Source organism: Streptomyces sp. NPDC033174 (assembly GCF_055577795.1).
The window spans coordinates 28,437-140,838 of sequence record NZ_JBVIPQ010000004.1 but is presented as its reverse complement, the minus strand read 5'-3'; the positions used below and the strand labels follow the sequence as shown (position 1 = coordinate 140,838).

General features: G+C 70.9%; 101 protein-coding genes, 12 tRNA genes, 1 other RNA gene and 2 pseudogenes (1 of these 116 running past the window's edge). 58 read left to right on the top strand and 58 right to left on the bottom strand.

Going from position 1 to position 112,402, the window contains the following annotated elements; genetic code table 11:
- The 5 genes from ACZ5VC_RS14170 to ACZ5VC_RS14150 all read right to left on the bottom strand — a co-directional run.
- Positions 1–206 carry the start of a copper resistance protein CopC gene (locus ACZ5VC_RS14170; protein WP_469120331.1) on the bottom strand. Its footprint begins 1,753 nt before the window's first position, so the window shows 206 of its 1,959 coding nt (coding positions 1–206); the start codon lies at positions 204–206; the stop codon falls past the left edge of the window.
- A 23-nt stretch (positions 207–229) separates the two neighbouring features.
- The gene (locus ACZ5VC_RS14165) at positions 230–694 is read right to left on the bottom strand and encodes a copper chaperone PCu(A)C (protein WP_469120330.1); all 465 of its coding nucleotides are present in this window, start codon (positions 692–694) and stop codon (positions 230–232) included.
- Positions 691–1,386, bottom strand: a complete 696-nt coding sequence (locus ACZ5VC_RS14160; RefSeq protein ID WP_469120329.1) for an SCO family protein — start codon at positions 1,384–1,386, stop codon at positions 691–693. Before ACZ5VC_RS14160 ends, ACZ5VC_RS14165 begins: the two co-directional genes overlap by 4 nt.
- Before the next feature lie 40 nt (positions 1,387–1,426).
- A complete protein-coding gene (locus tag ACZ5VC_RS14155) occupies positions 1,427–2,167 on the bottom strand; it encodes a YcnI family copper-binding membrane protein (RefSeq protein ID WP_469120328.1) in 741 nt (246 codons plus the stop codon).
- A gap of 95 nt (positions 2,168–2,262) precedes the next feature.
- Positions 2,263–3,078 carry a hypothetical protein gene (locus tag ACZ5VC_RS14150; RefSeq protein ID WP_469120327.1) on the bottom strand — a complete coding sequence of 272 codons (816 nt, stop codon included), beginning with the start codon at positions 3,076–3,078 and terminating at the stop codon, positions 2,263–2,265.
- A 205-nt stretch (positions 3,079–3,283) separates the two neighbouring features.
- Between ACZ5VC_RS14150 and ACZ5VC_RS14145 the strand changes: the two genes are divergently transcribed.
- Positions 3,284–3,739: an ATP-binding protein gene (locus ACZ5VC_RS14145; protein ID WP_469120326.1), complete on the top strand. Its 456-nt coding sequence runs from the start codon at positions 3,284–3,286 to the stop codon at positions 3,737–3,739.
- An 83-nt stretch (positions 3,740–3,822) separates the two neighbouring features.
- On the opposite strand, the gene ACZ5VC_RS14140 is transcribed toward ACZ5VC_RS14145, so the two are convergent.
- Both ACZ5VC_RS14140 and ACZ5VC_RS14135 read right to left on the bottom strand, forming a co-directional pair.
- On the bottom strand, positions 3,823–5,283 hold the full coding sequence (locus ACZ5VC_RS14140) for an aminopeptidase P family protein (protein WP_469120325.1): 1,461 nt from the start codon (positions 5,281–5,283) through the stop codon (positions 3,823–3,825).
- Between the two features lie 121 nt (positions 5,284–5,404).
- Positions 5,405–6,907: a PP2C family protein-serine/threonine phosphatase gene (locus ACZ5VC_RS14135; RefSeq protein ID WP_469120324.1), complete on the bottom strand. Its 1,503-nt coding sequence runs from the start codon at positions 6,905–6,907 to the stop codon at positions 5,405–5,407.
- 459 nt (positions 6,908–7,366) lie between these two features.
- Here ACZ5VC_RS14135 and ACZ5VC_RS14130 point away from each other — a divergent pair, with 459 nt between their 5' ends.
- Positions 7,367–8,050 carry a bifunctional DNA primase/polymerase gene (locus tag ACZ5VC_RS14130; protein ID WP_469120323.1) on the top strand — a complete coding sequence of 228 codons (684 nt, stop codon included), beginning with the start codon at positions 7,367–7,369 and terminating at the stop codon, positions 8,048–8,050.
- Between the two features lie 190 nt (positions 8,051–8,240).
- Complete coding sequence (locus ACZ5VC_RS14125; protein WP_469120322.1) at positions 8,241–8,810, top strand: hypothetical protein; 570 nt, start codon at positions 8,241–8,243, stop codon at positions 8,808–8,810.
- 367 nt (positions 8,811–9,177) lie between these two features.
- Here the strand turns inward: ACZ5VC_RS14125 and ACZ5VC_RS14120 are convergent, their stop codons facing one another.
- The 3 genes from ACZ5VC_RS14120 to ACZ5VC_RS14110 form a co-directional block, all read right to left on the bottom strand.
- A complete protein-coding gene (locus ACZ5VC_RS14120; protein ID WP_469120321.1) occupies positions 9,178–10,170 on the bottom strand; it encodes a DUF5926 family protein in 993 nt (330 codons plus the stop codon).
- A gap of 160 nt (positions 10,171–10,330) precedes the next feature.
- Entirely contained in the window at positions 10,331–10,939 is a 609-nt protein-coding gene (locus ACZ5VC_RS14115) for an ATP-binding protein (RefSeq protein WP_469120320.1), read from the bottom strand.
- 53 nt (positions 10,940–10,992) lie between these two features.
- Entirely contained in the window at positions 10,993–11,799 is an 807-nt protein-coding gene (locus ACZ5VC_RS14110; RefSeq protein ID WP_469120319.1) for a glycerophosphodiester phosphodiesterase, read from the bottom strand.
- A 202-nt stretch (positions 11,800–12,001) separates the two neighbouring features.
- On the opposite strand from ACZ5VC_RS14110, the gene ACZ5VC_RS14105 reads away from it, so the two are divergent.
- Positions 12,002–13,477 carry a S1C family serine protease gene (locus ACZ5VC_RS14105; RefSeq protein ID WP_469120318.1) on the top strand — a complete coding sequence of 492 codons (1,476 nt, stop codon included), beginning with the start codon at positions 12,002–12,004 and terminating at the stop codon, positions 13,475–13,477.
- A gap of 44 nt (positions 13,478–13,521) precedes the next feature.
- Positions 13,522–13,609, top strand: a tRNA-Ser gene (locus ACZ5VC_RS14100).
- Between the two features lie 213 nt (positions 13,610–13,822).
- Here ACZ5VC_RS14100 and ACZ5VC_RS14095 read toward each other — a convergent pair.
- The 3 genes from ACZ5VC_RS14095 to ACZ5VC_RS14085 form a co-directional block, all read right to left on the bottom strand.
- Positions 13,823–14,689: a GNAT family N-acetyltransferase gene (locus tag ACZ5VC_RS14095; protein ID WP_469120317.1), complete on the bottom strand. Its 867-nt coding sequence runs from the start codon at positions 14,687–14,689 to the stop codon at positions 13,823–13,825.
- A gap of 88 nt (positions 14,690–14,777) precedes the next feature.
- Positions 14,778–14,942, bottom strand: a complete 165-nt coding sequence (locus tag ACZ5VC_RS14090) for a hypothetical protein (RefSeq protein WP_469120316.1) — start codon at positions 14,940–14,942, stop codon at positions 14,778–14,780.
- Positions 14,939–16,063 carry a radical SAM protein gene (locus tag ACZ5VC_RS14085; protein ID WP_469120315.1) on the bottom strand — a complete coding sequence of 375 codons (1,125 nt, stop codon included), beginning with the start codon at positions 16,061–16,063 and terminating at the stop codon, positions 14,939–14,941. Before ACZ5VC_RS14085 ends, ACZ5VC_RS14090 begins: the two co-directional genes overlap by 4 nt.
- Positions 16,064–16,936: 873 nt before the next feature.
- Here ACZ5VC_RS14085 and ACZ5VC_RS14080 point away from each other — a divergent pair.
- Both ACZ5VC_RS14080 and ACZ5VC_RS14075 read left to right on the top strand, forming a co-directional pair.
- Complete coding sequence (locus tag ACZ5VC_RS14080; protein WP_469120800.1) at positions 16,937–18,190, top strand: helix-turn-helix domain-containing protein; 1,254 nt, start codon at positions 16,937–16,939, stop codon at positions 18,188–18,190.
- A gap of 14 nt (positions 18,191–18,204) precedes the next feature.
- A complete protein-coding gene (locus ACZ5VC_RS14075; RefSeq protein WP_469120314.1) occupies positions 18,205–18,570 on the top strand; it encodes a hypothetical protein in 366 nt (121 codons plus the stop codon).
- Positions 18,571–18,639: 69 nt separating this feature from the next.
- Here the strand turns inward: ACZ5VC_RS14075 and ACZ5VC_RS14070 are convergent, their stop codons facing one another.
- Complete coding sequence (locus ACZ5VC_RS14070; RefSeq protein WP_469120313.1) at positions 18,640–19,116, bottom strand: hypothetical protein; 477 nt, start codon at positions 19,114–19,116, stop codon at positions 18,640–18,642.
- Positions 19,117–19,751: 635 nt separating this feature from the next.
- Positions 19,752–20,609, bottom strand: a complete 858-nt coding sequence (locus tag ACZ5VC_RS14065; RefSeq protein WP_469120312.1) for a bifunctional DNA primase/polymerase — start codon at positions 20,607–20,609, stop codon at positions 19,752–19,754.
- Positions 20,610–20,920: 311 nt separating this feature from the next.
- Between ACZ5VC_RS14065 and ACZ5VC_RS14060 the strand changes: the two genes are divergently transcribed.
- The 8 genes from ACZ5VC_RS14060 to ACZ5VC_RS14025 all read left to right on the top strand — a co-directional run bounded on the left by ACZ5VC_RS14060 (position 20,921) and on the right by ACZ5VC_RS14025 (position 29,076).
- A complete protein-coding gene (locus tag ACZ5VC_RS14060; protein ID WP_469120311.1) occupies positions 20,921–21,226 on the top strand; it encodes a hypothetical protein in 306 nt (101 codons plus the stop codon).
- A gap of 191 nt (positions 21,227–21,417) precedes the next feature.
- On the top strand, positions 21,418–22,596 hold the full coding sequence (locus ACZ5VC_RS14055) for an acyl-CoA dehydrogenase family protein (protein WP_469120310.1): 1,179 nt from the start codon (positions 21,418–21,420) through the stop codon (positions 22,594–22,596).
- Positions 22,593–23,561 (top strand): bifunctional MaoC family dehydratase N-terminal/OB-fold nucleic acid binding domain-containing protein, encoded by a 969-nt coding sequence (locus ACZ5VC_RS14050; RefSeq protein ID WP_469120309.1) that lies wholly within the window; start codon positions 22,593–22,595, stop codon positions 23,559–23,561. Before ACZ5VC_RS14055 ends, ACZ5VC_RS14050 begins: the two co-directional genes overlap by 4 nt.
- Position 23,562: 1 nt before the next feature.
- Positions 23,563–24,585 carry an acyl-CoA dehydrogenase family protein gene (locus tag ACZ5VC_RS14045; RefSeq protein WP_469120308.1) on the top strand — a complete coding sequence of 341 codons (1,023 nt, stop codon included), beginning with the start codon at positions 23,563–23,565 and terminating at the stop codon, positions 24,583–24,585.
- 92 nt (positions 24,586–24,677) lie between these two features.
- Positions 24,678–25,070 carry a MaoC family dehydratase gene (locus tag ACZ5VC_RS14040; protein WP_469120799.1) on the top strand — a complete coding sequence of 131 codons (393 nt, stop codon included), beginning with the start codon at positions 24,678–24,680 and terminating at the stop codon, positions 25,068–25,070.
- A complete protein-coding gene (locus ACZ5VC_RS14035) occupies positions 25,067–26,233 on the top strand; it encodes a lipid-transfer protein (protein WP_469120307.1) in 1,167 nt (388 codons plus the stop codon). The genes ACZ5VC_RS14040 and ACZ5VC_RS14035 overlap by 4 nt, the downstream gene beginning before the upstream one ends.
- Positions 26,234–26,517: 284 nt before the next feature.
- The gene (locus ACZ5VC_RS14030; protein ID WP_469120306.1) at positions 26,518–27,063 is read left to right on the top strand and encodes a SigE family RNA polymerase sigma factor; all 546 of its coding nucleotides are present in this window, start codon (positions 26,518–26,520) and stop codon (positions 27,061–27,063) included.
- Positions 27,064–27,426: 363 nt separating this feature from the next.
- Positions 27,427–29,076 carry a long-chain fatty acid--CoA ligase gene (locus ACZ5VC_RS14025; protein WP_469120305.1) on the top strand — a complete coding sequence of 550 codons (1,650 nt, stop codon included), beginning with the start codon at positions 27,427–27,429 and terminating at the stop codon, positions 29,074–29,076.
- Between the two features lie 67 nt (positions 29,077–29,143).
- Here the strand turns inward: ACZ5VC_RS14025 and ACZ5VC_RS14020 are convergent, their stop codons facing one another.
- The 3 genes from ACZ5VC_RS14020 to ACZ5VC_RS14010 form a co-directional block, all read right to left on the bottom strand.
- Complete coding sequence (locus tag ACZ5VC_RS14020) at positions 29,144–29,725, bottom strand: antibiotic biosynthesis monooxygenase (RefSeq protein WP_469120304.1); 582 nt, start codon at positions 29,723–29,725, stop codon at positions 29,144–29,146.
- A gap of 203 nt (positions 29,726–29,928) precedes the next feature.
- Entirely contained in the window at positions 29,929–33,945 is a 4,017-nt protein-coding gene (locus ACZ5VC_RS14015) for a response regulator (protein WP_469120303.1), read from the bottom strand.
- 241 nt (positions 33,946–34,186) lie between these two features.
- The gene (locus ACZ5VC_RS14010; protein ID WP_469120302.1) at positions 34,187–34,627 is read right to left on the bottom strand and encodes an SSI family serine proteinase inhibitor; all 441 of its coding nucleotides are present in this window, start codon (positions 34,625–34,627) and stop codon (positions 34,187–34,189) included.
- A gap of 313 nt (positions 34,628–34,940) precedes the next feature.
- Here ACZ5VC_RS14010 and ACZ5VC_RS14005 point away from each other — a divergent pair.
- The 11 genes from ACZ5VC_RS14005 to ACZ5VC_RS13955 all read left to right on the top strand — a co-directional run bounded on the left by ACZ5VC_RS14005 (position 34,941) and on the right by ACZ5VC_RS13955 (position 45,912).
- A tRNA-Ser gene (locus tag ACZ5VC_RS14005) sits at positions 34,941–35,031 on the top strand.
- A 239-nt stretch (positions 35,032–35,270) separates the two neighbouring features.
- Positions 35,271–35,343 (top strand) — tRNA-Arg (locus ACZ5VC_RS14000).
- Positions 35,344–35,445: 102 nt separating this feature from the next.
- Complete coding sequence (locus tag ACZ5VC_RS13995; protein WP_469120798.1) at positions 35,446–36,303, top strand: DUF2797 domain-containing protein; 858 nt, start codon at positions 35,446–35,448, stop codon at positions 36,301–36,303.
- Positions 36,304–36,379: 76 nt separating this feature from the next.
- Positions 36,380–36,715, top strand: a complete 336-nt coding sequence (locus ACZ5VC_RS13990; RefSeq protein ID WP_469120301.1) for an antibiotic biosynthesis monooxygenase family protein — start codon at positions 36,380–36,382, stop codon at positions 36,713–36,715.
- Entirely contained in the window at positions 36,672–37,592 is a 921-nt protein-coding gene (locus ACZ5VC_RS13985; RefSeq protein WP_469120300.1) for an amidohydrolase family protein, read from the top strand. Before ACZ5VC_RS13990 ends, ACZ5VC_RS13985 begins: the two co-directional genes overlap by 44 nt.
- A 55-nt stretch (positions 37,593–37,647) precedes the next feature.
- Complete coding sequence (locus ACZ5VC_RS13980) at positions 37,648–38,385, top strand: response regulator transcription factor (protein ID WP_469120299.1); 738 nt, start codon at positions 37,648–37,650, stop codon at positions 38,383–38,385.
- A 3-nt stretch (positions 38,386–38,388) separates the two neighbouring features.
- A complete protein-coding gene (locus tag ACZ5VC_RS13975; RefSeq protein ID WP_469120298.1) occupies positions 38,389–39,894 on the top strand; it encodes a sensor histidine kinase in 1,506 nt (501 codons plus the stop codon).
- 26 nt (positions 39,895–39,920) lie between these two features.
- Complete coding sequence (locus ACZ5VC_RS13970) at positions 39,921–41,279, top strand: bifunctional glycosyltransferase family 2/GtrA family protein (protein ID WP_469120297.1); 1,359 nt, start codon at positions 39,921–39,923, stop codon at positions 41,277–41,279.
- The gene (locus ACZ5VC_RS13965; protein WP_469120296.1) at positions 41,276–43,462 is read left to right on the top strand and encodes an ArnT family glycosyltransferase; all 2,187 of its coding nucleotides are present in this window, start codon (positions 41,276–41,278) and stop codon (positions 43,460–43,462) included. The genes ACZ5VC_RS13970 and ACZ5VC_RS13965 overlap by 4 nt, the downstream gene beginning before the upstream one ends.
- A gap of 128 nt (positions 43,463–43,590) precedes the next feature.
- The gene (locus ACZ5VC_RS13960) at positions 43,591–45,114 is read left to right on the top strand and encodes an MFS transporter (protein ID WP_469120295.1); all 1,524 of its coding nucleotides are present in this window, start codon (positions 43,591–43,593) and stop codon (positions 45,112–45,114) included.
- Positions 45,115–45,144: 30 nt separating this feature from the next.
- Positions 45,145–45,912, top strand: coding sequence for a TetR/AcrR family transcriptional regulator (locus ACZ5VC_RS13955; protein WP_469120294.1), 768 nt, complete (start codon positions 45,145–45,147; stop codon positions 45,910–45,912).
- Positions 45,913–46,017: 105 nt separating this feature from the next.
- Here the strand turns inward: ACZ5VC_RS13955 and ACZ5VC_RS13950 are convergent, their stop codons facing one another.
- The 3 genes from ACZ5VC_RS13950 to ACZ5VC_RS13940 form a co-directional block, all read right to left on the bottom strand.
- Positions 46,018–46,842, bottom strand: coding sequence for a YceI family protein (locus ACZ5VC_RS13950; protein WP_469120293.1), 825 nt, complete (start codon positions 46,840–46,842; stop codon positions 46,018–46,020).
- Positions 46,843–46,944: 102 nt separating this feature from the next.
- The gene (locus ACZ5VC_RS13945) at positions 46,945–49,326 is read right to left on the bottom strand and encodes an MFS transporter (protein WP_469120292.1); all 2,382 of its coding nucleotides are present in this window, start codon (positions 49,324–49,326) and stop codon (positions 46,945–46,947) included.
- 120 nt (positions 49,327–49,446) lie between these two features.
- Entirely contained in the window at positions 49,447–49,911 is a 465-nt protein-coding gene (locus ACZ5VC_RS13940) for a MarR family winged helix-turn-helix transcriptional regulator (RefSeq protein WP_468708800.1), read from the bottom strand.
- 162 nt (positions 49,912–50,073) lie between these two features.
- Here ACZ5VC_RS13940 and ACZ5VC_RS13935 point away from each other — a divergent pair, with 162 nt between their 5' ends.
- On the top strand, positions 50,074–50,289 hold the full coding sequence (locus tag ACZ5VC_RS13935) for a hypothetical protein (RefSeq protein ID WP_469120291.1): 216 nt from the start codon (positions 50,074–50,076) through the stop codon (positions 50,287–50,289).
- Between the two features lies 1 nt (position 50,290).
- On the opposite strand, the gene ACZ5VC_RS13930 is transcribed toward ACZ5VC_RS13935, so the two are convergent.
- The 9 genes from ACZ5VC_RS13930 to ACZ5VC_RS13890 all read right to left on the bottom strand — a co-directional run bounded on the left by ACZ5VC_RS13930 (position 50,291) and on the right by ACZ5VC_RS13890 (position 55,477).
- Positions 50,291–51,082 carry a hypothetical protein gene (locus ACZ5VC_RS13930; RefSeq protein WP_469120290.1) on the bottom strand — a complete coding sequence of 264 codons (792 nt, stop codon included), beginning with the start codon at positions 51,080–51,082 and terminating at the stop codon, positions 50,291–50,293.
- Positions 51,083–51,132: 50 nt separating this feature from the next.
- Positions 51,133–51,987: an RNA polymerase sigma factor SigF gene (locus ACZ5VC_RS13925; protein WP_469120289.1), complete on the bottom strand. Its 855-nt coding sequence runs from the start codon at positions 51,985–51,987 to the stop codon at positions 51,133–51,135.
- 235 nt (positions 51,988–52,222) lie between these two features.
- Complete coding sequence (locus tag ACZ5VC_RS13920) at positions 52,223–53,125, bottom strand: RNA polymerase sigma factor SigF (RefSeq protein ID WP_469120288.1); 903 nt, start codon at positions 53,123–53,125, stop codon at positions 52,223–52,225.
- Positions 53,126–53,334: 209 nt separating this feature from the next.
- Positions 53,335–53,628 carry a Dabb family protein gene (locus ACZ5VC_RS13915; RefSeq protein WP_469120287.1) on the bottom strand — a complete coding sequence of 98 codons (294 nt, stop codon included), beginning with the start codon at positions 53,626–53,628 and terminating at the stop codon, positions 53,335–53,337.
- Between the two features lie 10 nt (positions 53,629–53,638).
- On the bottom strand, positions 53,639–53,803 hold the full coding sequence (locus tag ACZ5VC_RS13910; protein WP_468708792.1) for a hypothetical protein: 165 nt from the start codon (positions 53,801–53,803) through the stop codon (positions 53,639–53,641).
- A 122-nt stretch (positions 53,804–53,925) separates the two neighbouring features.
- Positions 53,926–54,010 (bottom strand) — tRNA-Ser (locus ACZ5VC_RS13905).
- A gap of 56 nt (positions 54,011–54,066) precedes the next feature.
- Entirely contained in the window at positions 54,067–54,495 is a 429-nt protein-coding gene (gene tadA / locus ACZ5VC_RS13900) for a tRNA adenosine(34) deaminase TadA (RefSeq protein WP_468709239.1), read from the bottom strand.
- Positions 54,496–54,602: 107 nt separating this feature from the next.
- The gene (locus ACZ5VC_RS13895; RefSeq protein ID WP_469120286.1) at positions 54,603–55,139 is read right to left on the bottom strand and encodes a tRNA adenosine deaminase-associated protein; all 537 of its coding nucleotides are present in this window, start codon (positions 55,137–55,139) and stop codon (positions 54,603–54,605) included.
- A 164-nt stretch (positions 55,140–55,303) separates the two neighbouring features.
- On the bottom strand, positions 55,304–55,477 hold the full coding sequence (locus ACZ5VC_RS13890) for a hypothetical protein (protein ID WP_469120285.1): 174 nt from the start codon (positions 55,475–55,477) through the stop codon (positions 55,304–55,306).
- A gap of 86 nt (positions 55,478–55,563) precedes the next feature.
- Here ACZ5VC_RS13890 and upp point away from each other — a divergent pair, with 86 nt between their 5' ends.
- On the top strand, positions 55,564–56,199 hold the full coding sequence (gene upp / locus ACZ5VC_RS13885; RefSeq protein ID WP_468708786.1) for a uracil phosphoribosyltransferase: 636 nt from the start codon (positions 55,564–55,566) through the stop codon (positions 56,197–56,199).
- Between the two features lie 49 nt (positions 56,200–56,248).
- Here the strand turns inward: upp and ACZ5VC_RS13880 are convergent, their stop codons facing one another.
- Together ACZ5VC_RS13880 and ACZ5VC_RS13875 are read right to left on the bottom strand one after the other, a co-directional pair.
- Positions 56,249–56,881, bottom strand: a complete 633-nt coding sequence (locus ACZ5VC_RS13880; RefSeq protein WP_469120284.1) for a LytR C-terminal domain-containing protein — start codon at positions 56,879–56,881, stop codon at positions 56,249–56,251.
- A gap of 103 nt (positions 56,882–56,984) precedes the next feature.
- On the bottom strand, positions 56,985–57,281 hold the full coding sequence (locus ACZ5VC_RS13875; protein ID WP_431035023.1) for a type II toxin-antitoxin system VapB family antitoxin: 297 nt from the start codon (positions 57,279–57,281) through the stop codon (positions 56,985–56,987).
- A gap of 115 nt (positions 57,282–57,396) precedes the next feature.
- On the opposite strand from ACZ5VC_RS13875, the pseudogene ACZ5VC_RS13870 reads away from it, so the two are divergent.
- Positions 57,397–58,955, top strand: a pseudogene (locus tag ACZ5VC_RS13870) (helicase HerA-like domain-containing protein).
- Between the two features lie 143 nt (positions 58,956–59,098).
- Here ACZ5VC_RS13870 and ACZ5VC_RS13865 read toward each other — a convergent pair.
- The 3 genes from ACZ5VC_RS13865 to ACZ5VC_RS13855 form a co-directional block, all read right to left on the bottom strand.
- On the bottom strand, positions 59,099–60,631 hold the full coding sequence (locus tag ACZ5VC_RS13865; RefSeq protein WP_469120797.1) for a M28 family metallopeptidase: 1,533 nt from the start codon (positions 60,629–60,631) through the stop codon (positions 59,099–59,101).
- 128 nt (positions 60,632–60,759) lie between these two features.
- Entirely contained in the window at positions 60,760–61,353 is a 594-nt protein-coding gene (locus ACZ5VC_RS13860) for an HhH-GPD-type base excision DNA repair protein (RefSeq protein WP_469120283.1), read from the bottom strand.
- Positions 61,354–61,459: 106 nt separating this feature from the next.
- Positions 61,460–62,032: an RBBP9/YdeN family alpha/beta hydrolase gene (locus tag ACZ5VC_RS13855; RefSeq protein WP_469120282.1), complete on the bottom strand. Its 573-nt coding sequence runs from the start codon at positions 62,030–62,032 to the stop codon at positions 61,460–61,462.
- A gap of 50 nt (positions 62,033–62,082) precedes the next feature.
- On the opposite strand from ACZ5VC_RS13855, the gene ACZ5VC_RS13850 reads away from it, so the two are divergent.
- Positions 62,083–63,003 (top strand): LysR family transcriptional regulator, encoded by a 921-nt coding sequence (locus ACZ5VC_RS13850; RefSeq protein WP_469120281.1) that lies wholly within the window; start codon positions 62,083–62,085, stop codon positions 63,001–63,003.
- Positions 63,004–63,109: 106 nt separating this feature from the next.
- Here ACZ5VC_RS13850 and ACZ5VC_RS13845 read toward each other — a convergent pair whose 3' ends face one another.
- Positions 63,110–65,380 carry an ATP-binding cassette domain-containing protein gene (locus tag ACZ5VC_RS13845; RefSeq protein ID WP_469120280.1) on the bottom strand — a complete coding sequence of 757 codons (2,271 nt, stop codon included), beginning with the start codon at positions 65,378–65,380 and terminating at the stop codon, positions 63,110–63,112.
- A 98-nt stretch (positions 65,381–65,478) separates the two neighbouring features.
- Here ACZ5VC_RS13845 and ACZ5VC_RS13840 point away from each other — a divergent pair, with 98 nt between their 5' ends.
- Positions 65,479–66,282, top strand: a complete 804-nt coding sequence (locus ACZ5VC_RS13840) for a TetR/AcrR family transcriptional regulator C-terminal domain-containing protein (RefSeq protein WP_469120279.1) — start codon at positions 65,479–65,481, stop codon at positions 66,280–66,282.
- Positions 66,283–66,387: 105 nt separating this feature from the next.
- Here the strand turns inward: ACZ5VC_RS13840 and ACZ5VC_RS13835 are convergent, their stop codons facing one another.
- On the bottom strand, positions 66,388–67,011 hold the full coding sequence (locus ACZ5VC_RS13835) for a TetR/AcrR family transcriptional regulator (RefSeq protein ID WP_468708773.1): 624 nt from the start codon (positions 67,009–67,011) through the stop codon (positions 66,388–66,390).
- A gap of 116 nt (positions 67,012–67,127) precedes the next feature.
- Here ACZ5VC_RS13835 and wrbA point away from each other — a divergent pair, with 116 nt between their 5' ends.
- From wrbA to ACZ5VC_RS13805, 6 genes and pseudogenes are all read left to right on the top strand, one after another.
- A complete protein-coding gene (gene wrbA, locus ACZ5VC_RS13830) occupies positions 67,128–67,736 on the top strand; it encodes an NAD(P)H:quinone oxidoreductase (protein ID WP_469120278.1) in 609 nt (202 codons plus the stop codon).
- 216 nt (positions 67,737–67,952) lie between these two features.
- On the top strand, positions 67,953–68,540 hold the full coding sequence (locus ACZ5VC_RS13825) for a rhodanese-like domain-containing protein (protein WP_469120277.1): 588 nt from the start codon (positions 67,953–67,955) through the stop codon (positions 68,538–68,540).
- 133 nt (positions 68,541–68,673) lie between these two features.
- Entirely contained in the window at positions 68,674–69,054 is a 381-nt protein-coding gene (locus ACZ5VC_RS13820) for a VOC family protein (protein ID WP_469120276.1), read from the top strand.
- 976 nt (positions 69,055–70,030) lie between these two features.
- Complete coding sequence (locus ACZ5VC_RS13815) at positions 70,031–70,438, top strand: hypothetical protein (RefSeq protein ID WP_469120275.1); 408 nt, start codon at positions 70,031–70,033, stop codon at positions 70,436–70,438.
- A 62-nt stretch (positions 70,439–70,500) separates the two neighbouring features.
- Positions 70,501–71,565: a hypothetical protein gene (locus ACZ5VC_RS13810; RefSeq protein WP_469120274.1), complete on the top strand. Its 1,065-nt coding sequence runs from the start codon at positions 70,501–70,503 to the stop codon at positions 71,563–71,565.
- Positions 71,566–71,830: 265 nt separating this feature from the next.
- Positions 71,831–72,686: pseudogene (locus ACZ5VC_RS13805) on the top strand (tyrosine-type recombinase/integrase); the annotation flags it as partial.
- 79 nt (positions 72,687–72,765) lie between these two features.
- Here the strand turns inward: ACZ5VC_RS13805 and ACZ5VC_RS13800 are convergent.
- Positions 72,766–72,853, bottom strand: a tRNA-Ser gene (locus ACZ5VC_RS13800).
- Between the two features lie 72 nt (positions 72,854–72,925).
- On the opposite strand from ACZ5VC_RS13800, the gene ffs reads away from it, so the two are divergent.
- From ffs to ACZ5VC_RS13770, 6 genes are all read left to right on the top strand, one after another.
- Positions 72,926–73,020: signal recognition particle sRNA small type (ffs, locus tag ACZ5VC_RS13795), an RNA gene on the top strand.
- A 44-nt stretch (positions 73,021–73,064) separates the two neighbouring features.
- On the top strand, positions 73,065–75,170 hold the full coding sequence (locus ACZ5VC_RS13790; RefSeq protein ID WP_469120273.1) for a DNA polymerase III subunit gamma and tau: 2,106 nt from the start codon (positions 73,065–73,067) through the stop codon (positions 75,168–75,170).
- Positions 75,171–75,231: 61 nt separating this feature from the next.
- Positions 75,232–76,515 carry a phosphoribosylamine--glycine ligase gene (gene purD / locus ACZ5VC_RS13785; protein WP_469120272.1) on the top strand — a complete coding sequence of 428 codons (1,284 nt, stop codon included), beginning with the start codon at positions 75,232–75,234 and terminating at the stop codon, positions 76,513–76,515.
- Between the two features lie 275 nt (positions 76,516–76,790).
- Positions 76,791–78,602 carry a M48 family metalloprotease gene (locus ACZ5VC_RS13780; RefSeq protein WP_469120271.1) on the top strand — a complete coding sequence of 604 codons (1,812 nt, stop codon included), beginning with the start codon at positions 76,791–76,793 and terminating at the stop codon, positions 78,600–78,602.
- 282 nt (positions 78,603–78,884) lie between these two features.
- Positions 78,885–80,345, top strand: a complete 1,461-nt coding sequence (locus tag ACZ5VC_RS13775) for a N,N-dimethylformamidase beta subunit family domain-containing protein (protein ID WP_469120270.1) — start codon at positions 78,885–78,887, stop codon at positions 80,343–80,345.
- A 72-nt stretch (positions 80,346–80,417) separates the two neighbouring features.
- Entirely contained in the window at positions 80,418–81,329 is a 912-nt protein-coding gene (locus tag ACZ5VC_RS13770; protein ID WP_469120269.1) for a phosphoribosylaminoimidazolesuccinocarboxamide synthase, read from the top strand.
- Between the two features lie 44 nt (positions 81,330–81,373).
- Here the strand turns inward: ACZ5VC_RS13770 and ACZ5VC_RS13765 are convergent.
- From ACZ5VC_RS13765 to ACZ5VC_RS13730, 8 genes are all read right to left on the bottom strand, one after another.
- Positions 81,374–81,449 (bottom strand) — tRNA-Gly (locus tag ACZ5VC_RS13765).
- A 22-nt stretch (positions 81,450–81,471) separates the two neighbouring features.
- Positions 81,472–82,083, bottom strand: coding sequence for a response regulator (locus ACZ5VC_RS13760; RefSeq protein WP_469120268.1), 612 nt, complete (start codon positions 82,081–82,083; stop codon positions 81,472–81,474).
- Positions 82,080–83,303 carry a sensor histidine kinase gene (locus ACZ5VC_RS13755; RefSeq protein WP_469120267.1) on the bottom strand — a complete coding sequence of 408 codons (1,224 nt, stop codon included), beginning with the start codon at positions 83,301–83,303 and terminating at the stop codon, positions 82,080–82,082. Before ACZ5VC_RS13755 ends, ACZ5VC_RS13760 begins: the two co-directional genes overlap by 4 nt.
- Before the next feature lie 50 nt (positions 83,304–83,353).
- Entirely contained in the window at positions 83,354–84,157 is an 804-nt protein-coding gene (locus ACZ5VC_RS13750) for an ABC transporter permease (protein ID WP_469120266.1), read from the bottom strand.
- A gap of 1 nt (position 84,158) precedes the next feature.
- Entirely contained in the window at positions 84,159–85,082 is a 924-nt protein-coding gene (locus ACZ5VC_RS13745; protein ID WP_469120265.1) for an ABC transporter ATP-binding protein, read from the bottom strand.
- Between the two features lie 129 nt (positions 85,083–85,211).
- Positions 85,212–85,284 (bottom strand) — tRNA-Gly (locus ACZ5VC_RS13740).
- Positions 85,285–85,393: 109 nt separating this feature from the next.
- Positions 85,394–85,465: transfer RNA gene (locus ACZ5VC_RS13735), tRNA-Gly, on the bottom strand.
- Between the two features lie 112 nt (positions 85,466–85,577).
- On the bottom strand, positions 85,578–85,913 hold the full coding sequence (locus tag ACZ5VC_RS13730; protein WP_468708751.1) for a histone-like nucleoid-structuring protein Lsr2: 336 nt from the start codon (positions 85,911–85,913) through the stop codon (positions 85,578–85,580).
- Positions 85,914–86,228: 315 nt separating this feature from the next.
- Between ACZ5VC_RS13730 and purS the strand changes: the two genes are divergently transcribed.
- The 3 genes from purS to purL are packed head-to-tail and all read left to right on the top strand — an operon-like array spanning position 86,229 to position 89,397.
- Positions 86,229–86,474 carry a phosphoribosylformylglycinamidine synthase subunit PurS gene (gene purS, locus ACZ5VC_RS13725; RefSeq protein ID WP_468708750.1) on the top strand — a complete coding sequence of 82 codons (246 nt, stop codon included), beginning with the start codon at positions 86,229–86,231 and terminating at the stop codon, positions 86,472–86,474.
- Positions 86,471–87,151: a phosphoribosylformylglycinamidine synthase subunit PurQ gene (gene purQ, locus ACZ5VC_RS13720; protein WP_469120264.1), complete on the top strand. Its 681-nt coding sequence runs from the start codon at positions 86,471–86,473 to the stop codon at positions 87,149–87,151. The genes purS and purQ overlap by 4 nt, the downstream gene beginning before the upstream one ends.
- Positions 87,148–89,397, top strand: coding sequence for a phosphoribosylformylglycinamidine synthase subunit PurL (gene purL, locus ACZ5VC_RS13715; protein WP_469120263.1), 2,250 nt, complete (start codon positions 87,148–87,150; stop codon positions 89,395–89,397). Before purQ ends, purL begins: the two co-directional genes overlap by 4 nt.
- 100 nt (positions 89,398–89,497) lie before the next feature.
- Here the strand turns inward: purL and ACZ5VC_RS13710 are convergent, their stop codons facing one another.
- Positions 89,498–89,902, bottom strand: a complete 405-nt coding sequence (locus tag ACZ5VC_RS13710) for a nuclear transport factor 2 family protein (protein ID WP_469120262.1) — start codon at positions 89,900–89,902, stop codon at positions 89,498–89,500.
- 92 nt (positions 89,903–89,994) lie between these two features.
- Between ACZ5VC_RS13710 and ACZ5VC_RS13705 the strand changes: the two genes are divergently transcribed.
- Both ACZ5VC_RS13705 and ACZ5VC_RS13700 read left to right on the top strand, forming a co-directional pair.
- Entirely contained in the window at positions 89,995–90,786 is a 792-nt protein-coding gene (locus tag ACZ5VC_RS13705) for a maleylpyruvate isomerase family mycothiol-dependent enzyme (RefSeq protein WP_469120261.1), read from the top strand.
- A gap of 104 nt (positions 90,787–90,890) precedes the next feature.
- A complete protein-coding gene (locus ACZ5VC_RS13700) occupies positions 90,891–91,706 on the top strand; it encodes an META domain-containing protein (RefSeq protein WP_469120796.1) in 816 nt (271 codons plus the stop codon).
- A gap of 121 nt (positions 91,707–91,827) precedes the next feature.
- Here the strand turns inward: ACZ5VC_RS13700 and ACZ5VC_RS13695 are convergent, their stop codons facing one another.
- Both ACZ5VC_RS13695 and ACZ5VC_RS13690 read right to left on the bottom strand, forming a co-directional pair.
- Entirely contained in the window at positions 91,828–93,240 is a 1,413-nt protein-coding gene (locus ACZ5VC_RS13695) for a sulfatase family protein (protein WP_469120260.1), read from the bottom strand.
- Between the two features lie 254 nt (positions 93,241–93,494).
- Positions 93,495–93,587, bottom strand: coding sequence for a putative leader peptide (locus tag ACZ5VC_RS13690; protein WP_468708741.1), 93 nt, complete (start codon positions 93,585–93,587; stop codon positions 93,495–93,497).
- Positions 93,588–93,910: 323 nt separating this feature from the next.
- Here ACZ5VC_RS13690 and purF point away from each other — a divergent pair, with 323 nt between their 5' ends.
- Positions 93,911–95,437, top strand: a complete 1,527-nt coding sequence (purF, locus tag ACZ5VC_RS13685) for an amidophosphoribosyltransferase (RefSeq protein WP_468708740.1) — start codon at positions 93,911–93,913, stop codon at positions 95,435–95,437.
- Positions 95,438–95,479: 42 nt separating this feature from the next.
- On the top strand, positions 95,480–96,547 hold the full coding sequence (gene purM, locus ACZ5VC_RS13680) for a phosphoribosylformylglycinamidine cyclo-ligase (protein ID WP_469120259.1): 1,068 nt from the start codon (positions 95,480–95,482) through the stop codon (positions 96,545–96,547).
- Positions 96,548–96,627: 80 nt separating this feature from the next.
- On the opposite strand, the gene ACZ5VC_RS13675 is transcribed toward purM, so the two are convergent.
- Both ACZ5VC_RS13675 and ACZ5VC_RS13670 read right to left on the bottom strand, forming a co-directional pair.
- Complete coding sequence (locus tag ACZ5VC_RS13675; protein ID WP_469120258.1) at positions 96,628–96,879, bottom strand: DUF3073 domain-containing protein; 252 nt, start codon at positions 96,877–96,879, stop codon at positions 96,628–96,630.
- 352 nt (positions 96,880–97,231) lie between these two features.
- Positions 97,232–98,332, bottom strand: a complete 1,101-nt coding sequence (locus tag ACZ5VC_RS13670; protein ID WP_469120257.1) for a Leu/Phe/Val dehydrogenase — start codon at positions 98,330–98,332, stop codon at positions 97,232–97,234.
- 177 nt (positions 98,333–98,509) lie between these two features.
- Here ACZ5VC_RS13670 and ACZ5VC_RS13665 point away from each other — a divergent pair, with 177 nt between their 5' ends.
- Both ACZ5VC_RS13665 and bldC read left to right on the top strand, forming a co-directional pair.
- Positions 98,510–99,355: a DUF8083 family protein gene (locus tag ACZ5VC_RS13665; RefSeq protein ID WP_469120256.1), complete on the top strand. Its 846-nt coding sequence runs from the start codon at positions 98,510–98,512 to the stop codon at positions 99,353–99,355.
- A gap of 488 nt (positions 99,356–99,843) precedes the next feature.
- Positions 99,844–100,050 carry a developmental transcriptional regulator BldC gene (bldC, locus tag ACZ5VC_RS13660; RefSeq protein WP_003949541.1) on the top strand — a complete coding sequence of 69 codons (207 nt, stop codon included), beginning with the start codon at positions 99,844–99,846 and terminating at the stop codon, positions 100,048–100,050.
- Between the two features lie 355 nt (positions 100,051–100,405).
- Here bldC and ACZ5VC_RS13655 read toward each other — a convergent pair whose 3' ends face one another.
- The 3 genes from ACZ5VC_RS13655 to hrpA all read right to left on the bottom strand — a co-directional run bounded on the left by ACZ5VC_RS13655 (position 100,406) and on the right by hrpA (position 104,889).
- Positions 100,406–100,669, bottom strand: coding sequence for a DUF6274 family protein (locus ACZ5VC_RS13655; protein WP_469120255.1), 264 nt, complete (start codon positions 100,667–100,669; stop codon positions 100,406–100,408).
- 123 nt (positions 100,670–100,792) lie between these two features.
- Positions 100,793–100,867, bottom strand: a tRNA-Asp gene (locus ACZ5VC_RS13650).
- Between the two features lie 92 nt (positions 100,868–100,959).
- Positions 100,960–104,889, bottom strand: coding sequence for an ATP-dependent RNA helicase HrpA (gene hrpA / locus ACZ5VC_RS13645; protein ID WP_469120254.1), 3,930 nt, complete (start codon positions 104,887–104,889; stop codon positions 100,960–100,962).
- Between the two features lie 174 nt (positions 104,890–105,063).
- On the opposite strand from hrpA, the gene ACZ5VC_RS13640 reads away from it, so the two are divergent.
- The 3 genes from ACZ5VC_RS13640 to ACZ5VC_RS13630 all read left to right on the top strand — a co-directional run bounded on the left by ACZ5VC_RS13640 (position 105,064) and on the right by ACZ5VC_RS13630 (position 107,209).
- On the top strand, positions 105,064–105,498 hold the full coding sequence (locus ACZ5VC_RS13640; protein ID WP_469120253.1) for a hypothetical protein: 435 nt from the start codon (positions 105,064–105,066) through the stop codon (positions 105,496–105,498).
- A 77-nt stretch (positions 105,499–105,575) separates the two neighbouring features.
- Positions 105,576–106,382: a DsbA family protein gene (locus ACZ5VC_RS13635; protein ID WP_469120252.1), complete on the top strand. Its 807-nt coding sequence runs from the start codon at positions 105,576–105,578 to the stop codon at positions 106,380–106,382.
- Entirely contained in the window at positions 106,379–107,209 is an 831-nt protein-coding gene (locus tag ACZ5VC_RS13630; protein WP_469120251.1) for a cytochrome c biogenesis CcdA family protein, read from the top strand. Before ACZ5VC_RS13635 ends, ACZ5VC_RS13630 begins: the two co-directional genes overlap by 4 nt.
- 38 nt (positions 107,210–107,247) lie before the next feature.
- On the opposite strand, the gene ACZ5VC_RS13625 is transcribed toward ACZ5VC_RS13630, so the two are convergent.
- The 4 genes from ACZ5VC_RS13625 to ACZ5VC_RS13610 all read right to left on the bottom strand — a co-directional run bounded on the left by ACZ5VC_RS13625 (position 107,248) and on the right by ACZ5VC_RS13610 (position 109,096).
- A tRNA-Phe gene (locus tag ACZ5VC_RS13625) sits at positions 107,248–107,324 on the bottom strand.
- A gap of 53 nt (positions 107,325–107,377) precedes the next feature.
- Positions 107,378–107,452 (bottom strand) — tRNA-Asp (locus ACZ5VC_RS13620).
- Between the two features lie 40 nt (positions 107,453–107,492).
- Positions 107,493–107,565 (bottom strand) — tRNA-Glu (locus ACZ5VC_RS13615).
- A gap of 88 nt (positions 107,566–107,653) precedes the next feature.
- A complete protein-coding gene (locus ACZ5VC_RS13610) occupies positions 107,654–109,096 on the bottom strand; it encodes a metallophosphoesterase family protein (RefSeq protein WP_469120250.1) in 1,443 nt (480 codons plus the stop codon).
- Positions 109,097–109,181: 85 nt separating this feature from the next.
- Here ACZ5VC_RS13610 and ACZ5VC_RS13605 point away from each other — a divergent pair, with 85 nt between their 5' ends.
- The 3 genes from ACZ5VC_RS13605 to ACZ5VC_RS13595 all read left to right on the top strand — a co-directional run.
- Positions 109,182–109,532, top strand: coding sequence for a metallopeptidase family protein (locus ACZ5VC_RS13605; RefSeq protein ID WP_468708724.1), 351 nt, complete (start codon positions 109,182–109,184; stop codon positions 109,530–109,532).
- A gap of 133 nt (positions 109,533–109,665) precedes the next feature.
- Positions 109,666–110,259, top strand: coding sequence for a hypothetical protein (locus ACZ5VC_RS13600; protein ID WP_469120249.1), 594 nt, complete (start codon positions 109,666–109,668; stop codon positions 110,257–110,259).
- 199 nt (positions 110,260–110,458) lie between these two features.
- Positions 110,459–112,402: DEAD/DEAH box helicase (locus ACZ5VC_RS13595; protein ID WP_469120248.1), on the top strand; the 1,944-nt coding region annotated here is incomplete at its 3' end.

The following is a 112,402-nucleotide window of genomic DNA, read 5'->3' as shown; positions in this document are numbered from 1 at the left end:
TGTTCGGAGAAGGTCAGACTGACGGTCTGAGGGGCCTTGGCGACCACCGCCCCGTCCTTCGGGTCGCTCCCGGTGAGCGCGGCGTGCGCCGACGCGGGAGCCGCGGCGGCGAGCAGAGCGCCGGTGAGCGTGGCCAGGAGCGTGGCCGCGACCAGCAGCAGTCGCAGGATCGCGGCGGGCCCGAAGCGCGGGGCGGTGGCTGTCATGGTGTGTCAGTCCCTCAAGTAGCTCAGTGCTTCTTCGGGTTGTGGTTCGGCGCCTCGACAGGAAGCTCGACCTTGATCGGGTCGGACTTCTCGAAGTGGAGCTCGACGCTCACCTTGTCGCCCTGCTTCGGCTTCTCCTTGATCTTCATGAACATGATGTGGCTGCCGCCGCGTTCGAGGGCCAGCTCGCCGTTCGCGGGGATGTCGAGCGATTCGACCTGCCGCATCTTCTGGTTCACGGTCTCGTGGATCGTGACGTCGTCGGAGAGCGGGCTGCTGACGGATGTGAGCTTGTCGGCCGTTGCGCCGTCGTTCTTGATGACGAGGAACCCGCCGGCCATGTCCATCACCGGCTGCGGCATGAACGCGCCGCTGACCTTCAGTTCCGGCTTCGACGACCGCTCCGGCCCGCCGTCCGTGGAACAGCCTGCCAGCGCGAGCCCCGCCGTCAGTGCTATGGAGGAGACGAGGGCGGTGCGGCGGTTCACGGGTTCTCCCCCTTGATGATCTTCGGCAGGTCCTTGGCGTAGTCGTCTGCGGTGGTGTCCTCGCCGTACAGGACGTAGCCCTGATCGGTCGTGGGCGAGAACGCGATCACCTGCGCTCCGTGCATGGAGACGACCGTGCCGTCCTTCTCCTTCTTCGGCGGGTCGATGCCGATGCCGATCTGACGCGCGCCGGCCTGGATGGCCGCGAAGTCGCCGGTCAGTCCGGTGAAGGAGGGGTCACCCGCCGAGGGCAGCCACTTGCCGAGCTCCGCCGAGGTGTCGCGCTCGGGGTCGGTGGTGACGAAGACGACCTGGAGCTTGTCCTGATCAGCCTTGGGGAGCTGCTTCCTGGCGATGGCGATGTTGCTCATCGTCAGTGGGCAGACGTCCGGGCAGTGCGTGTAGCCGAAGTAGATCAGCGTCGGCTTGCCCTTGGTCCGCTCGCGCAGGTCGTACTTCTGGCCCTTGGTGTCCGTGAGGACGAGGGCGGGCTTCTTGAAGGGGCGGTCGAGCACCGTGCCCGGCTTGGAGCTGTCGGTGTCGGAGGAGACGATGGCGACCGGGCTTCCGGCCTCGGCGTCGTCTCCGCCGCACGCGGACAGGGTGAGCGCGGCGACGGCGGCGAGGGCCGCCGCGACCAGCGGGGTACGCCGCGTGCCGCGACGCCTCCCGTCGTGCTTCAGGTGGTGCATGAGGGTTCTCTCTCAGGCTTTCGGGAAGGGTGGCCGGCCGTCAGGCCGAGCGGCGGCGGCCGGCGAGGACGCCGAAGGCGACACCGGCGGCGCCCACCACGATGCCGACGATGCCGAGGACGCGGGCGGTGGTGTCGGACGACGCGGACTCGGCGTGTGCCTCGGCCCTGCTGTCGGCCGTGTCGTGACCGGCGTTCTTCGCCTTGTCGTCGCTGCCGCCGCCGTGGTGGTCCTCGGTGGCGGCCGACAGCTTGAGCACGGGCGCCGGGTTCTCGGGCTCGGCGGCGCCTTCCTTGGGCTCCTCGATCCAGCGCACGACCTCGTTGTTGTCGTACGTCTGCACGGCCTTGAACACCAGCTGGTCCGCGTCCTCAGGCAGGCGGCCGAGGGAGACCGGGAACTGCTGGAACTCACCGGGCCCGATCTTCGAACCGGCCGCGGTCCAGGTCACCTTGGACACCGACTCGGTGATCTTCTTGCCGTGCATGTCGAGCGGCTTGGCCAGCTTGGTCTTGGTCGTCTCGACCTTCCAGCCGGGGACGGGCTGCGGCATCACGGAGGCCAGGGGATGATCGGCCGGGATGTTCAGCTCGACCTTGATGGTGGAGGCGTTCGGCCGCTCGTTGGGGACCTTCACGTTCACCGTGGCGTAGCCGCCCTTGGCGGCCGCGCCCTGCGGCTGCACGCCGACGTGGGCGAAGGCGGTGCCCGAGAGCAGGAGGACGGAGGAGACGGCGACGCCACCGGCGACGGCGAGACGCGAAACGCTGACAGAACTCATGGCTGAACACACTCCAGAACAGGAAAGTGGTGAGGCGACCGGCGCGCGGACATGCGCACGGGTACCGCGGCACCACTCCCGTCGAGTGGGCCGCGTCAGGCTGCGAGGCGGAGCGCGACGGCCGGGGGGCCGCGCCTGATCACCGAGTGCTGGAGCGCCTCCGCCGCGGGAGGCGGCGGGGTGTCACGACGGGGCCGGGCGGTGCGCGGACCCGTCGAGGGGAGACCGGGAAGCCCGGCCAGCAGGGCGCGCACGAAGGCGAGGGCGGAGCGCAGGGCCCGTACGAGCGCCCCCTCCGCGATCTCGGTGGCGCCCTGGGCGGAGAGCTGCGCGACCCGGCGCAGGGCCCGGTCGCCCCGGCGCAGCAGCCAGCCGGTGGCCAGCGCGGCGAGCAGATGGCCGAGCACCATGGTGAGGCTCGGCAGCAGGCTCGCGCTCTCGGCCGTACGGGCGACGGCGGAGCCGACGTGGTGATGGCCGTCGGCGACGGTCGCCGTCGCCGGGTCGAGTCCGGCGGTCCGGACGATCCGGCTCGCGTCGGTGGGGGTGAGTGACGCGGCACCCGCCCCGCAGACCAGCTTGGTCGCCATCCGGATCAGCGCGTCGTCGGCCTGCGGCCCGACGCCCACCACCAGATGGCGCTGGCCGAGACCGAACAGGGTGTGCAGCGAGAGCTGTCCGACGGCCAGGGCGCCGACGATCGCCGGAAGCGACCGCTCGCGTCCTGCGAACGGAGAGGTGAGCGCGAAGACACCCACGAAGCCGAGAAGCAGCGTCCACCACGGGACGGTCGCGCACGCGGCGAGCACATGTCCCAGCGCGGACAGCACGACACAGACCGCGGTGAACACCGCGGCCCGCAGGAGCCGTGAAGAGGCTCCGGAACGTGCTGTCGACGAGGGTGCAGACATGGCGGGCTCATCATCGCACTGCGCTTGTGGCCGCCACACGGCAGGTCCGGAAGATCACCGTTTGGCGGCAGAGGCCCGACATACACCGGCGTGCGCGGTGGTGTGTATCCGCCGAATGGGCGCTCTCGCCCCGATCGGTGGCTTACAAGCCCCGCCTCGCGGCAATACGTATCGGTATGTCGAGCGGGGGCCGGGAGGCTGGCGCATGAGCATCTGGTGGTCACTCCATCTGCGGCGTGAGGCTGCGAGTGTGCCGCTGGCCCGCCGCCTTCTGATCGGCACGATGGAGACGGCGGGGGTCGATCCGGACGACTCCTACGAACTCTCGGTGGCGCTCAGCGAAGCGTGTGCGAACGCGGTGGAGCACGGTGGCGACCTGGGGACCGGTGAGGTGTCCGAGGCGTACCGCGTGACGGCCTATCTCGACGGTGAGACCTGTCGTATCGAGGTGACCGACTCGGGGCCGGGCTTTCCGGACGAGGACTTCGCCGCCCGCCTCCCGGTGCCGCACACCCAGGAGCACGGCCGGGGCATGCGGCTGATCGAGGAGCTCGCCGACCATGTGTACTTCGGGAACGGCGCGGGCGGCCGGGGCGGCGCGGTGGTGAGCTTCGACAAGATCGTGAAGTGGCGCCCGGACGCGCCGGTCGCCCTGACCTGACGCCGCCGCGCCGGCCCACGGCGGACGGACGCGCCGACGGCCCCGCCGAGGAATCGACAGGGGCCGCCGTGTGCTGTGCGAGGTCAGCCCTTCAGGCCGGCCATCCACGCCTCGACCTCGTCCGAGCGGCGCGGCAGCGCCTCCGACAGGTTCCGGTTCCCGTCCTCGGTGACCAGGATGTCGTCCTCGATCCGGACGCCGATCCCGCGGTACTCCTCCGGCACCGTCAGGTCGTCGGCCTGGAAGTACAGACCCGGCTCGACGGTCAGGCACATGCCCGGCTCCAGCGTCGTGTCGACATACGCCTCGGTGCGCGCGGCGGCGCAGTCGTGGACGTCCATGCCGAGCATGTGGCCGGTGCCGTGCAGGGTCCAGCGGCGCTGCAGGTCCAGCTCCAGGACGCGCTCGACGGGACCCTCGATCAGACCCCACTCGACGAGCTTCTCGGCCAGGACGCGCTGCGCCGCGTCGTGGAAGTCGCGGTAGGCGGCGCCGGGCTTCACCGCGGCGATGCCGGCCTCCTGGGCCTCGTACACCGCGTCGTAGATCTTGCGCTGGAGGTCGGTGTAGCGGCCGTTGATCGGCAGGGTCCGTGTGATGTCGGCGGTGTAGAGCTCGGTGGTCTCCACGCCGGCGTCGAGCAGCAGCAGCTCGCCGGAACGCACCGGTCCGTCGTTGCGCACCCAGTGCAGGGTGGTGGCGTGCGGGCCCGCGGCGCAGATGGAGCCGTAGCCGATGTCGTTGCCCTCGACGCGGGCACGCAGGAAGAAGGTGCCTTCGATGTAGCGCTCGCTGGTCGCCTCGGCCTTGTCGAGGACCTTGACGACGTCCTCGAACCCGCGGGCGGTGGAGTCGCACGCCTTCTGCAGCTCGGCGATCTCGAACTCGTCCTTGACCAGGCGCGCCTCGGACAGGAACACCCGCAGTTCCTCGTCGCGCTCGGCGGTGACCTTGTCGGTCAGTGCGGCCTCGACGGCGGCGTCGTGGCCGCGGACGTTCCGGACCGGACCGGTGGCCTCGCGCAGCAGGGCGGGGAGCTCGCGGACGTCCTTGGCCGGGATGCCGAGAAGCTGCTCGGCCTCGGCGAGCGAGTGCCGGCGGCCGACCCACAGCTCGCCCTGGCCGTCCAGCCAGAACTCACCGTTCTCGCGGTTGGAGCGCGGCAGCAGATAGAGGGTGGCCCGGTGGCCGCCGTCCTTCGCCGGCTCCAGGACGAGAACGCCGTCCTGGGTCTGGTCGCCGGTGAGGTACGCGTACTCGGTGGAGGCGCGGAAGCTGTACTCGGTGTCGTTCGACCGGGTCTTCAGATTGCCCGCGGGGATCACCAGACGCTCGCCCGGGAAGCGGGCGGAGAGCGCGGCGCGCCGGGCGGCGGTGTGGGCCGCCTGGGCGATGGGCTCCAGGTCGCGCAGTTCGGTGTCGGCCCAGCCGGACTTCATGTTCTCGGCGAGTTCATCGGAAACGCCCGCGTAAAGGCCGTTCTTGCGCTGCTTGATCGGCTCTTCTGCCTCTTCCGGGGTCTCCGGGATGAGCTCTTCGGCCACGGGTCCGCCTCCTTGTTGGTACGACACTGAACCCCCTCCATCGTACGGTCGTACGGAAGGGGGCCCAGGGCCGGAAGACCCATTACCAAGATCGGTTTCGCGGGCGGCCCGGAGGCCGGTCTCAGGCGAAGCGCGCGGCGAGAAGGACCACGTCCTCGCCGCCGTCGGCGTCCAGACCCTCCGGCAGGACGGTCCGCAGCACATGGTCGGCGATCGCGCCGGGATCGCCGCGGTCCGCCCTGGGCACGCCGGCCGCCGCCGCGTGGAGCCGCGCGAACGCCCGGTCCATCGGGTCGCCGGTCCGCCGCAGCAGCCCGTCCGTATAGAGCAAGACCGTTTCTCCGGGTGCGAGGCAGAGCTCCACGCTGGGCGCCTCCCAGCACGCCAGCATGCCGAGCGGAGCGGACAGGGAGGTCTCGATGTACTCGGTCCGCCGCTCGCCGACAATCAGCGGCGGGGTGTGTCCGGCCCCGGCCAGCACGATCTTGCGCTGGGCGGGCTCGGCGTAGCCGAAGAGCGCGGTGGCCGAGCGGGCGGGCTCGGTCAGCCGCAGCAGCAGCTCGAGATCGGAGAGTACGGCGACGGGGTCCTCGCCCTCCATCACGGCGTACGCCCGCAGGCTGGCCCGCAGCCGGCCCATCGCGGCCAGCGCGCTCGGTCCCGAACCGGAGACCGAGCCGACCGCCAGGCCCAGCGCGGCATCGGGCAGCGGCAGCGCGTCGTACCAGTCGCCGCCGCCCTGGGAGCCGGTGCGGTGGCGCGCGGCGAGCTGCACACCGGGGACTCGGGGGAGCCTGCTGGGCAGCAGCTCCTCGGCGACGGTGGCGATCTCGGCGCGGGCCCGCTCCAGTTCGAGGAGGCGCGCCAGGTGCTCGGTGGCGTAGCGGCCGTAGAGGCCGACGAGGTGGCGCCGGCGTTCCATCGGTTCGGCCGGTTCGTCGTAGAGCCAGACGACGGCCCCGAGCTTCCCGGCCTCCTCGGTGGCGAGGGGCAGGGCGTAACTGGCGGCGTAGCCGAGCCGGGCGGCGACCTCGCGGTGGCGCGGGTCGAGGTGTTCGTCGCCGAGCAGATCGGGGACGGCGATCGGATCGGGGACCGCGACCGGATCGGGCAGGCCCTCCAGGATGCGGCCGTAGGAGGTGGCGCTGCGCGGCACGGTCTCGATGTGGCCGAGTTCGGCGTGGGCGAGCCCGAGGCCGATCGTGAGGGCGGGGCCGAGGCCGTCGGCCGGCTCCAGTACGGCCATGCCGCGCCGCGCGCCCACCAGGGCGGCTCCGGCGCGCAGCAGTTCGTGCAGCGCGTCGTCGAGCGACCGGGTCCGGGCCAGGCGTTCGGTCAGTTCATGGAGGGTGGTGAGATCCGAGACCCAGCCGGCCAGCCGGTCCTGGAGCAGCGCGCCGGGCGGGGCCGGAGCGGCGGGAACGCCCGGCAAGGGCGTCGCAGTGTGCGTGGGCGAAGGAACCGTTGAATCGATTCCAGCCACTTTCGGCAGGTGAGGGGCGCTCATGCCAGCCGGCTTTCCGACCGGTGCGTTTCGCGCAATAGCATCGCAAACCCCCATGTCATTCTGCGCCGCTATCAATGCATCCACATGTACACGCACAAGTAAGGGGATGTCCAGCATTGTCAACCCGGGACTTGCGGTGTCTGTGAGGTGAGGGAGGGGTAGTGAACTTGGCCAAAAATTGCCCCCTATGCACGGTATTTGAGGTCGACTGACACCGCGTGAATGGGGTTCCTCCGGGGGCACGTCCCGGGGGGAGCGTCATTCCGAGCGTGTTGGGTACCTACACGGAGATGGCAAGGGGCAGTTGCACAGCCCCGGAACCTGGTGGAGAGCCCCGGCGTCTTAACCGCCGACGGCCGCACCCCATCCCCGGGTGGCGGGGACAGTTCAGCGGGTCGGTACGCGCCAGGGGCGCGCCACCCCTCGCCACGCGTTTAATGGACTACAGCCCATGCTCGGGCCCGAGCTCGACGCTCCTGACAGGGGCGAGGGCGCGCCGCTTTGTACGCACAGTGAAGCAATGCACACCTGATGTGATGTGGACCCTCGGCGTTCAACGGAAAGGAACGAGCGCTCATGCGCGAGATCCTCGGAAGGCGACGCAGGCTCCGGTTCCGGCGCAAGGGGAGGCCTGTCCAGCTCGACGCGGCGCTCACCTGCGCCACCGAGTGGCACTGGCCGGTACTCCCCGGTGTGGGGCTGAAGTCGGCCGGAAGCCGTAGCGACCGCGGGCGCGGATGCGCCTGCCCCGACCCCGAGTGCGTCGTCCCCGGCGCACACCCCTTCGACCCCGGGCTCTTGGCCGCCTCGACCGACGCGCGCATGGTGCGCTGGTGGTGGACCAACCGGCCCGACGCCCCGATCGTCCTGGCCACCGGAGGCCTCGCGCCGTGCGCGGTCAGCCTCCCGGCGGTCGCCGGCGCCCGCGCCCTGGCCGCGCTGGACCGGATGGGCATGAGACTCGGCCCGGTCGTCGCGACACCGACCCGGTGGTCGCTGCTGGTCGCGCCGTACAGCCTCGAACAACTCGGCGAACTGCTCTACGCCAAGGATTCCGTGCCCAGTTCCCTCCGCTTCCACGGGGAGGGCGGCTATCTCGTGCTGCCGCCGTCGGTCATCGGCACGGGCCAGGTCCGCTGGGAGCGCGCGCCACTGGCCGGTTCGGCGACGCCCTGGCTGCCGGATGTCGAGGCGGTGGTGGACGCGCTGGTCGAGGCGAGCACCAGCGCACCCGGCGGGGGCAGCCGTCTCGCGTACTGAGGCGGCCCCTCGCGCGTGAGGGGCCGCCGCGGAGACTGCCTGGCCCCGGTGAGTCACTCGTACGGGTGTGAGCCGGGGCCAGTTCCTCGCGAAATGGGCGCGCGGCTCCCGGGCGCCCGCAATCCGCCGATATCGTCGGCCCACCGTCAGGAATTCCCGGGCAGTCGGCAGGTTGGCAGGTGGGGCCACGATGAATCTCCGCACGATCCGCATGATCGGACTCGGGGTCGCCGTCGTGTTCGCCGCCCTGATCCCCCTGGCCGCCTCGGCCGGCCAGGCGGGCGGCCCCGGATCCGGTCCCGCCGACGCGAAGCCGAAGGCCTCACCGGCGCCGGGACTCCTGGGAGTGATCGGATCGGACGCCGCGGAGTCGAAGGGCTCCTCGCCGGACGCCGACGGCCCCCCGCGCCGGTCCGCGCGCTGCGGCCCCGAACTCACCTCTCCCGACGGGATCGAGGCGCAGACATGTGTCATGACGGAGGCACGTGACGCCTGGGCGCGTACCTATTACCGGAATGCGACGGGCGAGGTTCTGAGCGCCGTACTCACATTGATGGGACCCGCCGGGCGAACTGTGCAGACGCATTGTGAGGTGCCGGCGGAGGATGAGCCGGGAACCTGTGAGACGCCGCGCGAACGGTCCCAGGGGCGATCGGACGCTTATACGGCGGTGGCGGAGTTCGCCGGTGGGGGCGAGGGTGCCGAGACGCCGCTGCTGCTGAGGGTGGGGAGCAACTCCGCTGAGGCGGAAGGAAGTTGACACACTCGAGAGGTCTCGCTCGACAGTCCGAGTGATCTCACCGGAACTCACTGGAACTCACCGGAAAGGCGCGCGCCGCGCGGCACGGCATCCGGGAACGTAAACGCCCGGTCGCTGGCGACGGGGGATGCACCAGCGACCGGGCTTCTAGAACGGTAACAAGAGATCTGCTGTTCGCAAATTCGATCTCGGATATTCGGACAACGATTTAGGCCAACGAACGGGGAGTTGTGGCGGAGGTCACCGACCGGCCGGTCTGTCAGCAGCTTCCGTCACTGGCTCGCTGGGCCGGGGACGGGACTGCCGAAGCCCCAGAGCTCCGTAGTCCCCGGCTCCGGAGGTCCGCAGTCCCGCGTGGGCCCCGGCGTCAGCTGAGCGTCACCTGGCGATTGGTGAGTCCACCACGCGCCCGGCGCTCGTCCGCGCTCAGCGGGTCGGTCACGGCGAGCGCGGCCGCGAGACGCTCGGCGAACTCGGCGGCCGGCTTCTCGCACTCCTCCGCGCCCATCGCGCTCGGCAGGTCCCACACGGGGACCATCAGGCCGTGCGCCCGGAAGGAGCCGACCAGCCGCGTTCCCTCGCCGAGCGAGGACGTGCCCGCGGCGTGCAGCCGGGCGAGCGCGTCGAGAAGAGCCTCCTCGGCATACGGCATGACCCATCGCAGGTGGTTCTTCTCCGGGGTCTCGCACCAGTACGAGGAATCCACCGACGAGAGCTTCACGGTCGGGATCGCGGCGGCGTTGGCCCGCTCCAGGGAGGCGGTGACCTCGGCGGACGAGTTGTCCGCGGACTCCGGGATCCAGAATTCGAAGCCGGAGTGGACGGTCGGCTCGAAACCGGCGTCCGCGTCGAGCAGATCCTGCAGGCGCGGACCGTCCGCGGCCGCCCGCTGGGCGGAGACCGGGGTGCCGGGTTCGGCGGTCAGCGCGCGCTGGAGGGTGTCGGCCAGGTCCCGGCTGAGGTCGCCGGACGAGGTGTCGTTCTGCAGCGCGAGCAGGACCGAGCCGTCGTCGCGGCGCAGCGCCGGCCAGGCCATCGGCAGGACCGTCGCGAGCGTCACCGAGGGCACATCCTCCGGAAGCCCGTCCTTCAGGGTCAGTTCGGCGGTCGCCGCGGGCACGAGCTCGCGCAGCGCGACCCAGTCGCACTCGCCGGCCAGGCCCTCGAAGGGGCGCTGGACCAGCTCGGTGACCGCATGGGCGGCCTCCCGGCCGTGACATGCCTTGTAACGACGGCCCGAACCGCACGGGCAGGGCTCGCGGGCCCCCACCACCGGCACGCTCTCGTTGGCGCCGGCGTTGCGGGCGCCGTCCTTGAACTGCGGCTTGCCGGCCTTGGTCTGGGGGCGCTTCTTGGCCATGGTGTGGCTTTCTCCCGATTACGACAGTGCTGTGTCGGGCGCGAGCCTAGCCGTAGGGAGCCCTCCGGCTCAGTCCAAGCGGTCCAACCGCTCCCGCTGTGAGTCGTACGGGTCGCTCGACGCGCGGCCCTCTCACCGCCCCCGAGCACTCATGACGGGCTCATGACTCCTCGTACGCGTCCTCATACGCGTCGAGGAAGTCGAAGCCGGGCGCTGTGACGCGCGTAGCGAAGTCATCGCGACGGTGCCCCTCCGTGACCACGACCCATACGGTGACCTCACCGGACGCGCTGTCGCGTACACCCCAGTCCTGAGCCAGCGAGCTGATGATGTTCAGCCCGCGACCACCGCGTGCGGTGACCGAGGGCGTGGCCGGAACCGGTCGGGTCGGACCACCTCCGTCCGTCACCTCGACGGTCAGCCCGCCCTGCTTGTCCAGCCGCCATGCGGCCCGCACGTCACCGTCACCCACGTCTGCGCGGCCCAGTGGCCTGCCGTGCCGGCAGGCATTACTGAGCAGCTCGGAAAGGATGAGTACCGCGTCGTCGACGACCGATTCGGACATCCCGCTGCGGCGCAACTGCTCCCGCATGCGATGCCTCGCCTCACCCACGCCCGCAGGGCCATGGGGTACGGCCATGCTCGACGACGTGGGCACCTCCTGTGCCACCACCAACGCCACCCCCGAGACCTCCTTCGCCCCACGCCACGTTGTGGATGCCCCAATGGACTGGACCGGAAACCGGCCAGTAGGCCTCCGGTGACGCACTCGACACGATCGAATACGGTCCGAACGCGCCGGTGCACTCCCTGTGACAGTTGTTACAGGCGACCCAGTTGGGACAGGACCTGCTTGGGGCGATTGGTGATGATCGCCTCGACACCCAGCCGGGCGCACAGTTCCACGTCCTCGGGGTCGTCCACGGTCCAGACATGGACCTCGTGGCCGGCCCGCTGGAGGCGCACGATCAGCCCGGGGTGGTGGCGCACGATCCGGATGGACGGGCCGGCGATCCGGGCCCCCGCCGGGAGCCGTCCGTCCTTCAGCCGCGGTGTGACGAACTGGGTGAGATAGACCGTGGGGAGCGCCGGCGCGGCGGCCGCGACGCGGCTCAGCGAGCGGGCCGAGAAACTCATGACGCGTACGGGAGAGGTGCCCGGCGCCGGATCGGCGAGGCCGAACCGCTTGAGCAACTGGAGCAGCCGCTCCTCCACCTGTCCGGCCCAGCGGGTGGGGTGCTTGGTCTCGATGGCCAGTTCGACGCGGCGCCCTGCGTCGGCGACGAGCTCGAGGAGCCGCTCGAGGGTCAGGACGGAGGTGAGCTCGCGGTCGCCCCAGTCGGGGCTCTCGTTCGACTCCTCGCGCCCCCTCCAGATGCCGAAGTCGAGCGCGGCGAGATCGGCCAGCTCCAGGGCGGAGACGGCGCCTCGGCCGTTGGAGGTGCGGTTGACGCGCCGGTCGTGCACGCAGACGAGGTGGCCGTCGGCGGTGAGCCGTACGTCGCATTCGAGGGCGTCGGCGCCGTCCTCGATCGCTTTCACGTACGCCGCGAGGGTGTGCTCCGGGGCGTCCTCGGAGGCGCCTCGGTGAGCGACGACTTGAATCGTGTGCTGCCGTGCGTTTGTCACCGCGTCATGGTGCCATCGAGCGCGCCGCGCGTGTGGGCATACGGCAATCAGGGGTGACCGGTATGTCCGTAAGTAAAGGAAACGGCGAGGATGCACAGGTCCCGCTTACAGTGGCCTGACGGCCTGTGGGAAAAGCTGACCGCAGTCAGTCGACCGTGCACATGCCGAGTCCAGCCGATGACGTGGAACCGAGGAGAGAGCTGTGAGCACCGAGAACGAGGGCAACGCGATTCCGCCGGAAGCGCCCGCCCCGTCCGCACCCCCCGTGCCGGTCGCCGCTCCCGAGGGAACCCCGGCGTCCGCCGCTCCCCCGCGCGACGCCGCACACGAACCGGCGGCGGTGCCGCAGGACGGGCGCGGACACTCCCCCCGGTCCGAGCCCGTCACGGCGCCGCTGCCCGGACCGGTCCCGGCGGATCCGCCGACCGTGGGCGCGCCGGGCGCCCAGGGCGCGGGCTGGCCCCCGCCCCCGCCGGCGCAGCCGTCGTACGCCGGTGGCGGCAACGGCGGCGGTCACGGCTGGGGCGCTCCGGCGCCCGGCCCCGCGGCCCCGCGCCGCCGCGCCGGCGGACTGGTCGCCACGGTCCTGGCCGCCGCGCTGGTGGCGGGCGGTGTCGGCGGTGGGATCGGATACTGGGCCGCCAAGCAGGGCGACGATCCGAGCACCTCGACGACGGTCTCGGTCGGCGACTCCCCGGCCGGTTTCAAGCGCGACCCGGGCACGGTCGCGGGTGTGGCGAACAGGGCGCTGCCGAGCGTGGTGACCATCCAGGCGAAGTCCGGCGGCTCGGAGGGCGAGGGCGGCACCGGCACCGGCTTCGTCTACGACAAGGAAGGCCACATCCTCACCAACAACCACGTCGTGGCCTCCGCCGCGGAAGGCGGCACGCTGTCGGCCACCTTCTCCAACGGCAAGACGTACGACGCCGAGGTGATCGGCCGGGCCCAGGGGTACGACGTCGCCGTCCTGAAGCTGAAGAACGCGCCCTCGGGGCTCAGGCCGCTGCCGCTGGGCGACTCCGACAAGGTCGCGGTCGGCGACTCGACGATCGCGATCGGCGCGCCGTTCGGCCTCTCCAACACCGTGACCACCGGCATCATCAGCGCCAAGAACCGCCCGGTCGCCTCGGGTGACGGGTCCGGCAAGTCCAACTCGTACATGAGCGCCCTGCAGACGGACGCCTCGATCAACCCGGGCAACTCCGGCGGCCCGCTCATCGACGCGCGCGGCGCCGTGATCGGCATCAACTCGGCGATCCAGTCGGCCGGCACGGGCGGTCTCGGCCAGTCCCAGGCGGGCTCGATCGGCCTGGGCTTCGCGATCCCGGTGAACCAGGCGAAGAACGTCGCCCAGCAGCTGATCAAGACGGGTCAGCCCGTCTACCCGGTCATCGGCGCGACGGTGAACATGACGGACAAGGGCGAGGGAGCGACGATCGCCGACCAGGGCGCGGGCGGCATGGCCGCGGTGCCCTCGGGCGGCCCGGCGGCGAAGGCCGGCCTGAAGGCGGGCGACGTCATCACCAAGTTCGGCGACAAGCAGATCGACAGCGGCCCGACCCTGATCAGCGAGATCTGGACGCACAAGCCGGGCGACACGATCAAGCTGACGTACGAGCGCGGCGGCAAGGAGACGACGGTGGACGTCACCCTGGGCGAGCGCAAGGGCGACAGCTGACCGGCTAGTCTGTTCACCGCCGCATCCCTGTCGGGATGGGGCGGGGTGGGTTGCCCGAGCGGCCTAAGGGAACGGTCTTGAAAACCGTCGTGGCGCGAGTCACCGTGGGTTCAAATCCCACACCCACCGCCACAGGTCAGACGACGTGCTGACCAGAAGGGGTGTCCCGACGAGGGGCACCCCTTTTGCGATGGGCCCTGTCTCACTCTGAGTCCACTCGTGCGCCGCTTTGGATCATGGTGTGTGGGCCAGGCGTGGGCCACGGTCCACGGACGGATCAGCTGGCGACCGGGATGCACACAGCAGCGGCGTGGCGGAGTCCTCGCGGCGGGCGAGATCCGGCGGCTACGCCCGTGTGGTGTGGTTGAAGCCGAGGGAGGCCAGTCCTTCGGCCTGGCACAGCCTGTCGGAGGGGCCGCCGACCTCGGTCTGCAAGAGCTGATAGACAGCACCGTGGGACTGGCCCCAGTGCATCGCGGCCCGCCACAGCACGCGGCCCAGGCCTTGCCCTCGGGTCTCGGGCAGGACGGCGAAGTACTGAGGCATGAGCTGGAGGCATCCGATCGCGTCGGGGCGTACTTCCATGGGGCCTATCGCGCCCACGATGCGGTCCTCGATGGCGGCGGCGAGCACCGGGCCGCACCGGCTGGCCTGCATCTGGGCGTGGAGGAAGGCCAGGCCATCGCTGGCCATGGCCGTGGCGAACGGGGCGAAGGTCTCCTGCACGGCGGCCGGCCAGTCGGTGACGGGGCGGACCGGGCCGCCGGGGTCGGGGCAGGGGCGTGTGGTGAAGTCCTGGAGCTGGATGCGGGTGCCACGTGGGGAGCTGGTCTCGGGGCCGAGCGGGCGCACGACGCGGGCGTTGACCGCGTCGTGCGCGGCGGCGAGCTTCGCGGCCAGTTCGGCTGCTTCGTCCACGACGCTGTCGTGGTGCCCGTAGGCGAAGACCTTGACGGTGCCGCGTCCGCGCCGGGTCAGGGTGGGGATGAGAGTGTGGTCGGGTTGGTGCACCACGTCGCTGCGGAGGATCGTCTCGTCCTTCTTGCCACCCCAGCGCCGGTCCTTGTCGTAGGGGAGGAAGTCCCTGGTGACGGCCGCTCGCAGGGTGTCCTCGAAAATGTCGACGGTCAGGGCATCGGGATGGACGGGGCCGAGAGTCGGAACGATCGGCGCGGTCAGTACGGGCCTGAGCCAGTCCCAGCGGAAGAACATGAGCGGCACCCTAACGGTCGGCCGCTCAGGGCTCAGGCCCCGACGCGAGCACGCCGGGGCCTGAACGGAGGTGACCGGATCGTGTCGGTCAGTGGGGGTTGTCGTCACCGGCGTCGCAGGAGCACTCCGCGCTCTCCACGATCACGTCGAGGTCCTGGACGGCGGTGATCGACGCGGTCGCGACGGGCGGGGCCGCGCGGCGGGCCGAGGCCGGCGGGCTGGGGAGGATGGTCACCGGTACGGGCGGGGTCATGAGGCGGTCTCCTTGTCTCCGTGTTGGCAGTAGCTGTGCAGCGGCGCCTTGGCCTCCTGGTAGTGCTTGGCCAGGGGGCGGCAGACCCGGCAGCTGCCGGACAGGGCGCAGCCTTCGCACCCACCGGTGCGAAGCATGAGGCGGTCGGCGATGGCGCCGAGCCGGGTGAGGCCGTCGATGCCCTCGGCCATGAGGTCGATCTGGTCGTCGCGGCCGACCTTGCAGATCGAGACCTTGGCGTGGGGGTCGGCGTGGAAGAAGGTATGTCCCGCGTTGCAGCCGGCGAACGGCTTGCGCTGCCGCAGGTGGGCGGCGGACTGGGCGAGCAGCGGCTCTCCGCCGCCGTAGATCGTGGGCGTCATGTTCGTGTACGCGTGGTTCTCGACGTTCCACTCGTCGGCGAGGGCGGCCATCTCGTCGGCCTCGGAGGCGTTGTCCTCGGTCACCACGACGTTGATGCGCAGCGGCAGACCCGCCTCACGGGCGGCGCCCATGCCGCGCCGGAACGCCTTCCACGCCCCGCGGCGCTGGGTGAGCGTGTCGAAGGACTCCTCGCTCGCCCCGTACATGCTGACGACCAGCCGGTAGGGCGGGCAGTCCCGGAAGAGCTTGAGGAGGTCCGGCCGCCAGAGCAGCGAGCCGTTCGTGGAGATGGTGAGCATCATCCCGGCCTGCCAGGCGTACCGGTAAGCGCCCTGGAAGTGGGGGTCCATGGTGGGCTCACCGCCGGTGATCTGGAGCCAGAGGACACCGGCCTCGCGCATGATGTCGAGCAGTCGCACCTTGTCGTCCCAGCCGAGGCCGGAGAAGGGCCGCTCGCCGAGGTAGCAGTGCTTGCAGCCGAAGTTGCAGCCGAGGTTGATCTCCCAGGAGGCCCGGCAGTAACCGTACGGGGACGGCTCGCGCACCAGTACCGTGCCCTGCGCGGTCTGGCCGCCCAGGTCCAGGCCCCACACCTCGGCGGCGGTCTGCACCGCCCAGGCGGGAAGCGGCTCACCGTCGGTGGCGGCCTTGCGCAGGCCCTCGTAGTGGTCCGCGGAGATGCGGGCACCGGCCCTTGCCCCGGGTTTGAGGAGAAGGTGTCCGTCGAGGAATGGGGAGGCGATCAGAGCGTGGGCCATCGGTGGCCCTCCTTTCGGATCACGGAGCGGGACAGCGCACGGGGCTCCTGGCGGCCGGCGCGGCAGTGGATCTCGCCCAGCCCGTTACAGGTGCCGCAGGTCTTGCCGGACGAGTTGGCGCCGCTGCCACCGCAGTCCCCGCAGCTCTCGCTGTGAGGGGGGCGAGGGTGCCGGAGCGGGGTGTGTGGTGCGCTTTCCACGAAGGGACTTGGTACAGAGGAGAGGGCCAAGTAGGCGGGGCTGGCACCACTCGCAGGCGGTGCATCCGCCCCGGGCGCGCTCAGGAAGAGCGAGGCCGAGATCTGGGGGTCAGCGGCCGGGGTCCCCAGCTAGGGCCAGGACGACCACAACGACGCTCATGCCGACGATGTAGAGGAACACAGCGAGCTGTTGACGCCAGCCCTGCGGGTCACGGCCGCTCCGCCGTGCTTGAGGTAAGACATCCACTACGCCGCCCCCGGCTTGACGGGGGCCGGGCTGAGCGCACGGGCGGATACCGGCTGGCCGCCACAGCGCGGGCACTCGCACGGCGGATAGCGGCCCGGGTCCGAGAGGATGACGTAAGGGTCACCCGACTGGACACGGGTGGTCCGAGACCATGTACGACCGGAGTCGCGGGAGACGCGAAGCGTCATGAGGAGGCGTGGCTCGGAAGCGAGGTCGAGAGGCCGAGAGAGTCGTTCGTGGACGTGTCCCTCGGCGCCGTTCTGCGTTCCCATATGTGCACCCTTCCGCTGCGTCATGCCCGGTCTGTTCGCGACAACTCCCAGGAAAGCGCCGGAAGTCGGCGGACTCCACGGCATACATGCCGCATTCTTGGAGCAGATCCGTGCACGGGTGCCGCAGGCTTCGAAGTCGCGGAAAGGGGTCGTCATGGGGCTAGTCGAACGGCGCAAGACCCTGGGCTACAGTCAGGAGAAATTGGCCGGGTTGCTCGGCGTGGACCGCACGACGGTCGGGCGCTGGGAGAGCGGCAGGATCGAACCGCAGCCACCCCAGCGGCGAGGCTTGGCCATCGCCCTCGAAGTCAGCCTCCAAGAGCTTGACGCCCTCCTGACAGAGCTACGAGCCGCTGGGCAGGAGGCCACAGGGCAGCAGTCCAGTGACCACCCGAGCGCGGGAGACCCCGACGAAATGATCCGCCGCGAATTCCTCCGCATCCTCACGGTCAGCGGGGCCCTGACGGCCCTGCCAGTCGACGAGGCCGAGGCCCTCACCGATGGGGTGCTGAGGGGGATGCCCGCCGACTTCGAGCGGATGAACAGCCACCTGTGGCAGGTCTACCAACTGGCGCGTTCGAAAGGCTCGGTCTACCCCGTCATCCGTGACCAGCTGACGACTTTGAACGAAGCACTGGCCGCCAGCCGAGGCAGCTCCCGCCCCCTCCTGAGCGCAGCGGCCGACCTCTTCCAGATGGCCGGCGAAGTCGCCTTCGACGGGAACCGGTACACCGACGCCGCGGCCTCGTATTCGCTCGCGGCCTCGGTCAGCAAGGACGCGGGCGCGTACGACCTGTGGGCCTGCGCCCTCGTACGCCACGCCTACGTGGACATGTCCGAGCAGCGCTACCGCCAGGCGGTGCAGATGCTGCGTGCGGCCGAACGGCTGGCCGGTCGAGGGGACAACGACCTTTCGACGCGGCATTGGGTCGCGTCGGTCCAAGCGGAGGCGTACGCCGGTCTTGGGGACCTCACAGCGTGCGAACGCGCGCTGGACCAGGCCGAGGAGGTCAGGGACCTCACCGCGGAGAGCACGAACGGCGGATGGCTCCGCTTCGACGGCACCCGCTTGGCCGAGGAGCGCGGAGCACGGTACGTGCAGCTCGGCCGCTTGGACCTGGCGGAGGCGACGTTGATGGCCGCATTGGCGCAGACGGCCCTGGCGTCGGGGCAGTCGTATAGGCGCCGGGGCGCAGTGCTGACCAGCCTGGCCGCCATCGGAGCGAAGCGGCGTGATCCCGACCAGGTTCTTGCGTACGGGCGGGAGGCCGTCAGCCTGGCCCGAGCCTCAGCATCCGGGTACGTCGCCCGTAGACTCCAAGCCCTGTGCGACGAGTTCGGTCCCTTGAGCCGCGACCACCGCGTAGCGGAGCTGGGGGCGGAGATCGCCACGCTGAGCACGCCGTGACGAGAGGGGTAGGCATGTCGCAGACCGAAGGTGCACGACTGTTCCGGGAAACCTGGATCGCGGGAGTGCACCAGCACTTCCCCGGGGAGCCGAAGGCCGGCTACGTCACCCCGTGGGAAGACACTCCGCAGTGGGAGCGCGAGGCCGCAGGCTCGGTCTACGCCCAGGTCCGGCAGTTCATCGAGATCAGCGGTGGTCACACGTCGAGGCTGTCCCGGGAGCAGAAGAGCCGGTTCGTCGCGACGTGCTGGACGGCCCAGATGTTCAAGCACTTCGAGGACCCGAAGCCGGGCTACGTGGCTGACTGGTCCGACCTGCCGTCCTGGCAGCAGGAGACCGACGCCGACATCTTCGAGGCCATAGAGAAGGCCGTCATCTGATTTGACGTCCGCAGCCCCCGGTCCCGGTCCGAAGGACTGGGGGCCAAGCCGTCGAGTGTCCGGGTACCGCTAGAAGATCCTGTACGTGCTCGACTCCGTCCAGCTAGCTCCTGCCGCCTCCCGCAGGATCTCCCCGACGGCTTGTGGGCCGAGTGATGGATCTCCTTCCAACGCCAGCAACCCGGCAGCACCTCCCGGCAGCGCGGTGAGCATTTCTCGCAAGACACGAGGATCTATGGCACCCTCTGGCGCAAGATCTGAGCGTGTCAGCACAAGCGTCCCCTCAGGGGTCACCGAAACTGCACCGATAGCTATCGTCGTACGAGCTGCGTCCCTCTTGGGCCCATCTTCTGGCAGAGAGACAACCTCGCCGCGCCCGATGCGCTGGATGAGTTCAATAGCGGGCCCACACGCCTCCTGAGGTAGCGCCCGCCTTACCCTCAAGGGTGACCTGACGCCGAGCAGCCTTATTGACTGCTGTTCGTATCCTTCTGGAGCCAGGAAGAAGTCGTTTCCTCGTTGCACGATGAGCCCGGCGTACGTCATCCAAGAGAGCGATGAGCGAGCGTAGTTAGTCCATGTGTTAACGCTCGCCTCAACCGCAGGGAATGCGTTGGGAAGTTCTCGCCCATAGGAAGATAGTGAGACCGAACCGGCCGATCTCTCGGCGAGAGCGACAAATGTTGAGAAGGCTCGGTGGCGGCGGAGAGAGGAAGCGACGCGACGGCGCAAGGCGCGTTCGCGGTCTGGAGCTGCCCACACTTCGTCGCTCAACTTAACCCTGAGCGGTTCATGAGTGGTTACCCCGAGCAGACGCAATTCCCGCGATAGATTGAAGATCGCTCTGTCGCTGGTATCGAGAGCACTGGCCAGGTCTGGAACGTATGCGTTTCCTTCGGCTGCCAAAACCAGAGGAAGGAGGCGTGCGATTTGGCGTGTTGTCTGCCTCAAGATGTACGAATCTTCAACTGGAACGCGGCCAGTGTTGAGGAAGTCTCGGAAAGTGTCCCAGTAGGGGAGCCGCAGGAGATCTACTTCTGGGGCTTCTCCGGCGACTGAGCCGACAGCGCGGCCGACAGCGCGGCCGACAAGGGGTGCTCCTTACGAGGAGCGCCCCTTTTCGCGTGCCGGGCTTTCGTGTCCTGAGCCGCTGGGGGCGCCGGGCTCGTCCCCCCGATCGGTCAGCGCGCGGTGAGGCGGGCCGCCGAGGCGATGGTGGCGCGGGCCTCGTGGGGGGTGAGGCCCGTGCGGATCGCGGCCATGGTGAGGGCATCGGTGAAGGCGTCGCCGAGGCCGTTCTCGTAAGCGCGGCAGGCTGCCCAGAAGAGGCGGGTGTTGCGCTGGCCCTCGTGGGCCGCGAGGACGAACTGGATCAGTCCTTGACCTCGGTGGGCGTGGGGTGTCGTGGGGTGGTGGGGGCGCGCGGGGGGTGCGATGAGGTGGAGGAGGGCGCGGGGGCACGGCGCGGGGGAGAGCTCGGCTGTGCCGGGAGCGAGCCGGTAGGCGCCATGGGCGGTGACGGAGCCGGGGCCGACGAGGTAGCCGCCCGCGCCTCGGATGTCGATGCCGGGGGCGAGCCGACTCGCGGAGTTCGGCACGACCATGTCGGGCGGGCCCGTGAGCCAGAGGTGGCGGCCGCCGCTCGGCGTGAGGACGGTGACGGTCGGCGGCAGCGTGAACAGATGCTGGAGCGCCAGGTGCTGGAGCGCCGCCAGGGAGTCCGTCGATGACTTGGTGTCGAGGTCGATGCCGATGAGGTGGTGCGGCGGCCGTCCGCAGGCGATGCCGTAACCGGTGGCCCAGGGCGCGGCGGCGAAGAGCGCGCGTACGGCCGCGGGGTCGGCGGTGGCGTCGTGGACACCGTGGCCGGGGCGCCCGCACTCGCCCCGGCAGAGCGACGGGCCCGGTTCGCCCCTGTGGGGGGACGGCAGCGCGGGGAGCTTCGTGGGCGACAGGGGGATCACCGGCAGCCCGCGCTCGGCAGCGGTGAGCGCATGGGCGAGGGCCAGGGTGGCGGTGCGCCGATCGGTGATGGCCATGGCTCCATGTTCGTACACTTGTTCGAAGAAGGGAAGGGGGGGGTGGGTTGGCCGAAAACCTGCAGGAACGCTTCAGCTCATGGAGGCGCCGGGTTTCGCGACGGGGAGAGGGTGTGGTTGAGGGGCGGGCGGTGCGGAGGGGGTTTATTGGCTTGTCCTCACGCTTGCGGGGGAATAGGGCGCTCCGGGGTGGTTCGCCGGGGATTCGCTGGGCAACTCTGGACTCGCGACGTCGTGAGCACGACCGAGGCGGTCCGCCAACTGCCTTCGGACCAGCAGTACTTCTGCACCCAGCTCCTGGAGGAAAAGACATGGCAAGCATCCGTACCGCCCGCGTCATCGCCGCCGTCGCCGCGCTTCCCCTCGCCGCCACGCTCTTCACCGGAGTGGCGCAGGCCGACAACGGCGCCCTCGCGGGCAACGGATCGAACGCGACGGTCGCCTCGATCGCCGGCAGTGGCGTGGGCGGGAGCAATCACGGCAATTCGACGACAACGCAGCAGGTGGCCAGTGGTGCCGGAGCGTCCAACCAGAACAACACCGCCGCGGTGAACGGCTCCGGGTTCACGGCGATCGACCAGTCGAACGCCCTCGTCAACTTCTCGAACCTCTGGTAGGGACCGGCCCGATGGGGGGCATGGCTGAGGGGTGAACAGCGGCCTGCGCGACGGTAATTCGGTTCCGGCGCGCAGGCTGTTCGCCGTTTCTGTCCCCATGCCCCCGGTCCCTGCGCTCCCGACCTTGACAGGCCCCTCATTTCTGACGGACAGTCAGAAATCATGGACCCGTCCGTCCGGGAGGCCTCGTCGTGCACCTCGCCCCGACCGAGCGGCAGCTGAGGCTCCGCGCCGAGCTCCGTGCCTACTTCCGTGACGTGATGCCCGACGGCCCGCCACCGCCCGACGACCCGGCCGCCCAGCGTGACGTCCTGCGCCGGATCGGTGCCGACGGGATGCTGGGGCTCGGCTGGCCCGTCGCATACGGCGGCCAGGGGCGCGGCCCCGACGAGCAGTTCGTCTTCTTCGACGAGGCCTACCGCGCCGGCGCGCCCGTCTCGATGGTCACCCTCAACACCGTCGGCCCGACCCTGATGAAGTACGGCACCGACGGGCAGAAGGCCTTCTTCCTCCCCCGCATCCTGCGCGGCGAGAGCGTCTTCGCCATCGGCTACAGCGAGCCGGAGGCCGGTACGGACCTCGCCGCGCTGCGTACGCGGGCCGTACGGGACGAGGACTCCTGGCTGATCGACGGGCAGAAGGTCTTCACCTCGAATGCGCAGAACGCCGACTGGATCTGGCTCGCCTGCCGCACCGATCCCGGCGCCCCCAAGCACAAGGGCATCTCGATCATCCTCGTCCCCACCGACGCGCCCGGCTTCTCCTGGACGCCGATCGAGACGGTCGGCGGCCTGACGACGACGGCGACGTACTACGACGGGATACGGGTGCCCGCGGGCAACCTCGTCGGCGACGAGAACGACGGCTGGGGGCTGATCACCAACCAGCTCAACCACGAGCGGGTGGCACTGGCCGCGATCGGGATGCAGGCCGAGGACTTCTACGCGGCGGCGGTGGAGCGGGCGCGTACCCCCGATCCGGTGACGGGCCGGCGGCGCATTGACGAGCCGTGGGTGCGGATCCGGGCCGCCGAAGCGCATGCCCGACTGGCGGCGACACGCCTGCTGAACTGGCGTTTGGTGGGGGACGTGGGGGCCGGCCGGCTGGCCCCGGGCGACGCGAGTGGCGTGAAGTTCATGGGAACCGAGTCGGCGGTCGAGGTGTATCGAATGTGCCAGGAGATCGCGGGCGACGCGGCGCTGGTGCGGGCGGGTTCGCCGGGGGCCTTGGGGGCGGGCACTCCGGGGGAGGGCGAGCTGGAGCGGATGAACCGGGCGGCGCAGATCAACACATTCGGGGGCGGGGTGAGCGAGGTGCAGCGGGAGATCGTCGCGACGATGCGACTCGGCATGAGGAGGGGGCGGCGGTGACGGATCTGTACGAGCGGCTGAGGGCGTACGAGGGGCGGGCCGCCGCCACGGCCGGGCAGGGCAAGGACCCGGTCAACGAGCCGATGATCAGGCATTGGTGCGAGGCGATGGGGGACACCTGCCCCGCGTACGAGGGGCCGGATGCGATCGCGCCGCCGACGATGCTTCAGGCCTGGACGATGGGGGGCCTGTCCGGTCACACGGACCGTTCGGGGGCGTACGACGAGCTGCTCGGGCTGCTCGACGGCGCCGGGTACACCTCGGTGGTCGCCACCGACTGCGAGCAGGAGTATCTGCGGCCCCTGCGGCCGGGTGACCGGATCACCTTCGACGCGGTGATCGAGTCGGTCTCGGAGCGCAAGACGACCAAGCTGGGGACCGGGCACTTCGTCACGACGCGGATGGACGTACGAGCCGACGGGGAGCCGGCCGGGACGCACCGCTTCCGGATCCTCAAGTACGCGCCGGCGGCACGGACATCGGCCGCGCCCGCACACCGTGAACCGGCCGGAGCGTCTCGAGCGGCGGGCGCTGCCGCGGCGGGGAAGGGCGTGCTGCCGGTGCGGCCCCGGCCGGTCGTCAACAGGGACAACGCCGGATTCTGGGAGGGGGTTGCCGCGCACAGGCTTCTGATCCAGCGCTGCGGCGGATGCGCGACGCTGCGCTTCCCCTGGCTGCCCGGGTGCAACGCCTGTGGCTCACCGGAGTGGGACACGGTCGAGGCGAGCGGCGAGGGGATGGTCTATTCGTATGTGGTGATGCACCATCCGCCGTTCCCGGCCTTCGACCCGCCGTACGCCGTCGGGCTGATCGAGCTCGCCGAGGGCGTACGGATGGTCAGCAACGTGGTGGGCATGCCCTATGACAAGGTCCGCATCGGGATGCCCGTGCGGCTCGAGTTCCTGCGGGTGGACGACGAGTGGGAGCTGCCCGTCTTCGCGCAGGCCCCGGGAGGCGAGGGCTGACATGGACTTCACGCCCACGGAGGAGCAGAGCGCGGCGCAAGAGCTGGCAGCGAGGATCTTCGGTGACCTGTCCACGCACGAGCGGCTCACGGCCGTCGGCGGCGGCAGCGACGCGGAGTTGTGGAAGGCGCTGTGCGGTGCGGGGCTGACGGCGGCGGTGGAGGACATAGGCCTCCTCGGACTGGTGCTGCTTCTGGAGGAGCAGGGCCGCACGACCGCACAGGTGCCCTTCGCTGCGAGCTGCGTGTACGGGATTCTCGCGGTCGGCCGGCACGGGACGGACGAGCAGCGGGAGCGGCTGCTGCCCGGACTGCGGGAAGGTTCGGCGGTGGTGGCGGGGGCCTTCCCCGCCCGGGGCGGCATCGGCGTGGACGGGAGGCTGACCGGCACGGTGGAGTGGGTGCCCTGGTTGCGGGACGCCACCCATGTGCTGGTCCCGGACAAGGACCGGGCGCTCTGGCTGATCCGTACGGCCGACGCGGGCACCGAACCGGTCGAGCTCACCGCCCCCTGGGCGGCGGGGCGGCTCCACCTGGACAGCGCCCCGGGTGAGCGGCTCGGCGGGGCGGGGGCCTACGACGACGTACTCGCCGCCGCGCGTACCGCCTTCGCCGGGCTGCAGGCCGGTGTGTGCGCCGGGTCCCTCGCCCGGGCCGTCGCGTACACCTCCACCCGCGAGCAGTTCGGCCGGCCGCTCTCCACCAACCAGGGCGTCCTGCTCCGGGCCGCCGACGCCCATATGGACACCGAGGCCATCCGGGTCACGGCCTATGAAGCAGCCTGGCGGTACGACGAGGGTCTGCCGTGCCGGGAGGCCGCGCTGACGACCGCCTGGTGGGCTTCGCAGGCGGGCACCCGGGTCGTCCACGCGGGACAGCATCTGCACGGCGGCCTGGGCGCCGACCTCGACCACCCGGTCCACCGGCACTTCCTGTGGGGGCGGCAGCTCGACGCCTACCTGGGCTGCGGCAGTGAAGTCCTTTCGGAACTGGGCGACATGATCGCGAAGGAGGGGGCGCGGTGAGTCGCGAAGGAGGGGGCGCGGTGAGTGAGGTCGTGAGTGGCGCGGTGAGTGACGCCATGGGCCGCGCCATGAGCGGCGATGTGGGTGGCGAGGTGAAGGCCGGTGACACGCTGCCGCCGCTGGAGGTCCCGATCACCCGCACCCTGATCGTCGCCGGGGCGATCGCGTCCCGGGACTACCAGGACGTGCACCATGACACCGAGCTCGCCCGGGAGAAGGGCTCTCCCGACATCTTCATGAACATCCTGACGACGAACGGCCTCGTCGGGCGGTACATCACCGATCACTTCGGGCCGCACGCCGTGCTCCGCAAGGTGGCGATACGGCTCGGCGCGCCCAACTACCCGGGCGACACCATGACGTTGACGGGGACCGTCACCGAGGTCGACGGGGACACCGCCGAGGTGCGGGTCGTCGGCGCCAACGGCATCGGCCATCACGTGACCGGCACGGTGACGGTGACCCTCGGGGAGGCGGGAGCATGAGCGTACGCAGAGCGGACGCGCTCGGCGGCCGGGCGGCGATCGTGGGCATCGGGGCGACCGAGTTCTCCAAGGATTCCGGACGCAGTGAGCTCAAGCTGGCCGTCGAGGCGGTCAGGACGGCCCTCGACGACGCCGGGCTCACCCCCGCCGACGTCGACGGCATGGTCACCTTCACGATGGACACCAGCCCCGAGATCACCGTCGCGCAGGCGGCGGGCATCGGAGAGTTGTCCTTCTTCTCCCGCATCCACTACGGCGGCGGAGCGGCCTGCGCCACCGTCCAGCAGGCGGCCCTCGCCGTGGCCACCGGTGTCGCCGAAGTCGTCGTCTGCTACCGGGCGTTCAATGAGCGCTCCGGCCGCCGCTTCGGCTCCGGTGTCCAGCAGCGCGAGCCATCGGCCGAGGGAGCGGCGCTCGGATGGCAGCTGCCGTTCGGACTGCTCACCCCTGCCTCCTGGGTGGCGATGGCGGCCCAGCGCTATCTCCACACGTACGGTCTGACCCCCGAGGCCTTCGGTCATGTCGCCGTCACCGACCGCCGCCATGCCGCACGCAATCCGGCGGCGTACTTCTACGAGAAGCCGATCACGCTCGCCGACCACGCGGCGTCGCGGTGGATCGTCGAGCCGCTGCGGCTGCTCGACTGCTGTCAGGAGACCGACGGCGGTCAGGCGATCGTCGTCACCTCGGCCGAGCGGGCCAGGCATCTTCCCCACCCGCCCGCGGTCGTGGTCGCCGCCGCGCAGGGGGCGGGGAGACGTCAGGAGGCGATGACCAGCTTCTACCGCGACGGACTCACCGGCCTTCCGGAGATGGGCGTGGTCGCGCGCCAGCTCTGGCAGACGTCCGGACTCGCCCCCGCCGACATCGATGTGGGCATCCTCTATGACCACTTCACGCCTTTTGTGCTGATGCAGCTGGAGGAGTTCGGGTTCTGCCGGCCGGGTGAGGCGGCCGACTTCGTGGCGGCGGACGCGCTGCCGCTCAACACACACGGCGGGCAGCTGGGGGAGGCGTATCTGCACGGGATGAACGGCATCGCCGAGGCGGTCCGCCAAGTGCGCGGGACCTCGGTGAACCAGATGTCCGGCGTGGCCCGGACGCTGGTCACGGCGGGCACGGGGGTCCCCACCTCGGCGCTGATCCTGGGGGCGGACGACTAGGAGGCGGCGGCCCTGGCCTCGACCCCGACCCCGATCCCGGCGACTCGGGCCGTGGCCCCCGACCCCGTTCCCGGCCCCCGCCGACTCGGGCCCCGACCCCGGCACGCGCGTCGTGTCCCCGCCCAGTCAGGACGCGGCGACCGCACCCCGCCGACCCCGGCAACCCTGAGAGGCCCTCCACCTCCAGGAGGTCGAGGCGGCCGCACCCCTACAACCTGAGGGGGACCCAGGGTCGGGACCTGGGGCCGATCCCCGGCGCTGCGGGCGCTCATAGCGTGGTCGTCATGACCACGCCCGTCTGCACCGGCGCCTCGAAGGCCGCCACCGTAGCCACCGGATACCCCTCGTTCTCGTCGTACGTACGGGCCAGGGGACCCGTGCTGCTGCGCACCGCACGCTCGCTGACCGCGAACCCGTGCGACGCCGAGGACCTGCTGCAGACCGCGCTCACCAAGACCTATGTGGCCTGGGAGCGCATAGAGGACCACCGGGCGCTCGACGGCTATGTCCGCCGCGCGCTGGTGAACACCCGCACGTCGCAGTGGCGGAAGCGGAAGGTCGACGAGTTCGCCTGCGAGGAGCTGCCCGAGCCGCTGGGTCTGCCCGAGCCGGACCCCGCCGAACAGCAGGTGCTGCACGACGCGATGTGGCGCGCGGTCATGAGGCTCCCGGACCGGCAGCGCGCGATGGTGGTCCTGCGGTACTACGAGGACCTCAGTGAGGCGCAGACGGCCGAGGTGCTCGGCGTCTCCGTCGGAACGGTCAAGAGCGCGGTGTCGCGGGCGCTCGGCAAACTGCGCGAGGACCCGGAGCTGGCCCCCGTCCGGTGACCCGATCGGCGACCGATGACAACCGTCCGGTGACCCGATCGACGGCCGATGACAACCGTCCGGTGACCCGATCGGCGGCCCGATCGATGTCCTCGCGGTAACTCGATCGATGGCCCCCGCCAATAACCGGCGGTAACACCCAATGACTCCGGGTAACCGCTGGTCAGCCCCGCCTGGGCGGTACGGCTCCGGCCGCCCCGCCCGTCCCCCGGCCGCTCCACCGCCCACCGCCGCGCTGACCAGCGAAGTGATCGCTGCTAGTTTTCCTCGATCGAATCTACTCTCGGGTAGTGACATACCTCTTGGTATGCGCGCAGAATCGGCTCACCTTGACGGACACGCAGCGCCCACCGGGAGGACGCCGTGCTCAGCACCATGCAGGACGTACCACTGACAGTGACCCGCATCCTGCGCCACGGGATGACCATCCACGGCGGATCGCAGATCACCACATGGACCGGCGAGGCGGAGCCGCACCGCCGTAGCTTCGCCGAAGCGGGATCACGGGCGACGCAGTTGGCCAACGCCCTGCGCGACGAGCTCGGAGTGGCCGCCGACGAGCGTGTCGCGACGCTGATGTGGAACAACGCGGAGCATGTGGAGGCGTACCTCGCGATCCCTTCCATGGGCGCGGTACTCCACACGCTCAATCTCCGGCTCCCCCCGGAGCAGTTGGTGTGGATCGTGAACCATGCCGCCGACCGGGTCGTGCTCGTCAACGCCTCTCTGCTGCCGCTGCTCGTGCCGCTCCTCCCCCACCTGCCGACGATCGAGCACATCGTCGTCTCGGGTTCCGGTGACCGCTCGGCGCTGGCCGGTGTCACGCCTCGGGTGCACGAGTACGAGGAGCTGCTCGCCGGCCGTCCGACCACCTTCGACTGGCCCGAGCTGGACGAGCGCAGCGCCGCGGCCATGTGCTACACCTCCGGGACCACCGGCGACCCCAAGGGCGTCGTCTACTCCCACCGGTCGATCTATCTGCACTCCATGCAGGTCAACATGGCCCAGTCGATGGGGCTGACCGACAAGGACACGACCCTGGTCGTCGTCCCGCAGTTCCATGTCAACGCCTGGGGTCTGCCGCACGCCACCTTCATGACCGGCGTCAACATGCTGATGCCCGACCGCTTCCTGCAGCCCGCCCCGCTCGCCGAGATGATCGAGCGCGAGAGGCCCACGCACGCGGCCGCTGTCCCCACCATCTGGCAGGGCCTCCTCGCCGAGGTCACGGCGAACCCGCGCGACCTCACCTCCATGGCCAGCGTCACCATCGGCGGGGCGGCCTGTCCGCCCGCGCTGATGGAGGCGTACGACAAGCTCGGCGTACGCCTCTGTCACGCCTGGGGCATGACGGAGACCTCGCCGCTCGGCACCATGGCCAACCCGCCGGCCGGCCTCACCGCCGAGGAGGAGTGGCCCTACCGCGTCACCCAGGGCCGCTTCCCCGCCGGCGTCGAGCCCCGCCTGGTCGGCCCCGGTGGCGAACACCTGCCCTGGGACGGCGAGTCGGCCGGCGAGCTGGAGGTACGCGGCCCGTGGATCGCCGGCGCGTACTACGGCGGCGCCTCGGGCGAACCGATCAGGCCCGCGGACAAGTTCAGCGAGGACGGCTGGCTGAAGACCGGGGACGTCGGGGTGATCAGCCCCGACGGCTTCCTGACGCTGACGGACCGGGCGAAGGACGTCATCAAGTCCGGAGGGGAGTGGATTTCGAGCGTTGAGCTCGAGAACGCCCTGATGGCCCACCCCGAGGTCGCCGAGGCGGCCGTCGTGGCCGTCCCCGACGACAAGTGGGGCGAGCGCCCGCTGGCCACGGTCGTACTCAAGGAGGGCGCCACGGCGGACTACGCGTCGCTGAAGGCGTTCCTCGGCGAGTCGATCGCCAAGTGGCAGCTGCCGGAGCGCTGGGCGATCGTCCCGGCGGTGCCGAAGACCAGCGTGGGCAAGTTCGACAAGAAGGTGATCCGCAAGCAGTACGCGGACGGCGATCTGGACGTCACCGAGCTTCGCTGACCCCCGGCCCGACGGACTCCCCGAAGGAGTCCGTCGGGCCGCGCTCAGCCCGTCGCCCCGGCCGCGCTCAGCCGGTCAGCCAGCGGCGCAGCAGCCCGCTCATCGCGGGCATCGCCACGTAGGTCATCAGCACACTGAACAGCACGGCGAAGACCGCGGTCCGCGCGACCAGCGGCAGTACGGACAGATACGGCCCGAGCACCGCGTTGCCCAGCAGCGAGATCGGGAAGATGGCGAGGCCCGAACTGATCGCCATCTTCCAGCGGGGCGGCGCGGGCCGGGTCGTGCCCGGCTTGGCGAACCAGGTCTCCATGCCGGTCAGCTCACGCCGGGCTATCTCGGTGTGATGGTGGCCTTCGCAGTGGGCGAACCACTCGGCCCGCTCCGGGGACTCCTGCCACCGTTCGAAGGCGGCGGCGTCCCGGAAGCGGTGCACCAGGAACCACGGCGCCCCGTCCGCCGAGGGCCGGAACAGACCGTGTCCGAGATGCCCGGGAAAGCGGGCGGCCGTGTCGAGGATGCCCCGCGCCCAGACCTCGAAGGCCTCCTCGTAGCCCTCCTCCACCTGGCGCGCGATGAGGAGGGTCACCTCGCCGTTGTCGGCGGGGACGGTGGCATGTTCGTGCTGGGCTGTCACGGTGGTGGTCACGGGGGCTTCTCCTCGTACGGTTGTACGGATCCTGCTGTCGCGCGCCCGCGTCAGCCTACGTGCGACCTGGAAGCGGGCCCCTCGCCCGGGGCCCCGCCCGCAGTCAAGGGCCGCTCCGCCCCGCATCCCGGCTCAACCGCGAACCGCGACCGCGAACCGCGAACCGCGAACCCGAACCGCGACCCCGAACCGCGACCCCGCGGTCAGTTGGTGCCGATCTTGGCCAGCAGATCGACGATCCGGGACTGGACCTCCGGGCTCGTCGAGCGCTCCGCCAGGAAGAGAACCGTCTCGCCCGAGGAGAGCTTGGGGAGCTCCGCCTGGTCGAGGCCGGCCGAGGTGTAGACGACCAGCGGAGTGCGGTTCAACTGGCCGTTCGCGCGCAGCCAGTCGATGATTCCGGCGCGTCGGCGGCGTACCTGCATCAGGTCCATGACCACCAGGTTCGGCCGCATCTGCTGGGCGAGCGTCACCGCGTCCGTGTCGGCGCCTGCGCGTGCCACCTGCATGCCGCGCCGTTCCAGCGTCGCTGCGAGCGCGGCCGCGATGTCGTCGTGCTCCTCGATCAACAGGACGCGGGACGGGTGCTGTTCGCTGTCGCGCGGTGCCAGTGCCTTCAGCAGGACGGCGGGGTCGGCGCCGTACGCCGCCTCCCGCGTCGCCTGCCCCAGCCCGGCCGCCAGCAGCACCGGCACCTCGGCGGCCACCGCCGCCTGGCGCAGCGACTGCAGCGCGGTTCGGGTGATCGGCCCGGTCAGCGGGTCCACGAACAGCGCGGCCGGGAAGGCGGCGATCTGCGCGTCGACCTCCTCGCGCGAGTGCACGATCACCGGGCGGTAGCCCCGGTCGCTCAGCGCCTGCTGCGTCGAGACGTCCGGTGCGGGCCAGACGAGCAGCCGACGGGGGTTGTCGAGCGGCTCCGGGGGGAGTTCGTCGTCGATGGGCTGCGGCTGGGGCTTGTTGGCCACCTCGACCGCGCCGCCCGGGCCGTCGAGCGGCTCGGGGCCCTCCGGTCCGTCCTCGTCGGGTGCCCCTATGGCGTAGGCCCGGCCCTCGGGCGGCGTGGACAACAGGGGCTGCGGCTGGGGCAGCGGATGCGGTCGGGCAGCGGAGTCAGCCGCTGACGGACGCTCGCCCTCCGGCGGCGCGGCCAGCTTGCGACGACGGCCCACAGCCGTGGGCGCGGGAGCCGGCGCGGGCACGGGGCCGGCCTGCTGAGCGGCGATCTGCTGGGCGAACGGCACACCCTGCCCGAGCGTGCGCACGCTGAACGCCCGCCCCTGCGAGGCGCCCGCGTCCTCCGCGGCCGACCCGGATACGGCCGCGGGCGACTCGGCCGGGAGCGGCTGCGCGGCGGGGCGCGGCGTGGCCGGGCGGGGCATCGCGGGCGGCAGCGATCCGGAGCCGGTGGTCGAACGCGTCTCCTGCGCCCCGGGAGCCGCCGGAGCAGGTGTCGTACCGGAGGCCGCGGGGGCCACCGAAGACGCCGGGGGTACGGGAGCCACAGGCGATACGGGAGGTACGGGAGGTACGGAAGACGACGAGACAGGCGCCGGAGGCATGGGGACCCCGTGGGGCGTCCCGGCACCGCCGTTGCTCGTCGGGCCCTGAGGCGCCCCGGCGAGGCCGGTACTCGTCGGGCCCTGAGGCGGCCCGGCGACGGCGCTGCCCGTCGGGCCCTGGGCCGGACCGGCGAGGCCGGTGCCCGAGGTACCGCTCTCCGGCCAGTCGACGCCGGGCGCGCTCGCGGGCTCCGGTTCCCTGCGCGCGCGTCGGCGGCCCGTCGGCGCGGGCACCGGATGCGGCTGCGGCGGGGTGTGGTCGTGATCGATGCCCGGTTCGGTCCGTACGGCGTCGTGACCGCCTTCGGCAGCGGGTACGCCGGGTACGGGCTCCGGGGCACGGTCCGCGGCGGCGGGCGGCAGCGCGAAGGCCGAACGCGGGCCTTCCGCAGCGGGTGAGGGCGATGGCGCGGCGCCGAGCGCCCGTCGCGCGCGGCGACCCGAAGGCTGCGGTTCGGGCTGGACCTGTGGCTGCTGCTGAACCTGCGGCAGGGGCTGAGACGGGGAGGGGGACGGGGACTGGGGGGCCGGCTGCGGCTGGACGGCCTCAAGGGCGGGAGGCAGTGCCGCCATGGCGCCCTCCGGCCGACGGGCCCGGCGCCCGGTCGGCACGTCCGAGGGAACTCCCTGCGGCGGCACGGTCTCCCCGAGCGCCGCACGCCCCTGGGCGCCCTCGGCGGCCGTGACGACGGCGCCCTCGGAGGGATTCGGCCGTCCGCGCCGACGCCCCGTGGGCTCGGCCGTGCCGGCGCCCGTACCCGTACCGGGTCCCGCGCCCGGCCCGCCCGGGCCCGAGTTCTGCGTCGGAATCAGGTCAGGAGCAGGAGAGGCAGGAGCCGTGCCCGCACTCGTGCCTCCGTCCTCCGTACGCCCACGTCGTCGCCCGGTCGGCTCGCTCACGCCCGCCGGGGCGACCGGGCTCTCCAGGAAGGCATCGGTCGACGCCCGCCGCGCCCGCCGCCGCCCGCCGCCGGTCGTGTCACCGGTACCGGTACCCGCCGCCGTCGCGGACGAGGACTGCTGTGACGGAAGCGCGAGCCCCGTCCCGGGCCCCTCACCGGAAGCCGGCGAAGGCGCAGGCACCGTGGCCGCCGGAGTTGGCACCGTCCCCGCGCCCGCGCCCAGCGGCACCTCCAGGACATACGCGCTGCCGCTCATCCCGGGCACGTCGTGCGTCTGGAGCACACCGCCGTGCGCCGTGACGATCCCGCGCACGATCGGCTCGTGCACCGGGTCGCCCCCGGCGTACGGCCCGCGCACCTCGATCCGTACGACCTCGCCCCGCTGCGCGGCGGCGACGACGATCGTGGAGTCCACAGATCCCCCGCCCGGTACAGGCCGGGCCCTGCCGGTGGAGTCGACGCCCGCGACATCCGCGACCAGGTGCGCGAGCGCCGTCGACAGCCGCGCCGCGTCCACCTCGGCCTCGATCGGGGGCGCGTGCACGGCGAACTGGGCCCGACCCGGGCCGATGAGTTCGATGGCCCCCTCGACGCCGGCCGCCACCACCGCGTGCAGCAGGGTGACGGTCTTCTTCAGCTGCTCCGTGCCCGCGTCGAGCCGCTGGAAGCTGAGGACGTTGTCGACGAGCGTGGTCATCCGGGCGTAGCCGGCGGCGAGATGGTGCAGCAACTGGTTGGCCTCGGGCCACAGCTGTCCGGCGGGGTCGGCGGCGAGCGTGCCCAGTTCGGTGCGCAGCTCCACCAGCGGACCGCGCAGCGCCTCACCGAGCACGGCGGTCAGCTGTTCGTGCCGGGCGGACAGCGCCGCGTACCGCTCGGCCTGCTTCTCGATCTCGGCGCTGTACCGCTCGCTCTTGTCCGCGAGCTCCGACGCGTGCTGCTCGGCCAGCTCCTCGTACGGCCGCCGGTCGGTGAAGGTCATCACCGCGCCGACGAGCTGGTCCCCGTCGCGCACCGGCGCGGTCGTCAGGTCGACCGGCACCTGGGCGCCGCTCTTGGCCCACAGGACCTGGCCCCGCACCCGGTGCTTGCGCCCCGACTTGAGGGTGTCGGCGAGCGGCGACTCCTCGTACGGGAACGCCTCGCCGTCGCCGCGCGAGTGCAGGATCAGCTGGTGCAGCGCCTGGCCGCCGAGGTCGCTGGCGCGGTAGCCGAGGATCTGGGCGGCGGCAGGGTTGACGAGCACGACCCGTCCGTCGGTGTCGGTCCCGACGACACCCTCGGAGGCGGCCCGCAGGATCATCTCGGTCTGCCGCTGGGAGCGGGCGAGTTCGGCCTCGGTGTCGACCGTGCCGGAAAGGTCGCGTACGACCAGCATGAGCAGTTCGTCGCCGGTGTAGGAGGTGTACGAGTCGTACGCCTCGCGCCCGTCCTCGAGGTTGGCACTGGTCACCTCGGCGGGGAACTCGCTGCCGTCGGTGCGGCGCGCGACCATCCGGGTGGGCTTCGTACGGCCCTGGTCGTCGGCGCCCTCGGGGCGCCGCATGGAGCCGGGGATGAGCCGGGAGTCGAACGCGGGCAGCAGATCGAGCAGTCCACGCCCGACCAGCGCCGTACCGGGCGTCTCGAACATGCCGAGCGCGATGGTGTTGGCGTTGACGACCGTGCCGTTGCAATTGACGAGCACGAGCCCGTCGGGCAGAGCGTCGAGTATGGCTGCGAGGCGAGCAGCGCCTCGGGATGGCCTGCTGCTCACGACGACGCTTCCTCCCTGACCCACTGCACCTTGCGGACGGCCGGCCCCATCTTGCCCCTCGGGCCGCAGCCTGTCACTGAAGGAGTCTAAAGGCAGGGGAGGGGCCGGCGGCGGCGGATGAGGGGGAGCTCTCACCAAGGTTATGTGCGCGCGGCGCACGCCTCCGGCACGTTTCCCCCGCCTTGACCTGCGCATACACCACCGTGCACCCCTCTCCCCGATCTCGGCGGCGCGGGCCGGGTCAACCCCGGACGCGGGGCAGGACCGGCTCCAGGTTCTCCCAGCGGTCGATCTCGCATCCGTTGCCCCGGGTGAAGCGGGCGTCGATGTCCCGTCCCCGCCAGGTGCCGGTGACACGGGCGACGGCCGACCCGCCGAACTGCTGGGTGCACATCTGGTCCTTGCCGACCCGCTTGAACGGGTCCTCGCCCCGCCCCGCGAGCGTCCGCAGCCGCTCGCAGGCGGCCTCGGCGGCCGGGTGGTTCCCGCCGGCCCCCGTCCCGCACTCCAGCGTGAATGTCCCGTCGGCCGCCCGGACGCCGCTCTTGGACACCGTCACGGTGAGCGAGTCCTGTGTCGACAGCAGGGGCAGCGGTGGCAACTGGAGCGCGGAGACCGACGGCGCGGCGGCCGTCAGCGCGGCCAGGGAACCGGCGGTGGTCAGAACGAGACGACGCAGCATACGAACTCCCGAGAGGTACGGATCCGGGGAGAGTCACCGGAATCTCCGACACGTCTAACGCTCCGCACGCCGGGGCGTTGCGCAAGTCGGGCACCCGGGAGTCCACAGTCCCGACGCGGCCGGCCACCACCGGGCCGGGTCATGACCGAGTCCGGGGCCACGACCGAGTCCGGGGTGCGGCCGAGGCGGGGCCGGGCCGGGAAGGGTTTTGCCCTGCGCCCCACGTGCCTAGTACCGTGGGGATCGATTGGTGACGGCCCACTGGGCTGTGTCATCATCTGCACGCACCACTCGCGCCCGCGCGGGTGTCACTGGAGGCGTCGCCTAGTCCGGTCTATGGCGCCGCACTGCTAATGCGGTTTGGGTCTTAAAGCCCATCGAGGGTTCAAATCCCTCCGCCTCCGCGCATGATCACCGAAGCCCCGGCCCCACGGCCGGGGCTTCGGCCGTTCCCGCCCCCCGACGGCGTCCACTTCGCGAGACCGGACCTCACCCGACCGGATGAACGTAGGCGCCCCAGGATCGCCTCTGACGGCATTTGCGCAGGTCAGAGGGGGTGCGTCGAATGGATTTCGCGTGACGGCGCAGGTCATGTAATGTTGTTCCCGCAACGCCGACCGGGAAGAAAAGCCCGGAACGCCAAGCACTCGTAGCTTAACGGATAGAGCATCTGACTACGGATCAGAAGGTTGCAGGTTCGAATCCTGCCGAGTGCACAGCCCGAGAGGCCCCCGGAGAAATCCGGGGGCCTCTCGCGTTGTCCCTGACAGTCGTGCCGGTCCTCAGGAGCGGCGCGTGTGAGTGAGAGGTGGCCGGCCGTGGCGGGGTGGCGGTGTCGGCGGCTCGTGTGGAGGGACGGGGGGCCCGGGCTGCTGTGGGAAGGCGGGCGGGTGAGTGCGCTGCGCTACGGGCAGGGCCTGGGGTTTCGCAGTGTGGGCGAGCGGGTCTGCGGTGGGGCGCGGGGGAATCCGTGTCCCGTGGGGGCCGTCGTCCCGGGGCGCGCCACAGGCGGCCAGTGCGGGGAGTGCGCGCGCCTCGATCGGGCGCACTCGGTGGCCGCGGACACCGTGGCCGATGATCCCCGGGTCTTCCGGGTCTATCTGGCCTGGTTCGGGCCGGGGCTCGTCAAGGTGGGGATCACCGCCGAGGAGCGCGGGGACGTGCGGCTGCTCGAGCAGGGAGCCGTGGCGTACGGGTGGCTGGGCCGGGGGCCGTTGATGGCGGCGCGTCGCACCGAGGAGCTGTTGCGGCACGCGCTCGGCGTGCCGGACCGGATTCCGTACGCGCGCAAGCGGGCCGTGCGGGCGGCGCTGCCCGGGGCCGGGGAGCGGGCGCGGGAGATCGGGGAGCTGTACGGGCGGGCCGTGGCGCTCGAGGGGTGGGCCGAGTCGCTGGAGCGGCTGGAGCTCGCCGTGGCCGATCACGCCGAGGCCTTCGGGCTGGCGGCGGTGACCGGGGTGGACGGGGTCGTCACCGAGCTGGTCGACGGCGGACGCGTCGCCGGAACGCTGGTCGCGGCCGCCGGGCCCGATCTGCACCTGGAGGCCGGGGACGGGCGGCGGCTGGTCCTCGACACCCGGCTGATGAGCGGATGGGAGCTTGTGGCGGCAGGAGCGGGGGAAGCGGTGAACGTGCCGGTCACAGCGGTGCGGGGACTGCAGGGCGGGCTCTTCTGACCGGATGGTCAAGTCTTGGATCCCTTTGGCGCCGGAGCCTGGACACGGCCTCACGGTCCGGCGGAGGGTGATCCACATGAGCGATCACCTTGTGGCCGGTCTCGAACCGCCCTACTACACCGTCGTGTTCACCTCCCACCTCGTCGAGAACGCCGACGGCTACGCCGAGACGGCCGAACGGATGCACGAGCTGGTCCAGGAGGTCCCCGGGTTCCTCGGGTACGAGTCCGCCCGGGCGCCCGGCGGGCTCGGCATCACCGTCGGATACTTCCGCGACGAGGAGGCGATCGCCGCCTGGCAGCGGGACCTGGAGCACCAGGCCGCGCAGAAGCAGGGGCGCGCCGAGTGGTACCAGCGCTACAGCGTCCATGTCGGAAAGGTCGAGCGGAGCTATGACTTTGAGCGAGCATGAGCGGGTCAGGGCGTTCTTCGGGCGGCTCGGGCTCCCCGGGCTGATCGACGTACACACCCACTTCATGCCCGAGCGGGTCCTCGACAAGGTCTGGGCGTACTTCGATGCCGTGGGGCCGCTGACCGGCATGGAGTGGCCGATCACCTACCGCGAGGAGGAGGACCGCAGGGTCGCGATCCTGCGGGAGTTCGGGGTGCTGCGCTTCACGTCGATGCTCTATCCGCACAAGCCGGGCATGGCCCGGTGGCTCAACGGCTGGGCCGCCGGCTTCGCCGCCCGGACGCCCGACTGTCTGCACACCGCCACCCTTTACCCCGAGGACGGAGTCGAGGGGTATGTGAGGGAAGCGGTGGAGGAGGGCGCGCGGGTCTTCAAGTCGCACTTGCAGGTGGGGAACTACGACCCCAATGACGGGCGGCTCGACGCGGCCTGGGGGCTGCTCGCCGACGCGGGTGTGCCGGTCGTCATCCATTGCGGTTCCGGGCCGGCGCCCGGTAAGTACACCGGTCCCGAGCCGATCGCCCGGCTGCTGGCCCGCCATCCGCGGCTGCGGCTGATCATCGCCCACATGGGGATGCCGGAGTACGCGGACTTCCTGGACCTGGCCGAGCGGTACGGGGAGGTGCGGCTGGACACCACGATGGCGTTCACCGACTTCAGCGAGCGGTTCGCGCCCTTCCCGGTGGCCGAGCGGGGGCGGCTGCGGGCGCTGGGGGAGCGGATCGTGCTGGGCAGCGACTTCCCGAACATCCCGTACGCCTACACGCATCAGCTGGAGGCCCTGGAGCGGCTGGAGCTGGGGGACGCGTGGCTGCGGGGCGTCTGCCACGACAACGCCGCGGCGCTGTTCGAGCTCGCCGGGCCAGCGGATTCTTAGAGAAATCACAGGGACGCGAAAGACTTCTCTCAGCCACCCGGCCGAGTGTGTTTCCATGACCGCGACCTCGCCCCAAGGGCGTACCGAAATGCTCCGGCCCGACGGATCCTCCGTCCGGGTGCTCGTCGTGGACGACGAGGCGTCGCTCGCCGAGCTGCTCTCGATGGCTCTGCGCTATGAGGGGTGGGAGGTGCGCAGTGCGGGCGACGGCGCGGGGGCGGTGCGCTCGGCGCGCGAGTTTCGGCCGGACGCCGTGGTCCTCGACGTGATGCTGCCGGACATGGACGGCCTCGCGGTGCTCAGCAGGCTGCGACGGGACCTGCCCGACGTTCCCGTTCTCTTCCTGACGGCGAAGGACTCCGTGGAGGACCGGATCGCCGGGCTCACGGCCGGCGGCGACGACTACGTCACCAAGCCGTTCAGCCTGGAGGAGGTCGTGGCGCGGCTGCGCGGCCTCATCCGGCGCTCCGGGTGTGCGATGACCCGGTCCGAGTCGCTGCTGGCCGTGGGGGATCTGACGCTCGACGAGGACAGCCACGAGGTGACGAGGGCCGGCCAGGGCATCCATCTGACCGCGACCGAGTTCGAGCTGCTGCGGTATCTGATGCGCAATCCGCGCCGGGTGCTGAGCAAGGCACAGATCCTGGACCGGGTGTGGTCGTACGACTTCGGCGGGCAGGCCAATGTGGTCGAGCTGTACATCTCGTATCTGCGGCGCAAGATCGACGCCGGACGGTCGCCGATGATCCACACCCGGCGCGGCGCCGGATATCTGATCAAGCCCGGTGAATGAGGGATGAGCCCCTGGTCGCTGCGCAGGCGGCTCGTCGTGTCCGCCGTGGCGCTGATCGCCGTGGTCGCGGCCGTGATCGGCACGGTCACCACGCTGGCGCTGAGCAGCTCTCTGTACGAAAGGCTCGACACCGACCTCGACAAGGTCGCCGAGCGCGGGGCGGGACTGACCGCTCCCCCGTTGCCGGGGCTCCGGCCCGATCCGCTGGACTTCCTCACCAGGGGCGGCCAGCAGATCGGCACGCTCGGGGCCGTGCTCGGTCCCGACGGCACGGTCACCGGCGGGGCGGTGAGCGTCGAGCGCCGGAACACCTCGATGAGTTCCGACGACGCGCGGAGCCGGCTGGACGAGCGGCAGATCCACGCCCTGGAGAAGGTGTCGCCGGACGGTCAGCCGCACAGCGTGGAGCTGCCGGGGATCGGCGAGTACCGGGTGGTCGCCGCCTCCGGCCCCAACGGGTCGCTCCTGGTGGGGCTTCCGACCGCCGCCGTCCAGGACACCGTCGACACCCTGGTCCTCGTCGAGCTGTCCGTGACCGGGGCGGGGCTCGTCGCCGCCGGTATCGCGGGCGCCGCCCTGGTCGGGGTGGCGCTGCGTCCGCTGCGCCGGGTCGCCGCGACCGCTCGGCGCGTGAGCGAACTCCCGCTCCACAGCGGAGAGGTGGTCCTGTACGAGCGGGTGCCGGACGCCGAGGCCGATCCGCGAACGGAGGTCGGGCAGGTGGGCGCGGCGCTCAACCGGATGCTCGACCATGTCCACGCCGCGCTGAGCGCGCGGCAGCAGAGCGAGACGCGGGTACGGCAGTTCGTCGCGGACGCCAGCCATGAGCTGCGCACTCCGCTGGCGTCGATCCGCGGGTACGCGGAGCTGACCCGGCGCGGCCATGAGGAGACCGGGCCGGACACCCGGCACGCGCTCGGGCGGATCGAGTCCGAGGCGACCAGGATGACCGGGCTCGTGGAGGATCTGCTGCTGCTGGCACGGCTGGACGCGGGACGCCCGCTCTCGTACCGGAGCACCGATCTCGCACCGCTGGTGGTGGACGCGGTGAGTGACGCGCGGGCGGCGGGGCCGGACCACGTGTGGCGCCTGGAGCTGCCCGACCGGCCCGACGAGCCGCCGGCCGTGGAGGGTGACGCCGCCCGGCTCCATCAGGTCCTGGTCAACCTGCTCGGCAACGCCCGTACGCACACGCCTCCCGGGACCAAGGTCACCGCCCGGATCCGCACGGAGGCGGCGCGGGTGGTCGTCGAGGTCGAGGACGACGGTCCCGGCATCCCGGCCCCTCTGCGTCCGCACGTCTTCGAGCGCTTCGCCCGGGGTGACGCCTCACGGTCCCGCAACGCCGGTTCCACCGGCCTCGGCCTGGCCATCGTGCGGGCCGTCGTCACCGCGCACGGCGGCGAGGTCGACGTGCGGTCCGCGCCGGGACACACGGTCTTCTCCGTCCGCCTCCCGGTGAACGGCCCGGGCTCACAGGCGGGGCACAGGCTCATCACACAGGTGTGACAGCGCGGCCCGGAAGCGTCGGGGTCATGCGAACCGACAGCTTTGTGGGGGCCCTGCCCGCCCGCGAGCACCTGCCCGTGGGCGTCGCCGGCCGACCCGTACTGGACGTGGTGGTCCCCGTCTTCAACGAGGAGAAGGATCTCGAAACCTGCGTACTGCGGCTGCGCGAGCATCTGGCCCGCACCTTTCCGTACGGCTTCCGCATCACCGTCGCCGACAACGCCTCCACCGACCGGACACCGGAGATCGCGTCCCTGTTGGCGGCGACCCTCCCCGAGGTGCGGGCGGTCCGGCTGGAGCAGAAGGGGCGGGGGAGGGCGCTGCGGACCGTCTGGTCGCACTCGGACGCGCCGGTCCTCGCGTACATGGACGTCGATCTGTCCACCGACCTCAACGCGCTGCTGCCGCTGGTCGCCCCGCTCATCTCCGGCCACTCGGACCTGGCGATCGGGTCCCGGCTCGCGAGGTCGTCGCGGGTGGTGCGGGGCGCCAAGCGGGAGCTCATCTCCCGTACGTACAACCTGATCCTGCGGGGCTCGCTGGCGGCGCGGTTCTCGGACGCGCAGTGCGGATTCAAGGCGATACGGCGTGAGGTGGCCGAGCGGCTGCTGCCGATGGTCGAGGACACCGGATGGTTCTTCGACACCGAGATGCTGGTCCTCGCCGAGCGGGCCGGACTGCGCATCCACGAGGTACCGGTCGACTGGGTCGACGACCCCGAATCGACCGTGCACATCGTCCGCACGGCGACGGACGACCTGAAGGGCGTCTGGCGGGTGGGGCGGGCGCTGGCCACCGGGTCGCTGCCGCTCGACCGGCTCGCCCGGCCCTTCGGGGACGACCCCCGCGACCGTGCCCTCCACGGCGTGCCGGGCGGGCTCGCGCGCCAGCTCGTCGGCTTCTGCGCGGTCGGGGTGCTCTCCACGCTCTTCTATCTGCTGCTGTACTCCGCCCTCCGGGCGGGCCTTGGACCCCAGTTCGCCAACGCGGGCGCGCTGCTGATCTCGGCCGTGGCCAATACGGCGGCCAACCGGAGGTTCACCTTCGGAGTCCGGGGCCTGGACCGTGCCGTACGACACCAGGCGCAGGGCCTGGTCGTGTTCGGCATCGGCCTCGCCCTTACCAGCGGCTCGCTGGCCGCGCTCGGAGCGGCCGCGGGCCATCCGTCCCACGGCACGGAACTGGCGGTGCTGATCGCCGCCAACCTCGCGGCGACGGTGCTGCGGTTCCTGCTCTTCCGTGCCTGGGTCTTCCCGGACCGGCGCGAGGCCCCGGCGCCCGGTGGCCTCGGGCATCCGGATCGCCCCAGCCCGCGCGACGACGCGTATGCCCACCCCGCGCACGGCCACCACCCCTGTGCCGACGAACCGAGGAACGCACGATGACGACGACCTACGACCTGCACGACGGCGGGCCGCACGACGGCGGGGCTCCGCCGCGCGCCGCCGCGCCGGCGGCCACGCGGACGGCCCGGCTGTGGCGCGGCCGGTCCGAGGACGCCCCCTGGGTCAGGCCGGCGCTGCTGGCCCTGCTCCTGGTCACGGGCGTGCTCTACGCCTGGAACCTCGGCGCCTCCGGATACGCCAACTCCTTCTACTCCGCGGCCGTCCAGGCCGGCAGCGAGAGCTGGAAGGCCTTCTTCTTCGGCTCGTCCGACGCCGGGAACTCCATCACCGTCGACAAGCCGCCCGCCGCGCTCTGGCCGATGGCCCTGTCCGTGCGGTTCTTCGGACTCGGTTCGTGGCAGATCCTGCTGCCCGAGGTGCTGATGGGTGTCGGGACGGTCGCCCTCGTGTACGCGGCGGTGCGCAGGCGCTTCAGCGCCGCCGCCGGGCTGGTCGCGGCGCTGGTGCTCGCGCTCACCCCGGTCGCCGCGCTGATGTTCCGCTACAACAACCCGGACGCGCTGCTCGCGCTGCTGCTGACCGTCACCGTGTACTGCGTCCTGCGCGCCCTGGAGGACGCGCGGACCAAGTGGCTCGTGTGGGCGGGCGTCGCGGTCGGCTTCGCCTTTCTGACGAAGACCCTCCAGGCCTTCCTGGTCCTGCCGCCGACGGCACTGGTGTACGCGGTGTGCGCGCCGACCACCCTGCGGCGCAGGCTCGGGCAACTATGCCTCGCCACCGTCGCGTTGACCGTGTCCGGCGGCTGGTGGGTGGCGATCGTCGAGCTGTGGCCGGCGGCCTCGCGCCCGTACATCGGCGGCTCGCAGACCAACAGCTTCCTGGAACTGACCTTCGGCTACAACGGCCTCGGCCGGATCAACGGAGACGAGGTCGGCAGTGTCGGCGGCGGCCGGGCTCCGGCGGGTGTCGACGCGCCGATGCGGGCCGGCGGCGGCTGGGGAGAGACCGGCATCGGCCGGATGTTCAACGACTCCGTCGGCGGTCAGATCTCCTGGCTGCTCCCGGCCGCGCTGCTGCTGCTCGTCGCGGGCCTCGTCGTCACCTGGCGGGCGGGGCGCACCACCGGGACGGTCGAAGGGATGGCCCGGGCTTCGTTCCTGGTGTGGGGTGGGGCGCTGCTGTCGACGCTGGCGGTCTTCAGCTTCATGGCCGGCATCTTCCACGAGTACTACACGGTGGCCCTGGCCCCGTACATCGCCGCTCTCATCGGCATGGGCGTCACCGTCCTGTGGGAGGAGCGCGCGAGGCTGCTCGCGGCGGTGGTGCTGGCCGGGACGGTGGCGATGACCGGCTGGTGGGCGTTCGTCCTGCTCGGCCGGACGCCCGACTACCTGCCCTGGCTGCGCTGGGCGGTGCTCGTCGGCGGGATCGTGGCGGCTCTCGCGCTGCTGGTCGCGGGGCGGGCGGGCCGGCTCGGCAGGCGGCTCGCGCTGGGCGCCGCCGGGCTCGGCCTGGCGTCGGCGCTCGCGGGGCCTCTCGCGTACACGTTGACGACCGTGTCCGGGGGGAGCAGCGGCTCGATCATCACGGCGGGTCCGGCGTCGGCGCGGGGCGGCCCGGGCGGCATGCGCATGGGCGGTGGGCCGGTGTTCTACGGAGCTCCGGGGCAGGGGACGCCTGGGCAGGGCCGGTTCCCGGCGCCGGGGGGCGGCCCGCAGGCTGCTCCCCAGGGCCAGACGCCCCCACAGGGCCAGGGAGTCGGGCAGGGTCAGGGGCCCGGCCAGGGCCCCGCTCAAGGGCGGGCCGGGACCGGAATGCGCCCCGGGGATGACGGTGGGCGCTCCGGCGGCGGTCCGGGCGGCCTTCTCGACACCACCGAGCTCGGTGCCGCGACGAAGAAGAAACTGATGGAGAACGCGGACGCCTACACCTGGGTCGCCGCGACGTCCCCCTCCCAGAAGGCGGCCGGGTACCAACTGGCCACCGGGAAGCCGGTCATGCCGATCGGCGGCTTCAACGGCAGCGACCCGTCGCCGACGCTCGCCCGGTTCAAGCAGTACGTCGCGGACGGGGAGATCCACTACTTCATCCCCGGCAGTGGCGGGATGCGGACGGCGCAGGGCGAGAGCCCCGGGAGCGGGATCAGCGCCTGGGTCGAGGCCACGTTCACGAAGGTCACGGTCGACGGGGTCACGCTCTACGACCTGACCCGGAAGGCGTGACTCCGGCGGAGTCCCGGCCCGGGGCCCGGGGATGAGTTCCGCCTCCGCGAAAAACTCCTGTACGGCGTAAGGGAAACCCTTGTACGGTGTATGGCGATCGGGTCCCATACACCGTACAAGGAGCGTGCATGACGGCGACGACAGCCGAGACCGACACCCCCGCCCCGAGCGGCGGCCACCCGCAGCGCTGGCTGATCCTCGGCGTCATCTGCCTCGCCCAGCTCACCGTGCTGCTCGACAACACCGTCCTCAGCGTCGCGATCCCCTCCCTCACCAGGGAACTCGACGCCTCCACCTCCGACATCCAGTGGATGATCAACGCATACTCGCTGGTCCAGTCGGGCCTGCTGCTCACCGCCGGCAGCGCCGCCGACCGCTACGGCCGCAAGCTGATGCTCATCTCCGGCCTCGCGGTCTTCGGCATCGGCTCACTGGCGGCCGGACTCGCCCAGAGCTCCACGCAGCTCATCGCGGCCCGCGCCGGCATGGGCATCGGCGGGGCGCTGCTGATGACCACGACCCTCGCCGTCGTCGTCCAGATCTTCGACGACAGTGAGCGGGTGAAGGCCATCGCGCTGTGGTCGACGGTCAGTTCGCTGGGCTTCGCCGCCGGGCCGCTGATCGGCGGCGTCATGCTCGACCACTTCTGGTGGGGCGCGATCTTCCTCATCAACATCCCGGTCGCGGTCGTCGGTCTTCTCGCCGTCGCCGCGCTCGTCCCCGAGTCCAAGCACCGGCAGGGCGCCCGCCCCGACCTGCTCGGCGCGCTGCTCTCCACCATCGGTATGACCGCCGTCGTGTACGCGATCATCTCCGGCCCCGGCCACGGCTGGACGTCGGGCCAGGTGCTGGGCGCGGGAGCGGTCGGTCTGCTGGTCCTCGGGGCCTTCACGCTCTGGGAGCTGCGCACCCCGCACCCGATGCTGGACATGCACTTCTTCCGCAACCAGCGCTTCGTCGGCGCGGTCGCGGGCGCGATCCTGGTCGCCTTCGGCATGACCGGCTCGCTCTTCCTGCTCACCCAGCACCTGCAGTTCGTGCTCGGGTACGGGCCGCTGGACGCCGGTCTTCGGACGGCGCCGCTCGCACTGACCGTCGTGGCCCTCAACCTCACCGGGGTCGGCGCGCGGCTGCTGCCAAAGATCGGCACCCCCTGGACCATCGCCCTCGGCATGGCCCTGGTCGCGGCCGGACTCGCCGCCATCGCCCTGCTCGGCGGACAGCACGGCTACGGCGGGATGCTGCTCGGACTCGTCGTCATGGGCGCGGGCGTGGCCCTGTCCATGCCGGCCATGGCCAACGCGATCATGAGCGCGATACCGCCGGAGAAGGCGGGCGTCGGCGCGGGCATCAACGGCACGCTGGCGGAGTTCGGCAACGGACTCGGAGTGGCCGTCCTCGGAGCCGTACTGAACTCCCGCTTCGGCGCGCTCGTATCCGTCTCCGCGGCCTCCCTCCCGGCGGCGCTCGCCGCGGCGGACGGGCCGGCCGAGCGGGAGCGGATCGCCGACGCCTTCGCCTCGGGCCTGGAGACGAGCCAGCTGGTCGGGGCGGCGGCCGTCCTCGCGGGCGGTCTGCTGGCGGCGCTGCTGCTGCGCCGGGCGGAGAGGAGCGGGACGGCGAGGAACGGGGTGGGGAAGGCGGCGGCATAGCATCGGGAGCCAGCAGCGAGGAGGAGTGCCATGGGGTCGGCAGCCGACCGTACGAAACGCCCGGCGGCCCGGTCGAGTGTGTGGCTGGACGGCAAGGGCCGGCGCGGCCGCAAGGCCGACCAGCCCTCCGCACTCGACCTGGACAGGATCACGGCGACGACGGTGCGGCTGCTGGACGCGGAGGGCCTCGGCAAGTTCTCGATGCGGCGGCTCGCCGCCGAGCTGAACGTCACCGCGATGTCCCTCTACTGGTACGTCGACACCAAGGACGACCTGCTGGAGCTGGCGCTCGACGAGGTCTTCGGAGAGGTGGCCCTCCCCGACACGTCCGACGCCGAGAACTGGCGCGGGCAGCTGCGGGAGCTGGCCACCGGCTACCGGGGCGTCCTGGTGAAGCACCCCTGGGTCTCCCAGCTGGTGGGCAGCTTCCTCAACATCGGCCCGTACGCGACGGCCTTCGGCCGCAGCGCCCAGCGGGTCCTGCGCAACACCGGCCTGCCGCCGCACGGCCAGATGGGGGGACTCTCGGCGGTCTTCCAGTTCGTGTACGGGTTCGGCACGGTGGAGGGCCACTTCATCGCGCACTGCGCCGGCGCCGGGGTCAGCCAGGACGAGTACGTCGCGCAGGCCATGGGTGCGATCGGGGAACAGCCCGAGCTCGCGAAGGACTTCGAGGAGGCGGCGGCGCTGATGGAGGCGGGGGGCGGCGGCTCGGTGGAGGAGAAGCGCGAGCGCGACTTCGTCTACGCGCTGGACATCCTCGTCAAGGGCATCGAGGCGATGCGGGAGACGGACTAGGCCCCGACGGCCGTTCTCACGGCCCGGCCCCGCCCCGCCCCCAGCGGCCGGGCCGCCCGCCCGCTGCAACCCGGCTCCGGCGGCCGGGCCGCCCGCCCGCCTCCCCTAGAGCGCCGGCAGGTTCCCCTGGACCGCCTGGATGTCGAGTTCCACCTTCAGGGTCGTTCCGATCGCCGAGATGCCCGCCTGCACCACTTGGTTGTAGTTCATCGCGAAGTCGTCCCGGCGCAGCTCGGCCGTCGCGCGGAACGCCGCCCGTACCCCGCCCCACGGGTCGGGCCCGGTGCCCAGATACACGAGGTCCAGGGGCACTTCACGTACGACACCGTGCAGTGACAGGTGACCGTGCACCGTCCAGCGGTCGGGACCGGACGAGGTCAGGGCGGTCGAGGTGTAGGTGATCTGCGGGAACGCGTCCACGTCCAGGAAGTCCGGCGACTTCAGGTGCTTGTCGCGCATTCCGTTGCCCGTGTCGATCGAGGCCGCCTCGATCACCGCGTCGACCCGCGACCGCTCCAGGTCCTCCCCGTTCCCGGCGATCTCGATACGGCCGCCGAACTCGGTGAACCGGCCGCGCACACTGGAGATCCCCAGGTGCTGGGCGACCGCCGCCACCGTCGAGTGCACCGGGTCGATCGACCAGAGACCCGGCGGCGGCAGCTCGGCACCGCCCCGGCGGGCCAGGACGACCGTGCCCACATCGGCCCGGCCGCTCGCCGTGACCAGCGCGGTCTGCGCGGCGGGGGCGTAACCGACGGCCGTCACGATCACCGTGTACGGGCCCGGCGCGAGCGCCACATCGGCCCTGACCAGGCCCTCGGTATCGGCGGCCGCCCGCAACACCTGCGTACCGGTCATGTCGGTCATCGTCACGACCGCGTGCTGGAGCGCCCAGCCGTCCCGCGTCCGAACCTGTGCGTGCAGTCCCATCCCGTATCTCTCCTCGCGCAGAAAAAACGGGGCGGCAGGCCGTCCCCTGCCTGCCGCCCCGGAACCCGCGGGCGTCCGCTCGAAGCGCCCGCGGGGGTCGGATCACTCGCCGGGGTGGGCGAGTGCGATGTCGTGGCCGTCCACACCGCGGCCGGCCACGGTCAGGGTCCCGGCCACCGGCGGATAGCCGGTCGCTATGACCGTGTACTCGCCCGCGTCCAGGTCGGCGAACGCGTAAGCGCCGTCGGAACCGGTCGTCGCCGTGGAGACGACGTTCCCCGCCGCGTCGAGCAGGGTCACCCGGGCGTCGGCCAGCGGAGCGTGGTCGCCGCCCGCCCGGACCGTGCCGCGCACCAGCGCGCCGGCCTGCAGCGCCGCCTCGATCCGGGTCACGCCCTGGCCGCCGATCTCCACCGGCAGGGCCAGCGGTCGGTAGCCCTCGGCGTTGACCGCGACGGTCACGGAGCCCGGGACGAGCTCGGCGAAGGAGAAGACGCCGTCCTCGGCGGACTTCCCGGTCGCCAGCACATCGCCGCGCACATCCGTGACGATCACCATCGCGCCGTCCACCAGTGAGCCACCGGCCGCCGCGACCACGACACCGGTCAGTCCGCTCGTACCGGAGAGCAGGATGTCGTAGGCCAGCGGCTCGTCACCGACGACCACCGTGGACGCCTGCGGCTGAAAGCCGTCGGCGGAGGCGATCAGCACGTACGAGCCGGTGCCGGGCGCGTACAGCGTGTAGACGCCGTCGGCCGGAGCGACCGCGCGGCCCAACTGCCGTCCGCCCAGCGAGATCAGGGTGACGGCGGCGCCCGGGAGGGGCGTGCCCTCGGCGGTGCGGACCGCGCCACGGACGGCGATGCCGTTCACCGGAGCCGCGGTGGCGGCCGGAGCCGACGCCGGGAGCTCCGCGGTCTTCTCGTCCGACTTCTCGCCCGCCTTCGCGACGGTCTTCTCGAGGGACTTCTCCTCGGGGGTCACCGAACTGCTCTTCAGCGCCACCTCCTTGATGAACAGGGTCACCAGGAACGCCAGCAGCGCGAAGGGCGCCGACCAGAGGAAGACGTCCGCCACACCGTGGCCGTACGCGCTCTCCATCACCGTACGGATCGGCGCGGGCAGCGCGTCCAGGTCCGGGATGCCGCCGCCGCCCGTGCCGCCGTGGCCCATCGCCGCGCCCTGCGGGCCGAGCTCCGCGAGCCCGTCCTTGACGTACTTCGTCACCCGGTTGGCGAGCACCGCGCCCAGCGCCGAGACGCCGACGGCGCCGCCGAGGGACCGGAAGAAGGTGACCACCGAGGAGGCCGCGCCGAGGTCGGCGGGGGCCACCTGGTTCTGGGTGCAGAGCACCAGGTTCTGCATCATCATGCCGAGGCCGAGGCCCATGACCGCCATGAAGACGGCGATCTGCCAGTACTCGGTGTCGTAGCGGATGGAGCCGAGCAAGCCCAGGCCCGCCGTCACCAGCACACCGCCGCTGACCAGCCACGCCTTCCACTTGCCGGTCTTGGTGATGATCATGCCGGAGGCGGTGGACGAGACGAACAGGCCCGTGATCATCGGGATGGTCATCACGCCGGACATCGTCGGCGACTTGTCCCGGGCCAGCTGGAAGTACTGGCTGAAGAAGACCGTGCCCGCGAACATCGCGACACCGACGAAGAGCGAGGCGAGCGAGGCCAGGGTGATCGTGCGGTTGCGGAACAGCCGCAGCGGGATGATCGGCTCACTGGCCTTCGACTCGACGAGGACGAAGAGCGCGCCGAGCACGACCGCGCCGCCGACCATCGCGGCCGTCTGCCACGACATCCAGTCGTACTTGTCACCGGCGAAGGTGACCCAGATCAGCAGCAGCGAGACCGCAGCGCTGATCACCAGGGCACCCGCCCAGTCGACCTTCACCTGCCGCTTCACGACCGGAAGCTTCAGGGTCTTCTGGAGGACGAGCAGCGCGATGAGCGCGAACGGCACGCCGACGTAGAAGCACCAGCGCCAGCCGAGCCAGTCGGTGTCGGTGATGACCCCGCCGAGCAGCGGGCCGCCGACGGTCGCCACGGCGAAGGTGGCACCGAGGTAACCGCTGTACCGGCCGCGCTCACGCGGCGCGATCATCGCGGCCAGGATGATCTGGGAGAGGGCGGTGAGACCGCCGACACCGATGCCCTGGACGACCCGGCAGGCGATGAGCATGCCGGTGTTCTGGGAGAGACCGGCGACGACCGAGCCCGCCACATAGATGACCAGGGCGACCTGGACGAGCAGCTTCTTGGAGAAGAGGTCGGCCAGCTTGCCCCAGAGCGGGGTGGTGGCGGTCATCGACAGCAGGGCAGCGGTCACGACCCAGGTGTAGGCGCTCTGGGTGCCGTCGAGGTCCTTGATGATCTCGGGCAGGGCGTTGGAGACGATCGTCGACGAAAGGATGGCGACGAACATGCCGAGCAGCAGCCCGGACAACGCCTCCATGATCTGCCGGTGGGTCATCGGAGCGCCGTCGGCGGAGCTGTGCCCACCGTGCCTGGCGTGGCCGCCCCGCACACCGGTGGGTAGGGGCCTCCCCTCCGAAGGTTGGGGAATGGTCGTAGCCATGAACTTCCTTCGTCTCTAAGTCTGGGGTGCTGATGTACGGGTGGCGTGGGCCCGGCAGTCGCCGAACGAGTCGCGGAGACGGCCCAGCAGGGTGGTGAGCCGTTCGACGTCGTCGTCGGACCACTCGGTGAGCGTGCGGGCGAACATCTCCCGTACTCGGCGGTCGAGTTCGGTGAGCATGTCCCGGCCCGCGGGGGTGAGCCGGAGGATGCGCGAGCGCTTGTCGGCCGGGTCGGGCAGACGCTCGATCCAGCCGCGCTCGGCGACATGTGCCACATGACGGCTGCTGACCGACATGTCGACGGCCATCAGCTCGGAGAGCCGGCTGATCCGCATGTCGCCGTGGTGGTCGAGCAGGGTCAGGACGGCGGCGGAACCACCCGGGCACTCGGCGGGCAGGGTCCGTGCGAGTCCCCGCTTCACGGCGCCGATGGCACTCAGCTGCCGGGCGAGGTTCTCGTACCGACTCTGTTCGGCCATCCGAGAGCACCCTTCTCCATCTTGTTGCTTAGGGCAACCATAGAAGCTGTTGGTTGCTACAGGCAAACTAAAAAGGGGCGAAGGGTCTTAAAAAAGTGGCAAAGGAGCTCAGGAGCGTGCGGGGGTTGGGCCGGAACCCCAGGTTCGCTAGGGTCCTGCCCCATGGCACACAACCCCCACGCACCGCAGGGTCAGGGCCCCGAGGGCTCCTACGACCCCTCCGGCAGCACGCAGATGTTCCGCGCCTTCGTCGACGAGGGCACCCCCCAGCGACAGCAGCAGGCTCCGGCGCCGGCCGGACCCCGTGTCGGAGTGATCGCCGGTGTGGTCGCGCTCGTGGTGGTCCTCGCCGCGGTCGCCTGGCTCGCCTTCAGCTAGGTCACTTCCATACGGCGGTGACGCGCCGGGTGTCCACGTGCATCCCCAGCGGCACCCGCCAGGCGTCCACGCAGACGGTGTACGTCTTCTTCTTCACCGCCCCCGCCGCGATCGGCGCGGGCAGGGCCTGGGCCGACTGGATCGTCGCCCAGTCGACGCCGAGCGCGCCGATGATGTGCGTCGCGAAGGTGACCGTGCCCGAACGCACCGGTGAGCCACCGGTGTTGCGGAACTCCACGGTCACCTTCTCGCACCAGCGCCGGTCCGCGTCCGCGAGCACCGGGGTACTGATCGTCAGCGCGGCGGGCCGCGGCGGAGTCGTCGCGGGGGGCTTGGTCGGGGGCGGGCTGGTCGCCGGTGGACGGGTCGCGGGCGCGGTCGGGCCGGGTGCCGTCGTCCCCGGTGAGCCGGGAGATCCTGAAGCGCCCGGTGTGCCGGGGAGCGGTGCTGTGGAACCAGGGGCGCCAGTGGCTCCCGTTCCGGGCGGCTGGAGCGCCGGGCCTCCCGGGCCGCCGCCGATGCCCGTACCGCCATGCGCACCGGTCGTGCCGCCGCCTCCGGTCGTGCCGCCCACACCGCTCCGCGCGGACGGCGAGGAGGACGACGAGGACGAGGACGTCGTGGAGCCGTCCAGCGGCTCCAGGACCACCTTGCCCGACGGCGGCACCGCCGCCCCCGGTGGGGCTCCGGCGGCGCCGACCGCCGCGTAGCCGTCCCCGTCACCGCTCCCGCCGCACGCGGTCAGCGCCCCGCAGAGGCAGAGCGCGACCGTGGCCAGACCCGTCCTTCGCATCGCGCCAGTGTGGCTGACGAAGCGTCAGTTAGGAAGCGGCAGCGTTTACTTCACTCGCCGATCAGGCCCTCGCGCAGCTGGGTCAGGGTCCGGGTGAGGAGCCGCGACACATGCATCTGCGAGATGCCGACCTCCTCGCCGATCTGCGACTGCGTCATGTTGGCGAAGAAGCGGAGCATGATGATCTGCCGTTCCCTGGGCGGGAGTTTGGCCAGCAGGGGCTTGAGGGATTCGCGGTACTCGACGCCCTCGAGCGCCATGTCCTCGTACCCGAGCCGGTCGGCGAGCGAGCCCTCGCCGCCGTCGTCCTCGGGGGAGGGGGAGTCCAGCGACGAGGCCGTGTAGGCGTTGCCCACCGCGAGCCCGTCGACGACGTCCTCCTCCGACACGCCCAGTACGGCGGCGAGTTCGGGGACGGTGGGGGAGCGGTCCAGCTTCTGGGCCAGTTCGTCGCTGGCCTTCGTCAGCGCCAGCCGCAGCTCCTGGAGCCGGCGCGGCACCCGCACCGACCACGAGGTGTCGCGGAAGAACCGCTTGATCTCGCCGACGACGGTCGGCATCGCGAACGTCGGGAACTCCACGCCGCGTTCGCAGTCGAACCGGTCGATCGCCTTGATCAGGCCGATCGTGCCGACCTGGACGATGTCCTCCATCGGCTCGTTGCGACTGCGGAAGCGGGCCGCCGCGTACCGCACCAGCGGGAGGTTGAGCTGGATGAGGGTGTCGCGTACGTAGGTGCGCTCCGGGCTGTCCTGTTCGAATGCCGCCAGCCGCAGGAACAGGGCGCGGGACAGCGTGCGGGTGTCGATGGCTTCCGAAGAGCCGACAGGCGTAGGGCCGATAGGTGCCGCGGGCTCGTGCGACGCACGCGTGAGCACCTTCGAGCTGCCCTGTTCTACGGACATGCCACCCCCTTGAGGTCGCGGACGGTCGCGGTGGCCGCGACCATCGGAGGAACGCAGCCTCCACCTGAATACCGGAGGCGGGGCTGCGGCAAACGCGGTTCCCGCAGAATGTCACATGTCGGCAACACGCTGTAGTGACATGTCGACAAGGTGAAGGTGGATTCGCGCAGGAAACAGGGGGTGTGGGCCTCTTCGGGCCCCTCGAAACTACTCCGAACCGGTCTACCCGTTTCAGCTATGCCTCGATCCGATTTGCGGATCTCAACCGGGCGAAGCTGCGGGCGAGGAGCCTTGACACATGCATCTGCGAGACGCCGAGCTCCTGGCTGATCTGAGACTGGGTCAGGTTGCTGTAGTAGCGCAGCATCAGGATCCGCTGTTCGCGCTCGGGCAGTTGTACGAGCAGATGCCGTACGAGATCGCGGTGTTCGACGCCGGCGAGGGCCGGGTCCTCGTAGCCGAGGCGGTCGAGCAGCCCCGGCAGGCCGTCGCCCTCCTGCGCGGCCTCGAGCGAGGTCGCGTGATAGGAACGCCCCGCCTCGATGCAGGCCAGGACCTCGTCCTCGGAGATCTTCAGCCGCTCGGCGATCTCGGCCGTCGTGGGGGTGCGGCCATGAGCCGTCGTCAGGTCCTCGGTGGCACCGCTGACCTGGACCCACAGCTCGTGCAGCCGCCGGGGCACGTGCACGGTCCGTACGTTGTCCCGGAAGTACCGCTTGATCTCGCCGACCACGGTCGGCATCGCGAACGTCGGGAACTGCACGCCCCGGTCGGGATCGAACCGGTCGATCGCGTTGATCAGACCGATGGTGCCGACCTGGACGACGTCCTCCATCGGCTCGTTGCGGGAGCGGAAGCGGGCCGCCGCGTAGCGCACCAGGGGCAGATTCGCCTCGATCAGGGCGCCGCGCACCCGGTGGTGCTCCTGGGTGCCCGGTTCCAGGGTCTTGAGCTGGCCGAAGAGGACCTGGGTGAGAGCCCGGGTGTCCGCGCCCCGGCCCTGGGGTCTGGGGCGGCCCGCGGCCTCGTCGGTGGCCTCGCCGGTGCCCTGCTCGGTCCTCGGGGCCTGGCTCCTCGCCGTCTCGTTCTCGCTGGTCTCGTTCTGGGGCGGCACCTGAGGCGCAGTACTGGCCGGCACGTTCACGCCACCCCTTTGTGGTTCACGATCTGGTCAACTACGGTCCACTCATCCATCAAAAGCGGTCATAGCATCACAAGACATGTCCACTGTGTGCAAGCACCTCATAACGTCGTGTTGACGGCATGAGGGTTCTTAAACCACAAAACACCCCTCACCATGATGGTGAGGGGCGGCGGCAGGAGGAAAGGGCGGCGGGGAGCCGTGGATCAGAACTCGTAGTCCGCGATCACCCAGGTGGCGAACTCGCGCCACTGTCCGGCGGCGGCCTGGTGGTCGGGGTGCTCGAGGTACCGCTTCAGCGCATCGGTGTCCGCGACCGCCGAGTTGATGGCGAAGTCGTACGCGATGGGCCGGTCGGTGATGTTCCAGGCGCACTCCCAGAACTCCAGCTCCGGGATGGCCCCGTCGAGCGCCCGGAAGGCCTCGACGCCGGCGACCACGCGCGGCTCGTCGCGCTCCACACCTTCGTTGAGCTTGAAGAGAACGAGGTGACGGATCACGGGGGGACTCCTACCTGATGAGCTCAGTCATGAACTCGCCGACGGCCTTCGCGGCGCTGGAAATACCCTCGAAGCCTATCTGGACCAGGTCGGCCGCCTCCTTGGGGGAGGTAATGATCGTGTACAGCACAAAGACGACCAGTATGTACAGCGTGACCTTCTTCGCCTGCACCATCTTCTGCCTCCCCTGCGCGGTCGCGTGAGTCTAGCTGAGCGTTTCCGGACCAAGGCGGGTGCGCAGGACGGGTGAACAGGCGAAGGGCCCCGACGCCTTGCGCCGGGGCCCTTCCAAGAGAGCGGTAGCGGAGGGATTTGAACCCTCGGTGACTTGCGCCACACTCGCTTTCGAGGCGAGCTCCTTCGGCCGCTCGGACACGCTACCGAGAGAGAGCTTAGCCCAAAGGTGCCCGTGCGCAGAAATCCGTATCGATCAGCGCGTCAGCGGTCTCGGAAGAAGCGTGTGAGCTGGGCCGCGCACTCCTCGCCGAGCACGCCCAGGACGACCTCGGGGCGGTGGTTGAGGCGGCGGTCGCGGACGACGTCGAAGAGCGAGCCCGCGGCGCCCGCCTTCTCGTCCAGCGCCCCGAACACCACCCGCTCCACGCGCGCCTGCACGAGCGCGCCCGCGCACATCACGCACGGCTCCAGGGTGACGACGAGCGTGCAGCCGGTCAGCCGCCACTCGCCGTGGGCCGCGGCGGCCCGGCGCAGCGCCAGGACCTCCGCGTGAGCGGTCGGATCGCCGGTCGCCTCCCGCTCGTTGTGCCCGGTGGCGAGGACCCTGCCGTCCGGGGACAGCACGACCGCGCCGACCGGCACATCGCCGGCCAGCGCCGCTCGTTCGGCCTCTTCGAGTGCGAGGCGCATCGGCGCCCGCCAGGGATCCCGTACGGGATCCGGCGCGGGGGCGGTGGTGGAGCCGTGCTCCGATGCGTGGTCGGGGCCGGGCTTGGGGTGGGGAACTGCTTCTCGCACTAGCGGACGGACTCCAGTACTTCGGCGGCCCCCAGGGCGTCGGAGATCTCCGACAGGGCGTCGGTGTCGAGTGCCAGCAGGTCCTTCTCGGACAGTCCCAGGTCCCTCAGGATCTCCCGGTCGCCGACCGGTGCCGCGGGCACGGCATCGGCCGCGACGTCCGGCCCGTCCTCGTCGTCTTCGGTGGCGTCAGCGTCCGGTTCTCCGTCCTCCGTACCGTCGAGGTCCAGTGCGTCCAGGTCGGGCTCGCCGTCCCGGTCCGCGCCGAGCAGTTCATTGGTGAGGATCTCCCCGTACGAGGAGCGGGCGGCCGACGCCGCGTCCGACACATAGATACGGGGGTCCTCCTCGCCCTCCACACGGACGAGACCGAACCAGGCGTCCTCCTGCTCGATGTAGACGAGGACCACGTCCTCGTCCACCGAGGCCTCGCGGGCCAGGTCGGTCAGATCCGACAGGGTCTCCACGTCGTCGAGCTCTGTATCGCTCGCTTTCCACCCGTCTTCGGTGCGCGCGAGCAGTGCGGCCAGGTACACCGTGACTCTCCCACTGATCAGAGGTGTGACGATCCGGCGGCGCCTGCTTGAAGTGCCCCGCCCAATCGGCATCGTGGCAGAAACCTCGCCTTCAGGAGAGGTCTTCCGCTCTTGCGTCGTGCATCAGTCTGAGCTCATGGCCCCTTGGGGCCCTCGCCATGGGCTCACCAGCGGAAAGTGCGCATCCGCATCGCCTGACGCATCCGGGCCGCCCGGGCCCGCCGTGGCTGGACCCGGTCGCGCAGTGCTTTGGCCTCGTGCAGATCACGCAGGAACTGCGCGCGGCGCCGCCTGCGCTCCACGGCGCTCTCGTACTCTTCCTCGTCCCGGTCCGACATAACGCACCACCCCAAGGCTGGGTCCGTCTGACCCCACCTTCCCTCCAGGGCATGGGTTGATGCCAGTCCCGGTTAGTGTGGACGACATGCGGATCCATGTCGTCGACCACCCGCTGGTGGCGCACAAACTCACCACGCTGCGCGACAAGCGCACCGACTCCCCGACCTTCCGGCGCCTCGCCGACGAGCTGGTCACCCTGCTCGCGTACGAGGCCACCCGGGACGTGCGCACCGAGCAGGCCGACATCCAGACCCCGGTGGCCGCGACGACCGGCGTGAAGCTGTCGTACCCGCGTCCGCTGGTGGTGCCGATCCTGCGGGCGGGTCTCGGCATGCTGGACGGCATGGTGCGGCTGCTGCCGACCGCCGAGGTGGGCTTCCTCGGCATGATCCGCAACGAGGAGACGCTGGAGGCGTCGACGTACGCGTCCCGGATGCCGGAGGACCTCTCCGGGCGCCAGGTGTACGTCCTCGACCCGATGCTGGCCACCGGCGGCACGCTCGTCGCGGCGATCCAGGAGCTGATCAAGCGCGGCGCCGACGATGTGACCGCGGTCGTGCTGCTGGCGGCGCCGGAGGGCGTCGCGGTCATGGAGCGCGAGCTGGCCGGCACGCCGGTGACGGTCGTGACGGCCAGCGTGGACGAGCGCCTCAACGAGCACGGCTACATCGTGCCGGGCCTCGGCGACGCGGGTGACCGGATGTACGGGACCGCCGACTAGGGCGTCTCTCCCCGTCCCACCGGCACCCGTCTCGCCGGCCCTGGGCCACCTAGCACTTCTTCGACGGCGCGGGCGCGGGCCTGGTCAGTGCGACCAGGGCCGCGTCCGCCGTCGTCTTGGCGTCCAGCGCCTTGAAGGCCGTGCCGAGAATCAGGTCCACGTCCGCGGTCGGGCGGGGGTCCGTCTTGGTCGTGGCGCCCTTCAGCTGGGTGCCGAGGACGGTGAAGGCCCCCTTGGTGGCGTCGGCGGCGCCGAGCAGCATCCCGGTGCCGGGGACCTTCTTGTCGTAGGCGGGCGGGGCGTTTCCGACCTTGCCGATCGCGAAGCCACGCTTCTTCAGCTCGTCGGCGGTCGTTTTGGCGAGTCCGGCGCGGGGGGTCGCGTTGTAGACGTTGACCGTGATCTGGCCGGGCTTGGGCAGGGTGACGGCCGGGGCGGCGGGCGCGGCGGCCTTGGTCTTCTCGCACGCCTTGTGTCCGGCGGTCGCCCGTTTCTTCTGCGCGCCGCCGGAGAAGACGTCGACGACCTGCAGGGTCCCCCAGCCGGCGAGGCCGAGGGCGACCACGGCGGCGACGAGCACGAGCGCGATCCTGCGGCGGCGGTGGGGGCGGCGCATCCGCGGGAACGTCTTGCCCGTGATGCGGTACTTTCCGCCCATCCCTGGGGGAGTGAGCATGCTCATGGGCGCAGCGTAATGCGACGCGGTGACGATGCCTACTAAATGATCAATAGATCGCGTCCGGTCGAGCGGTATTAGGCCCCGAAAGGCCCAGCCGGCTCTCCGGTCAGTCCATCTCGAGGACGCGCGCGTGCAGCACCTGGCGCTGCTGGAGCGCCGCGCGCACGGCGCGGTGCAGCCCGTCCTCGAGGTAGAGATCGCCGTGCCACTTCACGACATGCGCGAAGAGGTCGCCGTAGAAGGTGGAGTCCTCGGCGAGGAGCGTCTCCAGGTCCAGCTGGCCCTTGGTGGTCACCAGCTGATCGAGGCGGACCGGGCGCGGCGCGACGTCCGCCCACTGCCGGGTGCTTTCCCGGCCGTGGTCGGGATAGGGCCGCCCGTTACCGATGCGCTTGAAGATCACACGGAAAGCCTACCGGGCAAGGGGTACCCGGCGCAGCCACGCGTGGCCAGTGCCATGCTGGTCAAACTCCCCTCAATCGGATCAAACCTGAGCGAACCGGAACGGGTGGGCCGCGATGAGCGACAGTGAGCCGATGCCGGACCTGCCCGGGCCCGCCGCGGAGATCGCCGCCGGATACTCCTTCGACGGGGACGCCCTCGACCTCGGCGCGCTGCTGTGGGACGGCGCGTGCCGCCCGGACGCCCGGATCCGCATCCCGCTGCCGATGCTCAACCGGCACGGCCTGGTCGCCGGCGCCACCGGCACCGGCAAGACCAAGACCCTCCAGCTCCTCGCCGAGCAGCTCTCCGCCCACGGCGTTCCGGTCTTCCTCGCCGACATCAAGGGCGACGTCTCGGGTCTCTCGGCGCCCGGAAAAGCGGGGGAGAAGGTCCGGGAGCGGGCCGCGGAGGTCGGCCAGGACTGGCGCGCGGCGGGCTTCCCGTGCGAGTTCTACGGCCTCGGCGGCGTCGGCCCCGGTATTCCGCTGAGGGCGACGGTGACCAGCTTCGGGCCCGTACTCCTCGCGAAGGTGCTCCAGCTCAACCGGACGCAGGAGCAGTCGCTCGGGCTGATCTTCCACTACGCCGACACCAAGGGCCTGGAGCTCATCGACCTGAAGGACCTGAGGGCCGTCGTCTCCTTCCTGGTGTCGGACGTCGGCAGGCCGGAGCTGAAGGGGATCGGGGGGCTCTCGACGGTCACGGCCGGGGTGATCCTGCGATCTCTCACGGCGTTCGAGCAGCAGGGAGCCGGGGGTTCTTCGGGGAGCCCGAGTTCGGCACGGGCGAACTCCTGCGGACCGCGCCGGACGGGCGGGGGCTGGTGTCCGTACTGGAGCTGCCCGCCGTACAGGACAAGCCGCAGCTCTTCTCCACGTTTCTGATGTGGCTGCTGGCGGACCTCTTCCACGATCTGCCGGAGGTCGGGGATGTGGAGAAACCGAAGCTCGTCTTCTTCTTCGACGAGGCGCATCTGCTGTTCAAGGGGGCGTCGAAGGCGTTCCTGGAGTCGATCACCCAGACCGTGCGACTGATTCGCTCGAAAGGGGTCGGCGTCTTCTTCGTGACCCAGACGCCGAAGGACGTACCCGGGGACGTGCTGGCCCAGCTGGGCAACCGGGTGCAGCACGCGCTGCGGGCGTTCACACCGGACGACGCGAAGGCGCTGAAGGCGACGGTGCGGACGTTCCCGAAGTCGGCGTACGACCTCGAGGAGCTGCTGACGGCTCTCGGCACCGGCGAGGCGGTGATCACCGTACTGAGCGAGAAGGGCGCCCCGACGCCGGTGGCGGCGACGCGTCTGCGGGCGCCGGTCTCGCGGATGGGGCCGATCGAGGCGGCGGCGCTGGAGCGGGCCGTGACGTCGTCGCCGCTGTACGGGAGGTACGCGGAGGCGGTGGACCGGGAGTCGGCGTACGAGAGGCTGACGGCGCCGGCCGCCTCGCGGGAGGAAGTGGCGCAGGCCGCCGAGCCACCGGCACGGGAACGCGCCCCGAAGGAGAAGAAGGACGAGTCGCTGGTGGAGCAGGTGGTGGAGAGCGGCATGTTCAGGTCGCTGGCGAGGTCGATCGGCACGCAACTGGGGCGGGAAATCTCCCGCTCCCTCTTCGGCACGGCGAGACGGCGCCGGTAGAGGCTTTCCCGCGACCGAACGGCACCGGCCGGGACCGCGCGCACCGGACAGGACCCCGCGCACCGAACGGGGCCGGCCCCCGGGAAGGCCACCCGCCGGCGTGGCGGGCCGCTCCCCCGGGGGCCGGGTGAAGAAGAGAGCCGCTACTCGGTGACCTCGTGGCCGTGGTCCTCGTGCAGACCGCCACCGCTGCCCGCGCCGCCGTCCGTCGGGACGGTGACCACGGGCTTGCGCAGGGAGCTCAGGTCGTGGGCGTAGGTGCCCACCGCGTGGGCGATCACGTCGATGTTGACGTCGAACGCCTTCATGTTGATGTTGCTGATCGTGTCGCCGGCGGCGTGGTAGTTCACGTCGTACGCGACGCCCGCCGTGCCGCCGAACTTCGCCGCCTGGGCCTCGGTCTTGATGCCCTCCGCGCCGGTGAACGTGCCGCCCGACGGGATGCCGACGCCGATGAACGGGCCGTAGTCCGAGCGGCCGGTGAAGTCCGTGCCCTCGTGGGGCGCGCCCTGCTTGTCCATGAACTCGTTGATGTCGCGCTCGAGTTGGGCCGAGCCCGCCGGGCCGGCCGGTGCGCCGACGCCGTCGGAGTTGTCGCCGTCGTAGACGAAGAGGCCGTAGTTCGGCGACGCGATCATGTCGAAGTTCAGGTAGAGCTTGATTTCCTTGCGGTCCAGCTCGCTCAGGTTCTCGACGTAGTGCTCGGAGCCCAGCAGGCCGTTCTCCTCGGCGGACCACCAGGCGAAGCGCACCTTGTTGGTGGGCTTCTCCTTGGTCGCGGCCAGCTTCAGGGCGACGTCGATCAGACCGGCGGAGCCGGATCCGTTGTCGTTGATGCCCGGGCCGGCGGTGACCGAGTCGAGGTGGGAGCCGAGCATCACGGTGTTGGCCGCGTTGCCGGTCTTCGTCTCGGCGAGGACGTTGTTGGTGGTGCGCTTCTCCTGGAGCTGACGGATCTCCAGCGAGATGTTCACCGGACCCTTGGCGAGGTCGGCGGCGAGCTTCTCGCCGTCCGCCTTGGTGACGCCGCCGGTGGGGATCTTGCCGTTCTCCGGCGCGGACAGCGTGCCGGAGAGGGCGCCGTCGGTGTTGTTGTAGATCACCGCGGCGACCGCGCCCGCCGCTGCCGCCTGTGCCTGCTTGTCGGCGAACGTGCAACCGCCGCGCTGGATCAGCGCGATCTTGCCGGTGAAGGCACCGGCGGCGTAGTCCGCCGGCTCGCAGCCGGTCGTGGCGTCCACCGGCACGGCGGCCAGGTCGGCCTTGATGCCGCCGGTCGGCGTCGACTTGGTGTACGTCATGGCCTTGACGTCGACGTCACGCGGCGAGGGCGTCACCACGGAGAGCTTCTCGGCCTGCGTCTGGGTGTAGATGAACTCGAACTTCTGGTACGAGACGTTGTATCCGGCCTTCGTCAGCAGCTGGTACACGTACGCGGCCGAGGCGTCGTGTCCGAGCGTGCCGGCGGCGCGGTTGCCGCCGGCCGAGTCGGCTATCTGCTGGAACTTCTGCAGGTGCTTGAACGCGTCCTTGGCGGACGCCCCGCGCACCAGCTTCTTGGACAGCTTCGCAGCGTCCTTTGCCGCGGCTTTCCCGGGGTCACGGGTGGCGGAGGCGGGGGAGGCGGATGCCAGCAGGAGCGGGGTGGCGAGTGCGGCTGCGGCCAGGGTGGCCACGGCTCTGCGATGCGATGCCTTCACAGAGGTCCTTCCCGATACGAGCGAGGTTGAAGGGAAGCTAGCGATCTCCAGGGCTCCTGTGAACAGATGTGCCACAACTCACGCGATATTTCGCAGTATTGACATCATTCCGCTGAAGATTTGGCTGCTTTTGCTGCCCGCTTGGCTTCTTGCTTGAACGCCCGCACCTTGGCGAGCGACTCCGGCCCGGTGATGTCGGCGGCCGACCGGTACGACCCCTCGTCGCCGTACGAACCCGCCGCCTCGCGCCAGCCCCCGGGTCGCACGCCGTACTGCTTGCCGAGCAGGGCCAGGAAGATCTGCGCCTTCTGCACACCGAATCCGGGCAGCGCCTTGAGCCTCGCCAGGAGCTCCTTCCCGTCGGCCACGTCCGCCCAGACGGCCTCGGCCTCACCGTCGTACTCGTCGACGAGGTACTGGCACAGCTGCTGCACCCGCTTCGCCATGGAGCCGGGGTAGCGGTGCACGGCCGGCTTGGCGGAGAGCAGCGCGGCGAAGGCCTCGGGGTCGTACGCGGCGATCTCCTGGGCGTCGAGATCGTCGCCGCCGAGGCGCTGGGCGATCGTGTACGGGCCGGAGAACGCCCACTCCATCGGCACCTGCTGGTCGAGCAGCATGCCGACGAGAGCGGCGAGGGGACTGCGGGCGAGCAGCGCGTCGGCCTCGGGCTGCTGGGCGAGGTGAATCGTCTTCGTCATGCTCCGATGATCTCGCCCGCGCACGGGTCGGGCGCGGCGAGTACCCGCGTACGGGTCCCTGCCCACCCGGGTCGCCGCCTCGCGCGTCCTGGGCGGGTGGAGCCGGTCAGGCCGCCGCACCGATCCGTACGGCCGGGTCCAGGCACCAGTCGAGGAGGGACGGCCAGGGGCCGTACCCCGCCTCCATGTCGAGGTGGGCACCGGTCGGTATCTCGTCGGTGTCGAGGCCGAGCGGGGCGCCGTAGTGGTGGACGGCTCCCTCGGGGCAGTACGGGTCGCGGTGCCCGGCGACCAGACGGGTCGGGGCCTTGAGACGCACCCCGGTGAGGTCCGGCAGTTCGAAGCCCTTGATCTCCGGGTACGCGCGCGTGACCGAGGGGGACGGCGGCGCGACGAGCAGGACGCGGTCGGCGGGCAGGTCGTCCGGAGTGCGGGCGGCGGCGTGGAGCCAGAGCAGGACGGCGAGGCTGTGGCAGATGACGACCCGCTCGCCCTCGGCGGGCGCGTCGAGCTCCCGGCGGAGGGCGGCGAGCCACCGGTCGAGCTCCGGCGCGTCCGGGTCGGGCAGTTGGGGGCGGCGCACGTCGTGGCCCAGCGCCGTGAGACGTTCGGCCAGCCAGTGCTGCCAATGGCCGTCGGGGCGGTGGTTCTGGAAGCCGTGGAGGATCAGAAAGTTCATGGAAGGATCGTCCCGTCCTTCTATTGAGCAGGTCCAGTTAATGTCTCTGCATGGATCCGGTAAGCGCTGCCTTCACAATCGACCTGCGGCGGCTCGGCGCGCTGCGGGAGCTGGACCGGCGGGGGTCGCTGGCGCGCACGGCCGAGGCGCTGCACCTGACGCCGTCCGCCGTCTCCCAGCAACTCGCCGCGCTCTCCCGTGAGCTGGGCGTACCGCTGATCGAGCGGCAGGGGCGGGGCGTCCGGCTCACGGGCCAGGCGCGCCTCGTCCTCCAGCACGCCGACCTGATCGCCGCCCAGGTGGAGCGGGCCCGGGCGGATCTCGCCGCCTGGGGAGAGGGGCGGCGCGGCACGGTGACCATCGGGGCGTTCTCCAGCGCGGTGTCGGGGCTGTTGCCGCCCGTACTGGCGGCGCTGGCCGCGCACCAACCCGATGTGACGGTCCGCGTGGTCGAGGCGGAGCCGCCGGACCTGTTCACCCGGCTGGACGCCGGCGAGGTCGATGTGGCGATCGCCGTGGACTTCGCGGCCGCCCCGCCGCACACCGACCGCCGCTACACCCGGATCGACCTGCTCACCGACGTCCTCGACGTGGCCCTCCCGGCGGGGCACCGGCTCGCCCGCCACGAGCGCGTGCCCCTGCGTGAACTCGCCACCGATCCCTGGATCGTGGGTGACGCCCGCAGCTGCTGCGGCGCCGTGACCCGTTCCGTCTGCGCGGCGGGCGGCTTCACCCCGGAGATCCGGCACGCCGTGAACGACTGGCAGTCCCTCGCCGCCCTGGTCGAGGCGGGCGCGGGCGTGGCCCTGATCCCCCGCCTGGTCCAGCCCCTGCACCGCCCGGGCCTGGTCCTGCGCCCGCCGACGGGACAGCCACCGGTCAGGAACGTCTTCGCGGCGGTGCGGACGGGGTCACAGGGAGACCCCGTACTCGCGTCCGTCCTCGATCACTTGAGGGGGCACGTGGCCTGACGCGTCCTGACGCTTCCCGAGGCGCCCTGACGCGCCCTGACGCGCCCTGACGCGCCCTGAGCGGGGACGCCGACCGGGTGAGTCCCGTCCCCGCGCGCCGACGTCCTCACTCGGGTGCCGCGACGTACTCCCGCAGGTGCCGCGCGGTCAACGTGTCGCCCTTCTCGACCAGTTCCGCCGGAGTGCCCGTGAAGACGACCAGGCCGCCGTCGTGCCCCGCCCCCGGGCCGAGGTCGATCAGCCAGTCCGCGTGGGCCATGACCGCCTGGTGGTGTTCGATCACGATCACCGTGTTCCCGTCGTCGACCAGGCGGTCGAGGAGAGCCAGGAGCTGGTCCACGTCGGCCATGTGAAGGCCGGTCGTCGGCTCGTCCAGGACGTAGGTGGCCGCCTTCTCCGCCATGTGGATGGCGAGCTTCAGTCGCTGGCGCTCGCCGCCCGAGAGGGTGTTGAGGGGCTGGCCGAGGCGGAGGTAGCCGAGACCGACGTCGTTCAGGCGGCCGAGGATCGTGTGGGCCTGCCCCGAGGGGAAGAAGTCGTAGGCCTCGGCCATGGACATGCCGAGAACCTCGCTGATGTTCTTGCCGCGCAGGGTGTAGGCGAGCACCTCGCTCGTGAAGCGCCGGCCCTCGCACTCCTCGCACACCGACGCGACCCCGGCCATCATCGCGAGGTCGGTGTAGACGAGCCCGATGCCGTCGCAGGTGGGGCAGGCGCCCTCCGAATTGGCGCTGAAGAGGGCGGCCTTGACGCCGTTGGCCTTGGCGAAGGCCGTACGGATCGGGCCCAGGAGCCCGGTGTACGTCGCCGGGTTGGAGCGCCGGGAGCCCCGGATCGGTGACTGGTCGGCGACGACGACCCCGTCCCGGCCCGGGAGGTTGCCGTGGATGAGGGAGCTCTTGCCGGACCCGGCGACGCCGGTGACCACGGTCAGTACACCCAGCGGGATCTCGACGCTCACGTCCCGCAGATTGTGCTGGGCCGCGTCCTTGATGGACAGAGCGCCCTTCGCCGGGCGGACACGGTCGCGCAGCCGCGCCCGGTGCTCCAGGTGCCGGCCGGTCAGCGTCCCGGACGCCCGCAGCCCCGGCACGTCCCCGCTGAAGCAGATCTCCCCGCCCGCGGCCCCCGCGCCGGGCCCGAGGTCCACCACATGATCGGCGATCGCGATGACCTCGGGCTTGTGCTCGACGACGAGGACGGTGTTGCCCTTGTCCCGCAGCCGCAGCAGCAGGTCGTTCATCCGCTGGATGTCGTGCGGGTGCAGCCCGGTGGTCGGCTCGTCGAAGACGTACGTGACGTCCGTGAGCGACGACCCGAGGTGGCGGACCATCTTCACCCGCTGCGCCTCGCCGCCGGAGAGGGTGGACGAGGGCCGGTCCAGGCTCAGATAGCCGAGACCGATCTCGACGAGCGAGTCGAGGAGCTGGCGCAGGCCGGCGAGCAGCGGCGCCACCGAAGGGTCCTCGATCCGCCGGACGAACGCCGCCAGGTCACTGATCTGCATCGCCGAGCACTCGGCGATGTTCACCCCGTCGATCGTCGACGACAGGGCCGCCGCGCTCAGCCGCGTACCGCCGCAGTCGGGACAGTCGGTGAAGACCACGGCCCGGTCGACGAACGCCCGGATGTGGGCCTGCATCGCGTCCCGGTCCTTGGCGAGGAGGGTGCGCCGGACCTTCACCAGGAGGCCCTCGTAGGTGAAGTTGTTCGTGCCCACCTTCACCTTGACCTGCGGCTTGTGGAGGAAGTCCTGCCACTGCGCGTCGGTGAAGTCCTTCAGCTTCGTGTCCGGGTCGAAGAAGCCGGAGTGGGCCATGATCTGCCAGTACCAGGAGCCCACCGCGAAGTTGGGCACGGTTATCGCGCCCTCGTTGAGCGAGAGCTCACGGTCCACCAGCTGGTCGACTGCGATGTCCGAGACCTGGCCGATGCCCTCGCAGCGCGGGCACATGCCGTCCGCGCTGTTGAAGCTGAACGCCGTGGACGTGCCGATGTGCGGGGTGCCGAGCCGGCTGTAGACGATCCGCAGCATGGTGTACGCGTCGGTCGCCGTGCCCACGGTGGAACGGGAGTTGGCGCCCATGCGCTCCTGGTCGACCACGATCGCCGCGCTGAGGTTGTGCAGCGCGTCGACGTCCGGCCGCCCCAGCGACGGCATGAACGACTGGACGAACGCGGCGTACGTCTCGTTGATCAGGCGCTGCGACTCGGCGGCGATGGTGCCGAACACGAGCGAGGACTTTCCGGAGCCGGACACGCCGGTGAAGACGGTGAGGCGGCGCTTGGGGAGGTCGAGGGAGACGTCCTTGAGGTTGTTCTCGCGGGCGCCGCGGACCTGGATGTCGGTGTGGCTGTCCGCGTGACTGGCGTGCATGAGTGCTCCGTCCGAGGGGGATGCCATGGCCCGTACACGTTACTCTATACGGCGTACGAAGTAATGGAATTTGCCTCTCACCTGCGAGGATGGGCGCCATGGTGAAGGACCGAAGCGGCGCGGGTGACCCGGCGCGTGCCCTCGAACTGCTGTGGCGGGGCCAGATCCCGAGTGCGGCGGGCGGGGGCGGGTCGGCGGTCCGTGAAGCGGAGGGCGGCGGCCGGCGCGGGCCCCGGCAGGGCCTGAGCGTCGACGCCGTCGTCGACGCGGCTGTCGCTCTCGCCGACACCGGCGGCCTGGACGCCCTCACCATGCGCGCCGTCGCCAAGAGCCTCGGCGTGACCCCCATGACGCTCTACACCTACGTCCCGGGCAAGGCCGAGCTGCTGGACCTCATGCTCGACAGCGTGCTGCTGCGGATGGACCGCACGCCCCTCGCCGGTGAGCCGTGGCGTGCTCGCGTCACTGCCGTGGCCGACGAGAACCGCGCGCTGCATCTGCGCCACCCCTGGGTCGCGTCGCTGCGGGTGACCCGCCCGCCGCTCGGCCCCGGCGTGATGACGAAGTACGAGCACGAGCTCGGGGCCTTCGAGGGGCTCGGCCTGGACGACGTCGCCATGGACGCGGCCCTGACCTATCTGCTCGGCTTCGTACAGACGGCGGCCCGGGCCGAACTCGACGCGAGGGCGGTCCACCGCGACAGTGCGATGTCCGACGAGGAGTGGTGGTCGGCGCACGCGCCGCTGCTGGTCCGGGTGTTCGACGCGGACCGCTTTCCGCTGGCCGCCAGGGTGGGGAGCGCGGCGGGGGAGGCCCACCGGAGCGCGTACGACCCGGCGTACGCGTACGCCTTCGGGCTGGCGCGGGTGCTGGACGGTTTGGCGGGGCTGATCGAGGGCTGAGGGGGCGGGGCCGGCGACCGGGGGGCGCCGGACCGGGCTACGGGGGCGAGGGCTGGGCTTACGACTCCGGGGCCGACAGACGCAGGACCGCCTCCGGCTCTGGGCTTACGACTCCGGGGCCGACAGGCGCAGGACCGCCTCCAGCCCGTCCTTGATCCGCCGGGCCGAGATCTCGCGGTCCCCCGACAGGTGTCGTATCAGGCTGGGGGTGAACGGCGCGAGGACCAGATGTGCCAGGAGAGCGCTGTCCGAGCCCGGCCGGAGGCGCCCGATCAGCATCGACGTGTGGGTGTGCATGGTGAGGTACGCGCCGCTGGCGTAGCGCGCGCTGGGCGCGGCCGCCTCCGCGGCGAGCAGCAGCTCGCGCTGCTCGAGCACGCGGTCGGTGAGCGCGTGGAGGAAGGCGATCAGCCGCTCACCGGGTTCGGCGCCCGGGCCGAGCGGGGGCGGACCGCTGAGGAACGCCTCCTGGAACTGCCGCTCGCGCTCGTCGAGGAGCGCGAGGACGAGCTGGGCCACGTCCCCGAAGCGGCGGTAGACCGTGCCGACACCGATGCCGCTGGCGTGGGCGACGGCGTTCATGGTGACCGCCTCGGGCCCCTGCTCGGCGGCGATCCGCGCGGCCGCGTCGAGGATCTTCCGCCGGTTGCGGGCGGCGTCGGCGCGCTCGACGGGCTGTCCCAGGGTGGGCAGATCGATCCGTCGCGGCTCTCTGGCGGACTCACTCACGTTTCGAGCATAACGGATCACTATCCGGTTACTTTCAAGCATCTCTTGCGAAGCGGAGCAGTATCCGGTTAACTCGGAGCCGTTGAAGCGGAAACAAATCCGATTGGGGCCGGCTCATGTCCGTCAAGGTTGCTGTCATCTACTACTCGGCCACGGGGAACGTCCACGAGATGGCCCTGGCCGTCGCCGAGGGCGCCGAGAAGGCCGGCGCAGAGGTGCGGCTGCGGCGCGTACCCGAGCTCGCCCCGCAGGCCGCGATCGACTCGAACCCGGCCTGGCGTGCGCACGCCGACGCGACCGAGAACATCGAAGTCGCCACCCTTGACGACCTGACGTGGGCGGACGCGTACGCCTTCGGTACGCCGACCCGGTACGGCAACGTCTCGTCCCAGCTGAAGCAGTACCTGGACAGCACGGGCGGCCTGTGGGCGCAGGGCGGCTTCGTCGACAAGCCGGTCACCGGCTTCGTGAGCGCGTCCAACGCGCACGGCGGCAACGAGACCACCCTCCTGGCGCTCTACAACACGATGCACCACTGGGGTTCGCTGGTCGTCTCCCCGGGCTTCACGGACCCGGCGGTCTACGCGGCGGGCGGCAACCCGTACGGCACGTCCCACGGGTCCCGGGCGGGCGGCCCGACGGACACCGTCCTCCAGGCCGCGCGCTACCAGGGCGAGCGGCTGACAAAGATCACGGCGCGGCTGCTGGGTGTCGCGGAGCGCTGAGCGCCGTGAGTGGCCGGGGTTCCGCGTGGGGCGGAACCCCGGCCCTTTTCTTGTCGCGGAGGTGGCGGGCGGGGTGTCCCGCGGGGTACCGCGGGTTGTTTTGCAGGCTTGTGAAGGCGGGGTCGCGGACCTTCGGGACGGCGGGTCGCGGCCGTACCCTCGAACCACCCCCACGCTCCCCGCTCCCCCCACTCGCAGAACCGAGGACGGCCCCGCATGAGCGCTCCCCTCTCCGTCGACGCCGACCAGGCTCACCACCGGCTGGACGACCTGACGGTCATCGACGTCCGCACACCCGGCGAGTACGCCTCCGGGCATGTGCCGGGCGCCCTCAACGTCCCGCTCGACCAGCTCCGCCGTGCGCTCCCGGAGCTCCGGGAGGCTGCCGAACGCGGTGAACTCCTCGTCGTCTGCGGCTCCGGCGCCCGCTCTGGTACCGCCTGCGCCCTGCTGGCCGAGCACGGCGTCCGGGCCCTCAACCTCGGCGGCGGTACGTCCGAGTGGGCGAGCCGGGGCCACGAACTGACCCGCCCGCAGGGGGCGGCCCGCACGACCTGGGCCATGGAGCGCCAGGTCCGCCTCGCCGCGGGCGCGCTCGTCCTGACGGGCCTGGCTCTCGGCCGGTTCGCGCACCCGGCCTGGCAACTGCTCTCCGCGGGCATCGCGGGCGGCCTGGTCTTCTCGGCGCTCACCAACACCTGTGGCATGGCCGTGGTCCTGGGCAAGCTGCCCCACAACCGCCGCCCCGGGGACGGCGAGCAGCTGGAGGCGACCCTGGCGGCCCTGAAGGCGCTCAAAGCGTGACGCTGACCGCCCGCCGGGCGGTGGCGTGATGCGGACGTCCGGAAAAGGCTGTTGCCCTCTGGCGGTGAACCGGTCAACTCTCTTGGCCGGCCCGCCACGGGCCGAGTCCCATCCGCCCTGTCCGGGAGCCCGCTTGAACATCACCGCCACCACCGTGTCACTGACCGTCGACGACGTCGCCGCGTCCCACGCCTTCTTCACCACCCACCTCGGCTACGAGGAGACGGCCTCCGCCGACGGCTTCGCCTCCCTCACCCACCCCGACGCGGCCACCGACCTCGTCCTCCTCCGCCGCGGCCTCCCCCTCCTGCCCCCGGACCAGCGCGACCAGCGGGCGGCCGGCCTGATCCTCGCCTTCACCGTCACCAACTTGGAGGCGGAGGAAAAGCGCCTGCGCGAGGCGGGCGTGGAGATCACGATGCCCCTGCGCGAAGAGCCATGGGGAGAACGCCTCTTCCAGGTGACCGACCCGAACGGGGTCGTGGTTCAGGTCGTGGAATGGGCCCGGGGGTAGGGGCGGGGGGTCACCTGTGGGCGGGACTCTCGGCCGGCGGGACGTCCGGCCTGCGGAGCTCTTGGCCGGTGGGCGAACGGTTGCGCTTTGGCCCCCTCGGGCTCGGCTGCTCTCACCGTGACTCCCCGCTGTTTCCCGCTCCATCTGGTGCGGTTGCGATGCGGAGGCATTGCTCGGCCGCTTGAAGTCGTGGGCCATGGTCGGCGTGAAGATCTCATTCAGCGTCTTGTCCGGCGTTCCCGATACCGCGTAGATCGGTGACCAGACACTTGGGACGCATCACAGACGAGGACCAATCCGTGATCCGCGATACCCAAGACACGAGTGATGCCCGTCCGGAAGGATCGGTGTGGAGTCGGACTCTTTCATCGGTCCGAGGAGGGGCGACCGCGATGAGCCCCGATTCGACTCGGCCGACGTTCGAAAGCCAGGCCCAGTTCCACACGGCAGCCTTCACAGCGCTCCGGCCTGAGACGGAGCAGCATGGCCCACACTCGGCAGCCCACACCTGGCATACGTCCGGCTGCCGGGCGGGGGCCGTTTGGGGGCCACACCCGCCTCAAGGAGTTCGACCATGGCGTTCGGCCACCGGTCGCCGCCACCTCTCCCAACACCTCAGCACTTCCGCCGGCCATCCGATCCGTAGCTCCAGCGGGATCGGTGGCTGGCGGTCCTACCCGTCGCATCAGGTTCCGTGGGAGCCAACGTCTGATACTGGTAGTTGCTGTGGTACTTCGCTGCCGTACAGCTGGGATCGCCTGGTTGCCGGGTTATCCAGGTGAGTCGAAGGCGGTATATCAGGCACGTGCGTTGACCCGACCCAAGAGTTCACCTCTAGCCAAACCCAGGCCCGGCAGAGCCTTTAGTCAGGCTCTTTCGTAGTTACCTTTTCAACCGGCATTGAATGCGGCCAGTTGAGGCCGGGCGTAGGGTTATAAGTGCTTAGGTCTGACTGGAGGGCAGCCCAATGGGTGGCATGACGAATCCCCGAACCGTCCTGACGCAGGCAAGTCAAGGCCCCGTACCGGAGAATTGGCGGGTCTTCACCAAGAAGCGGGGGAAACTGTCCGGCTTCCTGCGCGGGACATCGGATGACCCGGATCCGCTGCTGGTCATCACCCCTGACGAGGTCATCGAGTACAAGGACGAACGCAAGCCGCCGACGATCGTCAATTTCTACGATCTCGCTGGAATAGCGCTGAGAGCGACCGCAAGTACCTCCTCCGGAAGTATGCTCGCGGATCTTGACGTATGGGTGGACCTCAACTACCGCGACGGCCGGAAGGAAAAGTGGCGATCCACATCCTTCGCGGACGACCTACAGACGATTCAGGGGTTCATCGAGGCGTACGTTGTCCACAAGGCGCTTCAAGGGCGCTACTGACCTCTGACCCGATGGACGCTTCTGCTCGTCCACGGGCCAAGGATCAATTAGAAGGGTCGGCTATGGCAACACAGCAGCAGGTGATGGCAGCGGAATCGCTCGTATTCGTCGATTGGTTGTCGCGCGACAGCGACCGGATGGCCACGGGAAGGCTGGTCGGCCAAAAGGTGACGATCACCGGGCCCCCGGCGTCCGTAGGGCAAGTGAACGTCGACCAGGAGGCCAGCTTTACTCCAGCGGGCGTCTTCACCCCGTCCCTGCCCACGTCGGACGCGGTAGAACTCAAGAGCACACCCATCGCGCGTGAGTTCACGGTCGTATTCGAGAACAAGGTGCAGAACATAGTCTTTCATCTGGCATCACTCGGCTCGATCCTGACTTTTGAGCAGGGTACGACCGCAACCAAGGTCAGCAGCGACGAGCGTCTCACGCTTGAGGGCGCGACCGTAGTCAAAGGCAAGCAGTTCACTGGCCCACCCAGTGACGGCAACGGCACCCTGCTCGTCAGCAAGCCCGAACCCTTCAGGTCGGTCAAGTTCGAAGTGCATACGGCCCCAGGAGCCGTCGCCCCCGATGAAGGCATACACCTCCAGATCGGCAAGACAGAACAGTTTCAGTTTGTCGATTGGTTGTCGCGCGACAGCGACCGGATGGCCACGGGAAGGCTGGTCGGCCAAAAGGTGACGATCACCGGGCCCCCGGCGTCCGTAGGGCAGGTGAACGTCGACCAGGAGGCCAGCTTTACTCCAGCGGGCGTCTTCACCCCGTCCCTGCCCACGTCGGACGCGGTAGAACTCAAGAGCACACCCATCGCGCGTGAGTTCACGGTCGTATTCGAGAACAAGGTGCAGAACATAGTCTTTCATCTGGCATCACTCGGCTCGATCCTGACTTTTGAGCAGGGTACGACCGCAACCAAGGTCAGCAGCGACGAGCGTCTCACGCTTGAGGGCGCGACCGTAGTCAAAGGCAAGCAGTTCACTGGCCCACCCAGTGACGGCAACGGCACCCTGCTCGTCAGCAAGCCCGAACCCTTCAGGTCGGTCAAGTTCGAAGTGCATACGGCCCCAGGAGCCGTCGCCCCCGACGAAGGCATACACCTCCAGATCGGCAGGGCAAGCGGATGATTCCCCTGTGAGCGCGGCCGGGCGCCGGGTCGCGCGCGGGGAGCGGAGCGAGCCGCCTTGATGAGGTAGAGAAAGTCTCACCGCACCGGTTCTCAAGAGCGCTCCGACTCGAGAACCGAAAGCGGCTCTGACCGGCGGCGGAGCGGCTCGGCGTGGCTCCTATTCCGAGGCTCTGGCCCACACATGGCCCACAGGCAGGGCAGCCCCAGACCGGGCGCGAACGGAGTCAGGAAGCGACAGAGACGGCAACCGAATCGGCTCCGTCAATGCTCACCGGACCATCCGGGTCGCGCTGGGGGGAAGCGGTCCGGCGCGGGCACATCCCCAAGAACGCCGCAGAGATCGCCAAGGCCCCGCGCCTCGAGGAAGAAGAGATCGAGCCCTACTCGATCGATGAGATTCAGAGCCTGCTGTTGCAGGCTTCGAGGCTCCGCAACAGTGCCCGCTGGGTGATCGCCCTTGCGCTCGGCTTGCGCCAGGGCGAAGCGCTCGGACTCATGTGGGAAGACGTCTATCTGGACGCCGGATACATCCGCCTCCGCAAGAACCGGCTGCGGCCGAAGTATGAGCACGGCTGCGGCGACACCTGAGGGCGGAAGCCCGGCTACTGCCCGAAACGCAGGCAGATCCGCCGGGAACACAAGAACACCAAGTCGCGTGCCGGCCGCCGCACCATCGGACTCCCAGACCCGCTCATCAAGCTCCTCAGGAAGCACCAGGAGGAGCAGGGCCGGGAACGTAAGGAGGCCGGGGACAAGTGGGAGGACAAGGGCTACGTCTTCGCGCAGCCGACCGGCGGGCCGCTCATCCCGAACACCGACTACGACCACTGGAAGAAGCTCCTGGACGACGCGGGCGTGCGAGACGGTCGGCTCCATGACGCCCGCCACACCGCAGGGACCGTGCTTCTCCTGCTTGGGGTTCCTGATGTGGTGGTCGACTCCATCATGGGCCGGGAGCCCGGAGGGTCGGCACGGATGCGGGCCCGGTACATGCACGTCACCGGCCCCATGCTGAAGAACGTCGCCAAGCAGGTCGGTGATGCGCTCTGGGGCGCCACCGAGGAGCCGAGCAGCGACAGAGACCCCGGCACCGGAAACCGGGCCGCCGATCCCAACTGAGACGGAAACTGAGACGGACAACGGCGAAGGGCCCCACCGCAAGCGGTGGGGCCCTTCGACTTCGTGCCCGGTGAGGCACTGGCGGAGGATACGAGATTCGAACTCGTGAGGGGTTGCCCCCAACACGCTTTCCAAGCGTGCGCCCTAGGCCACTAGGCGAATCCTCCGCGGCAAACAATACAAGACGTTGAGCCGTGCTCGCGAACTCGTTCCCCGGGCGGAGATCGGGTACCCTGTGCAGAGCCCCTCACGTGGCGCTATCTGACTGAACTCCCCCAGGGCCGGAAGGCAGCAAGGGTAGGTCGGCTCTGGCGGGTGCGTGGGGGGCGCTTGCGTGCGCGGCGACGGTTGTCAGCGGGCGCCTATAACCTCGTATGCGTGTCGTCTCTCGCGCTCTACCGCCGCTACCGCCCCGAGTCGTTCGCCGAGGTCATCGGGCAGGAGCATGTCACCGACCCGCTGCAGCAGGCGCTGCGGAACAACCGGGTCAATCACGCGTACCTGTTCAGCGGGCCGCGTGGATGCGGAAAGACGACCAGCGCGCGCATCCTCGCCCGCTGCCTGAACTGTGAGCAGGGGCCCACGCCCACGCCCTGCGGGGAGTGCCAGTCCTGCCGGGACCTCGCGCGCAACGGGCCGGGTTCCATCGATGTCATCGAGATCGACGCCGCCTCCCACGGTGGCGTCGACGACGCCCGTGACCTGCGGGAGAAGGCGTTCTTCGGGCCCGCCTCCAGCCGGTACAAGATCTACATCATCGACGAGGCGCACATGGTCACCTCGGCGGGCTTCAACGCCCTGCTGAAGGTGGTCGAGGAGCCTCCGGAGCACCTCAAGTTCATCTTCGCGACCACCGAGCCCGAGAAGGTCATCGGGACGATCCGGTCGCGTACGCACCACTACCCGTTCCGGCTCGTGCCCCCCGGCACGCTCAGGGAGTACCTGGGCGAGGTCTGCGGCCACGAGGGCATCCCCGTCGAGGACGGGGTCCTGCCGCTCGTCGTCCGTGCCGGTGCCGGGTCCGTGCGTGACTCGATGTCCGTGATGGATCAGCTCCTCGCCGGCGCCGCCGAGGACGGTGTGACGTATGCCATGGCGACGGCGCTGCTCGGGTACACGGACGGATCGCTGCTCGACGCCGTGGTGGAGGCCTTCGCCGCCGGTGACGGGGCCGCCGCCTTCGAGGTCGTGGACCGGGTCATCGAGGGCGGAAACGACCCGCGCCGCTTCGTGGCCGATCTTCTGGAGAGGCTGCGCGACCTGGTGATCCTGGCCGCCGTGCCCGACGCCGCCGACAAGGGGCTCATCGACGCCCCCGCCGACGTGATCGAACGGATGCAGGCGCAGGCGTCCGTCTTCGGGGCGGCCGAGCTCAGCAGGGCCGCCGACCTCGTCAACACCGGGCTGACCGAGATGCGCGGGGCCACCTCGCCCCGGCTGCAGCTCGAGCTGATCTGCGCGCGGGTGCTGCTGCCCGCCGCCTTCGACGACGAGCGTTCGACGCAGGCCCGCCTGGAGCGGCTGGAGCGCGGCGCCGTCGCGTTCTCGCCCACCGGGCCCGGGCCGGCCATGGGGTACGCACCGGGTCCGGACGCTCATGTGCCCATGCCCGCCGCCCAGCCCGCACCGGTGCGACCCGAGCGGGCCGCGCCGCCCGCCGTGCAGGCCCCGGCGCCCACCCCCGTGCAGGCCCCGGCCCCCGCGCCTCAGGCGGCTCCCACGCCCACGGCCGCGCCGACTCCGGCCCCGCAGGCCCAGCGGCCCGGCGCCTGGCCCGGCGCCGCCGCCCCCGGTTCGGGCGCGCCCGGTGGCTGGCCCACGGCCGCGCCCGCGTCGGCCCCGGCCGCGCAGGCCCCCGCCCCCGCTCCGGCGGCGCAGCCCGCGCCCGCCCAGGCCGCCCCGGGCTCGGCTCAGGGCGCCGCCCAGGTGCGGAACATGTGGCCCGAGATCCTCGAGGCCGTGAAGAACCGCCGCCGCTTCACCTGGATCCTGCTCAGCCAGAACGCCCAGGTGGCCGGCTTCGACGGCACCACGCTCCAGCTCGGCTTCCTCAACGCCGGGGCCCGCGACAACTTCGCGAGCAGCGGCAGCGAGGACGTACTGAAGCAGGCGCTGGCCGAGCAGTTCCACGTCCAGTGGAAGATCGAGGCGATCATCGACCCGTCCGGCGGCGCCGCGCCTCCGCCCGCCGCGACCGGCTTCGGCGGCGGCCGCCCGGCGGGCCCTCCGCCCGCCGCCCCGGCGCCCCCGCCCGTACAGCCCGCGCCGCAGGCTCCCCAGACGTCCGCGCCGCCGCAGTCGTACACCGCGCCGGAGCCGCCCCGGGCCGCCCCGCCCGTGCAGCAGGCGCCCCCGCCGGTCGCCCCCGAGGACGACACTCCCGAGGAGGACGACCCCGACCTCGTCGACTCGGCGCTCTCCGGTCACGAGCTGATCGTTCGCGAGCTCGGGGCCACGGTGGTGGAGGAATACACAAACGAGTAGGACCGTCCACGTCGGCGGCCCGCACAAAGGGCATGCCCTCGCGCGGGCTACTCTGGCTGGCGTGAAGGTCCTCGTCATCGGCGGCGGCGCCCGCGAACATGCCCTGTGCCGCTCTCTCTCCCTCGATCCCGACGTCACCGCTCTGCACTGCGCGCCCGGCAACGCCGGAATCGCGGAGGTCGCCGAGCTGCACCCGGTGGACGCCCTCGACGGCGACGCCGTGGCCCGCCTGGCCGGTGACCTGCAGGCCGACCTGGTCGTCGTCGGCCCGGAGGCCCCGCTCGTCGCGGGCGTCGCCGACGCCGTGCGCGCGGCCGGGATCCCCTGCTTCGGCCCCTCCAAGGAGGCCGCTCAGCTCGAAGGCTCCAAGGCCTTCGCCAAGGACGTGATGGCAGGGGCGAACGTCCCCACCGCCCGTTCGTACGTCTGCACCACCCCCGCGGAGATCGACGAGGCGCTCGACGCCTTTGGTGCTCCCTACGTCGTCAAGGACGACGGCCTCGCCGCCGGAAAGGGCGTCGTCGTCACCGACGACCTCGAGGTCGCCCGGGCGCACGCGCTCGCCTGCGGCCGTGTCGTCATCGAGGAGTACCTGGACGGCCCCGAGGTCTCCCTCTTCGCGATCACGGACGGCACCACGGTCCTTCCGCTGACCCCCGCCCAGGACTTCAAGCGGGCGCTCGACGACGACCAGGGCCCCAACACCGGTGGCATGGGCGCCTACTCGCCGCTTCCGTGGGCCGATCCCAAGCTGGTCGACGAGGTCATGGACACGGTCCTGCAGCCCACCGTCGACGAGCTGCGCCGCCGCGGTACGCCCTTCGCCGGGCTGCTGTACGCGGGCCTCGCGATGACCGGCCGCGGGGTACGGGTGATCGAGTTCAACGCCCGGTTCGGTGACCCGGAGACCCAGGTGGTCCTCGCCCGGCTGAAGACCCCGCTCGCGGGCGTCCTGCTCAACGCCGCCCGGGGCACGCTCGACATCGAGCCGCCGCTGAACTGGCGCGACGACGCCGCGGTGACCGTGGTCATCGCCTCGCACAACTACCCCGGCACCCCCCGCACCGGCGACCCGATCGAGGGTCTGGACGAGGTCGCTGCGCAGGACGCGCCCCACGCCTACGTCCTGCACGCCGGGACCGCGCGGGACGGCGACGCCATCGTGAGCGCGGGCGGCCGGGTCCTGTCGGTCACGGCAACCGGCAAGGATCTGGGCCAGGCGCGCGAGCGGGCGTACGAGGCAGTCGGCCGGATCCGTCTCGCCGGATCCCAGCACCGTACGGACATCGCCCGGAAGGCGGCGGCGGACGCCGCGGCGCACGCGGGAGACACTGCGGCGCAGTAGCCGGGGAACGGGCCGCGGGGAGTGAACCCAGGGGCCCGGATTCCGTCATCACCTTTGCCCAAAGCCATTCCATCGAGTGACGGGTGGGCCATCCGGATGACGCCCGCCGAACCCCCAACTAGGGTGCGGCGCAGGCGTTCCGGCACTTGGCCCACCGGCATTGCGATGTCAGTGGCGGGTGCCACAGTGGGGGAATGAGCACCACCGCCGCAGGCAGTCCACAGGGCAAGAGGGGGTGACGTACGGCCGTGTCCGGTTCAGGTTCAGGTCCCGGTATGGGCGATGAATTGGGTGCGCGGGCCGCGCGTGCCCGGGCTCTCGCCGTGCTGCGGGTCCGTGGCAGGGCGCTGGCCGTGGCGATGCTTCCCGCGGCCGTGGCCGTCGTGCTCCTCGCGGGCGGGGCCATGGGCCGTCTCACCGGCGAGGGCTGGGACACCGCCCGCTGGGTGGTGACGTGCGCGGCCGTGGTCGTGCTGCTGATCGCCGCGGCCGTCGCGGCAGTGATCGCCCGGTCCCGACCGGCCGTCACCCCGACCGTGGAGCTCACCGAGAAGTCCGCACCAGATCTCTACCGGATGGTGCGGGACCTGGCCGACCGCCTCAATGTGCCCGCGCCCTCCGCGATAGCCCTGACGCCCGACTGCGACAGCTGGCTGGAGGACCGCACGCATCCCGCGCACGGCCCGAGCGGCACGAGGCAGGGCGGCCTGGGCGGCGCGAAGGTGGGCGCCGGGCGCTCCTCCGACGCCCCTGTCCTGGTCATCGGCTCGCCCTTCCTCTGGTGGATGCGGGTCGGCGAGCTGCGGGCGGTGCTCGCCCCGGTCGTCGCCGGTACGGGACCGTCCGCGCATCCCGACATAGCCGCCGCCCGCCGCTTCGTGCGGGGCCTGGACGCCGCGGTCGCGGTGCCGGACCGGCCCGGGCTGGATCCCGTACGCCGCCTGGGTGCCCGGTTCACCGGCTCGATCGCGCGGGTCCTGCTGCGCGGCTGCCGTCGGCACGCGGCCGAGATGGAACGGGGCGTCGCGGCGGCCGGGTCGGAGCGCGCACAGGCTGTGGACTACGGACTGCGGATCGTCGCCCAGGAGCAGGTCGGACTGGCCTACGCGGGCTGGGACCGGCTGCTGACCAGGGTCGCGCTTCCCGCCTGGCGCATGGGCCGCTGGCCCTCCCGTCTCGACGCGGGTGTGGTGTCCGCCCTCACCGAGCTGTCCCGGCGCGACCGGCTGGCCGAGGGATTCACCTCCCGGTTGGGCGAGCGGCCGGCCTGCGACCTGCTGGAGGAGCCCGGCGCGGTCGACGAGGCCGCGTCCCTGCTCGCCGCCCGGCTGTTCCACGGGGGCCCGGCCAAGGCGGGACCCGACTGGTCGCCCGTCGACTGGCAGCGCTACCCGGAAGAGGTGGTGGACCGGAAGTGGCGTGCGGACGCGGCCAGGCTGCACCGGGTCCTGGACCGGCTGGGCGCCCGGACGGCGTCCGGAGCCGGGGCGAACGCCGGCCCCACCCTGGCCCGCGTCATGGACCACCTCTCGGCCGCCCCCGCCCCCGCGACGACCGGCGCCGTGCAAGCGGACAGCCCCGGCGGCACCGAGACCCCTGACGGCACAGACAGCCCCGGCGGCGACGGCCGTCCACCGCACGACACCGTGGCCCAGGCCGGAAGCGGGACCGGCGGCGAGACCCTCGCGGCGGGCATCAGCGCCGAAGTCGCCCGCGAGGAAGCCGCCAGACCGGCCCTCACACCGGGCGCCGGACACGGCCCCGCCAAGGCCCAGGGCGACCTCGACGGGCCGTACATCTTCGGTACCGACCCACTGCCGCTCTTCCCGCTCCAGCCGCCGCGCACCGGTCGGGAGCTGCTCGCCGACCATGTGACGGCGATGGTCTGCTGCGCCGCCGTCGACACCGCGGGCGCGGCCCCGGGTCTCGACTGGCTCGACGGGCCGACGCTGCTGATACGCGGCGAGCGGCACGGGGACCTGACCGGCCGGATCCTCACCCTGATCGAGGACGCCGACCCGGAGCCACTGCGCAGCTGGCTCGCGGCGGTGGGCGTCCGCCCGGAGAAGCCCGTCCGGCTGGTCTGAGGGGTTGCCCGAGCGCCGGCCGACCGGCGCGACCGCCAGGCCGGGCCCAGGGCCGGTCCGAGTGACCGGTCCGAGCAGCTGGACCCGGGCAGCCGGTCCAAGCAGCCGGTCCGAGCGGCCACGGGAGGGGCTTCCGGACACCGCTTCGTGGCCGGAACCCGGTGTTCCGTTCCCGTCGATTCGCGACGAACGGTGACGGAGTGGGTGCGTTATGTGATGTGCTGGAGACCGGCGCCGACAGCGACCGGATCGGTGACGGGGGAATCGAGGGAGGGGCGCAGCATGGGGGCGGAGCAGATCCGGCGGTGGGAGTCAGGAGCCCTCGCCCACGCGGTCACGGACCCCTTCGGCCAGGGACCCCTGCCCTGGCTCCGGGCCGGTGAGCAGTACCTGGACGACACCGGACAGGTCGTGCCCTGGTACGCCGACCCGCAGCTGGCGCGCGGCGGCTGCGGCGGTCCGCGCAGCGCCGACGACGTACGCCGCCAGATCAAGGGCTTCACGTCCAGCGGCGCGGTGGCGCCCGGTGAGTCGATCGACTTCCACATCACGGTGGACCCGCCGCAGCAGTTCTCGGTCGACGTCTACCGCATCGGTCACTACGCCGGGGACGGCGCGGCGAAGATCATCACGAGCCCCAGGCTCGCCGGCATCGTGCAGCCGCCGCCGCTGGCCGCCGACCGCACGGTCTCCTGTCACCACTGGTGGCTGTCCTGGCGGCTCCAGGTGCCCTCCTACTGGTCGGTCGGCGCGTATGTCGCCGTCCTGACCACCGCCGACGGCTACCGCTCCCACATCCCCTTCACGGTCCGCGACGACCGGCCCGCCGACCTGCTCCTCCTGCTGCCCGACATCACGTGGCAGGCGTACAACCTCTATCCGGAGGACGGCCGCACCGGCGCCAGCCTCTACCACGCGTGGGACGAGCAGGGCCGGCTCCTCGGCGAGGAGGACGCCGCCACCACGGTCTCCTTCGACCGCCCGTACGCGGGCGCGGGCCTGCCCCTCCATGTCGGCCACGCCTACGATTTCATCCGCTGGGCCGAGCGGTACGGCTACGACCTCGCCTACGCCGACGCCCGTGACCTGCACGCCGGACGCGTCGACCCGACCCGCTACCGCGGCCTGGTCTTCCCCGGCCACGACGAGTACTGGTCCGTCCCCATGCGCCGGACCGTCGAATCCGCCCGGGACTCCGGAACCTCGCTCGTCTTCCTCTCCGCCAACACCATGTACTGGCAGGTCGAGCTCGGCCCGTCCGCCTCCGGCGTCCCCGACCGGCTCCTCACCTGCCGAAAACGCCGCGGACCGGGCCGTCCCGCCCTGTGGCGCGAGGTGGACCGGGCGGAGCAGCAGCTGCTGGGCATCCAGTACGCGGGGCGGGTCCCGGAGCCGCACCCCATGGTCGTACGGAACGCGGATCACTGGCTCTGGGAAGCCACCGGAGCCGGGGACGGCGACGAGATCGCGGGCCTGGTCGCGGGCGAGGCCGACCGCTACTTCCCCCGGACCGCGCTCCCCGAGCACCAGGGACGCATCCTGCTGGCCCACTCCCCGTACCGCGACACCGAAGGCGCCCTGCGCCACCAGGAGACCTCCGTCTACCGGGCCCCGTCCGGCGCGCTGGTCTTCGCCTCCGGAACCTTCGCGTGGTCCCCGGCTCTGGACCGGCCGGGTCATGTCGACGAGCGCGTCCAGCGCGCCACGGCGAACCTGCTGGACCGCATCTGCAAACGGGACTAGACCCCTGGCCAAGGCCTGCTGTCCCCATGCGGGACAATCAGAGCCTCTTGGACAGAACCACGGGGAGGAACCGTGTCCGGATTCGTCGAAAAGCCCGAGCCGCTTCAGGTGCCGGGCCTGGTACATCTGCACACCGGCAAGGTGCGCGACCTGTACCAGAACGAGGCGGGCGACCTCGTGATGGTCGCCAGCGACCGCATGTCCGCGTACGACTGGGTCCTCCCGACCGAGATCCCCGACAAGGGCCGGGTCCTCACCCAGCTCTCGCTCTGGTGGTTCGACCGGCTCACGGACCTCGTCCCGAACCATGTCATCTCCACCGACCTGCCCGCCGGCGCCCCCGCCGACTGGGAAGGCCGCACCCTCATCTGCAAGTCGCTCGCGATGGTGCCCGTCGAGTGCGTCGCGCGCGGCTATCTCACCGGCTCGGGCCTGGTCGAGTACCAGCAGTCGCGTACGGTCTGCGGGCTCGCCCTTCCCGAGGGGCTCACCGACGGCTCGGAGCTCCCCGCGCCGATCTTCACGCCCGCCACCAAGGCCGCCGTCGGCGACCACGACGAGAACGTCAGCTACGAGGAAGTCGCCCGCCAGGTCGGCGCGGAGACCGCCGCGATGCTGCGCCAGACCACGCTCGCCGTCTACAGCCGGGCCCGTGACATCGCCCGCGACCGCGGGATCATCCTGGCGGACACCAAGTTCGAGTTCGGGCTGGAGACCACCGAGCACGGCCAGCGGCTGATCATCGCCGACGAGGTGCTGACTCCGGACTCCTCGCGCTTCTGGCCGGCCGCCACCTGGGAGCCCGGTCACGCCCAGCCGTCGTACGACAAGCAGTACGTCCGCGACTGGCTGACCTCCCCGGCCTCCGGCTGGGACCGCGCGAGCGAGCAGCCGCCGCCGGCCCTTCCGCAGGACGTCGTCGACGCGACCCGGGCGAAGTACCTGGAGGCGTACGAGCTGCTGACCGGCCACAGCTGGTCCTAGAAGACGAAGAAGCCCCCGGTCGGTCCGACCGGGGGCTTCCTCTGTGGAGCGGACGACGAGATTCGAACTCGCGACCCTCACCTTGGCAAGGTGATGCTCTACCAACTGAGCCACGTCCGCATGCGCCGTTGCGCGCAGCCCACTATACCCAACCTCGCTCGCGGGCGAGACGCACCGCCGTATGACGGTTCTCGGCGCCGAGCTTCGCGGCGGCCGACGACAGGTAGTTCCGTACGGTCCCCTGGGAGAGCGAGGCGCGCTCGGCGATCTCCGCGATGGGGGCTCCGTCGGCCGCGAGCTCCAGTACCTCCGCCTCGCGCGCGGTCAGCGGCGAGTCGCCGGCGGAGATCGCGTCGGCCGCCAACTCCGGGTCCACGTAGCGGTTTCCGGCGTGGACGGTACGGATGATCTCGGCCAGCCGCTGGGCGCTGACCGTCTTCGGGACGAAGCCGCGCACGCCGGCCGCGAGGGCGCGCTTGAGGTGTCCGGGCCGGCCGTGGCTGGTCACGATCATGGTCCGGCACTCGGGCTGCTCGTCGCGCAGGGATGTGGCGACCTTCACACCGTCGGCGCCCGGCATCTGAAGATCCAGCACCGCGACATCGGGCCGGTGCGCCCGGGCCATGGCGAGTGCCTCCGGCCCGGAGGCGGCCTCGGCGACGACGACCAGGTCGTCCTCCAGGCCGAGGAGCGCGGCGAGTGCGCCCCGGATGAGGTGCTCGTCGTCGGCGAGCAGGATGCGAACGGGGGTCATCGCGCGGCCTCCAGGGGCGTGGGGGCGAGGGCTATCCGGGCGGTCACCCGGAACCGGCCGTCCGGAGCCGGGCCCGCATCGAGGGTTCCGTTCACGGCGGAGAGACGTTCGCGCAGCCCCGCGAGCCCGGACCCGCCGGACCCGGCCACCGCATCCGCCCCACCCGCGCCGTCGTTCTCCACCACCAGGACCACGGCGTCGTCCGCCGCCGCCACCGAGATCACGCACCGCCGCGCGTCCCCGTGCCGCAGGACGTTCGTCGTGGCCTCCCGGACCACCCAGCCCAGCGCCGACTGGGCCTCGACGGGCAGCCCCGCCGGGCCCTGGTCGATCTCGCAGACGATCCCGGCGGCGCTCAGCACGCCCCGGGCGCCCTCCAGTTCCACGCGCAGGTCCGCCTCCCGGTAGCCGCGCACCACATCGCGCACCTCCCGCTGGGACTCCTGGGCGATCCGCTGCACCTCGGTCATCTGGTCCACGGCCTCGGGGCGGCCGCGCCGGGCGAGCTGGACGGCCAGTTCGCTCTTGAGCGCGATCACCGCCAGATTCCGCCCCAGCACGTCGTGCATGTCCCGCCCGAAGCGCAGCCGCTCCTCCGCCACCGCGAGGCGAGCCTGGGTGTCACGGGCCTCCCGCAGCTCCCACAGCACCCCCAGGACCCAGACCGAGACGCGGACGGTGCCGGCCATGCACCCGCTGACGAAACCGACGGTCGCGGCGGTGACCAGCACCTGGGGCGTGTCCCGTCCGGTGAGCGGCAGCAGCGCGGACACCACGGCCAGGGTGAGCAGCTGGTGCAGGGCGATGGTCCAGCGCGGCACGATCAGACAGTGCCCGGTGAAGAACGGCACGAGGGCCGCCCCCAGCATGGTCGGCAGCATCCCGGTGACGTCCGCGGTGGAGGCGATCACCAGGATGCTCCCCGTGAGGGCGGTCGTCGTCGCGGCCGCCGCGACGATCCGGCGCCTGCCGACCTCCCCCTTTCCCAGGTACGCGTCCATCGCACGCCGGGCGAACCGGTGGCACAGCACACCGTTGGAGATCACGAGCAGCGGTCCGAGCACGACCAGGACCGCGGGTCCGTCGGCCCGGACCGGGCGGGTCAGCAGAAGCAGCCCGTCCACGAACACCGAGGCCCAGACGAGGAGATAGGCGGTGACCCGGGTGTAGATGTCGACCTTGGCAAGCTCGCTCCGGCCGCTCCACCCCTTCACCCGCATGAACTCTCCCCCACCCGCACGCTCTGCTCCCCGCTGCCCGGTCGCCGGTCTCAGCGCCGCGGTTCCCAGCGGAACCACCGCTGGACAGCAAACACCGAGATCACGGTCCAGGCCAGCGTGGTGAGCGCCGCCCCGATCAGGTCGCCGGTGTCGCCCCCGCCGAGCCAGCCGGCGCGTACCAGCGTCATCACCCCGGTCAGGGGCAGCAGTTCACACATCGACGCGAGCCGCTCGGGCAGTACCGCGAGCGGTACGAACAGCCCGGAGCCCATCGTCGAGAGGAGAAACATCGGCAGGGTGGTGAGCTGCGCGCTGTCCACGGTCCGGGTGACGGCCGAGGTGGCGGCGGCAACCGCGGTGAGCAGCACGATGCCCAACAGCACGCCGGCGACGAGGAGTACGGGCCGCTTCGGCGTCCCCAGACCCAGCAGGGCGACACCGGCCACAACCATCAGCGCGCACTGCGCGAGCGCGAGGACGGCGGCCGGCAGCGCGACGCCGCCGAGGATCTCCCGGTCCGAAGGCTCTCCCGTACGCAGCCTCTTGAGCACGAGCCCCTCACGCCGGGCGACGTACGTCGAGACCAGGTTGGAGTGGACGACCATGAGCAGCGCCATGCCGATCCCGCCGGTCATCGCCGCCTCCGCGATGCTCATCCCGGACTTGGCGAGGTCGATCCCGTCGAGCGAGGCCTTGATCGCGCCGACCATCGCGAGCGGCACGATCAGCGCGATGAAGAGCGCCGTCCGATTCCTTGCCAGAAGGGTCAGTTCGGCCCGCCCCAGCGCGGCCAGCCGTGCGGTCACCGCCGCCGCCGCTCTCTTCGCCGTCGTTGGCGTCGTCACTGCCGCCATGTCACACACCCACCGTTTCCGTGCGCGCGAGATCCGTCTGCGCGATGTCGAGAAAGGCCTCCTCGAGGGAGGCGGAACGCGCGTCGAGCCCGTCCAGCAGTACGCCCGCGTCCCGCGCCCACCCCAGCAGCTCACCGAGCGCGTCCTGGAGGGCGTGCGTACGGATCTCCACCCGTCGCCCCGCGGCCACCGCCCGCAGCGAGAGGGGCAGCTGCCCGGCCGCCATTCCCTCGGGGAGGACGAAACGGATGCGGGCGGGACGCGAGGCGGTGACCTGGGCCGGCGTGCCGGAGGTCACGATCCGACCCCGGTGCATGATCGCCAGCCGGTCGGCGAGGACCTCCGCCTCCTCCAGGTAGTGGGTGGTCAGCAGGACGGTCGTACCGCCGTCCCGCAGGCCGCGCACCAGCTCCCAGGTGTCGTGGCGCCCCTCCGCGTCGAGGCCGGTCGTCGGCTCGTCGAGGAAGAGCACCTCGGGGCGTCCGAGCAGTGCCAGGGCCAGGTCGAGCCGGCGCCGCTCGCCACCGGAGAGCTGCTTGACGCGGACACCGGCGCGCGCGGCCAGCCCGACCATGTCCAGGGCTTCCCCGCCGGGCCGCGCGCCGGTGGTGCAGCCCGCCCACATCCGTACCGTCTCGGCGACGGTCAGGTCGGGAGGGAACCCGCCCTCCTGGAGCATCACGCCGATGCGGGGCCGGACGACGGCCCGCTCCCGGTACGGATCATGGCCCAGCACCCGTACGGTCCCGCCGCTCGGCCGGGCGAGACCTTCCAGGAGTTCGACGGTGGACGTCTTGCCGGCGCCGTTGGTCCCGAGGAGGGCGAAGATCTCGCCACGGGGGACGGCGAGCGAGAGCCCGGTCACCGCCTCGAAGCCGCCGGAGTAGGTCCGGCGCAGCTCCTCGGCCTCGATTACGTTGGTCATGGTCCAAGGCTTCCGCCGGGCGGGGGCGGCGGGCAGTGCGGGCTGTCATGACTGTCCATGACAAATGTCATCCGCTCGTGGACACATGACGAAGGCCCCGGTCTGATGACCGGGGCCTTACGCTCTCTGAGCGGACGACGAGATTCGAACTCGCGACCCTCACCTTGGCAAGGTGATGCTCTACCAACTGAGCCACGTCCGCATTGCGCCGCTGTCGAGCGGTGCGAACACCACTCTACCTGATCCTTCCCCTGGCTTTCGACTGCGTCTCGAGCCGAGGAGGACCCCCGAGGGGGCGGAGAGCGATGCAGAGCGGGTGACAGGAATTGCACACTGCGCCTTCCCCCTGGAAGGGGGATGTTCTACTACTGAACTACACCCGCACGCTGCGTGAGGCCCGGCCTTTCGGCCGCGCCCGTCGGCGTGCTCCAGACTCTAGCCGACCAGCGGGGGTGCATGGCAAATCCATCGCCGACACCCCGTCAGCCGGTCGGCTCAACTGGCCTCCCGGAACGCCTCGTACACGCGCTTGGGGATGCGGCCCCGGGCCGGGACGTCCATCTTGTGCGACTGGGCCCAGGCGCGAACGGCGGCCGGGTCCGGCTCCAGCGAGGTGAAAGTGGCTGCCTTGCCGGACTTGCCGGGCTTGCTCCCGCTCGACTGCTTTCGTCCCGCAGCCATGTAAGGCGCCAGCGCCTTGCGCAGTTTCTTTGCATTGGCGGGATTCAGGTCGATCTCGTACGCCTTACCGTCGAGGCCGAACGTGACCGTTTCCGCCGCTTCTCCGCCGTCGATGTCGTCGGAGAGTGTGACCACTACGCGCTGAGCCACGGATATCGGTCCTTTCCTGCGGTCCACCGTGCCGGACGCTCGACTGGTGCGCGCCTGACGTGCGGTGATACCGGGTTTTCGGCTGCTGAGGGGCAATGCTGCTTTCCTCTGTATTCCTTTGTACAGCGGTCGGCGTCGCATTGTGAAGCTCCGCCAATTGCATCAGCGTGTCCCCCGCACTGCAATGGGCGGCGCGATATTTCACCGGGATTTTCTTGGCTGTCTTTGTAGGGACCTCCAGATATCTACCCGCGTAGATTTTGGAGACAGGTACGCTGAGGGAACCGCCCACGCAACACACCACCGGGAGTGCCAGTGGCACGCGTCGTAGTCGACGTCATGCTCAAGCCGGAGATCCTCGACCCGCAGGGCCAGGCGGTGCAGCGCGCACTGCCCCGCCTCGGTTTCAAGGGGATCACCGACGTCCGCCAGGGAAAGCGCTTCGAGCTCGAGGTTGAGGGACCGGTCGATGACGCCGCCCTCGCCCGCATCCATGAGATGGCCGAAACGTTCCTCGCCAACACCGTCATCGAGGACTTCGTCGTAAAGGTGGAGTCGTGACCACTCGTATCGGAGTCGTCACCTTCCCCGGAACCCTCGACGACCGGGACGCGCTGCGCGCCGCCCGTCTCGCGGGCGCCGAACCCGTATCGCTGTGGCACCGCGACAAGGACCTCAAGCAGGTCGACGCCGTGGTTCTCGCCGGCGGCTTCTCCTACGGCGACTATCTGCGGGCCGGGTCCATCTCCCGTTTCTCGCCGGTGATGGAGACGATCATCGAGCAGGCCAAGGCCGGTATGCCCGTCCTCGGTATCTGCAACGGCTTCCAGATCCTCACCGAGGCCCATCTGCTGCCGGGCGCGATGCTGCGCAACAACCACCTGCACTTCATCTGCCGCGACCAGAAGCTGCGGGTGGAGAACGCCGCGACCGCCTGGACCGCCGATTACGAGCAGGGCCAGGAGATCCAGGTCCCGCTCAAGAACATGGACGGCCGGTACGTCGCCGACGAGCGCGTGCTCGACGAGCTGGAGGCCGAAGGGCGGGTGGCCTTCCGGTACCTGGACCTCAACCCGAACGGCTCGCTGCGGGACATCGCCGGCATCACCAACGCCGCCGGCAACGTCGTCGGCCTGATGCCGCACCCAGAGCACGCCGTGGAGCCGCTGGTCGGCACGGGCCGCACCGACGGTCTCGGGTTCTTCACGTCGATCCTCAAGAAGTTGGTCAGCGCATGACTCTCGACACCGTCAAGCACGCGGGCGAGACGCCCGACGTCGAGCAGCCGTGGTCCGAGCTCGGTCTGAAGAACGACGAGTACGAGCGCATCCGCGAGATCCTCGGTCGGCGACCCACCGGCGCCGAGCTCGCCATGTACTCCGTCATGTGGTCCGAGCACTGCTCGTACAAGAGCAGCAAGGTCCACCTGAAGCAGTTCGGCGAGAAGGTCCCCGAGAACGACGCCATGCTCGTCGGCATCGGCGAGAACGCCGGCGTGGTCGACGTGGGCCAGGGGTACGCGGTGACCTTCAAGGTCGAGTCGCACAACCACCCCTCGTACATCGAGCCCTACCAGGGCGCGGCCACCGGCGTCGGCGGCATCGTCCGCGACATCCTCGCCATGGGTGCCCGTCCGGTCGCGGTCGTGGACCCGCTGCGCTTCGGCGCGGCCGACCACCCCGACACCAAGCGCGTCCTGCCGGGCGTCGTCGCCGGTATCGGCGGCTACGGCAACTGCCTGGGCCTGCCCAACATCGGCGGCGAGGTCGTCTTCGACGCCTGCTACCAGGGCAACCCGCTGGTCAACGCCGGCTGCATCGGCGTGATGAAGCACGAGGACATCCACCTCGCCAAGGCCTCCGGCCCCGGCAACAAGGTCATCCTCTACGGCGCCCGTACGGGTGGCGACGGCATCGGCGGCGTCTCGGTCCTCGCGTCCGAGACCTTCGACGACACCAAGCCCACCAAGCGGCCCGCCGTCCAGGTCGGCGACCCCTTCCAGGAGAAGCTCCTCATCGAGTGCACCCTGGAGATCTTCAAGGAGAAGCTGGTCGCCGGCATCCAGGACCTGGGTGGCGCCGGACTCTCCTGCGCGACCTCCGAGCTGGCCTCCGCCGGCTCCGGCGGTATGCGCGTCGAGCTGGACACCGTGCCGCTGCGCGACGCGACCCTCTCGCCCGAGGAAATCCTCATGAGCGAGTCGCAGGAGCGCATGTGCGCGATCGTCGAGCCCGAGCACGTCGACCGCTTCCTGGAGATCTGCGAGAAGTGGGACGTCATCGCCACCGTCATCGGTGAGGTGACCGAGGGCGAGCGGCTGGAGATCTTCTGGCACGGCGAGCAGATCGTCGACGTACCGCCGCGCTCGGTGGCCCACGAGGGCCCGACCTACCACCGGCCGTTCGCGCGCCCGTCGTGGCAGGACGCCCTCCAGGCCGACGACGCGGGCAAGCTGCCCCGGCCGCAGACGCCGGAGGAGCTGCGCGCGCAGGTCCTGGCCCTGGTCTCGTCGCCGAACCAGGCGTCGAAGTCCTGGATCACCGACCAGTACGACCGTTTCGTGCAGGGCAACACCGTGCTCGCCCAGCCCGAGGACGCGGGCATGGTCCGGATCGACGAGGAGTCGAACCTGGGTGTGGCCATGGCGACCGACGGCAACGGCCGGTACGCGAAGCTCGACCCGTACACGGGCGCCCAGCTCGCGCTGGCGGAGGCGTACCGCAATGTCGCCGCCTCGGGCGCCAAGCCGCTCGCCATCTCCGACTGCCTGAACTTCGGCTCCCCGGAGGACCCGGACGTCATGTGGCAGTTCGCCGAGGCCACCCGTGGTCTCGCGGACGGCTGTCTGCAGCTCGGCACGCCGGTGACCGGCGGCAATGTGTCGCTGTACAACCAGACCGGTGAGGTCGCCATCCACCCCACCCCCGTGGTGGCCGTGCTCGGTGTCATCGACGACGTCAACCGCCGCACGCCGATCGCCTTCGCGGAAGAGGGCCAGCTCCTCTACCTGCTGGGCGACACGCGTGAGGAGTTCGGCGGCTCGGCCTGGTCCGAGGTCGTCCACCAGCACCTCGGCGGTCTGCCGCCGGCGGTGGACCTCGACCGGGAGAAGCTGCTCGGCGACATCCTGATCGCGGCCTCCCGCGACGGCATGATCGACGCGGCGCACGACCTGTCCGACGGCGGTCTGGTCCAGGCGGTCGTGGAGTCGTGTCTGCGCGGCGGCAACGGTGCGCGGCTGGTCGTCCCGGACGGTCTGGACGCCTTCACCTTCCTCTTCAGCGAGTCGGCGGGCCGCGCGGTCGTGTCCGTGCCGCGCAGCGAGGAACTCCGCTTCACCGACATGTGCGGCGCGCGGGGTCTGCCCGCGACCCGGATCGGTGTCGTGGACGGCGAAGAGATCGATGTCCAGGGTCAGTTCAGCATCGCGCTGAGCGAGCTGCGCACGGCGCACGAGGAGACCATTCCGGGTCTGCTCGCCTGACGCCCGGCTCCACGGTGGCCCCGTCCGGACCTGGTCCGGGCGGGGCTCCGCCGTTCCTCCGGGCCCTGCTCCGCTTCGGTCGCGTGGAACCGGTCGCCACCTAGGCGGCCTGGCCCCAGAAGGCATCCGATTCGTCGATGTCCTCGATGCACTCGTCGATGTCGGAGATCTTGCCTCCGATGATGGTGAAGAACAGACCGCCCCTCATCTCTATGCCGCGGTCCCCGCGCTCGGCGTACAGCTTGTGGACGGACATGACGTGCCCGCGCCCGTCCGGGAAGACGCCCTGCAGCTCGGACCGCATGGAGCCGCCGGTGAGCTCGAAGAGCCGTCCGAACAGCTCGAGGACGTTGTCCCGGCCCTTGAAGTGACCGGAGACCTGGCTCTCCCCGGGGGAGTGGTAGGCACAGTCCGTGGTCATCAGGGAGCCGAGTGTCTCCATGTCGCCGCGTTCGAACGCTTCGTAGCCCCGGCGGATCAGGGCACTGTCCGGGTGCTCACTCATAGGTGGTTCACGCCCTTCCTGCACTCGCGCCTTCTCCCATCTTCCGCCGGGTTCCGGGCCGCTGTCCTGCGGGAGGGATTAACCTCGGCACCATGCCACCGGCCAAGAAGCGCGCCCGCCGATACGACTCCGCCAAGACGCGCGCCGCCGTGGTCGCGCAGTTCGACCACGTCCGCGTCGGGGTGCTCACCCTCACGGCCGAGCAGCTCGAAGCGCCGACCCGGCTCGGGGACTGGACCGTACGGGATCTCGCCGCGCATCTGGCCATGGTCATCGGCTCGGTCAGCCGCCACCTCGGCGAGCCCGAGCCGTCCCGCCGTGAAATGGACCTGCTGGACTGGCCCTTCAGGACACGGTCCGCCGCGGCGCGGGTCGACGAGGACACGAGGGCCATCGCGGCGGCCGGGGATCTCGCCGAGCTCTACGCCCGCACCGAGGCGCTCTACAACGAGCGCATGGCCGGAGTCTCGGACGACCGGCTCGTGCCCGCGCGGCTCGGTGCGATGCCGCTCGGCGACTTCCTGGTCACCCGGACCGTCGAACTCATCGTCCACACCGACGACCTGAACGACGCGACGGGCCTCGGCATCCCGTACGACAAGCAGGCGCTGGCCGCCTGCACCCGGCTGCTGGCGGACGCGCTCGCGGTGAAGGCGCCGGGGGGTTCGGTGGAGGTGCGGATCCCGCCGTACGCGGTGGTGCAGTGCGTCGAGGGCCCCCGGCACACCCGGGGCACCCCGCCGAACGTGATCGAGACGGACCCGCTGACGTGGATCCGGCTCGCCACCGGGCGTACGACCTGGAGCGAGGCCCTCGACGCTACCCAGGTGCACGCGAGCGGTGAGCGGGCGGACCTCGCCGGGCTGCTGCCGGTCATGGGCTGAGGCGAGCCGTGCGACTCGCGCCGCGACCAGGGGCGGAGCCCGGGAGGAGGCCTGACGCGGCGTCCGGTGTGGAACCGGAGTCCGGGGTGCCCCGTCCCAGGGGCATGCAGAAGCAGCACAGCACCGCTCTCGCCGCCGTGGCGCTCCTGGCGCTCGTCACCGCCTGTGGAACGCAGTCCGGGTCCGGTTCGGGCGGGGGCGGTTCGGTCGCCCCCGATGTGCCCGTCACCGGTGTCCACTGGGTCGTCGACAGCGTGACGGTGGACGGCAGGAAGACCGCTGCCCCCGCCGGAGCCCATGTCGAGATCGACTCCAAGGGCGTGGCCAAGGGCACCACCGGCTGCAACCAGTTCCGTGCCGATGTCACCGTCGCGGGCGACACCCTGACGGTGAAGCCCGGCGAGACGACCGAGATCGGCTGCCCACCGGAGGTCCAGGCCTTCGAGTCCGCGCTGAACGGCGCCTTCTCCGGCACGCTCAAGGCGAAGCTCGACGCCGACAGGCTCACCCTGACGACGCGCGAGGGCGACACCATCGCCCTGACGTCGCAGCCGCCCGCGCCGCTCCACGGCACGACCTGGAAGGTCACCTCCCTCACCTCCGGCGACACCGCGACGTCCCTGCCGGCCGGCACGGAGGGCAAGGCGCACTTCGTCTTCGGCAAGGACGGCTCCGTCAGCGGCACCCTCGGCTGCAACCGCTTCAACACGACCGCCAAGGCGTCCGGCTCGACCCTCACCTTCGGCCGGGTCGTCACCACCCGGATGCTCTGCCCCGACCCGCAGATGGACCTGGAGAACGCCCTGCTCAAGGTGTTCGAGAGCAAGGCGACCTACCAGCTCCAGCACCGCGGTCTGTCCCTCACCGCCCCGAACGGCAAGGGACTCGCGGCGGTGGCGGAGGACGCCAAGCAGAAGTGACACGGGACGCGGCGGCGAGGCGCGAAGCCGGCGCCGGCCGCCGCGGCCGTGGTCCGCGCGCCGATCAGGCGGGGGCGGCGGGTGTCCGCGCGGCGATCGGGCGGGGGGATCCGCGCGGCGATCAGGCCGGGTACGGAAGCAGGCCCGCGTCCGTCTTCTCCCACGCGGCCTTGAGCGAGGCCAGCCGCTCCTTCTCGTAGGGCGCCCTGTCCGCCTGCTCGCGCTGGTCCTCGGCGAGATGGAAGAGCTGGTCCCTGCCCCCCTTCCCCCGGTAGTACTTCCAGTCGCCCCGGCGCAGCGCCCGCTCACCGCGCACCCGCCAGAACAGGTCGCGCTCGGGGACCTCGGCGCCCCGCAGCAGATGGCCGGCGAGGCTCGTGCCGTCGAGCGGGTAGGCGGGGTGGGGGCGGGCGCCGCCGAGCTCCAGCAGGGTCGCGGTCCAGTCCGGTGTGAACACCGGCAGGTCGCTGACCTGGCCGCCCTCGATCCGCGCGGGCCAGCGCAGGATCGCCGGGACGCGGATGCCGCCCTCCTGGAGGGAGGCCTTGTTGCCGGACAGGGGCCAGTTGTACGAGAAGCGCTCGCCGCCGTTGTCGCTGGCGAAGAAGACCAGGGTGTCGTTCTCCTGGCCGGACCGCTTCAGGGCCGCGAGGACCTCACCGATGGAGCGGTCCAGGTCCTCGACCATCTCCTTGTACTTCTCGATGGACCCGCCGTCCTGGTGCCACAGGGCCGAGCGGTCGCCGGCCTTGATCCGCCGCACGATCCCGGCGCTCTCCTCCGTGTCCCCGTCGGCGATCCACGGCCAGTGGGGGGTGGTGAAGTTGAGGTTCAGCAGCCAGGGCTTCTCGTGGTCCCGGCCGACGTACGCGCTCGCGCGCTCGGTGAGGATCCGGGTGTAGTACCGCAGGTCCTTGTACTCGGCGTCTCCCTCGTAGAGGTCGTACTCGCCCGCGAGTCCCAGCTTGGAGTAGTACTCCAGGGCCCCGCCGAAGTTGCCGAAGAACTCGTCCCAGCCGGAGCGGGTGGGGGAGTAGTCGGGCAGGTACCCGCAGTGCCACTTGCCGATCAGCGCGGTGGCGTACCCGGCGTCGCGGAGCAGCGAGGCGAGGGTGGGGTGGGTCGGCTCCAGGCCGACGGACCTGTCGGCGATGGGCTCGGCGAGCCCGCCCTTCGTACGGCCCGGGAAGCGGCCGGTGTAGAGGCTGAAGCGGGTCGGCGAGCAGGTCGCGGACCCGGAGTACGCGTCGGTGAACCGGACACCCTGGCGGGCGAGGCGGTCCAGGTGCGGGGTCCGTATGTGCGGCGAGCCGTACGAGGAGAGGTCGGCCCAGCCGAGGTCGTCGCCGAGGATGAAGAGGATGTTGGGGCGGCGCGCGTGCCGGCCGAGGGAACGGGCCGCGCGGAAGGGCCGCTCCTCTGCCTGCGCGGTGCCGCCCGTGCCGAGCGCTGCGGCGGCGGCACCGGCGCCGAGGACCCCGCCGAAGGCGCGACGGGACAAGGGGGAGAGGGGCTTTTGGGCGTGCGGGGGCATGGAGGCTCCGGGGGATGTACGCGTACGGCGGCGCGAGGCGCCGGTGCGCGGGGCTCAAGGGGATGGGGGCTCTCCGCCGCGCGGGGCACACCGCCACCGGCCCCTGGTCACCCGGTGCGAGGCAGGCGGGCAGGGGCAGCGGGCGTCACCGGCGCGGGCGCGCCGGGGCGGGCCGCCGGGGCGCACGACAGCGAGGGTTCACGGGGTGCGCCGCACCACGAAACCCACGGAACGGGGCGGGAGAGCGGGAGAAGCTAGGCGCAGCGACAGATGGCGCTCGCTACACGGACCAGGTCGACGTGTCGGCGCTCCACAAGCGTGACCGAGCGGTCACTGGCGGGCTGCATGATCCAGGAGCCTGAAGCAGAGCGGGTGACTTGTCAACGGCTTTCCGCAGGGTGGGCGGCCCCGCTCGCGGACCTGCCCGTTGCGAACTAGGTCACACCCTCCGAGCCCCTCGCGAGCGACCCCTCGTGACCCCTGACCAGTACGTTCGTACGAGATCCACAAGGGACGTAATGCCAGGTCAGCCGGGTGGCCAGTGCGCAGTGGCCCCTCGCGCGAGCCCTCTCGCCACCCGCGCTCCGTGGGGCCCTCCAAAGCGCCGCCCGCGCGCTCTGTCCACATCCCCAATTCGGACCAGTGGTCGATCTCGCCTACACTCGGTGGCGTGCCACGTGGTGACGGTCGACTCAATCACGATCTGCTTCCCGGCGAAAAGGGCCCCCAGGACGCTTGCGGCGTCTTCGGTGTCTGGGCTCCGGGTGAAGAGGTCGCAAAGCTCACGTACTTCGGGCTCTACGCCCTCCAACATCGGGGTCAGGAATCCGCGGGAATCGCGGTCAGCAACGGCTCCCAGATCCTCGTCTTCAAGGACATGGGCCTCGTGTCCCAGGTCTTCGACGAGACCTCTCTCGGTTCTCTCCAGGGTCATATCGCGGTCGGTCACGCCCGCTACTCGACCACCGGTGCCTCCGTGTGGGAGAACGCGCAGCCGACCTTCCGGGCAACCGCCCACGGTTCGATCGCGCTCGGCCACAACGGCAATCTGGTCAACACGGCGCAGCTCGCCGAGATGGTCGCCGGTCTCCCCAAGGAGAACGGCCGCTCCACTCAGGTGGCCGCCACCAATGACACCGATCTCGTCACCGCGCTCCTCGCGGGCCAGTACGACGACGACGGCAAGCCGCTGACCATCGAGGAGGCGGCCGCCAAGGTCCTTCCCGATGTCATGGGCGCCTTCTCCCTCGTCTTCATGGACGAGCACACCCTCTACGCCGCCCGCGACCCGCAGGGCATCCGCCCGCTGGTCCTCGGCCGGCTGGAGCGCGGCTGGGTGGTCGCCTCCGAGACCGCCGCCCTCGACATCTGCGGCGCCAGCTTCGTCCGCGAGGTGGAGCCGGGCGAGCTGATCGCGATCGACGAGAACGGTCTCCGTACTTCTCGATTCGCGGAAGCGAAGCCCAAGGGCTGTGTCTTCGAGTACGTCTACCTGGCGCGCCCCGACACCGACATCGCCGGCCGGAACGTCTATCTCTCCCGTGTGGAGATGGGGCGGAAACTGGCGAAGGAAGCCCCGGTCGAGGCGGACCTCGTCATAGCGACGCCGGAGTCCGGCACTCCCGCCGCGATCGGCTACGCCGAGGCGAGCGGCATCCCCTTCGGTGCCGGCCTGGTCAAGAACGCCTATGTGGGCCGGACCTTCATCCAGCCCTCGCAGACCATCCGCCAGCTGGGCATCCGGCTGAAGCTGAACCCGCTCAAGGACGTCATCAAGGGCAAGCGCCTGGTGGTCGTGGACGACTCGATCGTCCGCGGCAACACCCAGCGCGCCCTGGTCAAAATGCTCCGCGAGGCCGGCGCCGCCGAGATCCACATCCGGATCTCCTCGCCGCCGGTGAAGTGGCCCTGCTTCTTCGGCATCGACTTCGCCACCCGCGCGGAGCTGATCGCCAACGGCATGTCGATCGAGGAGATCGGCAAGTCCCTGGGCGCCGACTCGCTCTCGTACATCTCCCTCGACGGGATGATCGAGGCGACCACGATCCAGAAGCCGAACCTCTGCCGCGCCTGCTTCGACGGCGAGTACCCGATGGACCTCCCGGACCCCGAGCTGCTCGGTAAGCAGCTCCTGGAGTCCGAGCTTGCCGCCGGCCCGGCCGCCACGGCCGCCGCCGACGCGCTCCGTCGCCCGTAAGCCCCCGCAGTAACCGCAGTGACGACACGAAAGTTCTCAGCCATGCCCGAGACCACTGGTGCCAGCTACGCAAGCGCGGGCGTCGACATCGAAGCGGGCGACCGCGCCGTCGAGCTGATGAAGGAGTGGGTGAAGAAGACGCAGCGCCCCGAGGTCCTCGGCGGCCTCGGCGGGTTCGCCGGTCTCTTCGACGCCTCCGCCCTCAAGCGCTACGAGCGCCCGCTCCTGGCCTCCGCCACCGACGGCGTCGGTACGAAGGTCGACATCGCCAGCCAGATGGGCGTGTACGACACGATCGGCCACGACCTGGTCGCGATGGTCATGGACGACATCGTCGTCTGCGGCGCCGAGCCGCTCTTCATGACCGACTACATCTGCGTCGGCAAGGTCCACCCCGAGCGGGTCGCGGCCATCGTCAAGGGCATCGCCGAGGGCTGTGTCCTCGCCGGCTGCGCCCTGGTCGGCGGCGAGACCGCCGAGCACCCCGGGCTGCTGGGCCCCGACGACTTCGACGTCGCCGGCGCCGGCACGGGTGTCGTGGAGTACGACCGGCTGCTCGGCGCGGATCGTATCCGTACGGGTGACGCGGTGATCGCCATGGCGTCCTCCGGCCTTCACTCCAATGGGTACTCCCTGGTGCGGCATGTGGTCTTCGACCGGGCGGGGATGACCCTCGACCAGCGGGTCGACGAGCTCGGCCGCACGCTGGGCGAGGAGCTGCTGGAGCCCACCAAGATCTACTCGCTGGACTGCCTGGCGCTGACCCGGACCACCGATGTGCACGCCTTCAGCCACATCACCGGTGGCGGCCTGGCCGCCAACCTGGCCCGGGTTCTCCCGGACGGGCTGCACGCCACGGTCGACCGTTCCAGCTGGACCCCGGGCGCGATCTTCGACCTGGTCGGCAAGGCCGGTCAGGTGGAGCGCCTGGAGCTGGAGAAGACGCTGAACATGGGCGTCGGCATGATGGCCGTCGTCCCGGCCGACTCGGTCGACGTGGCGCTGACCACCCTCGCGGACCGGGGCGTGGACGCCTGGGTCGCGGGTGAGATCACCGAGCGCGGCGACCACACGACCGGCGCCACGATGGTCGGGGACTACGCGAGCTGAACAGCACAAAGCCCGGTCCGGGGAGGCCCCGGACCGGGTGAGTGCTGCTGCTGTTGTGCGTCAGTGCGAGGTCAAGCGCGTCAAGCGCCGCGACGCTGAGGCGACGGACCGGACTCTTCGTCCTCGTCCTCGTCATCGTTGTAGAGATCCGCGTACTGCGCGTACGGGTCGTCTTCCTCGTCGTCGTCCTCGAACGGCTCGCCATTCGGCGGCTGACTCGAAGTCGAAGCGCCCAGCTCATTGGCCAGACGCGACAGGTCAGTCCCGCCGCTGCTGTACTTCAGCTGGCGGGCGACCTTCGTCTGCTTGGCCTTTGCCCGGCCGCGCCCCATGGCTCGACCCCCTCGGTGACGGGGCTCGACGGCCCCAGAGTCTTGACACGCGTTCATGGTTCGGAACGGGCTCTCCGCAGAGGGACCGGTCCGTAGGGCTTCAACGGTACCTGCTTCCGCGGCCATACGGTACGCCGCCCGCATGACGCGCCCCGGTGCAGAACCCTCGAGGTGCCCTGTCCTCGCTGGTCAACCGCGATTTTAACCTCTTCTTGGCGGCCGACCCGCCGACCGTTCGTGAGTCTTGTCTCGCTCTTGGCGAACGCGTGGACGATCGCTCGGACGGACGTCCGTGTGATCCTCCAACTCACCGGCGGCGGGCCGGCCCTCCTGTCACGCCTGGTTCAGCGCGCTACTTCGCACGGGCGGCGCGAGCCTCCGCCATCCGCTGCTCGGCGATCCGGTCGGCCGCGGCGGCCGGCGGAATCCCGTCGGCCTTCGCACGTGCGAATATGGCGAGCGTGGTGTCGAAGATCTTCGCTGCCTTCGCCTTGCACCGGTCGAAGTCGAAGCCGTGCAGCTCGTCGGCGACCTGGATGACACCGCCCGCGTTGACGACGTAGTCGGGGGCGTAGACGATCCCGCGGTCCGCGACGTCCTTCTCGACACCCGGGTGCGCGAGCTGGTTGTTGGCCGCGCCGCAGACGATCTTGGCGGTCAGTACGGGCACGGTCTCGTCGTTGAGAGCACCGCCGAGCGCGCAGGGGGCGTAGACGTCCAGGCCCTCGACGCGGATCAGCTCGTCGGTGTTCGCGACCACGGTGACCTGGGGGTACTTGTCGGTGATCCGGCGCACCGACTCCTCGCGCACATCCGTGACGACGACCTCGGCGCCGTCCTCCAGGAGGTGCTCGACCAGGTAGTGACCGACCTTGCCGACACCCGCGACGCCGACCTTGCGGCCGCGCAGCGACGGGTCGCCCCAGGCGAACTGGGCCGAGGCCCTCATGCCCTGGAAGACGCCGAAGGCGGTGAGGACCGAGGAGTCCCCGGCGCCGCCGTTCTCGGGGGAACGGCCGGTGGTCCAGGCGTTCTCCCGGGCCACCACGTCCATGTCGGCCACATAGGTGCCGACGTCGCAGGCCGTGACGTACCGGCCGCCGAGGGAGGCCACGAACCGGCCGTAGGCGAGCAGCAGCTCCTCGGTCTTGATCAGCTCCGGGTCGCCGATGATCACGGCCTTGCCGCCGCCGTGGTCGAGGCCGGCCATGGCGTTCTTGTACGACATTCCCCGGGAGAGGTTCAGCGCGTCGGCGACGGCAGCTTCCTCGGAGGCGTAGGGGTAGAAGCGGGTACCGCCGAGGGCCGGGCCCAGGGCGGTGGAGTGGATGGCGATGACGGCCTTGAGGCCGGAGGCGCGGTCCTGGCAGAGCACGACTTGCTCGTGGCCACCCTGCTCCGAGTGGAACAAGGTGTGCAGTACGTCGACAGGAACGCCGGTCACATCGGTCACTGTGGTGACTCCCAAGTACGAGGCGGCGGTTGAACGCCCCTCCTGCGGGTGGGGGAAGGGCTCCGCGGCCCGTTTCGGGGCCGCTTCGGCAAGAGAGTAAGTCCTACGCGTGCGTAGATCCGACGCAGTGCTCAGGATCACCCCCTCCCGGAGTACCCGCATGGAAGGATTCGCGACATGCCCGCGGTGTCTTCGGTCCTCGTCCCGTACGCCTCCTATCTGCGCGTGTACGAACCGCTGGCGGCCTTTCCCGAGCCGGAGCGCGGTCACTGGGCCCGCTACGCCCGGCGTCCGGCCACTCCCACGGCCCAGGACGAACTCCGGCGCTCGCTGGCCGACCTGCTGCCGACCCCGCCGGTGGCGGTGCCGGTCCACGAGAGCGGGGACGCCTTCGTCGCCCTGGTGGACGGGGTGGTGTGCGTCTGTCCGTGGCGGACCCGGCTGCGCGGCTGGCTCGCCCTGGAGGAGCTGGGGCGGCAGCTGCCGGCGTCGCTTCTGGACGCGGTGCTTCCACCGGTGGTCCGGGGACAGGCGGAGGCGGACTACGAGCGCTGGCGGGACCGGAACCCGGACGCCCGGCCGTGGATCCGGACCTCGGTGTGGCAGGTGCCGGTGCGCTGGTTCGCGCTCTTCACCGACGAGGAGCGGGAGTACGTCCCCGCCCGGGGCCCGCAGGAGCCGCCGGTGCTGCGCTACCGCACGCCGATGGTCCAGGCGCGGCGCCGGCTGGCGCGGGGACTGCGGACGCTGCGCGAGACGACGGAGGAAGGCCCCCTGACCGAGGGCCTGGTGGACGTGGGGCGGTGGCTGGAGGAGTTCCACCCCCGCTCGCTGGTCGAACTCGACTACGGCGGCCTGGTGCACGCGCTGTCGGCACGGCAGCTGGAGGACGACCGGTCGGCGGCCGACGTGGCCGAGGGGATCGCGGCGCTGCGGGCCGGCGACGGCGAGGCGGCGAACGCGGCGTACGAACGGCTGATGGAACGGTGGCGGGCGATCCGCGACCGGCAGTTCGCCAACTGACCCCGCGCGGAAGGGGGAGAGGGCCCCTTCGCGCGCCGGTGTCGGGACGTAGGTCCCGATCCGGGCCTTTGACTCAAGGGTGACGGATCGCACTTACTGCACCCTTGCGCCCATCACCCACCCTCGTGCCAAAATAGGACAAGGAGTCCGGGGAGGGTTCCTTCCGTCCCAGTAGGGGCGGAATTGCTCAGCATTGCACTCTATGGGGGGTCTGACGACTCCTGATCGCTCTGTGACTGATCGTCACTGTGACGTGACTGTCCGCTATGGCATGGTCCATCGGCTTCCGCCGCTGATGAACACCTGAGAGGGCAATTCCATCGGTTTGGCCGACGTGGCTGGACAGATGGTGTAGTTGTAGTGCCGAGGACAAGCCGTTCGTCCTATAACCGACTCGGCTCGCGTCCGCCATTTCGGGCAACGCGGGTCAAGGTGCAGAATTTAGAGGAAAGAACCGAGAAGGTTCGGTTCTCCCGAGGAGGCCGCTCATGACCGCTCGCACCCCTGATGCCGAGCCGCTGCTGACCCCCGCTGAGGTTGCCACGATGTTCCGCGTGGACCCGAAGACGGTGACCCGTTGGGCGAAGGCGGGCAAGCTCACGTCCATCCGCACGCTTGGTGGACATCGCCGCTATCGCGAGGCAGAGGTCCGCGCACTGCTTGCGGGTATTCCGCAGCAGCGCAGCGAGGCCTGAACACCCCGATGAACCGGGCGTTTCCGGATCCCCCAATCCGGTCTGCCCGCCCCTAGCTCCAACGGCGGCTGCCTGCCCCAACAGGCCTTCGTCTTCGATCGCGCTGGACTCCGCCGGGTCCAGCGCGATCTTTTTTGTGCCCGGAGGAGCGGGCGGGAGCCTGGAGGGAGGGGTTCGGGGGAAGGCGGCGAAGGAGCCTTGGGAGCCGTGCAATTGCACATATTAAATTGGTCCGGTGTAGGGGAGAGGTAAGTGGGGGTGTTTCCGAAACTCGTTCGGTGACACCCGTCACACCGTCGAACTCTTGCCAGGTAACAGCCTGCCACCGTAAAGAAGGCGGCCAACACGCCGATGGTCAGGGGGTGGTGGGACTTCCGTCCGCGGCCGGGGGGTCGTCGGTGGAGTCGGGCGCGGGGGCGGGCGGGGGCTCCTCGGGGGCGTCCGAGGGGGAGCGCCGGGAGACCGGCTCGTCGGCTGTGGGGGGTAACTCCATGACGAGGCGCAGGAGGCGATGACAGACGGGGCAGTGGCGCGTGACATGTCCGTACCGGGACGCGGCCGCCAGATGGGCGCGCAGCAGCGCTCGGGTCTCGTGTCTGGCAGTGGACGCAGCGGCCATGCGCGTCACCTCCGGTGTGGGGCCCCCGATTCCCTGATGCAGGGGTACCGGTGGTTCCCGACGCGCGTCAATACGCGCGCACGACGAAGGCCCGCGCCTTTCGGCACGGGCCTTCGTTTTCTGCGGTCCTGACGGGATTTGAACCCGCGGCCTCCACCTTGACAGGGTGGCGAGCACTCCAAACTGCTCCACAGGACCAGGTTTCGCAGCTCGTACTTGCGCTTGGCTGCGAGAGAGACTGTACAGCAGGTCAGAGGGTCCGGTCGAACTCACTCCGGGCGATCATCGCGTCACGGAGCCGCTGCGTCGATCGCCTTCACGATCCGCTTGTCGGAGACGGGGTACGCCGTGCCCAGCGCGTGGGCGAAGTAGCTGACCCGCAGCTCCTCGATCATCCAGCGGATCTCGCGTACTTCCTGGGGCACCGGCCGCCCCTGGGGCAGCTGCTCCAGCAGCCAGGCGTACTCGTCCTGCATCTCGTGGACCTTCTCCATGCGTGTGGTGTCGCGCTGCGCCGCCGACGGCATCTGCTGGAGGCGGCGGTCCACGGCCACCAGGTAGCGCATGAGGTCCGGCAGCCGGCGCAGGCCGGTCTTCGTGACGAAGCCCGACGGCATGAGGGCCGCCAGCTGCTGCCGCACGTCCTGGACGTTGTTGACCAGGACGAGGCTGTTCGTGGCCTTCAAACGGCGCTCACAGGCCTGCCAGGCGGCCAGGATCTGCTGGACCTGCCCGACGGTCCGTACGGTCGTGTCGACGAGGTCGGCGCGGACCTTGTCGTACAGCTTCCGGAACGATTCCTCGTCCCAGGCCGGCCCTCCGTGGTCGCCGATCAGCTTGTCCGCCGCGGCGGTGGCGCAGTCGTCGAAGAGGGCCTGCACCGAGCCGTGCGGGTTGCGGGACAGGGCGAGCTTCTGCTGGTTGCTGAGCTTGTCCGAGGCGAACTTGGCCGGGTTCACCGGGATGTTGAGCATGATCAGCTTCCGGGTGCCCCGCCACATCGCCTGGGCCTGCTCCGCCTCGGTGTCGAAGAGGCGTACGGAGACGGTGTCACCGGCGTCCACGAGCGCCGGGAAGGCCTTCACCGGCTGGCCCGCGCGCCGGGTCTCGAAGACCTTCGTCAGTGTGCCGATCGTCCAGTCCGTGAGGCCCGTGCGCTCGATCGACTCCCCGCTCGGCCCCGCGGTCGCCGCGGCGGCCTGGGAGAGGGCCTGACGGGCCTTCGGGCGCAGCTGGAGCTTGAGGGCCTCCAGGTCCTTGTCCTCGGCGAGCTTCCGGCGGCGCTCGTCGACGATCCGGAAGGTGATCTTCAGATGGTCGGGGACGCGCGTCAGGTCGAAGTCCTCGGCGGTGACCGGGACGCCGACCATCCGCTGGAGCTCACGGGCCAGGGTCACCGTCAGGGTCTCCTGCAGGGGCACGGCCCTCTCCAGGAACTTGGACGCGTAGTTCGGCGCCGGGACGTAGTGGCGGCGTATCGGCTTCGGCAGCGAGCGGATCAGCTCGACCACGACTTCCTCGCGCAGGCCCGGGATCTGCCAGTCGAAGCCCTCGTCGGTGACCTGGTTCAGTACCTGGAGCGGCACGTGGACGGTGACACCGTCGGCGTCCGCGCCCGGCTCGAACTGGTACGTCACCTTGAACTTCAGCCGGCCCTGGCGCCAGGAGTCCGGATAGTCGTCCTTGGTGACCGCCCCGGCCTTCTCGTTGATGAGCATCTCGCGCTCGAAGTCCAGGAAGTCCGGTGCCTCGTGGCGCTTGTGCTTCCACCAGGAGTCGAAGTGCGCGCCGGACACGACGTGTTCGGGGACCCGCTGGTCGTAGAAGTCGAAGAGGGTCTCGTCGTCGACCAGGATGTCCCGGCGGCGGGCGCGGTGCTCCAGCTCCTCGACCTCGGTGAGGAGCTTGCGGTTGTCGGCGAAGAACTTGTGGTGCGTGCGCCAGTCGCCCTCGACCAGGGCGTTGCGGATGAACAGCTCGCGGGACGCCTCCGGGTCGATCCGGCCGAAGTTGACCTTGCGCTGGGCGACGATCGGCACGCCGTACAGAGTGACCTTCTCGTACGCCATCACCGCAGCCTGGTCCTTCTCCCAGTGCGGCTCGCTGTAGGTGCGCTTGATCAGATGCTGGGCGAGCGGCTCGACCCACTCGGGCTCGATCCTGGCGTTGACCCGCGCCCACAGCCGCGAGGTCTCCACCAGCTCGGCGGACATGAGGAACCGCGGCGGCTTCTTGAAGAGCGCCGAGCCGGGGAAGACCGCGAACTTGGCGCTGCGGGCGCCCAGATACTCGTTCTTCGTGCCTTCCTTGACGTCCTTCATGCCGATGTGGGACAGCAGTCCGGCGAGCAGCGAGACATGGACGGACTGCTCGGGGGCGTCGTCCTCGTTGAGATGGATGCCCATCGTCTTGGCGACGGTGCGCAGCTGGCTGTAGATGTCCTGCCACTCGCGGATGCGCAGGAAGTTCAGGTACTCCTGCTTGCACATCCGGCGGAAGGCCGAGGAGCCGCGCTCCTTCTGCTGCTCACGGATGTAGCGCCAGAGATTCAGATAGGCCAGGAAGTCGGACGTCTCGTCCTTGAAGCGCGCGTGCTGCTGGTCGGCCTGCGCCTGCTTCTCGGCCGGCCGCTCGCGCGGGTCCTGGATGGAGAGCGCGGCGGCGATCACCATCACCTCGCGCACGCAGCCGTTCTTGTCGGCCTCCAGGACCATCCGGGCCAGACGCGGGTCGACCGGGAGCTGGGCCAGCTTGCGGCCCATGTCCGTCAGCCGCTTCTTCGGATCCTTCTGCGCCGGGTCGAGCGCGCCGAGCTCCTGGAGGAGCTGCACGCCGTCGCGGATGTTGCGGTGGTCCGGCGGGTCGATGAAGGGGAACTTCTCGATGTCGCCGAGGCCCGCCGCGGTCATCTGGAGGATGACGGAGGCGAGGTTGGTGCGCAGGATCTCGGCGTCGGTGAACTCGGGGCGGGCGAGGAAGTCGTCCTCGTCGTACAGCCGGACGCAGATGCCGTCCGACGTACGGCCGCAGCGGCCCTTGCGCTGGTTGGCGCTGGCCTGGCTGATCCGCTCGATGGGGAGGCGCTGGACCTTGGTGCGGTGGCTGTAGCGGGAGATGCGGGCCGTGCCCGGATCGATCACGTACTTGATGCCGGGGACGGTCAGGGACGTCTCGGCCACATTCGTCGCGAGCACGATCCGGCGCCCCGAGTGGGCCTGGAAGACGCGGTGCTGCTCGGCGTGCGAGAGCCGGGCGTAGAGGGGGAGCACCTCGGTGTTCCGGAGCTTCTTCTTCAGCAGCGCGTCGGCGGTGTCACGGATCTCCCGCTCGCCGGAGAGGAAGACCAGGATGTCGCCCGGGCCCTCCGACTGGAGCTCGTCGACGGCGTCGCAGATCGCGGTGATCTGGTCGCGGTCGGACTCCTCGGAGTCCTCTTCCAGGAGGGGCCGGTAGCGGACCTCGACCGGGTACGTACGGCCCGAGACCTCGACGATCGGGGCGTCGCCGAAGTGGCGGGAGAACCGCTCCGGGTCGATGGTCGCGGAGGTGATGACGACCTTGAGGTCCGGGCGCTTCGGCAGCAGCTGGGCCAGATAGCCGAGCAGGAAGTCGATGTTGAGGGACCGCTCGTGGGCCTCGTCGATGATGATCGTGTCGTAGGCGCGCAGCTCGCGGTCCGTCTGGATCTCGGCGAGCAGGATGCCGTCCGTCATCAGCTTGACGAAGGTCGCGTCCTGGTTGACCTGGTCGGTGAACCGGACCTTCCAGCCGACCGCCTCGCCCAGCGGGGTGTTCAGCTCGTCGGCGACGCGCTCGGCGACCGTGCGGGCCGCGATACGGCGGGGCTGCGTGTGGCCGATCATGCCGCGCACGCCCCGGCCGAGCTCCATACAGATCTTCGGGATCTGCGTCGTCTTGCCGGACCCGGTCTCACCGGCGACGATCACGACCTGGTGGTCCCGTATCGCCTCCAGGATCACGTCCTTCTTCTGGCTGACCGGGAGCTGCGCGGGATACGTGATCTCGGGTACGCGGGAGGCGCGCCGGTCGATCCGCTCCTTGGCCTTGCCGGCCTCGGCGGCGATCTCGTCCAGCACGGCGTCGCGGGCTTCGGGCTTACGGATGCGGCGGGCGCCTTCGAGACGGCGGCCGAGCCTGTGCGCGTCCCGCAGCGAGACCTCGGCCAGCAGGGTCTGGAGAGCGGCGAAGGAAGTAGACATACGGCCTCCAGGATCGCACCCGGGAAGAGAGGGTGGCGAACCGATTTCCGACGGGGCAGTCGGCTGCGCCGCCGCCGCGCGGGGTTTCGCCGTCGCGCAGGCGTCGACACGTACCATTTCGGGCGGACGCGGCCCCTCACCGCGATCACCGTACGGACAGGAGAGCCCGCCCCGATGCCCCGCTTCAGCTGTCGCGCCGGCCGCGTTCCGGCCGCGCTGGTGGCTCTGCTGGTGGCCCTGCTGGCGGGGGTGCTGGTGTGCGGCGGCGGTATTCCTGTGGGCGGCGGCGCGCCGAGCACGAAGGCCGTGGGCCACGGGGCGGACGCCGGTGACCCGGCCGCGAAGTCCGTGACCCCCGCGCCCGCCGTCGTGGTGGGCGATCCGGGGCCGCCCGGCTGCGGGGACCGCACGCCCCACGCGGGCGGGGCCGTGCCCGCGACTCCACCCCGGTCCGGCGCCTTCGGGCAGCTGCTGCCCGCGCTCTACGACGCGCACGGCGCCCATGGCATCCGGGGCGCCGGCACCGATGTCCGGCATCTGTCCCCCGGACGGGCGCCCCCGGCGCTCGTACCGCTCTCTCCCGAGGACCTCTCGATCCTGCGCGTGTAGGCCGGCGCCCGAGCCACCCCCACCCTCGCCGGTCCCTTTCATCCCTTTGCGCACCATGCGCGCCCAGGAGCTTCGCCATGCCCCTTCCCCTGTCCCCCGCCACCTCCAAGCCGCTGCTCATCGGCGCCGGTGTCGCCGTCGCCGCCGTACTGCTCGGTGTCGCCTCGTACACCGCGACCCGGCCGGAGGACCTCGCGTCCGCCGGCTCCGGCCCCGCCACCGTCGTCTCCGCCGACCCGCAGGCGGGGGTCTATCCGGAGCTGACGAAGCTCGCCCGCCGCGACGCGTCCGACGCGCTGGCGCGCGGCCGGGCGGACGCGCCCGTCGTCCTGATCGAGTACGCCGACTTCAAGTGCGGCTACTGCGGACAGTTCGCCCGCGAGACCGAGCCGGAGCTGATCAAGAAGTACGTGGACAAGGGCACCCTGCGCATCGAATGGCGCAACTTCCCGATCTTCGGCGAGGAATCGGAGGCGGCCGCGCGGGCCTCGTGGGCGGCCGGGCAGCAGGGCCGGTTCTGGGAGTTCCACAAGGCCGCGTACGCCGAGGGCGCCAAGCAGAAGGGCTTCGGTACGGACCGGCTCAGGGCCCTCGCGCGGGAGGCGGGCGTCGCCGATCTCGACCGCTTCACCCGCGACCTCGACACGGAGGGGGCGAGGAACGCAGTGAAGCGCGACCAGGACGAGGGGTACGGCCTCGGCGCCACCTCCACGCCGTCCTTCCTGATCAACGGGCGGCCGATCGCGGGCGCCCAGTCCATGGAGACCTTCACCGGTGCCATCGAGGCAGCGAGGAAGACGGCCCCCGCCGCTTCCCCGACCGGCTCCGCCCCCGCTTCCTCCGCCCCCGCTTCCTCCGCCCCCGCGACCGGGGGTCGGCAGTGACCACCGACGCCGGCTATATGGCCGCCTTCCTCGGCGGCCTCCTGGCCCTGCTCAGCCCCTGCAGCGCGCTGCTGCTCCCGGCGTTCTTCGCGTACTCCGTCGACAGCCCCACCCGGCTGCTCGCCCGGACCGGAATCTTCTACGCCGGGCTGGCCACCACCCTCGTGCCGCTCGGCGCCGCCGGGTCCCTCGCCGGGCGGCTCTTCTACGGCCACCGTGACCTGCTCGTGGCCCTCGGCGGCTGGCTGATCATCGTCCTGGGCGTGCTCCAGATCCTCGGCATGGGCTTCGCCTCCCGTCGTATCGCCGAGGCGAGCGGCCGGATCCGCCCGACGACCGCCCTCTCGGTCCACGCCCTCGGTGTGGTCTACGGCCTGGCCGGATTCTGTGCCGGGCCGATCCTGGGCAGCGTGCTGACGGTGGCCGCGCTCGGCGGAAGCCCGGTGTACGGCGGACTGCTCCTCGCCGTCTACGCCCTGGGGATGGCCGTCCCGCTCTTCGTCCTCGCGCTGCTCTGGGAGCGGTACGACCTGGGGCGCCGGCGCTGGCTGCGGGGACGTCCGGTGCGGCTCGGCCGGTTCGAGCTGCATACGACATCGCTGCTGTCCGGCGTCTTCTTCGTCGGGATCGGCACGCTGTTCCTGGCCTTCGACGGCACGACGGCCCTGCCGGGGCTGCTGTCGGTGGACGATTCGTTCGCCGTGGAGGAGCGGGTGTCGGTGCTCGGCCGCGCGGTCCCGGACTGGGCCCTGCTGATGATGGTGCTCGGGGTCGTCGCCGTCGTCCTGGCGGTCCGGGGGTGGCGCCGCCGGGAGGAGCGGGTGTGACACGACGAAGGCCCCGTCCAGAGGACGGGGCCTTCGAGTGGTGGCTGGGGCCGGGGTCGAACCGGCGACCTATCGCTTTTCAGGCGATCGCTCGTACCAACTGAGCTACCCAGCCTGGGGTATCCCCGACTCGAAGAGTCAGAGGACGCGATCTACGAGAGATCGCAGCGGTCCTGACGGGATTTGAACCCGCGGCCTCCACCTTGACAGGGTGGCGAGCACTCCAAACTGCTCCACAGGACCAAGCTTATGTGCGAGCACTAGTCTCGCACACGGTAAAGCGTGCCCCCAACGGGATTCGAACCCGTGCTACCGCCTTGAAAGGGCGGCGTCCTGGGCCACTAGACGATGAGGGCTAAGGGCCCACCTGGGCGCTTCGCAGCGCGTCGGGGACGTGAGAAGCATATGGGATGCGGGGAGCTATCGCCAAAACGGTTTCCGTCCCTAGGGCGCCCGGGCCTGGAGCACCTCCGGGACATGGCGGCTGACCTCGGCCGTCGTCAGCCCCAGACCGCCGAGCGTGACCTCGTCCCAGGCCTGGATCCGGCGGGTGGTCCGGTCCAGGTACAGGACGGACGCGCGGACCTTCTCCGGCTTCTCGTTCTGCACCGCGCGCAGCCCGCCGCCGCCCGTCGAGCCCTCGACGCGCAGCCGGGTGCCCCGGGGCAGGACGATGTTCTCGCGGTGGTGCAGATGGCCGGCCAGGGCCAGCGGAACCTCGCCGTCCGTCTCGCGGGCCGCGGCCGGGTCGTGGGCGACGGCGATGTCGACGGGGGTGCCGGCCCGCTTCTGGCCGCGCAGGGCGGCGGCGAGGCGGACGCCGGCCGCGTGCTCCGCGTCCACGCCCGGGACGCTCACCGAGCGGTCAGGGGTGAACTGCGGATCGCCCATGCCCGCGATCCTGATGCCCGCGATGGTGACCGCCGAGCCCTCGTCGAGGACGTAGGCGTTCTTCAGCTGGGACACGTACTCCTGGGTGACCTGGGAGTCGTGGTTGCCGCGCACCCAGACATAGGGCGCCCCGAGGTCGGGGATCGAGTCGAGGAAGCCGTTCTCGGCGGCGCTGCCGTGGTCCATGGTGTCGCCGGAGTCGATGATCACGTCGATGTCGTACTGCTCCACGAGGCTGGCGATGATCCGCCAGGCCGCCGGGTTGAGATGGATGTCGGAGACGTGCAGGACGCGCATCGTGCCGGGGTCAGGCTGGTAGGTGGGCAGCGTCGAGGTGGCGTCGTAGAGCTTGGTGACGTTGGTGACGAGCCGCGCCAACTCCTGCTGGTAGACGTCGAACTCGGTGACGATCGAGCGGGCGTTGCCGACCACGGAGGGGGCTGAGGAGAGCAGGCCGGAGAAGCGGGGCTCCAGGACGGACTTCGGGCTCCAGGTGGCGTACGTGCCGACGCCGCAGGCGGCGAGCAGCGCGATCGAGAGACCGCCGGCGGCGAGGGCGCGCCGGGGGCGGCGGTAGACGGCCAGGGCGAGCGCGGTGGAGCCGCAGACGACGGCGACCGCCGACCGCACGACCAGGTCGCGGGTGCCGTCGGCGACGTCCTGGGCGATCTCCTCCTGGAGGCCGGAGATGCGTTCGGGGTGCTCGACCAGGGCTTGGGCGCGGACCGGGTCGAGCCGGTCGACCCCGACGTCGAGGCGGAGCGGTGAGGTGTGGGAGTCGAGGTCGAGGGCGCCGAGGGGTGGGACGTCGATCCGGGTGCCGCCGGTGAGGGAGGGCTTCAGGGCCATCCGGGTGTCCACGGGGCCGACGGGCGTGCGTACGGCTCCGATGCTGTCGACGGTCAGCAGCCCGAGCCAGGCGCCGAGCAGGACGACACCGATCAGGCCGAGGGCGCGGCGCAGGGGCGAGGGCGTGACGAGGAGGTCTCGGGCCATTGGCGCCGTATGCCCGGGAAGGTGCGGGTCCATGCTCCGTCCTTGCCCCGGCGTGGGCCTGTGTTAACTGCGTGACAATGGGGGCGTGCTGGAGATGACACGCGAGGAGTTCGAGGAACTGGTCGCCGAGGCGCTGGACAGGATCCCGCCGGAGCTGACACGGCTGATGGACAACGTCGCGGTGTTCGTGGAGGACGAGCCGTCTCCCGAGGACCCGGAACTGCTTGGGCTGTACGAGGGAACGCCGCTGACGGATCGCGGCGAGTGGTACGCCGGTGTGCTGCCCGACCGGATCACGATCTACCGGGGCCCGACGCTGCGGATGTGCGAGTCGCGCGAGGACGTGGTGGAGGAGACCGAGGTCACGGTGGTGCACGAGATCGCCCACCACTTCGGCATCGACGACGAGCGGCTGCACGCGCTCGGGTACGGCTGAGTCCCGGGGAGGGCGGCACGGGCCGGGGCGGCCCCGCGGGCGTGTCCCCAGCGGTGCGGAGGGAGTTGGGCAGGGGGACTCCGCGTTCCCGAAGCCCAAGATCCCTGCCGTCCGTGCCCTGGAGGTGCCGCTCGTGCGCCAGTTGCCCGTCCCCGTCAGATGGGCCGTCACCGCACTCGCGGTCGCGGCCTCCGCAAGCGGCCTGAGCGGTTGTATGAGTGTGGGCGACGACGGCGCGACGCCGGCGCCCGTCAAGTCGGCCGAGCGCCGGGGTGCGGCGGCCGAGCCGGACGGCGGGGGCGTGGCGCCCGGCGGCAGGCACGGCCGTACCGGTCACGGCCCCGCGGGTGCGGCGGGCAAGGACGGCGAGAGCGGGAGCGAGGGCGCGGACGGCGGCTCCACCGCCTCACCGGGCCCCGGCGGGTCCGTGGCGCCGTCCGTGAATCCCCCGATCGGCGGGAGGCCGGACGGGGAGCAGCAGCCCCCAGGGGACCCGGAGCCGGGTGGGGGAGACCCGACGCCGCCGACCGAGGAGCCGGTCACACCGACGCCCACCCCGCCGGTGGAGGAGCCGCCTCCGAGCCCGACGCCGGAGCCGACCCCGAAGCCGTCCGACCCGCCGTCCGCGTCGCCCGCCGCGGAGACCCACATGGGGGCGATGAGGGCGGCGGACGGGCAGGGGACGCGGTCCGAGCCGGAGGCATCACCGCAGGTCGGGCCGGTGTGACGAACCCCGGTTTGCCATAGGCGGGGGAGGGTGCGTATGGTGGTAGATCGTTTGATCCCATTTGCCCGGCGCCGACACAGAAGAGCGCCGTGTGGCGCGTACTCTCCCTTGCCGTGGCTGACCGCATTGAGGCGGTCTTTTGCGAAACACACGGAGTTGACGGGCGCGTGCCGAGACTCCGGAAGGTTTCGCATTTCGCATGTCCATTTTCAGTTCTGACCACGCCGTCCTGCCCGAGAACAACGACGAGTCGGTTGTCGTCGAGACCGCCGTCGTCGAGGCCCCCGAGGCCGTCGTCGACGCCCCTGAGGTTCCCGAGGCCGTAGAGGCCGCCGAGACCGAAGAGTCCTCCGAGCCGACCGTCACCTTCGCCGACCTCGGCCTTCCCGAGGGCGTCGTGCGCAAGCTCGCGCAGAACGGTGTGACCACGCCCTTCCCGATCCAGGCCGCGACCATCCCGGACGCCCTGGCCGGCAAGGACATCCTCGGCCGAGGCCGCACCGGCTCCGGCAAGACCCTCTCGTTCGGTCTGCCGACCCTGGCCTCGCTGGCCGGCGGCGTCACCGAGAAGAAGAAGCCCCGCGCGGTCATCCTCACCCCGACCCGTGAGCTCGCGATGCAGGTCGCGGACGCCCTCCAGCCCTACGGCGACGTCCTCGGCCTGAAGATCAAGGTCGTCTGCGGCGGTACGTCCATGGGCAACCAGATCTACGCCCTGGAGCGCGGCGTCGACGTCCTCGTCGCCACCCCCGGCCGACTGCGCGACATCATCAACCGCGGCGCCTGCTCGCTCGCGAACGTCCAGGTCGCGGTCCTCGACGAGGCCGACCAGATGTCCGACCTGGGCTTCCTGCCCGAGGTCACCGAGCTGTTCGACCAGATTCCGGTCGGCGGCCAGCGCATGCTCTTCTCCGCGACCATGGAGAACGAGATCGGCACGCTGGTCAAGCGCTACCTGAACAACCCCGTCACGCACGAGGTCGACAGCGCCCAGGGCAACGTCACGACCATGACGCACCACGTCCTCGTCGTGAAGCCGAAGGACAAGGCGCCGGTCACGGCCGCCATCGCCGCCCGCAAGGGCCGCACGATCATCTTCGTCCGCACCCAGCTGGGCGCCGACCGCATCGCCGAGCAGCTCGTCGAGGCGGGCGTGAAGGCGGACGCGCTGCACGGCGGCATGACGCAGGGCGCCCGTACCCGCGTGCTGGCCGACTTCAAGGACGGCTACGTCAACGCGCTGGTCGCCACCGACGTCGCCGCCCGCGGTATCCACGTCGACGGCATCGACCTGGTCCTGAACGTGGACCCGGCCGGTGACCACAAGGACTACCTGCACCGCTCGGGCCGTACCGCCCGCGCCGGCCGCTCCGGCGTGGTCGTCTCACTGGCCCTGCCGCACCAGCGCCGCCAGATCTTCCGTCTGATGGAGGACGCGGGCGTCGACGCCTCGCGTCACATCGTCGGCGGTGCCGGTGCCTTCGACCCGGAGGTCGCCGAGATCACCGGCGCCCGGTCGCTGACCGAGGTCCAGGCCGACTCCGCGAACAACGCCGCCAAGCAGGCCGAGCGCGAGGTCGTCGACCTCACCAAGCAGCTGGAGCGCGTCCAGCGCCGCGCCGCCGAGCTGCGCGAGGAGGCCGACCGCCTGGTGGCCCGCGCCGCCCGTGAGCGCGGTGAGGACCCGGAGACCGCGGTCGCCGAGGTGACCGAGGCCGCCGAGGCCGAGGTCGCGAAGGCCGTCGCGGCCGCCGCGACGCCGGAGCCGGTCCGCGAGTCCCGCGAGGAGCGCCCGGCGTTCCGCGACGACCGTGGCAACTACGAGCGCCGTGACCGTGGTGGCGACCGTGGGGACCGTGGCGGCTTCCGTCGCGACGACCGTCCCTCGGGCGGCTTCCGCCGTGACAACGACCGTCCGTCCGGTGGTTTCCGCCGTGACGACCGTCCGTCGGGTGGCTTCAACCGTGACGACCGTGGTGGCCGTTCCTTCGAGCGTCGTGACAACGACCGTCCGTCCGGTGGCTTCCGTCGTGACGACCGTCCCTCGGGTGGTTTCCGCCGTGACGACCGTCCGTCGGGTGGCTTCAACCGTGACGACCGTGGTGGCCGTTCCTTCGAGCGTCGTGACAACGACCGTCCGTCC

Bases quoted from the DNA above. Each gene is read 5' to 3' on its own strand.
- ACZ5VC_RS14060 (WP_469120311.1), top strand. From the start codon at position 20,921: ATGGCAAGCATCCGTACCGCCCGCGTCATCGCCGCCGTCGCCGCGCTT.
- ACZ5VC_RS13815 (WP_469120275.1), top strand. From the start codon at position 70,031: ATGACGAATCCCCGAACCGTCCTGACGCAGGCAAGTCAAGGCCCCGTA.
- ACZ5VC_RS14120 (WP_469120321.1), bottom strand. From the start codon at position 10,170: ATGGCCAAGAAGCGCCCCCAGACCAAGGCCGGCAAGCCGCAGTTCAAG.
- ACZ5VC_RS13910 (WP_468708792.1), bottom strand. From the start codon at position 53,803: ATGGTGCAGGCGAAGAAGGTCACGCTGTACATACTGGTCGTCTTTGTG.
- ACZ5VC_RS13960 (WP_469120295.1), top strand. From the start codon at position 43,591: ATGACGGCGACGACAGCCGAGACCGACACCCCCGCCCCGAGCGGCGGC.
- ACZ5VC_RS13640 (WP_469120253.1), top strand. From the start codon at position 105,064: ATGCCCCGCTTCAGCTGTCGCGCCGGCCGCGTTCCGGCCGCGCTGGTG.
- ACZ5VC_RS14075 (WP_469120314.1), top strand. From the start codon at position 18,205: ATGTCGCAGACCGAAGGTGCACGACTGTTCCGGGAAACCTGGATCGCG.
- ACZ5VC_RS13935 (WP_469120291.1), top strand. From the start codon at position 50,074: ATGGCACACAACCCCCACGCACCGCAGGGTCAGGGCCCCGAGGGCTCC.
- ACZ5VC_RS13930 (WP_469120290.1), bottom strand. From the start codon at position 51,082: ATGCGAAGGACGGGTCTGGCCACGGTCGCGCTCTGCCTCTGCGGGGCG.
- wrbA (WP_469120278.1), top strand. From the start codon at position 67,128: ATGTCCGTCAAGGTTGCTGTCATCTACTACTCGGCCACGGGGAACGTC.
- ACZ5VC_RS13850 (WP_469120281.1), top strand. From the start codon at position 62,083: ATGGATCCGGTAAGCGCTGCCTTCACAATCGACCTGCGGCGGCTCGGC.
- ACZ5VC_RS13745 (WP_469120265.1), bottom strand. From the start codon at position 85,082: ATGACCAACGTAATCGAGGCCGAGGAGCTGCGCCGGACCTACTCCGGC.
- ACZ5VC_RS14085 (WP_469120315.1), bottom strand. From the start codon at position 16,063: ATGGCCCACGCTCTGATCGCCTCCCCATTCCTCGACGGACACCTTCTC.
- ACZ5VC_RS14145 (WP_469120326.1), top strand. From the start codon at position 3,284: ATGAGCATCTGGTGGTCACTCCATCTGCGGCGTGAGGCTGCGAGTGTG.
- ACZ5VC_RS13690 (WP_468708741.1), bottom strand. From the start codon at position 93,587: ATGCAGCCCGCCAGTGACCGCTCGGTCACGCTTGTGGAGCGCCGACAC.
- ACZ5VC_RS13665 (WP_469120256.1), top strand. From the start codon at position 98,510: ATGCCCGCGGTGTCTTCGGTCCTCGTCCCGTACGCCTCCTATCTGCGC.
- ACZ5VC_RS14155 (WP_469120328.1), bottom strand. From the start codon at position 2,167: ATGAGTTCTGTCAGCGTTTCGCGTCTCGCCGTCGCCGGTGGCGTCGCC.
- ACZ5VC_RS14080 (WP_469120800.1), top strand. From the start codon at position 16,937: ATGGGGCTAGTCGAACGGCGCAAGACCCTGGGCTACAGTCAGGAGAAA.
- ACZ5VC_RS13610 (WP_469120250.1), bottom strand. From the start codon at position 109,096: ATGGCCCGAGACCTCCTCGTCACGCCCTCGCCCCTGCGCCGCGCCCTC.
- ACZ5VC_RS13755 (WP_469120267.1), bottom strand. From the start codon at position 83,303: ATGCGGGTGAAGGGGTGGAGCGGCCGGAGCGAGCTTGCCAAGGTCGAC.
- ACZ5VC_RS13710 (WP_469120262.1), bottom strand. From the start codon at position 89,902: ATGAGTGAGCACCCGGACAGTGCCCTGATCCGCCGGGGCTACGAAGCG.
- ACZ5VC_RS13990 (WP_469120301.1), top strand. From the start codon at position 36,380: ATGAGCGATCACCTTGTGGCCGGTCTCGAACCGCCCTACTACACCGTC.
- ACZ5VC_RS13965 (WP_469120296.1), top strand. From the start codon at position 41,276: ATGACGACGACCTACGACCTGCACGACGGCGGGCCGCACGACGGCGGG.
- ACZ5VC_RS13890 (WP_469120285.1), bottom strand. From the start codon at position 55,477: ATGTCGGACCGGGACGAGGAAGAGTACGAGAGCGCCGTGGAGCGCAGG.
- ACZ5VC_RS13840 (WP_469120279.1), top strand. From the start codon at position 65,479: ATGGTGAAGGACCGAAGCGGCGCGGGTGACCCGGCGCGTGCCCTCGAA.
- ACZ5VC_RS14070 (WP_469120313.1), bottom strand. From the start codon at position 19,116: ATGACGTACGCCGGGCTCATCGTGCAACGAGGAAACGACTTCTTCCTG.
- ACZ5VC_RS14035 (WP_469120307.1), top strand. From the start codon at position 25,067: ATGAGCGTACGCAGAGCGGACGCGCTCGGCGGCCGGGCGGCGATCGTG.
- tadA (WP_468709239.1), bottom strand. From the start codon at position 54,495: ATGCGCCTCGCACTCGAAGAGGCCGAACGAGCGGCGCTGGCCGGCGAT.
- ACZ5VC_RS13825 (WP_469120277.1), top strand. From the start codon at position 67,953: ATGAGCGCTCCCCTCTCCGTCGACGCCGACCAGGCTCACCACCGGCTG.
- ACZ5VC_RS13695 (WP_469120260.1), bottom strand. From the start codon at position 93,240: ATGCCCCCGCACGCCCAAAAGCCCCTCTCCCCCTTGTCCCGTCGCGCC.
- ACZ5VC_RS13810 (WP_469120274.1), top strand. From the start codon at position 70,501: ATGGCAACACAGCAGCAGGTGATGGCAGCGGAATCGCTCGTATTCGTC.
- purL (WP_469120263.1), top strand. From the start codon at position 87,148: ATGACTCTCGACACCGTCAAGCACGCGGGCGAGACGCCCGACGTCGAG.
- ACZ5VC_RS13945 (WP_469120292.1), bottom strand. From the start codon at position 49,326: ATGACCCACCGGCAGATCATGGAGGCGTTGTCCGGGCTGCTGCTCGGC.
- ACZ5VC_RS14010 (WP_469120302.1), bottom strand. From the start codon at position 34,627: ATGCTGCGTCGTCTCGTTCTGACCACCGCCGGTTCCCTGGCCGCGCTG.
- ACZ5VC_RS14065 (WP_469120312.1), bottom strand. From the start codon at position 20,609: ATGGCCATCACCGATCGGCGCACCGCCACCCTGGCCCTCGCCCATGCG.
- ACZ5VC_RS13980 (WP_469120299.1), top strand. From the start codon at position 37,648: ATGACCGCGACCTCGCCCCAAGGGCGTACCGAAATGCTCCGGCCCGAC.
- ACZ5VC_RS14130 (WP_469120323.1), top strand. From the start codon at position 7,367: ATGCGCGAGATCCTCGGAAGGCGACGCAGGCTCCGGTTCCGGCGCAAG.
- ACZ5VC_RS13940 (WP_468708800.1), bottom strand. From the start codon at position 49,911: ATGGCCGAACAGAGTCGGTACGAGAACCTCGCCCGGCAGCTGAGTGCC.
- ACZ5VC_RS13655 (WP_469120255.1), bottom strand. From the start codon at position 100,669: ATGGCCGCTGCGTCCACTGCCAGACACGAGACCCGAGCGCTGCTGCGC.
- ACZ5VC_RS14150 (WP_469120327.1), bottom strand. From the start codon at position 3,078: ATGTCTGCACCCTCGTCGACAGCACGTTCCGGAGCCTCTTCACGGCTC.
- ACZ5VC_RS14030 (WP_469120306.1), top strand. From the start codon at position 26,518: ATGACCACGCCCGTCTGCACCGGCGCCTCGAAGGCCGCCACCGTAGCC.
- ACZ5VC_RS13970 (WP_469120297.1), top strand. From the start codon at position 39,921: ATGCGAACCGACAGCTTTGTGGGGGCCCTGCCCGCCCGCGAGCACCTG.
- ACZ5VC_RS13880 (WP_469120284.1), bottom strand. From the start codon at position 56,881: ATGAGCATGCTCACTCCCCCAGGGATGGGCGGAAAGTACCGCATCACG.
- ACZ5VC_RS14090 (WP_469120316.1), bottom strand. From the start codon at position 14,942: ATGACCCCGCCCGTACCGGTGACCATCCTCCCCAGCCCGCCGGCCTCG.
- ACZ5VC_RS13975 (WP_469120298.1), top strand. From the start codon at position 38,389: ATGAGCCCCTGGTCGCTGCGCAGGCGGCTCGTCGTGTCCGCCGTGGCG.
- hrpA (WP_469120254.1), bottom strand. From the start codon at position 104,889: ATGTCTACTTCCTTCGCCGCTCTCCAGACCCTGCTGGCCGAGGTCTCG.
- ACZ5VC_RS14125 (WP_469120322.1), top strand. From the start codon at position 8,241: ATGAATCTCCGCACGATCCGCATGATCGGACTCGGGGTCGCCGTCGTG.
- ACZ5VC_RS13860 (WP_469120283.1), bottom strand. From the start codon at position 61,353: ATGACGAAGACGATTCACCTCGCCCAGCAGCCCGAGGCCGACGCGCTG.
- ACZ5VC_RS13780 (WP_469120271.1), top strand. From the start codon at position 76,791: ATGGGCGATGAATTGGGTGCGCGGGCCGCGCGTGCCCGGGCTCTCGCC.
- ACZ5VC_RS13700 (WP_469120796.1), top strand. From the start codon at position 90,891: ATGCAGAAGCAGCACAGCACCGCTCTCGCCGCCGTGGCGCTCCTGGCG.
- ACZ5VC_RS13675 (WP_469120258.1), bottom strand. From the start codon at position 96,879: ATGGGGCGCGGCCGGGCAAAGGCCAAGCAGACGAAGGTCGCCCGCCAG.
- ACZ5VC_RS14160 (WP_469120329.1), bottom strand. From the start codon at position 1,386: ATGCACCACCTGAAGCACGACGGGAGGCGTCGCGGCACGCGGCGTACC.
- ACZ5VC_RS13775 (WP_469120270.1), top strand. From the start codon at position 78,885: ATGGGGGCGGAGCAGATCCGGCGGTGGGAGTCAGGAGCCCTCGCCCAC.
- ACZ5VC_RS13845 (WP_469120280.1), bottom strand. From the start codon at position 65,380: ATGCACGCCAGTCACGCGGACAGCCACACCGACATCCAGGTCCGCGGC.
- ACZ5VC_RS13750 (WP_469120266.1), bottom strand. From the start codon at position 84,157: ATGGCGGCAGTGACGACGCCAACGACGGCGAAGAGAGCGGCGGCGGCG.
- ACZ5VC_RS14095 (WP_469120317.1), bottom strand. From the start codon at position 14,689: ATGTTCTTCCGCTGGGACTGGCTCAGGCCCGTACTGACCGCGCCGATC.
- ACZ5VC_RS13955 (WP_469120294.1), top strand. From the start codon at position 45,145: ATGGGGTCGGCAGCCGACCGTACGAAACGCCCGGCGGCCCGGTCGAGT.
- bldC (WP_003949541.1), top strand. From the start codon at position 99,844: ATGACCGCTCGCACCCCTGATGCCGAGCCGCTGCTGACCCCCGCTGAG.
- ACZ5VC_RS13855 (WP_469120282.1), bottom strand. From the start codon at position 62,032: ATGAACTTTCTGATCCTCCACGGCTTCCAGAACCACCGCCCCGACGGC.
- ACZ5VC_RS13705 (WP_469120261.1), top strand. From the start codon at position 89,995: ATGCCACCGGCCAAGAAGCGCGCCCGCCGATACGACTCCGCCAAGACG.
- ACZ5VC_RS13950 (WP_469120293.1), bottom strand. From the start codon at position 46,842: ATGGGACTGCACGCACAGGTTCGGACGCGGGACGGCTGGGCGCTCCAG.
- ACZ5VC_RS14135 (WP_469120324.1), bottom strand. From the start codon at position 6,907: ATGCTGGACATCCCCTTACTTGTGCGTGTACATGTGGATGCATTGATA.
- ACZ5VC_RS13925 (WP_469120289.1), bottom strand. From the start codon at position 51,987: ATGTCCGTAGAACAGGGCAGCTCGAAGGTGCTCACGCGTGCGTCGCAC.
- ACZ5VC_RS14045 (WP_469120308.1), top strand. From the start codon at position 23,563: ATGGACTTCACGCCCACGGAGGAGCAGAGCGCGGCGCAAGAGCTGGCA.
- ACZ5VC_RS13985 (WP_469120300.1), top strand. From the start codon at position 36,672: ATGTCGGAAAGGTCGAGCGGAGCTATGACTTTGAGCGAGCATGAGCGG.
- upp (WP_468708786.1), top strand. From the start codon at position 55,564: ATGCGGATCCATGTCGTCGACCACCCGCTGGTGGCGCACAAACTCACC.
- ACZ5VC_RS13760 (WP_469120268.1), bottom strand. From the start codon at position 82,083: ATGACCCCCGTTCGCATCCTGCTCGCCGACGACGAGCACCTCATCCGG.
- purM (WP_469120259.1), top strand. From the start codon at position 95,480: ATGCCCGAGACCACTGGTGCCAGCTACGCAAGCGCGGGCGTCGACATC.
- ACZ5VC_RS13635 (WP_469120252.1), top strand. From the start codon at position 105,576: ATGCCCCTTCCCCTGTCCCCCGCCACCTCCAAGCCGCTGCTCATCGGC.